The 112,609-nt window shown below is 63.3% G+C and carries 102 protein-coding genes, 4 tRNA genes and 1 pseudogene (1 of these 107 running past the window's edge); 58 read left to right on the forward strand and 49 right to left on the reverse strand.

Annotated elements, in window-relative coordinates:
* Window positions 1-559 carry the 5' portion of an outer membrane protein assembly factor BamD gene (locus THL1_RS04975; protein ID WP_069082227.1) on the reverse strand. It extends 461 nt beyond the left edge of the window, so 559 of the gene's 1,020 nt are visible here — the first part of the coding sequence; it begins with the start codon at window positions 557-559; the stop codon falls past the left edge of the window.
* A gap of 147 nt (window positions 560-706) precedes the next feature.
* Between THL1_RS04975 and rluD the strand changes: the two genes are divergently transcribed.
* Window positions 707-1,681, forward strand: a complete 975-nt coding sequence (gene rluD / locus THL1_RS04980) for a 23S rRNA pseudouridine(1911/1915/1917) synthase RluD (protein WP_083245824.1) — start codon at window positions 707-709, stop codon at window positions 1,679-1,681.
* Entirely contained in the window at window positions 1,678-2,403 is a 726-nt protein-coding gene (gene pgeF / locus THL1_RS04985) for a peptidoglycan editing factor PgeF (RefSeq protein WP_069082228.1), read from the forward strand. Before rluD ends, pgeF begins: the two co-directional genes overlap by 4 nt.
* 35 nt (window positions 2,404-2,438) lie before the next feature.
* Here the strand turns inward: pgeF and THL1_RS04990 are convergent, their stop codons facing one another.
* Window positions 2,439-3,443, reverse strand: coding sequence for an IS110 family transposase (locus THL1_RS04990; protein WP_237234771.1), 1,005 nt, complete (start codon window positions 3,441-3,443; stop codon window positions 2,439-2,441).
* Between the two features lie 479 nt (window positions 3,444-3,922).
* Between THL1_RS04990 and clpB the strand changes: the two genes are divergently transcribed.
* Complete coding sequence (gene clpB, locus THL1_RS04995; RefSeq protein WP_069082230.1) at window positions 3,923-6,487, forward strand: ATP-dependent chaperone ClpB; 2,565 nt, start codon at window positions 3,923-3,925, stop codon at window positions 6,485-6,487.
* A gap of 240 nt (window positions 6,488-6,727) precedes the next feature.
* On the opposite strand, the gene THL1_RS05000 is transcribed toward clpB, so the two are convergent.
* Window positions 6,728-7,069: a PilZ domain-containing protein gene (locus tag THL1_RS05000; RefSeq protein WP_069082231.1), complete on the reverse strand. Its 342-nt coding sequence runs from the start codon at window positions 7,067-7,069 to the stop codon at window positions 6,728-6,730.
* 20 nt (window positions 7,070-7,089) lie between these two features.
* Window positions 7,090-9,426: a DUF1631 domain-containing protein gene (locus THL1_RS05005; protein WP_069082232.1), complete on the reverse strand. Its 2,337-nt coding sequence runs from the start codon at window positions 9,424-9,426 to the stop codon at window positions 7,090-7,092.
* Between the two features lie 204 nt (window positions 9,427-9,630).
* Between THL1_RS05005 and THL1_RS05010 the strand changes: the two genes are divergently transcribed.
* The 3 genes from THL1_RS05010 (at window position 9,631) to THL1_RS05020 (ending at window position 9,878) form a co-directional block, all read left to right on the forward strand.
* Window positions 9,631-9,706: transfer RNA gene (locus tag THL1_RS05010), tRNA-Asn, on the forward strand.
* A 9-nt stretch (window positions 9,707-9,715) separates the two neighbouring features.
* A tRNA-Pro gene (locus tag THL1_RS05015) sits at window positions 9,716-9,792 on the forward strand.
* 10 nt (window positions 9,793-9,802) lie between these two features.
* Window positions 9,803-9,878, forward strand: a tRNA-Lys gene (locus THL1_RS05020).
* A 347-nt stretch (window positions 9,879-10,225) separates the two neighbouring features.
* Here the strand turns inward: THL1_RS05020 and THL1_RS05025 are convergent.
* From THL1_RS05025 to THL1_RS05035, 3 genes are all read right to left on the reverse strand, one after another.
* Entirely contained in the window at window positions 10,226-11,524 is a 1,299-nt protein-coding gene (locus THL1_RS05025; RefSeq protein WP_069082233.1) for an NAD(P)/FAD-dependent oxidoreductase, read from the reverse strand.
* 60 nt (window positions 11,525-11,584) lie between these two features.
* Complete coding sequence (locus THL1_RS05030; protein ID WP_069082234.1) at window positions 11,585-11,758, reverse strand: DUF3094 family protein; 174 nt, start codon at window positions 11,756-11,758, stop codon at window positions 11,585-11,587.
* An 84-nt stretch (window positions 11,759-11,842) separates the two neighbouring features.
* On the reverse strand, window positions 11,843-12,469 hold the full coding sequence (locus THL1_RS05035; RefSeq protein ID WP_069082235.1) for a DUF1780 domain-containing protein: 627 nt from the start codon (window positions 12,467-12,469) through the stop codon (window positions 11,843-11,845).
* Window positions 12,470-12,603: 134 nt separating this feature from the next.
* Between THL1_RS05035 and THL1_RS05040 the strand changes: the two genes are divergently transcribed.
* The 4 genes from THL1_RS05040 to THL1_RS05055 all read left to right on the forward strand — a co-directional run bounded on the left by THL1_RS05040 (window position 12,604) and on the right by THL1_RS05055 (window position 14,525).
* Complete coding sequence (locus tag THL1_RS05040) at window positions 12,604-13,026, forward strand: GNAT family N-acetyltransferase (RefSeq protein WP_069082236.1); 423 nt, start codon at window positions 12,604-12,606, stop codon at window positions 13,024-13,026.
* A 4-nt stretch (window positions 13,027-13,030) separates the two neighbouring features.
* Entirely contained in the window at window positions 13,031-13,498 is a 468-nt protein-coding gene (locus tag THL1_RS05045) for an FAD/FMN-containing dehydrogenase (protein WP_069082237.1), read from the forward strand.
* Window positions 13,495-14,184: an energy-coupling factor ABC transporter permease gene (locus tag THL1_RS05050; protein ID WP_069082238.1), complete on the forward strand. Its 690-nt coding sequence runs from the start codon at window positions 13,495-13,497 to the stop codon at window positions 14,182-14,184. Before THL1_RS05045 ends, THL1_RS05050 begins: the two co-directional genes overlap by 4 nt.
* Before the next feature lie 125 nt (window positions 14,185-14,309).
* On the forward strand, window positions 14,310-14,525 hold the full coding sequence (locus tag THL1_RS05055; RefSeq protein ID WP_069082239.1) for a hypothetical protein: 216 nt from the start codon (window positions 14,310-14,312) through the stop codon (window positions 14,523-14,525).
* Between the two features lie 9 nt (window positions 14,526-14,534).
* Here THL1_RS05055 and yacG read toward each other — a convergent pair whose 3' ends face one another.
* From yacG to pilB, 5 genes are read right to left on the reverse strand one after another with little or no spacing between them, the layout of a single operon-like run.
* Window positions 14,535-14,735 carry a DNA gyrase inhibitor YacG gene (gene yacG, locus THL1_RS05060; protein ID WP_069082240.1) on the reverse strand — a complete coding sequence of 67 codons (201 nt, stop codon included), beginning with the start codon at window positions 14,733-14,735 and terminating at the stop codon, window positions 14,535-14,537.
* On the reverse strand, window positions 14,732-15,343 hold the full coding sequence (gene coaE / locus THL1_RS05065) for a dephospho-CoA kinase (RefSeq protein ID WP_069082241.1): 612 nt from the start codon (window positions 15,341-15,343) through the stop codon (window positions 14,732-14,734). The genes yacG and coaE overlap by 4 nt, the downstream gene beginning before the upstream one ends.
* Window positions 15,340-16,212, reverse strand: coding sequence for a prepilin peptidase (locus THL1_RS05070; RefSeq protein ID WP_069082242.1), 873 nt, complete (start codon window positions 16,210-16,212; stop codon window positions 15,340-15,342). Before THL1_RS05070 ends, coaE begins: the two co-directional genes overlap by 4 nt.
* A 2-nt stretch (window positions 16,213-16,214) precedes the next feature.
* Window positions 16,215-17,432, reverse strand: a complete 1,218-nt coding sequence (locus tag THL1_RS05075; protein WP_069082243.1) for a type II secretion system F family protein — start codon at window positions 17,430-17,432, stop codon at window positions 16,215-16,217.
* 2 nt (window positions 17,433-17,434) lie between these two features.
* Window positions 17,435-19,141, reverse strand: a complete 1,707-nt coding sequence (gene pilB, locus THL1_RS05080) for a type IV-A pilus assembly ATPase PilB (protein WP_069082244.1) — start codon at window positions 19,139-19,141, stop codon at window positions 17,435-17,437.
* A 265-nt stretch (window positions 19,142-19,406) separates the two neighbouring features.
* Between pilB and THL1_RS05085 the strand changes: the two genes are divergently transcribed.
* The 3 genes from THL1_RS05085 (at window position 19,407) to THL1_RS05095 (ending at window position 21,644) form a co-directional block, all read left to right on the forward strand.
* Entirely contained in the window at window positions 19,407-19,814 is a 408-nt protein-coding gene (locus THL1_RS05085) for a pilin (RefSeq protein ID WP_069086413.1), read from the forward strand.
* Window positions 19,815-19,892: 78 nt separating this feature from the next.
* Window positions 19,893-21,515 carry a tetratricopeptide repeat protein gene (locus THL1_RS05090; protein WP_069082245.1) on the forward strand — a complete coding sequence of 541 codons (1,623 nt, stop codon included), beginning with the start codon at window positions 19,893-19,895 and terminating at the stop codon, window positions 21,513-21,515.
* 53 nt (window positions 21,516-21,568) lie between these two features.
* Window positions 21,569-21,644: transfer RNA gene (locus THL1_RS05095), tRNA-Thr, on the forward strand.
* A gap of 87 nt (window positions 21,645-21,731) precedes the next feature.
* Here THL1_RS05095 and THL1_RS05100 read toward each other — a convergent pair.
* Together THL1_RS05100 and nadC are read right to left on the reverse strand one after the other, a co-directional pair.
* The gene (locus tag THL1_RS05100) at window positions 21,732-21,959 is read right to left on the reverse strand and encodes a hypothetical protein (protein WP_069082246.1); all 228 of its coding nucleotides are present in this window, start codon (window positions 21,957-21,959) and stop codon (window positions 21,732-21,734) included.
* A 376-nt stretch (window positions 21,960-22,335) separates the two neighbouring features.
* On the reverse strand, window positions 22,336-23,184 hold the full coding sequence (gene nadC, locus THL1_RS05105) for a carboxylating nicotinate-nucleotide diphosphorylase (protein WP_069082247.1): 849 nt from the start codon (window positions 23,182-23,184) through the stop codon (window positions 22,336-22,338).
* Between the two features lie 313 nt (window positions 23,185-23,497).
* Here nadC and THL1_RS05110 point away from each other — a divergent pair, with 313 nt between their 5' ends.
* Window positions 23,498-25,780: a DUF1631 domain-containing protein gene (locus THL1_RS05110; protein WP_069082248.1), complete on the forward strand. Its 2,283-nt coding sequence runs from the start codon at window positions 23,498-23,500 to the stop codon at window positions 25,778-25,780.
* Between the two features lie 189 nt (window positions 25,781-25,969).
* Here THL1_RS05110 and THL1_RS05115 read toward each other — a convergent pair whose 3' ends face one another.
* Window positions 25,970-27,109 carry an IS481 family transposase gene (locus tag THL1_RS05115; RefSeq protein WP_069082226.1) on the reverse strand — a complete coding sequence of 380 codons (1,140 nt, stop codon included), beginning with the start codon at window positions 27,107-27,109 and terminating at the stop codon, window positions 25,970-25,972.
* 181 nt (window positions 27,110-27,290) lie between these two features.
* Here THL1_RS05115 and ampD point away from each other — a divergent pair, with 181 nt between their 5' ends.
* The 4 genes and pseudogenes from ampD to THL1_RS31255 all read left to right on the forward strand — a co-directional run bounded on the left by ampD (window position 27,291) and on the right by THL1_RS31255 (window position 30,967).
* Window positions 27,291-27,839, forward strand: a complete 549-nt coding sequence (ampD, locus tag THL1_RS05120; RefSeq protein ID WP_069082249.1) for a 1,6-anhydro-N-acetylmuramyl-L-alanine amidase AmpD — start codon at window positions 27,291-27,293, stop codon at window positions 27,837-27,839.
* 15 nt (window positions 27,840-27,854) lie between these two features.
* Window positions 27,855-28,691, forward strand: a complete 837-nt coding sequence (ampE, locus tag THL1_RS05125) for a regulatory signaling modulator protein AmpE (protein ID WP_069082250.1) — start codon at window positions 27,855-27,857, stop codon at window positions 28,689-28,691.
* Between the two features lie 1,070 nt (window positions 28,692-29,761).
* Window positions 29,762-30,112, forward strand: a pseudogene (locus THL1_RS31250) (HAMP domain-containing protein); the annotation flags it as partial.
* A gap of 150 nt (window positions 30,113-30,262) precedes the next feature.
* The gene (locus THL1_RS31255) at window positions 30,263-30,967 is read left to right on the forward strand and encodes a methyl-accepting chemotaxis protein (RefSeq protein WP_414703742.1); all 705 of its coding nucleotides are present in this window, start codon (window positions 30,263-30,265) and stop codon (window positions 30,965-30,967) included.
* A gap of 213 nt (window positions 30,968-31,180) precedes the next feature.
* On the opposite strand, the gene THL1_RS05135 is transcribed toward THL1_RS31255, so the two are convergent.
* The gene (locus THL1_RS05135; RefSeq protein WP_069086414.1) at window positions 31,181-31,963 is read right to left on the reverse strand and encodes a TatD family hydrolase; all 783 of its coding nucleotides are present in this window, start codon (window positions 31,961-31,963) and stop codon (window positions 31,181-31,183) included.
* Between the two features lie 228 nt (window positions 31,964-32,191).
* Here THL1_RS05135 and THL1_RS31095 point away from each other — a divergent pair, with 228 nt between their 5' ends.
* The 4 genes from THL1_RS31095 to THL1_RS05155 all read left to right on the forward strand — a co-directional run bounded on the left by THL1_RS31095 (window position 32,192) and on the right by THL1_RS05155 (window position 36,534).
* Complete coding sequence (locus tag THL1_RS31095) at window positions 32,192-34,195, forward strand: aminotransferase class I/II-fold pyridoxal phosphate-dependent enzyme (RefSeq protein WP_069082252.1); 2,004 nt, start codon at window positions 32,192-32,194, stop codon at window positions 34,193-34,195.
* A gap of 72 nt (window positions 34,196-34,267) precedes the next feature.
* On the forward strand, window positions 34,268-35,053 hold the full coding sequence (locus THL1_RS05145; protein ID WP_069082253.1) for a transporter substrate-binding domain-containing protein: 786 nt from the start codon (window positions 34,268-34,270) through the stop codon (window positions 35,051-35,053).
* A 61-nt stretch (window positions 35,054-35,114) separates the two neighbouring features.
* Window positions 35,115-35,825 (forward strand): ABC transporter permease, encoded by a 711-nt coding sequence (locus THL1_RS05150; RefSeq protein WP_069082254.1) that lies wholly within the window; start codon window positions 35,115-35,117, stop codon window positions 35,823-35,825.
* 13 nt (window positions 35,826-35,838) lie between these two features.
* Window positions 35,839-36,534 (forward strand): ABC transporter permease, encoded by a 696-nt coding sequence (locus THL1_RS05155; RefSeq protein ID WP_069082255.1) that lies wholly within the window; start codon window positions 35,839-35,841, stop codon window positions 36,532-36,534.
* Window positions 36,535-36,850: 316 nt separating this feature from the next.
* Here the strand turns inward: THL1_RS05155 and THL1_RS05160 are convergent, their stop codons facing one another.
* The gene (locus THL1_RS05160) at window positions 36,851-37,474 is read right to left on the reverse strand and encodes a TetR/AcrR family transcriptional regulator (RefSeq protein WP_069082256.1); all 624 of its coding nucleotides are present in this window, start codon (window positions 37,472-37,474) and stop codon (window positions 36,851-36,853) included.
* 18 nt (window positions 37,475-37,492) lie between these two features.
* The gene (locus THL1_RS05165; protein WP_069082257.1) at window positions 37,493-39,076 is read right to left on the reverse strand and encodes a peptide chain release factor 3; all 1,584 of its coding nucleotides are present in this window, start codon (window positions 39,074-39,076) and stop codon (window positions 37,493-37,495) included.
* 672 nt (window positions 39,077-39,748) lie between these two features.
* Here THL1_RS05165 and THL1_RS05170 point away from each other — a divergent pair.
* From THL1_RS05170 to THL1_RS05200, 7 genes are all read left to right on the forward strand, one after another.
* Window positions 39,749-40,912, forward strand: coding sequence for a type III PLP-dependent enzyme (locus tag THL1_RS05170; protein WP_069082258.1), 1,164 nt, complete (start codon window positions 39,749-39,751; stop codon window positions 40,910-40,912).
* A 158-nt stretch (window positions 40,913-41,070) separates the two neighbouring features.
* Window positions 41,071-42,159 carry an alpha-hydroxy acid oxidase gene (locus THL1_RS05175; protein WP_237234772.1) on the forward strand — a complete coding sequence of 363 codons (1,089 nt, stop codon included), beginning with the start codon at window positions 41,071-41,073 and terminating at the stop codon, window positions 42,157-42,159.
* A 328-nt stretch (window positions 42,160-42,487) separates the two neighbouring features.
* Window positions 42,488-44,743 carry a TonB-dependent receptor gene (locus THL1_RS05180; protein WP_069082259.1) on the forward strand — a complete coding sequence of 752 codons (2,256 nt, stop codon included), beginning with the start codon at window positions 42,488-42,490 and terminating at the stop codon, window positions 44,741-44,743.
* A 183-nt stretch (window positions 44,744-44,926) separates the two neighbouring features.
* Complete coding sequence (locus tag THL1_RS05185) at window positions 44,927-47,473, forward strand: PepSY domain-containing protein (protein ID WP_069082260.1); 2,547 nt, start codon at window positions 44,927-44,929, stop codon at window positions 47,471-47,473.
* Between the two features lie 352 nt (window positions 47,474-47,825).
* Window positions 47,826-48,572: a 5-oxoprolinase subunit PxpA gene (locus tag THL1_RS05190; protein WP_069082261.1), complete on the forward strand. Its 747-nt coding sequence runs from the start codon at window positions 47,826-47,828 to the stop codon at window positions 48,570-48,572.
* Window positions 48,569-49,246, forward strand: a complete 678-nt coding sequence (pxpB, locus tag THL1_RS05195; protein WP_069082262.1) for a 5-oxoprolinase subunit PxpB — start codon at window positions 48,569-48,571, stop codon at window positions 49,244-49,246. Before THL1_RS05190 ends, pxpB begins: the two co-directional genes overlap by 4 nt.
* Window positions 49,243-50,163, forward strand: a complete 921-nt coding sequence (locus THL1_RS05200) for a biotin-dependent carboxyltransferase family protein (RefSeq protein WP_145928261.1) — start codon at window positions 49,243-49,245, stop codon at window positions 50,161-50,163. Before pxpB ends, THL1_RS05200 begins: the two co-directional genes overlap by 4 nt.
* A 208-nt stretch (window positions 50,164-50,371) precedes the next feature.
* Here THL1_RS05200 and THL1_RS05205 read toward each other — a convergent pair whose 3' ends face one another.
* The 6 genes from THL1_RS05205 to THL1_RS05230 form a co-directional block, all read right to left on the reverse strand.
* Window positions 50,372-51,343 carry a peptide ABC transporter ATP-binding protein gene (locus THL1_RS05205; RefSeq protein ID WP_069082263.1) on the reverse strand — a complete coding sequence of 324 codons (972 nt, stop codon included), beginning with the start codon at window positions 51,341-51,343 and terminating at the stop codon, window positions 50,372-50,374.
* Window positions 51,340-52,314, reverse strand: coding sequence for an ABC transporter ATP-binding protein (locus tag THL1_RS05210; protein ID WP_069082264.1), 975 nt, complete (start codon window positions 52,312-52,314; stop codon window positions 51,340-51,342). The genes THL1_RS05205 and THL1_RS05210 overlap by 4 nt, the downstream gene beginning before the upstream one ends.
* A 117-nt stretch (window positions 52,315-52,431) precedes the next feature.
* Complete coding sequence (locus THL1_RS05215) at window positions 52,432-53,343, reverse strand: ABC transporter permease subunit (protein WP_069082265.1); 912 nt, start codon at window positions 53,341-53,343, stop codon at window positions 52,432-52,434.
* Between the two features lie 30 nt (window positions 53,344-53,373).
* Entirely contained in the window at window positions 53,374-54,384 is a 1,011-nt protein-coding gene (locus THL1_RS05220) for an ABC transporter permease subunit (protein WP_069082266.1), read from the reverse strand.
* A gap of 197 nt (window positions 54,385-54,581) precedes the next feature.
* Window positions 54,582-56,156, reverse strand: coding sequence for an ABC transporter substrate-binding protein (locus THL1_RS05225; RefSeq protein WP_414703743.1), 1,575 nt, complete (start codon window positions 56,154-56,156; stop codon window positions 54,582-54,584).
* Between the two features lie 291 nt (window positions 56,157-56,447).
* Window positions 56,448-57,011 (reverse strand): helix-turn-helix domain-containing protein, encoded by a 564-nt coding sequence (locus THL1_RS05230; protein WP_069082268.1) that lies wholly within the window; start codon window positions 57,009-57,011, stop codon window positions 56,448-56,450.
* A gap of 160 nt (window positions 57,012-57,171) precedes the next feature.
* Here THL1_RS05230 and THL1_RS05235 point away from each other — a divergent pair, with 160 nt between their 5' ends.
* The gene (locus tag THL1_RS05235; protein WP_069082269.1) at window positions 57,172-58,389 is read left to right on the forward strand and encodes a M24 family metallopeptidase; all 1,218 of its coding nucleotides are present in this window, start codon (window positions 57,172-57,174) and stop codon (window positions 58,387-58,389) included.
* 35 nt (window positions 58,390-58,424) lie between these two features.
* Here THL1_RS05235 and THL1_RS05240 read toward each other — a convergent pair whose 3' ends face one another.
* The 3 genes from THL1_RS05240 to THL1_RS05250 form a co-directional block, all read right to left on the reverse strand.
* Complete coding sequence (locus THL1_RS05240; RefSeq protein ID WP_069082270.1) at window positions 58,425-60,011, reverse strand: ABC transporter substrate-binding protein; 1,587 nt, start codon at window positions 60,009-60,011, stop codon at window positions 58,425-58,427.
* 54 nt (window positions 60,012-60,065) lie between these two features.
* Window positions 60,066-61,667 (reverse strand): ABC transporter substrate-binding protein, encoded by a 1,602-nt coding sequence (locus THL1_RS05245; protein ID WP_069082271.1) that lies wholly within the window; start codon window positions 61,665-61,667, stop codon window positions 60,066-60,068.
* A 211-nt stretch (window positions 61,668-61,878) separates the two neighbouring features.
* The gene (locus THL1_RS05250; protein WP_069082272.1) at window positions 61,879-62,595 is read right to left on the reverse strand and encodes an SIMPL domain-containing protein; all 717 of its coding nucleotides are present in this window, start codon (window positions 62,593-62,595) and stop codon (window positions 61,879-61,881) included.
* 352 nt (window positions 62,596-62,947) lie between these two features.
* Here THL1_RS05250 and THL1_RS05255 point away from each other — a divergent pair, with 352 nt between their 5' ends.
* The 3 genes from THL1_RS05255 (at window position 62,948) to THL1_RS05265 (ending at window position 65,859) form a co-directional block, all read left to right on the forward strand.
* Window positions 62,948-64,204, forward strand: coding sequence for an ATP-binding protein (locus THL1_RS05255; protein ID WP_069082273.1), 1,257 nt, complete (start codon window positions 62,948-62,950; stop codon window positions 64,202-64,204).
* 24 nt (window positions 64,205-64,228) lie between these two features.
* The gene (locus THL1_RS05260; protein ID WP_069082274.1) at window positions 64,229-64,789 is read left to right on the forward strand and encodes a response regulator transcription factor; all 561 of its coding nucleotides are present in this window, start codon (window positions 64,229-64,231) and stop codon (window positions 64,787-64,789) included.
* Between the two features lie 128 nt (window positions 64,790-64,917).
* On the forward strand, window positions 64,918-65,859 hold the full coding sequence (locus tag THL1_RS05265; protein ID WP_069082275.1) for an AEC family transporter: 942 nt from the start codon (window positions 64,918-64,920) through the stop codon (window positions 65,857-65,859).
* A gap of 97 nt (window positions 65,860-65,956) precedes the next feature.
* Here THL1_RS05265 and THL1_RS05270 read toward each other — a convergent pair whose 3' ends face one another.
* The 5 genes from THL1_RS05270 to gatC all read right to left on the reverse strand — a co-directional run bounded on the left by THL1_RS05270 (window position 65,957) and on the right by gatC (window position 70,096).
* Window positions 65,957-66,334: a carboxymuconolactone decarboxylase family protein gene (locus THL1_RS05270; RefSeq protein WP_069082276.1), complete on the reverse strand. Its 378-nt coding sequence runs from the start codon at window positions 66,332-66,334 to the stop codon at window positions 65,957-65,959.
* Window positions 66,335-66,347: 13 nt separating this feature from the next.
* Window positions 66,348-66,734: a septal ring lytic transglycosylase RlpA family protein gene (locus tag THL1_RS05275; RefSeq protein ID WP_069082277.1), complete on the reverse strand. Its 387-nt coding sequence runs from the start codon at window positions 66,732-66,734 to the stop codon at window positions 66,348-66,350.
* Window positions 66,735-66,885: 151 nt separating this feature from the next.
* Window positions 66,886-68,331, reverse strand: a complete 1,446-nt coding sequence (gene gatB, locus THL1_RS05280; RefSeq protein WP_069082278.1) for an Asp-tRNA(Asn)/Glu-tRNA(Gln) amidotransferase subunit GatB — start codon at window positions 68,329-68,331, stop codon at window positions 66,886-66,888.
* Window positions 68,332-68,342: 11 nt separating this feature from the next.
* On the reverse strand, window positions 68,343-69,794 hold the full coding sequence (gene gatA / locus THL1_RS05285; protein ID WP_069082279.1) for an Asp-tRNA(Asn)/Glu-tRNA(Gln) amidotransferase subunit GatA: 1,452 nt from the start codon (window positions 69,792-69,794) through the stop codon (window positions 68,343-68,345).
* Window positions 69,795-69,808: 14 nt separating this feature from the next.
* Window positions 69,809-70,096: an Asp-tRNA(Asn)/Glu-tRNA(Gln) amidotransferase subunit GatC gene (gene gatC, locus THL1_RS05290; protein ID WP_069082280.1), complete on the reverse strand. Its 288-nt coding sequence runs from the start codon at window positions 70,094-70,096 to the stop codon at window positions 69,809-69,811.
* 218 nt (window positions 70,097-70,314) lie between these two features.
* Between gatC and mreB the strand changes: the two genes are divergently transcribed.
* The 8 genes from mreB to tldD all read left to right on the forward strand — a co-directional run bounded on the left by mreB (window position 70,315) and on the right by tldD (window position 81,412).
* Complete coding sequence (gene mreB, locus THL1_RS05295; protein ID WP_069082281.1) at window positions 70,315-71,352, forward strand: rod shape-determining protein MreB; 1,038 nt, start codon at window positions 70,315-70,317, stop codon at window positions 71,350-71,352.
* 33 nt (window positions 71,353-71,385) lie between these two features.
* Window positions 71,386-72,450, forward strand: a complete 1,065-nt coding sequence (gene mreC, locus THL1_RS05300) for a rod shape-determining protein MreC (protein WP_083245826.1) — start codon at window positions 71,386-71,388, stop codon at window positions 72,448-72,450.
* Window positions 72,450-72,938, forward strand: a complete 489-nt coding sequence (gene mreD / locus THL1_RS05305) for a rod shape-determining protein MreD (protein ID WP_069082282.1) — start codon at window positions 72,450-72,452, stop codon at window positions 72,936-72,938. The genes mreC and mreD overlap by 1 nt, the downstream gene beginning before the upstream one ends.
* 51 nt (window positions 72,939-72,989) lie before the next feature.
* On the forward strand, window positions 72,990-73,580 hold the full coding sequence (locus THL1_RS05310; protein WP_069082283.1) for a Maf family protein: 591 nt from the start codon (window positions 72,990-72,992) through the stop codon (window positions 73,578-73,580).
* A gap of 9 nt (window positions 73,581-73,589) precedes the next feature.
* Window positions 73,590-75,047 carry a ribonuclease G gene (rng, locus tag THL1_RS05315; protein WP_069082284.1) on the forward strand — a complete coding sequence of 486 codons (1,458 nt, stop codon included), beginning with the start codon at window positions 73,590-73,592 and terminating at the stop codon, window positions 75,045-75,047.
* Window positions 75,048-75,084: 37 nt separating this feature from the next.
* Window positions 75,085-78,879, forward strand: coding sequence for a YhdP family protein (locus THL1_RS05320; RefSeq protein WP_069082285.1), 3,795 nt, complete (start codon window positions 75,085-75,087; stop codon window positions 78,877-78,879).
* Between the two features lie 239 nt (window positions 78,880-79,118).
* Window positions 79,119-79,973 carry a carbon-nitrogen hydrolase family protein gene (locus tag THL1_RS05325; RefSeq protein WP_069082286.1) on the forward strand — a complete coding sequence of 285 codons (855 nt, stop codon included), beginning with the start codon at window positions 79,119-79,121 and terminating at the stop codon, window positions 79,971-79,973.
* Window positions 79,970-81,412 (forward strand): metalloprotease TldD, encoded by a 1,443-nt coding sequence (gene tldD, locus THL1_RS05330; protein ID WP_069082287.1) that lies wholly within the window; start codon window positions 79,970-79,972, stop codon window positions 81,410-81,412. The genes THL1_RS05325 and tldD overlap by 4 nt, the downstream gene beginning before the upstream one ends.
* Window positions 81,413-81,431: 19 nt before the next feature.
* Here the strand turns inward: tldD and yjgA are convergent, their stop codons facing one another.
* The gene (gene yjgA / locus THL1_RS05335) at window positions 81,432-81,953 is read right to left on the reverse strand and encodes a ribosome biogenesis factor YjgA (RefSeq protein WP_069082288.1); all 522 of its coding nucleotides are present in this window, start codon (window positions 81,951-81,953) and stop codon (window positions 81,432-81,434) included.
* 144 nt (window positions 81,954-82,097) lie between these two features.
* On the opposite strand from yjgA, the gene pmbA reads away from it, so the two are divergent.
* Window positions 82,098-83,444 carry a metalloprotease PmbA gene (gene pmbA, locus THL1_RS05340; RefSeq protein WP_069082289.1) on the forward strand — a complete coding sequence of 449 codons (1,347 nt, stop codon included), beginning with the start codon at window positions 82,098-82,100 and terminating at the stop codon, window positions 83,442-83,444.
* Window positions 83,445-83,511: 67 nt separating this feature from the next.
* On the opposite strand, the gene THL1_RS05345 is transcribed toward pmbA, so the two are convergent.
* The 10 genes from THL1_RS05345 to THL1_RS05390 all read right to left on the reverse strand — a co-directional run bounded on the left by THL1_RS05345 (window position 83,512) and on the right by THL1_RS05390 (window position 90,513).
* Complete coding sequence (locus tag THL1_RS05345) at window positions 83,512-83,784, reverse strand: HPr family phosphocarrier protein (RefSeq protein ID WP_069082290.1); 273 nt, start codon at window positions 83,782-83,784, stop codon at window positions 83,512-83,514.
* Between the two features lie 16 nt (window positions 83,785-83,800).
* Window positions 83,801-84,658, reverse strand: coding sequence for an RNase adapter RapZ (rapZ, locus tag THL1_RS05350; protein ID WP_069082291.1), 858 nt, complete (start codon window positions 84,656-84,658; stop codon window positions 83,801-83,803).
* Between the two features lie 9 nt (window positions 84,659-84,667).
* On the reverse strand, window positions 84,668-85,132 hold the full coding sequence (gene ptsN / locus THL1_RS05355) for a PTS IIA-like nitrogen regulatory protein PtsN (protein WP_069082292.1): 465 nt from the start codon (window positions 85,130-85,132) through the stop codon (window positions 84,668-84,670).
* A gap of 16 nt (window positions 85,133-85,148) precedes the next feature.
* Window positions 85,149-85,457, reverse strand: a complete 309-nt coding sequence (hpf, locus tag THL1_RS05360; RefSeq protein WP_028628496.1) for a ribosome hibernation-promoting factor, HPF/YfiA family — start codon at window positions 85,455-85,457, stop codon at window positions 85,149-85,151.
* Between the two features lie 85 nt (window positions 85,458-85,542).
* The gene (locus tag THL1_RS05365; protein ID WP_069082293.1) at window positions 85,543-87,039 is read right to left on the reverse strand and encodes an RNA polymerase factor sigma-54; all 1,497 of its coding nucleotides are present in this window, start codon (window positions 87,037-87,039) and stop codon (window positions 85,543-85,545) included.
* A gap of 148 nt (window positions 87,040-87,187) precedes the next feature.
* On the reverse strand, window positions 87,188-87,913 hold the full coding sequence (lptB, locus tag THL1_RS05370) for an LPS export ABC transporter ATP-binding protein (RefSeq protein ID WP_069082294.1): 726 nt from the start codon (window positions 87,911-87,913) through the stop codon (window positions 87,188-87,190).
* Entirely contained in the window at window positions 87,913-88,449 is a 537-nt protein-coding gene (lptA, locus tag THL1_RS05375; protein ID WP_069082295.1) for a lipopolysaccharide transport periplasmic protein LptA, read from the reverse strand. The genes lptB and lptA overlap by 1 nt, the downstream gene beginning before the upstream one ends.
* A complete protein-coding gene (gene lptC / locus THL1_RS05380) occupies window positions 88,436-89,005 on the reverse strand; it encodes an LPS export ABC transporter periplasmic protein LptC (protein ID WP_069082296.1) in 570 nt (189 codons plus the stop codon). Before lptC ends, lptA begins: the two co-directional genes overlap by 14 nt.
* Before the next feature lie 9 nt (window positions 89,006-89,014).
* Window positions 89,015-89,539: a KdsC family phosphatase gene (locus tag THL1_RS05385; RefSeq protein ID WP_069082297.1), complete on the reverse strand. Its 525-nt coding sequence runs from the start codon at window positions 89,537-89,539 to the stop codon at window positions 89,015-89,017.
* Window positions 89,539-90,513 (reverse strand): KpsF/GutQ family sugar-phosphate isomerase, encoded by a 975-nt coding sequence (locus THL1_RS05390; RefSeq protein ID WP_069082298.1) that lies wholly within the window; start codon window positions 90,511-90,513, stop codon window positions 89,539-89,541. The genes THL1_RS05385 and THL1_RS05390 overlap by 1 nt, the downstream gene beginning before the upstream one ends.
* 231 nt (window positions 90,514-90,744) lie before the next feature.
* Here THL1_RS05390 and THL1_RS05395 point away from each other — a divergent pair, with 231 nt between their 5' ends.
* The 10 genes from THL1_RS05395 to hisC all read left to right on the forward strand — a co-directional run bounded on the left by THL1_RS05395 (window position 90,745) and on the right by hisC (window position 98,631).
* Window positions 90,745-91,554, forward strand: coding sequence for an ATP-binding cassette domain-containing protein (locus tag THL1_RS05395; RefSeq protein ID WP_069082299.1), 810 nt, complete (start codon window positions 90,745-90,747; stop codon window positions 91,552-91,554).
* Window positions 91,554-92,351 carry a lipid asymmetry maintenance ABC transporter permease subunit MlaE gene (gene mlaE, locus THL1_RS05400; RefSeq protein ID WP_069082300.1) on the forward strand — a complete coding sequence of 266 codons (798 nt, stop codon included), beginning with the start codon at window positions 91,554-91,556 and terminating at the stop codon, window positions 92,349-92,351. Before THL1_RS05395 ends, mlaE begins: the two co-directional genes overlap by 1 nt.
* A complete protein-coding gene (gene mlaD, locus THL1_RS05405) occupies window positions 92,351-92,818 on the forward strand; it encodes an outer membrane lipid asymmetry maintenance protein MlaD (protein WP_069082301.1) in 468 nt (155 codons plus the stop codon). The genes mlaE and mlaD overlap by 1 nt, the downstream gene beginning before the upstream one ends.
* 11 nt (window positions 92,819-92,829) lie before the next feature.
* On the forward strand, window positions 92,830-93,474 hold the full coding sequence (locus THL1_RS05410; protein WP_069082302.1) for an MlaC/ttg2D family ABC transporter substrate-binding protein: 645 nt from the start codon (window positions 92,830-92,832) through the stop codon (window positions 93,472-93,474).
* On the forward strand, window positions 93,471-93,779 hold the full coding sequence (locus THL1_RS05415) for an STAS domain-containing protein (protein ID WP_069082303.1): 309 nt from the start codon (window positions 93,471-93,473) through the stop codon (window positions 93,777-93,779). Before THL1_RS05410 ends, THL1_RS05415 begins: the two co-directional genes overlap by 4 nt.
* Window positions 93,780-93,888: 109 nt before the next feature.
* Entirely contained in the window at window positions 93,889-94,128 is a 240-nt protein-coding gene (locus tag THL1_RS05420) for a BolA family protein (RefSeq protein WP_016490974.1), read from the forward strand.
* A gap of 20 nt (window positions 94,129-94,148) precedes the next feature.
* Complete coding sequence (murA, locus tag THL1_RS05425; protein WP_069082304.1) at window positions 94,149-95,414, forward strand: UDP-N-acetylglucosamine 1-carboxyvinyltransferase; 1,266 nt, start codon at window positions 94,149-94,151, stop codon at window positions 95,412-95,414.
* Between the two features lie 90 nt (window positions 95,415-95,504).
* Window positions 95,505-96,140: an ATP phosphoribosyltransferase gene (gene hisG, locus THL1_RS05430; RefSeq protein ID WP_069082305.1), complete on the forward strand. Its 636-nt coding sequence runs from the start codon at window positions 95,505-95,507 to the stop codon at window positions 96,138-96,140.
* Between the two features lie 122 nt (window positions 96,141-96,262).
* The gene (gene hisD, locus THL1_RS05435; RefSeq protein WP_069082306.1) at window positions 96,263-97,576 is read left to right on the forward strand and encodes a histidinol dehydrogenase; all 1,314 of its coding nucleotides are present in this window, start codon (window positions 96,263-96,265) and stop codon (window positions 97,574-97,576) included.
* Between the two features lie 2 nt (window positions 97,577-97,578).
* Entirely contained in the window at window positions 97,579-98,631 is a 1,053-nt protein-coding gene (gene hisC / locus THL1_RS05440; protein WP_069082307.1) for a histidinol-phosphate transaminase, read from the forward strand.
* Between the two features lie 186 nt (window positions 98,632-98,817).
* On the opposite strand, the gene tnpC is transcribed toward hisC, so the two are convergent.
* From tnpC to algW, 5 genes are all read right to left on the reverse strand, one after another.
* Window positions 98,818-100,317 carry an IS66 family transposase gene (tnpC, locus tag THL1_RS05445; RefSeq protein ID WP_083245827.1) on the reverse strand — a complete coding sequence of 500 codons (1,500 nt, stop codon included), beginning with the start codon at window positions 100,315-100,317 and terminating at the stop codon, window positions 98,818-98,820.
* Window positions 100,318-100,336: 19 nt separating this feature from the next.
* Window positions 100,337-100,693 (reverse strand): IS66 family insertion sequence element accessory protein TnpB, encoded by a 357-nt coding sequence (tnpB, locus tag THL1_RS05450; protein WP_003449170.1) that lies wholly within the window; start codon window positions 100,691-100,693, stop codon window positions 100,337-100,339.
* Between the two features lie 78 nt (window positions 100,694-100,771).
* Window positions 100,772-101,431: a DUF4198 domain-containing protein gene (locus tag THL1_RS05455; protein WP_083245828.1), complete on the reverse strand. Its 660-nt coding sequence runs from the start codon at window positions 101,429-101,431 to the stop codon at window positions 100,772-100,774.
* An 11-nt stretch (window positions 101,432-101,442) separates the two neighbouring features.
* Complete coding sequence (locus tag THL1_RS05460) at window positions 101,443-103,494, reverse strand: TonB-dependent siderophore receptor (protein WP_069086419.1); 2,052 nt, start codon at window positions 103,492-103,494, stop codon at window positions 101,443-101,445.
* Window positions 103,495-103,658: 164 nt separating this feature from the next.
* Entirely contained in the window at window positions 103,659-104,810 is a 1,152-nt protein-coding gene (gene algW / locus THL1_RS05465) for a Do family serine endopeptidase AlgW (protein WP_069082308.1), read from the reverse strand.
* Window positions 104,811-104,922: 112 nt separating this feature from the next.
* Here algW and THL1_RS05470 point away from each other — a divergent pair, with 112 nt between their 5' ends.
* The 3 genes from THL1_RS05470 to cysN all read left to right on the forward strand — a co-directional run bounded on the left by THL1_RS05470 (window position 104,923) and on the right by cysN (window position 108,661).
* Complete coding sequence (locus THL1_RS05470) at window positions 104,923-105,681, forward strand: Nif3-like dinuclear metal center hexameric protein (protein ID WP_069082309.1); 759 nt, start codon at window positions 104,923-104,925, stop codon at window positions 105,679-105,681.
* A 148-nt stretch (window positions 105,682-105,829) separates the two neighbouring features.
* Window positions 105,830-106,747, forward strand: a complete 918-nt coding sequence (gene cysD, locus THL1_RS05475) for a sulfate adenylyltransferase subunit CysD (RefSeq protein WP_069082310.1) — start codon at window positions 105,830-105,832, stop codon at window positions 106,745-106,747.
* A gap of 12 nt (window positions 106,748-106,759) precedes the next feature.
* Window positions 106,760-108,661 (forward strand): sulfate adenylyltransferase subunit CysN, encoded by a 1,902-nt coding sequence (gene cysN / locus THL1_RS05480; protein WP_069082311.1) that lies wholly within the window; start codon window positions 106,760-106,762, stop codon window positions 108,659-108,661.
* A 90-nt stretch (window positions 108,662-108,751) separates the two neighbouring features.
* On the opposite strand, the gene THL1_RS05485 is transcribed toward cysN, so the two are convergent.
* Window positions 108,752-109,192, reverse strand: coding sequence for a YhcB family protein (locus tag THL1_RS05485; protein WP_069082312.1), 441 nt, complete (start codon window positions 109,190-109,192; stop codon window positions 108,752-108,754).
* 132 nt (window positions 109,193-109,324) lie between these two features.
* Between THL1_RS05485 and THL1_RS05490 the strand changes: the two genes are divergently transcribed.
* The 3 genes from THL1_RS05490 to zapE all read left to right on the forward strand — a co-directional run bounded on the left by THL1_RS05490 (window position 109,325) and on the right by zapE (window position 112,566).
* Window positions 109,325-109,948: an alpha/beta hydrolase gene (locus THL1_RS05490; RefSeq protein ID WP_069086420.1), complete on the forward strand. Its 624-nt coding sequence runs from the start codon at window positions 109,325-109,327 to the stop codon at window positions 109,946-109,948.
* Window positions 109,949-109,977: 29 nt separating this feature from the next.
* A complete protein-coding gene (locus THL1_RS05495) occupies window positions 109,978-111,327 on the forward strand; it encodes a tryptophan--tRNA ligase (protein ID WP_069082313.1) in 1,350 nt (449 codons plus the stop codon).
* A 144-nt stretch (window positions 111,328-111,471) separates the two neighbouring features.
* Window positions 111,472-112,566, forward strand: a complete 1,095-nt coding sequence (zapE, locus tag THL1_RS05500) for a cell division protein ZapE (protein ID WP_069082314.1) — start codon at window positions 111,472-111,474, stop codon at window positions 112,564-112,566.
* Window positions 112,567-112,609: the final 43 nt, after the last annotated feature.

The following is a 112,609-nucleotide window of genomic DNA, read 5'->3' on the forward strand; positions in this document are numbered from 1 at the left end:
GGGTCAGGTAGTAGTGGGCAGCGTGGATTTCGTAGGCGGCCAGCAGGTTGCGCAGGTAAATCATGCGCTGTTTGGCATCCGGGGCGTAGCGGCTGTTCGGGTAGCGGCTGGTGAGCTGGGCGAACTCGTTGTAGGAGTCACGGGCGGCACCCGGGTCACGCTTGGTCATGTCCAGCGGCAGGAAGCGCGCCAGCAGGCCACGGTCCTGTTCGAACGAAGCCAGGCCCTTCAGGTAGTAGGCGTAATCGACGTTCGGATGCTGCGGGTGCAGGCGGATGAAACGCTCTGCAGCGGACTTGGCGGCTTCGGGTTCTACGTTCTTGTAGTAGGCGTAGATCAGTTCCAGCTGGGCCTGCTCGGCGTAACGGCCGAAGGGATAGCGGGATTCCAGGGCCTTCAGCTTGGCAATGGCGGGGGTGTAGCTGCTGTTGTCCAGGTCGGCCTGGGCCTGCTGATACAGCTCGGCTTCGCTCAGGTTCTCGTCCACCACTTCTTTGTTGGAGGAACAGGCGGCGGTGAGGGCGAGAGTGGCGATCAGCAGCAGGTGTTTCACTTGCATGGCGGCTTGCGTCCCTGTGACGGCTGGCTGTCTTGGCTGGAGCCGTCCTGTTATGATGGGCGCCCCGGAAGCCCCGGGACAAAGACGCGGTATTTAACCACAAGCGCGTAGCTGAAACCAAAGGCTGCGCCCCCTCCGTTTTCGAGCATGTCTTCCATTATCAAGCAGGTCATCCAACTCAGCGCCGAAGTGCCGTCCGAACTGGGCGGGCAACGTCTTGACCAGGTCGCTGCGCAACTATTCTCCGAGCACTCCCGTTCCCGCCTCGCCGGCTGGATCAAGGACGGCCAACTCACCGTCGACGGCAGCGTGCTGCGTCCGCGCGACATCGTGTATGGCGGCGCACAGCTGCAGCTGAATGCCGAGCAGGAGTCTCAGGGCGAGTGGGTGGCCCAGGATATCGAGCTGGATATCGTCTATGAAGACGATCACCTGCTGGTGCTGAACAAACCGGCCGGCCTGGTGGTGCATCCGGCTGCCGGGCATGCCGACGGCACCCTGCTCAATGCCTTGCTGCACCACGTGCCGGGGCTGGCCAATGTGCCGCGCGCCGGCATCGTCCATCGTCTGGACAAGGACACCACCGGCCTGATGGTGGTGGCCAAGACGCTCGAGGCCCATACCAGCCTGGTGGCTCAATTGCAGGCGCGCAGCGTGAGCCGCATCTACGAGGCGGTCGTGGTCGGCGTGATCACCTCCGGTGGTAAGGTAGACGCCCCCATCGGCCGCCATGGCCAGCAGCGCCAGCGCATGGCCGTGGTTGCCGGCGGCAAGCCCGCGGTCAGCCACTACCGGGTTCTGGAACGCTTCCGCTCGCACACCCACACGCGGGTAAAGCTGGAGACCGGCCGTACCCACCAGATCCGCGTGCACATGGCTTATGTGAACTTTCCGCTGGTAGGCGATCCGGTCTACGGCGGGCGCTTCCGCATTCCGCCGGCGGCCAGCCCGACCCTGGTTCAGACGCTCAAGGAGTTCCCGCGCCAGGCGTTGCATGCGCGCTTCCTCGAACTGGACCATCCGGTGAGCGGCGAACGCATGAAGTGGGAATCCCCGCTGCCTGACGATTTCGTCTGGCTGCTGAGCCTGTTGCGCCAGGATCGCGAGTCCTTCGAGCAATGAGCGGCTGGCTGACGCCCGATTGGCCTGCCCCGGCGCGGGTGAAAACCTGCGTCACCACGCGAGCCGACGGATTCAGTCTGCCACCCTATGAAAGCTTGAATCTCGGCGACCATGTCGGGGATGACCCGCAGGCCGTCGAGCGCAATCGTGAACGCCTCATCGCCGCCCTGGGTTGCCGTCCCGCCTGGTTGAGCCAGGTACACGGCGTGCGGGTGGTCGAGGCCGAGCCCGGTCGAGTGGATGAGGCTGACGCCAGCTGGTCCGCCACGCCGGGAGTGGCCAGCGCGGTGCTCACCGCCGATTGCCTGCCGGCGCTGTTCTGTGATCGCGCTGGCACTCGCGTCGCTGCGGCCCATGCCGGCTGGCGCGGGCTGGCCAATGGCGTACTGGAAGCCACGCTGGAGGCGATGGCCCAGCCGCCCGAAGACGTTCTGGTCTGGTTGGGTCCGGCCATCGGCCCATCGGCCTTTGAAGTCGGGCCAGAAGTGCGTGAAGCGTTCGTTGCCCGCCATCCCGAGGCGGAGCAGGCCTTCAAGGCCAGCGCCAACGAAGGGAAGTTCATGGCCAATATCTATCAACTGGCGCGCATCCGACTGGCGGCTCGCGGTGTGCATGCCGTCCATGGCGGTGGCTTCTGCACCGTCAGCGATCCTCGCTTCTACTCCTATCGCCGCGCCTCGCGCACCGGTCGCTTTGCCAGCCTGATCTGGTTGGCCGACTGAGGCTCTTGCCTTCTCTGTAGATACCGTCTTGTTTTTTACTTCGCAATAGCCCGTTTGGGATCAAACGGCTTGCCTGATTTAAGTACGCCATAAGCGATGCATAGCAGCTTGCGCATGGCTGCGCAGACGATCTGTTTGCCGGCCTTACCGGCGCTGCGCATGCGCTCGGCCAGCGCGCGGATAGCTGGGTTGTAGGTCAGGGATACGACGGCTGGCAGATAGAGTCCTGCGCGCAACCTGGCAGAGCCCATCCGCGAGATACGAACATGGCCCTTGAGCGTGCCTGAGTCTTGCAACTTCGGGTTCAGTCCTGCAAAGGCGGTGACCGCTCGACTGTCCTCAAAGCGCTGGATATCGCCAAGCTCGGCCAGCAAGAGTCCCGCGGTTCGGTCTGCAATGCCATCGATGCTCTTGAGCAGGTTCCGCTGCCCCTTGAGATCATCGTTGTCGTCGAAGTGTTTTTCGATCGCCGCCAGCGTGTCCTGGATCTGTTGGCGGATGTGCTTGAGCATCGACTGAATCAATTCAATAGCTTTGTCATCATGCGTCACATCCAGGCGGTTTTGCTCCATCTGCTCCAGCTCCTGAAGATCTTTCAGGCGGTGCGTAAGTGCTCTGAGGCGGCGAATCTTCGGCTTTTCAGGCTCCCAGGCACGCAGCTTGTCCTGATGCCTGCGGCCGTACTCTGCAATCATCTTGGCATCGACCTTGTCGGTCTTCACGCGCTGCAACTGGCTACTGGCGTAACGCGCCGTCTGGCTAGGGTTTAGCACGCAGACCTTGTAACCCCGTTCGTACAGCCATTGGGCAAGGGCCTCGTGGTAAATACCTGTCGCTTCCATCACGACCCAGGCCTGCGGCTCTGCGTACTTACTCAACCACTGCTGCAAAACTTCGAAGCCGCCCTGGTCATTGCCCAGCTTGGCCTTGGTGCGGTACTTGCCGTTGGCTTGCAAGGTGGCGATATCGAATGTGTGCTTGGCAATATCAATGCCGATAACAACTCCCATCATGTCCTCCTGTGAAGGGCTGATCGTCACTGCATCCGTCCTACCTTGTTGATGCGAGCTCAAAGCTCTGGATACCGTTCGGACTTACTGGATGAGTGCGGAGGAGCGCAGCGCAATCTACGTTACAAGCTCGAGGCTTTAGGGTGGACACGGCTTGCGGTTCCTCCCCCGATGATCAGTCGGGGACTATCGCCTCTGAGGAGGCTCAAGTCGAGATACAAGGGTGGACCTCGCTTCATCGGTCCACCATTCGCGGCCTGGTTTGGCGTCGATGGTGGATAGAAAAGCGCTATCCACCCTTGGCTACTGGGCCCCTCGTCTGTGAGAGCGAATTCATTCGCGAATAAATTCACTCCTTCCGTCAGCCAGCCGGAATGCCTCATGACACCGATCAATCTCATAAAGGTTGAATCGCCCAGAATCGCCCCTATCTAAGCTTCATCCCGGCGGGCTTTTCGTGTCTGGCGCCACCATCGCGCCAGCCCGCTATCTGAAGGAAGGACGAACCTATGCGAATCGACCGTTTGACCAGCAAGCTGCAACTGGCATTGTCCGATGCCCAGTCCCTGGCGGTTGGCCACGACCACCCGGCCATTGAGCCTGTTCACCTGGTGCTGGCCCTGCTTGACCAGCAAGGCGGCTCCATCAAGCCCCTGTTGATGCAGGTGGGCTTCGACCTGGCAGCCCTGCGCCAGGGCATGACCCGTGAACTCGATCATCTGCCGAAGGTCCAGAATCCCACGGGCGACGTGAACCTGTCCCAGGACCTGGCGCGCCTGCTCAACCAGGCGGATCGCCTGTCCCAGCAGAAGGGCGACCAATTCATTTCCAGTGAGCTCGTTCTGCTCGCCGCGATGGATGAGAACACCCGGCTCGGCAAGCTCCTGCTTGGCCAGGGCGTGACCCGCAAGGCGCTGGAGAATGCCATCGCCAACCTGCGTGGCGGCCAGGCGGTGAATGATCCCAACGTCGAGGAGTCCCGCCAGGCGCTGGACAAGTTCACGGTCGACCTGACCAAGCGCGCCGAAGACGGCAAGCTGGACCCGGTGATCGGCCGCGACGATGAGATCCGCCGCACCATTCAGGTCCTGCAGCGGCGCACCAAGAACAACCCGGTGCTGATCGGCGAGCCCGGTGTCGGCAAGACCGCCATCGCTGAAGGCCTGGCCCAGCGCATCGTCAACGGCGAAGTGCCGGATGGCCTCAAGGACAAACGCCTGCTGTCCCTGGATATGGGGGCGCTGATCGCCGGCGCGAAGTTCCGCGGCGAGTTCGAAGAGCGCCTGAAGGGCGTGCTCAACGAGCTGTCCAAGCAGGAAGGGCGCGTCATCCTCTTCATTGACGAGCTGCACACCATGGTGGGTGCCGGCAAGGCCGAAGGTGTCATGGATGCCGGCAACATGCTCAAGCCGGCCCTGGCTCGCGGCGAGTTGCACTGCGTCGGCGCGACCACGCTGGATGAGTACCGCCAGTACATCGAGAAGGATGCCGCGCTGGAGCGCCGCTTCCAGAAGGTGCTGGTGGACGAGCCGAGCGAGGAAGACACCATCGCCATCCTGCGTGGCCTCAAGGAGCGTTATGAGGTGCACCATCAGGTGAGCATCACCGACGGTGCCATCATCGCGGCCGCCAAGCTGTCGCACCGCTACATCACCGACCGCCAGTTGCCGGACAAGGCCATCGACCTGATCGACGAAGCCGCCAGCCTTATCCGCATGGAAATCGACTCCAAGCCAGAGGCGCTGGATCGCCTGGATCGTCGCCTGATCCAGCTGAAGGTCGAGCGTGAGGCGCTGAAGAAGGAAGAGGACGAAGCGGCGAAGAAACGCCTGGCCAAGCTTGAGGAAGACATTCTGAAGCTCGAGCGCGAGTACGCCGACCTTGAAGAAATCTGGAAGTCCGAGAAGGCAGAAGTGCAAGGCTCGGCGCAGATCCAGCAGAAAATCGAGCAGGCTCGCCAGGATATGGACGCCGCACGTCGCAAGGGCGACCTGCAACGCATGGCAGAGCTGCAGTACGGCGTGATACCGGATCTGGAACGCAGCCTGCAGATGGTCGATCAGCACGGCAAGACCGAGAACCAGCTGCTGCGCAACAAGGTGACCGACGAAGAAATCGCCGAGGTCGTCTCCAAGTGGACCGGCATTCCGGTGACGAAAATGATGGAAGGCGAGCGCGAGAAGCTGCTGCATATGGAAGAGGGCTTGCACAAGCGGGTCATCGGCCAGCATGAAGCGGTGGTCGCCGTTGCCAACGCCGTGCGCCGGTCCCGCGCCGGCCTGGCCGACCCGAACCGGCCGAGCGGCTCCTTCCTCTTTCTCGGCCCCACTGGCGTGGGCAAGACCGAGCTGTGCAAGGCACTGGCCGAGTTCCTCTTCGATACCGAGGAGGCCCTGGTGCGCATCGACATGTCCGAGTTCATGGAAAAACACTCCGTGGCCCGCCTGATTGGTGCCCCGCCGGGCTACGTCGGTTACGAGGAGGGCGGCTACCTGACCGAAGCGGTGCGCCGCAAGCCTTACTCCGTCGTGCTGATGGACGAAGTGGAAAAGGCTCACCCGGACGTGTTCAACGTGCTGCTCCAGGTGTTGGAGGACGGCCGCCTGACTGACAGCCACGGCCGCACGGTGGACTTCCGCAACACGGTGGTGGTGATGACCTCCAACCTGGGCTCTGCGCAGATTCAGGAACTGGTGGGTGACCGCGAGGCGCAGCGTGCCGCAGTGATGGACGCAGTGAGTACGCATTTCCGCCCCGAGTTCATCAACCGGATCGACGAAGTGGTGGTGTTCGAGCCCCTGGGGCGCGACCAGATCGGTGGGATTGCCGAAATCCAGCTGCAACGCCTGCGCAAGCGCCTGGCCGAGCGCGAACTGAGCCTGGAACTGAGCCCGGAAGCGTTGGACAAGCTGATCGCCGTGGGTTACGACCCGGTCTATGGCGCACGTCCACTGAAGCGGGCGATCCAGCGCTGGATCGAAAACCCGCTGGCTCAGCAGATCCTCGCTGGCGAGTTCGCTCCCGGCGCGACGGTCAGCGCCAGGGTGCAAGGTGAGGACATCGTCTTCAACTGAGCGGTAACGCTGTTCACATAAGAAAAAACGCCGCTTGTCCTTCAGGAGGACGGCGGCGTTTTTGGTTTTGCATCATCAGAAAGTTGTTTATCCGAGGCATGCATCCCTCGTAGGCGCGAGCTCTGCTTGCGAACCCGCCTCCTTCGCGAGCAGAGCTCGCTCCTACAGGGCCTTCAGCTCGGTAGCCCGAAGGATGGACGGCATTACCGCGATGCGGGGCTTTTTCGTGCCGGTGGCAACTCAGGGCGCACGGATGAGCTCCAGCAGGGCCTCCAGGGCGGCTGCCTGATCCTCGGCCAGGTCGATGATATGAAAGCCTGCCCAGCAGTTACGCTGGTCTTCACCCGAGCGCGTCCACAGGCAGTCGGCTCCAAGGCGGATTTCCTCCAGTCCCTCGGCCCAAGTCAGGGGCACCAGCCGGCATTCCCAGACCGAATCGGCAGTGAGCGGCAGTTCGCTCAACACCATGAAACCATCCATCGACAGGTCGACGATACGGCCCAGGCGTTGCCCTGAATGCAGATCGAATACTTCCAGCTGGAGCTCTGTGGCATGGCGGCCGTGCTGGCGACGTTCTTCCATGTTCAACTCCTAGTGCGGGCTCAGGCGGTGCGGCCGGTAAAGCGCTGTAGCACCCGGTAGATCGCGCCGAGGGCGCGGTCGACCAGGGGCGTGCTGCGCTCCGGCGGGACCAGCCGAGCCAGTCCTTGCTCCATGTCCAGGGCCAGCTGGGTAATGGGCATGATCGCCACGCGCTGGCCGCTGTGGTCGACGAACATGTAGTTTCGGGTGGTCGGGCTGTACCAGGACAGTTTGAGGGTCCGCGTCTCCGGGCCGTCGACGAACTCGAACCAGGTGCCGAACTCCAGCCGCGCCAGTTCCTTGATCAACGCCAGGGCGCGAGGGGTAAGGCTGACCGGACGCCGGGCGTTGGCCAGTTCCGCATCTTCACCAAGCATTTCTCCCAGCTTGCTTTCGGGCAGAGGGCTGTCGATACGCGCGGCGACCTGGGGTTGCTGGGATTGAACGGCATGCTGGCAGGCCACGAGATCCTGGAGCAGGCGGCGTATGCCGTCTTCGTGGTAGCCACCCAGGAGCTCAAGGCCCTTGCGCAGGTCTTCGAGCAGGGGGATGCGCAGTTGCTGGAGGCGGGTGCGGCCTTCATCGTTCTGCGGGGTACCGCTCCAGGCAAGTTGCTCGGCCACTTCCACCGAACGCTGCCATTCATTGCTGCGGTCGCCGTGGCGGAGCAGCACGAAGACCAGTACGTCGGTCCAGGTGAGTTCCAGGAAGTGCTGGATGATGCCGGGCAGTTCGCGGCCCTCCAGTGCCCGGCTGATGACGTCCACGGCCTGTTGGCGTGCGCCCAGCAGTTTGTCGCGGCCCTTGGCCGCTTCCACGGCGCGTTGCTCGCGCAGTTCCACCTTGTGGCGCAGGGTGCCGGCGTACTCGTTGAACTCGTCCAGCAGACTGTCGAACAGCAGCAGGTCGCCGCTGAAGCCATGGACCACGCGTTCCACTACCCAGTGCATCTTGGCCAGCAGACCGCGTTCCTCCCCTTCGCCGGCATAAAGGACGCCGGCTTGGGCCATGCTGTTGAGCAAGCGGCGGGCGGGGTGGTGGTGCTGGGTGAAGAGTGCCTTGTCCTGCAGGGCGACTTTCAGATAAGGCGTGTGCAGGTGGGAAAGGGCGGTCTTGTAGATGTCCGCCAGGTTGTCGTCGTCGAGAATGAAGTCGAAGAGCATGCCCACCAGGTCGATCACGTCCGCTTCGTAATCGGACAGTTTCTGCTGGCCCGGCAGGCGGCTGTGGCTTTCCAGTTGTTGCTGCAGGTCGGCCTTCAGGCCATCGACGCGCTGCGGTTGGCGCAGCTTGCTGGCAAGGTCCTGGGCCGATTGCTGTTGCAGGCGGTTCAGGGCTTCCAGCAGCTCGGCGGCGCTGTAAGTACGGGTTGCGCCGCGCGGCGCGAAGCTGGAAATGCTGGGCGTACCACCAGGCAGCGGGGCGTCATTGTGATGCAGCCGGCGCTCGCCGAGCAGCGCGGCCAGGCCGCTGAACAGCTGGCCAGGATCTTGAGGCGGTGCGCCCGACAGGTCCAGGGGGCCACTGGCTGGGGGGCTGGTTGCGGGGCTGGCTGTGGCGCTGGTCGTGGGCTGCGCAGTCGGCGTGGCCGGTTGGCTCGGGGGCGCCTGTCCTGCGGTCGAGGATTGCGGGTGAGGCGCGCTGGTGGAGCGCTGAACGCTGTACTTGAGGTTAGGCAGCACGCCAGCCTGGACCAGCCGCTGATTGAGCGACTCGTAGACGCTGTCCAGCCCGAGCATCACGTGCTGGTCGAAGAGCATATAAAGGATGGTCTTGATCCGCAGCGGGAACGGACAGGGTTGCAGGGCCTCGCGGAAGGCCAGTGCCACCGCCTGCGGACCGAAAGGGTTGTCATCGTCCCCGAGCTTGCGTCCGCCATTGAGTACTGCCAGGCGCTGGTCGAGGGCAAACAGGGCTTGCGCGCAGCGTGCCTTGACCCGACTGACCATATTGGTGACCAGCAGGCTTTCCTCGTACTCCTCGTTCTCCATCAGTTGAAGGTGGTCAGCGTCCAGTTCACCGGCCTTGAGTTCGGGCTTCAGCTTGCCGCTGAGAAAGTCCTCGAAGTTCTTGGCGATGCGCTGGTGGTAGGCGCGTTCTACCTGGGGGCGCTGCTTGCGGATATCCCGCATGCTGTCGAAGAAGAGGGTCTGGACCTGATTGTTCTCGGCCTTCTCGGCGCACTCGAAGAGCGTGTCGTCGACCTGGCCGAACATACCGGTCAGATGTTCCGCCAGCCGGTTCATCACCAGCTTGCGGCAGCTTTGCACCAGTTCACCGAAGCGCGGTTGTATGCCGCGGCTGGCCAAGGTCGTCACGGGGCCGTGAGGGGGCGGGGGTCGATCCTGATTACTCATAACTGTCCTGTAGGGAGACAGGCCGCGACCACGACCTGCAACGATCTCGCCACGGCTCAGGTATAGCACTCGGCGGTTCTTCTGCAAATCATTGTCAGAATTCGTTTTTTGGGGGTTGACAGTCTGTTCTGGAACCGTAAAATGGCGCGCCTCTGAAGCGCTAAACCAAATCGGTGAGGCGAATAAGAGTTGGAAGATCGAAGTTCCGCGATAGCTCAGTCGGTAGAGCAAATGACTGTTAATCATTGGGTCCCTGGTTCGAGTCCAGGTCGCGGAGCCAACTTCCAGACGGGGTATAGCGCAGTCCGGTAGCGCGCCTGCTTTGGGAGCAGGATGTCGGGAGTTCGAATCTCTCTACCCCGACCACCTCACATTTGGGTCGTTAGCTCAGTCGGTAGAGCAGTTGGCTTTTAACCAATTGGTCGTAGGTTCGAATCCTACACGACCCACCATAAAAGACCTCGCACGAGGTCCGAAGAAGCGGTAAGGCGAAAGCCTTACCGCTTTTTTGTTTGTCCCGGTTTTCCGGAATCGCAACGGAGTGCGGCAAGAGATGGAAATCCGACATGCGGACTCCCGCCTCGCCAAGGGCTGCGCAGCAGCCCCGTAGGTTGGCGCAGAGCGAAGCGAAGCCCAACATGGCCATGTATCAACCCCTGCGCCGCGCGCACCAATGCCGCGGCGTGAGGGTCGCGGTGCGCGCAGCGCACCCTACGCGAGGGTTCCCTGCTCGGAGGCTTTGGCCCGCGCTGACCTCGATTGGTGGGCTGGAATTGCAACGGGATGCGCCTGGGGGCGGTCAGTGCAGCTTCAGGCGCGGGTCCGTGCTGCGCCCAATCCGGTCGCTGAGCATCAGCAGGAGGGTGCGGAAGCCGCCATACAGCGCCATCTGATGCATCCGGTAGAGCGAGATGTAGAACATCCGCGCCAGCCAGCCTTCCAGTTTGACGCTACCCATCAGGTTGCCCATGAGGTTGCCCACGGCGCTGAAGCTCGACAGCGAGATCAGTGAGCCGTAGTCCTTGTACTGGTAGTCCGGCAGTGGCTGGCCCTGCAGGCGCAGCTTGAATGACTTCACCAGCAGCGATGCCTGCTGGTGCGCGGCCTGGGCGCGCGGCGGCACGTTGCGTTCGCTGCCATCGCCCAGGGGGCAGGCTGCGCAGTCGCCGAAGGCGAAGATGTCGTCATCATGGGTGGTTTGCAGGGTTGGGCGTACCACCAGCTGATTGATACGGTTGCTTTCCAGGCCATCCAGGTTCTTGAGGAAGGCCGGCGCACGAATACCGGCGGCCCAGACCTTGAGGCTGGCGGGGATCGACTCACCTTGAGCGGTCAGCAGGCCGTCCGCGGTGACTTCCTTGACGGCCGCGCCGGTCATGACGGTGACGCCCAGCTTTTCCAGGGTGCTGTGCACCGGCGCGCTGATGCGCTCCGGCAGGGCGGGCAGCACGCGAGGGCCGGCCTCGATCAATGTGATGCGCATGTTTTCCGGCTGGATGCGGTCCAGCCCGTATGCTGCCAGTTCGTGGGCGGCGTGGTGCAGCTCGGCCGCCAGTTCGACGCCCGTGGCACCGGCGCCGACGATGGCAACGCTGATCTGCTCGCTCGCGTTCTGCTGGGCATGGGCGCGCAGGTAGTGGCTGAGCAGATTGCGGTGGAAGCGTTCGGCCTGCTCGCGGGTGTCGAGGAAAATGCAGTGCTGGGCCGCGCCTTCGGTGCCGAAGTCGTTGGTGGTGCTCCCGACCGCAATGACCAGGCTGTCATAGTCGAGCTCGCGGGCAGGCACCAGCTCGCGCCCGTCCTCGTCATGGGTGGCGGCCAGCTGGATGACCTTGCGCTTGCGGTCCAGTCCGCTCATGCGGCCGAGCTGGAACTCGAAATGGTTCCACTTGGCCTGGGCCACGTAGTTCAGCTCGTTCTCGGTGGAGTTCAGCGAGCCGGCAGCGACCTCGTGGAGCAGCGGTTTCCAGATATGGGTCAGGTTGGCATCGGCCAGCACAATCTTGGCCAGGCCTTTCTTGCCGAGGGTTCTACCCAGACGGGTAGCAAGCTCCAGGCCGCCGGCGCCGCCGCCGACGATCACGATGCGATGGGACATGGGAAGGTCTCACAAGGCTATAGGAATTCGTTGTCGCCGAGGGCGAGCGCAGGAGGCAGCTCATAGCACCAGTCGGCTCAGGAGGCGGCTCAGGATGCCCAGGGCGATGACGATGGCCAGTACGATCCACAGCAGGCGCCAGGGGCGGAACGGCTGGCGTTCCACCTGGTGCTGGGGCAGGTTCAGGTACTGGTCGACCTTTTGCTGGTCTTCGGGCGTCAGGCGGCTGGGCATGGGGGCCTCGACTCTGGAGTGGTTGGCATTCTAGCTGGCGAATTCGCTGGCGCTCAACGCGCAACGGGGATTTTTGCGCGCGGGCTACAGGCCGATGCCTACATCGAACAGGATGGTCCGGCCCAGGTTGTTGCGCAGGAAGTCCGGGGCGTCCCCATGGGCGAAGAGCACCCGGGCGAAATTGGGGCCGACCAGCGACAGTGAGCGCCAGCCCTGGCGCAGGTATTCGGTGGGGGGCGGAAAAGGGCTGTTGAAGTCCGGCGTGGCGCGCTTGAGATTGACGAAGGCCAGCAGGTCGAGAGTGCCCAGGTCGAGGCCGCGCTCTTCATAATTTCGCGCCTTCTTGCGCAGCGTCGGTCCCAGGCGGGCCTGGAGTTCGGCGGCGGGAATCCGTTTGGGGCGGTTCTCCCGGCGTACCAGTTGCGCAAGGGAGAAGGCGCTACGGCGACGCTCAAGCTCCGCGCGCCATTCCTCGTTCAGGCGGCGGCCCTCGTCCAGTACGAAGAACACTTCGAAGTTGGCTTCGCGGAACTGCACATCCGGTGGTTCCTGGCCGGTGCTGAAGTCCTTGAGGCGATAGGGCAGGTTGAGTGCCTGCAGGAGCCGCTGGCAAACCCAGCGTTCGCGTTCCCACCTGCGCGCATTCGACAGGAAGTCGTTGGCTTGCTCGGCCTGCCGCGTCAGCAGGCGCAGGTAGTCGGACTCGTTCATGTCCCGCAGCTTAGCGCTCCGGCGAGGGCTCTGGGTACCCCTGCGGTGCCAGCGAAGACGCCGTCGCGACAAATGCGCGCAGGTTGCCGGGCGTGGCTGCGGTGTAAACTTTCAGAACCTGCCTGGAGCACGCCATGCGCATCCGTCCGATTACCGTCGCCGATCACGCCGCCTTGCTCGACCTTTGGCGACGCACGCCCGGCATTCGCCTGCGGGCCGAAGATGAGCTGGAGCCGTTCTGTGCCTACCTGCAACGCAATCCCGATCTTTGCCTGTTGCTCGAAGACGACGCCGGGCACGTGGCCGGCAGCGTGTTGGTCGGGCATGACGGGCGTCGCGGTTACCTGCAGCACCTGGTGGTCGACCTGCCCTTCCGTGGTCGGGGCTGGGCGCGGGCGTTGCTGCAGGAGGCATTGAGGCGCCTGGCGCTGTTGGGTATCCGCAAGTCCCATGTATTCGTGCTGGAAGATGCGCCCGAGGCGCTGGCCTTCTGGCAGATGCAGCGGGGCTGGACGGTGCGTGAGGATATTCGGGTCTACTCGACCACTGGAGATTGAATCGATGCGGATCTGTCTTGGCTTGATGCTGAGCCTCGTGGTCACTTGCAGCCAGGCGCTGGAAGTGGGGGAGCGGCTAGCGCCCTGGACCTTGCTGGACCAATACGAGCAGCCCTACAGCCTGGACGATGGGCTGCAGTTACTCCTGGTGGCGCGCGACATGGACGGCGGCAAGCTGCTGAAGGCCGCGCTGGAGGGGCAGCCCAAGGGCTATCTGGACGTCCGCCACGCGGTGTTCGTGGCCGACATCAGCCGCATGCCGTCGCTGGTGTCCGCGCTCTTCGCCATTCCGGCCATGCGTGATTACAACTATCGCGTCCTGCTGGACCGCGAATCCCGCGTTGCCAGCCGTTATCCCGGAGGCGAGGCCCGCGTGCTCTGGCTCCGGCTCGATCGGGGCAAGCTCATTGAGCAAAAAGAGTTCACTGACGCCGCCGCGCTGCGTACGGCCCTGGAGTCGTTCACCCCGTGATTGCTGCCGAGTTGCTGTCCGCGGAAACCCTGGGCCTCGGCTGGGCGCTTTATCTGCCCGCGATTGCCTGGGCCCTGTGGCGTGCGCCCTGGGTCGAGCTGTTCAGCGACTCCCGTCGCCAGCACCTGCTGTTCGGCACGGTGCTGGTGCTGTTTCTGCTGTGGCTGATGCGACGCGACTTCGATTCCGGGGTGTCGTACCACTTCATCGGCATGACCGCCGTGACGCTGTTGCTGGACTGGCCCCTGGCAATATTGGGCGGCCTGGCGGCGCAGCTGGCCTTGCTGGCGCTGGGGAAGCAGGACTGGGCGGCCCTCGGCCTCAATGGTGCCCTGCTGGTGTTGCTACCGGTGCTGGTCACCGAGCTTTGTGCCAAGTGGGTGGAGCATTACCAGCCGCGTAACCTGTTCGTGTACATCTTCTGCTGCGGTTTCTTTCCTGCGGCGCTGGCCGCGCTGCTGTGCGTCCTCATCGGCTTGGGCGTGCTGTGGATGGATGGCGTCTTCCCCATGCCGCCCTGGCTGGAGGACTTCATCGGCTACCTCTGGTTGGTGATGTTCCCCGAAGCGTTCATCAACGGCACTGCCGTGACTGCGCTGGTGGTCTTCTGCCCGGACTGGCTGGAAACGTTCAACCGCACCCGTTACCTCCAGGCCCCCTGGAAAGACGACGACACGCCCCGCTGATAGCCGGAGATTCATCCGCGCTATCCCGTCTTCGCTTCTGACCTGGATCAATCATTCCGGGCGGAGTTTCGGCTTGAGTAGGGTGGATGGCGCTTTTTCATCCACCAGCATGAGGGACTGACAACATGGGCATTCACGATTGGGCAAGAACCGCCCTGGAGCAGAACCTTGACGAGGCGAAGCGGGGCGGAATAGGTGAAGAGCTGGCACTACGCGCCTTGCTAAGCGCAGTGGTAGAACGCAGCGCGGGGCTGCGCTCCGCGGATGACCTGGCTCAGGAGCTGCTCTTCCTCGCGGACAATCTTGATTCGGGGCGCGATTACAGCTTCATGCGCCCCTGAGCCGGTGGGTCAATGTTCGCGCGGCGGCAGGTCGCCCGAAAACAGCTCGTCTTCCAGGTTGTCGCCGGGGATCGCATGTTCCTCGGCAGCCCAGGCGCCCAGATCAATCAGCTTGCAGCGCTCGGAGCAGAAGGGGCGGGTGGGGCTTTGCGGGCCCCATTCCACCGGAGCGCCGCAGGTCGGGCACTCCACGGTGACGGGTTGGCTCATGGCTGGCCTCCTCGCAGGGTCAGATAGAAGTTGTGCAGGCGCTCCACCTCGGCGTGCAGCCAGCCCAGGTCGCGGTCGTTGAGCAGCACATCGTGGGCGTATTTCAGTCGCTCTTCCCGGCTGGCCTGTACCTTCAATATGGCTTGGACCTGCGCTTCGGGCACATTGTCGCGCTGCATGGTGCGCTGGACCTGCACCGTTTCCGGCGCATCGATCAGCAGCACGCGCTGGGTGAGACGATGCTGGCCGGATTCAATCAGCAAGGGCGACACCAGAATGGCGTAGGGGGATTCGGCCTTGGCCAGGTACTGGCTGATTTCCTGGCCGATCAACGGGTGCAGCAGGCCTTCCAGCCAGCGCCGCTCCTCGGGGTTCTCGAAGATGCGCTGGCGCAGGGCAGCTCGATCCAGCTGGCCATCGGCCTGGAGCACGCCGTCACCAAAGTGCTCAGCGATTTGTGCCAGCGCCGGGCGGCCGGGCTCGACCACCCAGCGGGCGGCGTGGTCGGCATCCACCAGGTGCACGCCAAGCTGGCTGAAATGCGCGGCAACGGCGCTCTTGCCGCTGCCGATACCGCCTGTAAGGCCAAGAATCCAGGGTTTGATCATTTGAAACCGGCGAACTGCAGATAGGTCGCCGTTATTTGATCACCCCAGAGCAGCGCAATCCAGCCGGCAATGGCCAGGTACGGACCGAAGGGTATGGGCGTGGCCGTGTCCTGGTTCCGCAGGCGCAGCATGATCACACCCAGAATGGCGCCCACCAGGGAGGACAGCAGAATGGTCAGCGGCAGCACCTGCCAGCCACCCCAGGCGCCCAGCATTGCCAGCAGCTTGAAGTCGCCGTGGCCCATGCCTTCCTTGCCCGTCACCAGCTTGAACAGCCAGTACACCGACCACAGGCTCAGGTAACCGGCCACCGCGCCCCACAGCGCATCCTCCAGGCCGGTGAACAGGCTCTGGCTGTTGAGGATCAGGCCCAACCACAGCAGCGGCAGTACCAGCACATCCGGCAGTAGTTGGTGATCGACGTCGATCATGCTCATCGCCAGCAGGCCCCAGGTCAGCACCAGGAAGGCGCCGGCCTGCCAGCCGAATCCGAAATGCCAGGCCACATAGGCCGACAGCGCGCCGCAGGCCAGCTCGACCAGCGGATAGCGCTTGCTGATGGGGGCCTTGCACGACGAACACTTGCCCCCCAGCGCCAGGTAACTCACCACCGGGATGTTCTCCCAGGCGCGAATCTCATGGCTGCAATGGGGGCAGCGGGAGTTCGGTAGCACCAGGTTGAACACCGGCCCCTTGGGCTCGGCCGGCAGGCTCAGGGCTTCGCGCGCCTGCTCCTGCCAGTCCAGCATCATCATCTTGGGCAGGCGGTGGATGACCACGTTGAGGAAGCTGCCGATCAGCAGTCCGAGCAACAGCGCGCAGAAAACAAAGGCCAGCGCATGGCTGGCCAGAAAGTCGATCAATTGCATGGTTAGACGACTGCGCCCAGTTGGAAAATGGGCAGGTACATGGCGATGATCAGCCCGCCGACCAGTACGCCGAGTACGGCCATAATCATGGGTTCCATAAGCGCGGTCAGGCCATCGACGGCGTTATCTACTTCCTGTTCATAGAAGCTGGCGACCTTGTCGAGCATATCGTCCAGCGCGCCGGACTCTTCGCCGATGGCAGTCATTTGTACGGCCATGGCCGGGAAGACGCCGGTGGTGCGCATGGAGAAGTTGAGCTGCATGCCGGTGGAGACATCAGATTTAACCTTTAGCACAGCGTTTTTGAAGACAACGTTGCCGCTGGCGCCAGCCACCGAGTCCAGGGCATCCACAAGTGGAACACCAGCGGCGAAGGTGGTAGCGAGTGTCCGGGCGAATCGGGCCACCGCCGACTTGTAAAGAATGTCGCCGACGATGGGCAGTTTGAGAACGGTGCGATCAACCCAGTCGCGGAACTTTTCAGACTTTCGATGAGTATGCTGGATTAGAAAACCAGCCGCAAAGAAGCCAAGTAAAACGATGAACCACCATTCTTGGAGTATCTCGGATATCCCGATGACCATCAGGGTAAAGGCCGGAAGCTCAGCACCGAAGTTCGCGAATACTGTTTTGAACTGCGGTACGACTTTGATCAGAAGAATTGCTGTCACGATGATCGCAACCACGACTACCGCAATTGGGTAGTTCATCGCCTTCTTGATCTTCGCCTTCAGGGCCTCGGTCTTTTCCTTATAGGTGGCAATCCGGTCAAGCAGCGTTTCCAGCGCACCTGCCTGTTCGCCTGAGTCCACTAGATTGCAATACAGTTCGTCGAAGTAATCCGGTTTCTTGCGCAGGGAGTTTGCCAGGCTATTGCCCGAGGAAACCTCCTGCTTGACTTCATTCACCAGCGTACGCATTGCCGGCTTCTCGAAACCTTCGCCAATAATGTCGAAGGACTGCATCAGCGGGACACCTGCCTTCATCATGGTTGCCAACTGACGGGTGAACAGTGCGATATCCATGGGCTTGATCTTCTTCCCTGTATTCAGCAGAGAAGCGGACTTCTTGCGCACCTTGGTCGGGTTGATACCTTGTTTGCGCAACTGCGCTTTCACAAGCGCCGGGTTCTGCCCTGTGAGTTCGCCCTTGACCTTTCCGCCTTTCTTGTCGGTGCCTTCCCAGGCGAAGGTACTGGTTTTAAGCGCTTTTTCCGCCATGGTTAATCCTTGGTCACGCGGTTGACTTCCTCAAGGCTGGTGATGCCATTCATGGCTTTCACCAGGCCGGAGGTTCGCAGGTCATTGAAGCCATCGCGGCGCGCCTGCTGGGCGATCTGGATGGAGTTGCCTTCTTCCATAATAAGCTGCTGCATGGCCGGCGTGATTTTAACCACTTCATAAATACCCACTCGGCCCTTGTAGCCCTGGTTGCAGTTTTCGCAGCCGACCGGCCCATAGAGCGTGAAGGTGCCGACCTTCGCTTCGGGGAAGCCTTCCTCGATCAGCGCTTCCCGTGGAATGTTCAGCTCCTTCTTGCAGTGCGCACACAATTTGCGTGCCAGGCGCTGGGCGATGATCAGGTTGACCGAGGTGGCAATGTTGAAGGCAGGCACACCCATATTGCGCATACGGGTAAGGGTTTCCGCTGCGCTGTTGGTGTGCAGGGTGGACAGCACCATATGGCCGGTTTGCGCGGCCTTGATGGCGATTTCGGCGGTTTCCAGGTCACGGATCTCGCCCACCATGATCACGTCCGGATCCTGGCGCAGGAAGGCGCGCAGGGCTTGGGCGAAGTCCAGGCCCTGCTTGGGGTTGACGTTGACCTGGTTGATGCCTTCCAGGTTGATCTCCACCGGGTCTTCGGCGGTGGAGATATTGATATCCACGGTATTGAGAATGTTGAGGCCGGTGTACAGAGAAACGGTTTTGCCCGAACCGGTAGGGCCGGTCACTAGGATCATGCCCTGGGGCTGCTTCAGGGCCACCATGTACAGGTCTTTCTGTTCCTCTTCATAGCCCAGGGCATCGATACCCATCTGCGCGCTGGTGGGGTCGAGAATCCGCATCACGATCTTCTCGCCCCAGAGCGTTGGCAGGGTGTTGACGCGGAAGTCGATGGACTTGACCTTGGATATCTTCATCTTGATCCGGCCGTCCTGGGGCTTGCGGCGCTCGGAAATGTCGAGAGCAGCCATCACCTTGAGGCGCGCAGCAATACGGCTGGCCAGTTGGATGGGCGGCTTGGCCACTTCATGCAGCATGCCATCGGTACGAAAGCGAACACGGTAGGAGCGCTCGTAGGGCTCGAAGTGCAGGTCTGAGGAACCGCCGCGAATGGCGTCCAGCAGCATCTTATTCACGAAACGCACCACCGGGGCGTCGTCGGCATCCACACCGCCGGGGCTGTCCTTCTTGTCGTCGTCGACAGCTTCAACGTCCACGCCATCCAGGTCGACGTCGCCCAGGTCTTCCATCCCGCTGTTGGCGCTGTCGAAGAACTTCTCGATGGCATCGCCGAGCTTGTCGTCCTCGACCAGAATGGCCTCGGTGTTCAGGCCGGTGCTGAACTGGATATCGGTAACGGCCTGGTGATTAGTCGGGTCGGATATGGCGACGAACAGCTTGTTGCCGCGCCGCCACAGGGGCAGGGCCCGGTGCTGGCGAATCAGCTTTTCGCTAACAAGCTCCTTAGGCTGGGAATCCCTGTCGATGCTGCTCAAGTCCAGGAAGGCGACACCGAATTGCTCCGCCGCCATTTCCGCGAGATCCCGACTCTTCAGCAGCTTGTTCTGCACCAGGTAGGTGATCAGCGGAATCTTGTTGCGCTGCGCCTGGGTATGGGCCTGGAGGGCGCTTCGCTCATCCAGCAAATTGGTCAGGACAAGCTGTTTGGCTAGGCCGGATAGCGTGGGGGCGGTCTCGTTCATGAGGGAGCATCAGTCTGCCAGTTGTGACACTGCCTTATAACGTAGTTGAACAGCAGCGCCAAATGCGGTCATGGAGGGTGACAAAAAATGGCAGTTAGTGGCTGGGATGGTGATCTCGGTACATTCCGCTGTGGGTTGGAAGGCAAGCGGTGCGCTCTGTTGATTCTGAGGAGGAGCGTGATTAGTCGCGTTATACAGAGTTTTTGGCATGGTCCGTGCATTTAAGTTTTCAGGCAACCGGCCTACCACATTCGAGGATGAATACATGAAAGCGCAAAAGGGTTTCACCCTGATTGAACTGATGATTGTCGTAGCGATTATTGGCATCCTTGCTGCCATTGCGCTTCCTGCTTACCAGCAGTACACCAAAAAAGCGAAGTTTTCTGAAGTAGTGCTGGCAACGGCGGCTGTGAAAACCGAGGTCGAGCTTTGCGCTCAGGATCAAAATGCTGTCGCGAACTGCATGGCTGGTAGTAACGGTGTATCTGCCAACCAAGGCGCATCCGGCTATATTACCTCTGTTAACACCGCTGCAAACGGTGTGATTACTGCGACTGCTGTCAGCACCGGTGGTCTCGGTGGTGAGACCTATATTCTTACTCCTACCCTGAGCAACGGCCGTGTTACTTGGGCAGTTACTGGTACTTGCGTGACTGCAAATATCTGCAAGTAACTAGATTTAGTGGCTCAGTCTATGAGTCTGAGGAGCAGTTCACGCTTTGCGTGAGCTGCTTTTTTTTGAGGGGGTGAAATGTCTAGTAAGGGGATTTGGTGGGCAGCATGCCTCTTCTGGGTGCTGGTCCTGTCGATACTGTCTTTTTCTTTTATTCATAATCCACTCGTTTTTGATGATGTTTATTTTTTTCTGAATGCCAAACCAGGTGTGCTGCTTCATGGTGGCTTGCTGCCAATTCCCAGGGATATGATTTATCTCAGCTTCACGTGGTGGGGGGATGGCCAGTTGGACATTCCGGTGATGCGCATTGTTAATCTGGGATTGCACCTGGGTGTGGTGTTATCGGTGTTTGCGTTGGTTCGTCAGTTGCTTGGTGATCTTGGCGTGGTTCAGTGCCGGAAAAAGCAGATGTGGGCGGCATTCGCATCGGCTTCGCTGTTTGCCGTCCATCCATTTTCGGCGCTTGCATATGGGTACCTTGTCCAGCGAACGATACTGTGTGCAACGCTTTTTTCCATTCTCAGTCTCCTGGCTTTTTGGCGAGGCCTGGCAGGGAATCGCTTTGAACTATGGGGCAGTGCAGCTTTCTTTGCGATGGCGGTGCTCTCCAAAGAGCATGCTGTAATGATTCCCGCACTGTCTTTTCTGATGCTTTGCTTGTATCTCAGAAGTGGCAAAGCACTCGGGGTTTCAAGTCGGCAGGTTTTTCTTGTGCTGGCGACGCAGGGTTTGATCTCCCTCTATGCCGTAGTTGTTGTGAGGCGGGTGCTTGGCGCGTCGATCGAGATAATGACTGATGAGGTTTTGGGGGGGGCGGATGTATTGCCTGAGTATCTATACCCGCTGAGTGTTCTGAATCAGACGTCGTTATTCTTCAAGTATGTTTTCTTGTGGCTGTTTCCGAATCCTCTATGGGTTTCAATGGATATGCGGGAGACATTTCCTCTCGTCTTTTCATCTTGGTCTCTGTGGGTGGGGGCATTTTTTTACTTATTCTATATTGCTGCTGGGATTTTCTTGCTGTGGCGCGGAGGTAAAGTCGGACTGGTTGGGTTTGCGATGCTGATGCCTGCGTTACTTTTCTTTACTGAGTTTTCCTCGGTTAGATTGCAGGAGACATTTGTCGTCTATAGAAGCTATCTGTGGTGCTCGTTCCTGTTTGTATTGGTAGGGATTTTTCTGAGTGGATTGAAAGCGCGATGGTTTGTCTTCGCTTTTTCATTGTCTTTTTTTGTTTTTTCCCTGCTCTCGTATGATCGTTTGTTTACCTTTTCAAATCCCTATTTTGTTTGGCGGGAAGCTGCTGATCTGTATGAGAGATCTCCTGTTGAGGGTGGAGAAATTAGATTTGGCGGGTATCGAATATATTATAATGTTGGCACGAGTCTCTATAGTCATGGTTTTTCTGTGTCGGCTCTCGATGGTTTTAATAAATCGATAGAGCTTATGCCGAATTATGGATATGCCTACAATAATCGTGGGGCTGCGTTGCTAAGTTTGAACGAGTTGAATGGTGCTCGTGCTGATTTTGAGATGGCCATCAGTCTTGTGCCCAAGAATTCAAATTCGTACATCGGCTTGGCGCAGGCGCTGCGGGGGCTGGGAGAAAACGCTGCGGCGGAAGATGTTCTAGGAAAGGGATGTCGTATGGGGTTGCAAAAAGTGTGCTCCAAGCAGGCGTTATCGTTGGCGCAGTGAGCTTTAAGGAGTTTTCTTTTGGATCCTATTTTGGTAAGTTTCTCGGCGCCGTTGCCGGTGTAGCTCAGTCGGTAGAGCAGCTCATTCGTAATGAGAAGGTCGGGGGTTCGATTCCTCTTACCGGCACCATGATCCAGACAAAAAGCCCCGCAGGTTCTGCGGGGCTTTTTGTTTTTCGTGGGGCTGCCGTGGCCTGGTGCCTCGGTCATGCACTTTTCAGTCTCGTCTCTGGAGGTTGTCGGCAACCTTGTACAGGTCCATTGCCAAGCATTCCATCAGTTCCGAGATGCTTTTGACGGCGTGGTGAAGGCCTTTCAGGTCTTTGTCGCTCAGGCCGTGGTCCAGGCCGTCGCACCCCAGCAGGTCGGCGATGGTGCTGAGGGCGTAGCCGGCTGTCAGGAGGCGGTCGCCCTGGAGATCGGCAATGCGGGCGAAGTTGTTCATAGCCCACCTCCGGCAGTTCTCTGGTCCAGGGCGAGGGTGGCTGCCGAGGTGCGTGCATTCCTTGCGGGTGTGCGGGTGTGCATGGTCAAAGCTCCTTTTGCTGGGGAGCTGCCACGAATCGTCGCCAAACGATTGGGGTGGCAGCTGTGCGCAGGTTGGCGAACCGGGGCAAAAGGAACCCGGCAGACCTTTCGGTCTCCCGCGCACAGCCGCCATGACACGATGCCGGCACGGTAAGTACCTGCAGTATGTGATGGGCATCTATGCGCCTTTTGCGAATCGGGTCGCCAAACCCGGTCCTGGAATTTGCCAGGACGGCCGCACCATAGCCTTGCCCGGGGCACATGGCAACGCCCGGGGCTCGGCGGGGCGGGTTTTAGAGGCTCAACCGCATCGACAGGTCGATGGCCTTGACGTCTTTGGTCAGGGTGCCGATGGAGATGTAGTCGACGCCGGTTTCGGCGATGGTGCGCAGGGTGGTATCAACGATGCCGCCGGAGGCTTCGAGCTTGGCGCGGCCGGCGGTGAGGCTGACGGCGGTGCGCATGTCGTCGAGGCTGAGTTCGTCGAGCATGATGATGTCGGCGCCGGCGGCAAGGGCTTGCTGGAGTTCGTCCAGGCTTTCCACTTCCACTTCCACCGGTTTGCCGGGGGCGATGCGGTGCGCGGCGTCGATGGCCTGGGCGATGCCGCCGGAGGCTGCGATGTGGTTTTCCTTGATGAGGAAGGCGTCGTACAGGCCGATGCGGTGGTTGTGACCGCCGCCGCAGGTGACGGCGTACTTCTGCGCCAGGCGCAGGCCGGGCAGGGTCTTGCGGGTGTCGAGCAGTTTTACCTGGGTGCCTTTTACCAAGTTGACATAGTGGCCGACGCGGGTGGCGACGCCAGACAGGCACTGGAGGAAGTTCAGGGCGCTGCGCTCGCCGCTCAGCAGTGCGCGGGCCGGGCCTTCGAGGTGGAAGAGGGCCTGGTTGGCCTCGGCGCGCTGGCCGTCCTGCACCTGCCATTGCACCGTCACGCGCGGGTCGAGCTGGCGGAATACTTCGTTCACCCAGGCGGTGCCGCTGATGATGGCCGCTTCGCGGGTGATGACAGTGGCGCGAGCCTGCCGCTCCTCGGGAATGAGCTGGGCGGTGATGTCGCCGCTGCCGATGTCTTCCTGGAGGGCGGTGCGTACGTTGGCCTCGATTTCAGCGGTGAGGTCAGCGAGGAGAAGGTTGGGCATGGTGGGCTCCGCAGGCAGGATAGCGGCGATTATAAAGGCTGCCGACGGCCGGCGGGGCAACCGCTCCACGCTTTCTGCTAGACAGTCATATGTGCGTCTGGCGTGCTGTGCACTTGTCGGTCGAGCCCCCTGCATCTGTGACTTGATTCATGTCTGTAGGAAATCTCCGCTTGGTTGTCACGGCATCATCCCTATAATGTCATCGGAAATTTCTATTTTTGACGCCAGATGCTTGACGTTATGGATAACTCCCCATGATCGATGTGCGGTCCGATGAGCCCTGTGGAAGGGCGCGGCCTGCGGGAGGCTTGTGATGCAGACCGACGCTAAGGTGGTGCCGCTGAACAAGGGGGCCACCCAGCAATCGCCAACCTCGCCGGTAGGAAGGCTGCCCGTGGCCTTGATCCAGGTGCGCGACAAAGTGGCCTTGCAGCTGAAGCAGACGCTTCAGGTGCTGTTCGACAATGCGGACGACACCCTCTTCGAGATGGCGGACCGCGCCACCAGCAATGCCGAGCAGAACGCGTTCTTCGAGGCGATGCGCGACCTGAGGCTCAAGCGCAAGAGCATCGAGCGTGCCTTCCTGCAGAAGGTCTTCGAGTCGTTCTCGTCGCTCAATCAGTACGAGATCGGCAAGGCGCCGCAACTGGACGCGGTGTCCTTCGACAGCCTGTCCCTGGTGCAGAACGACGAGCTCGAGGAAACCGTGGCGCTGGACGCCATGGTCGCCAAGGTGATGGCCCGCGACAGCGTCGCCCTGGGTCACCTCACCACCCGCTTCAACGCACTCGTCAGCAAAAAGGTCGACGACAGGACCAACCCCTTGGGGCCGCGCCTGCTGTGCGAGGCGTTCCTCGACGCCTGTCGCAGCCTTGGCGTGGAAATCAAGGTCAAGCTGATCATCCTCAAGTTGTTCGAGAAGTACGTCCTCACGGAATTGGATCAGTTCTACGCCGAGGCCAACCAGCTCCTGGTGACGGCCGGTGTGCTCCCGGATCTGCGCTCGGCGCCTGCGCGGCGTCAGCCGGAACGCGCCAGCCCCGCCGGGCGCTCTGCTGCCCAACCCGGCTCGCTGGCCAGTGGCGGCCAGGGCGAGGTCAGCGCAGAAGGGGTTCAGGAAGTCTTCGGCGTACTCCAGGAGCTGCTGTCCCAGGTGCGTGGCACCGGGTTGCCACGCCGCGAGCAGCCTGCCGATGCGGTTCCCGTCAGCAGCATCGACCTGATGCGCCTGCTGTCGCACCTGCAGCAGCACCTGCCGCAGCAGCACAACGATGACTACGACTTGCGCATGAGCCTCGAACAGCTGCTGAGCCACGCGAGTGCTCGCAGTGGCCGGGTGCGTGTGGTGGGGCAGGTGGATGATGACGTCATCAACCTGGTGTCCATGCTCTTCGAGTTCATCCTCGACGACCGCACCCTGCCGGACTCGCTCAAGGCTCTGATCGGCCGCATGCAGATTCCGATGCTCAAGGTCGCGCTGCTGGACAAGACCTTCTTCAGCCGTGGCAGCCACCCGGCGCGCCGCCTGCTCAACGAAATCGCCTCCGCCGCCCTGGGTTGGGTGGAGCAGGACGACGCCCAGCGCGACAGCCTTTACCACCGCATCGAGCAGGTGGTGCAGCGCTTGTTGAACGACTTCGTCGACGACCCGGCGATTTTCTCCGAGCTGCTGGCCGAATTCCTGGCCTACACCGGTGACGAGCGTCGTCGCAGCGAGCTGCTGGAACAGCGTACCCGCGATGCCGAGGAGGGCCGTGCCAAGGCCGAACTGGCTCGTCGGCGAGTGGAAGACGCGCTCAACCAGCGTCTGCTCGGCCGCACCCTGCCTGAAGTGGTGGTGCGCCTGTTGCAAGAAGCCTGGAGCAAGGTGTTGCTGCTGACGTGCCTCAAGCATGGCGTCGAATCGCCTGAATGGCAGTCCGCCCTGCAGACCATGGACGATCTGATCTGGAGCGTGGAGTCCCACGACGCGCCGGAAGCCCGTGCCCGCCTGCTGGAGTTGGTGCCGGGCTTGCTCAAGGCCCTGCGTGAAGGCCTGGCCAGTGCGGCGTTCGACCCGTTCTCCACCAGCGAATTCTTCAGCCGGCTGGAAGCCCTGCACGTCCAGACCTTCGAGCGCTTGCGCAAGCCGGAGCCGGTCGAGGTCGTGGTTGACGACAGTCTGGAGTTGCCGCCCCTGCTGCTCGATCTGCCGGATGAGGCGGAGCCGGAAGAGAACGCCATGCCGGCCATGGTGGCGGTGGTCGAAGAAATCGTCCTGGTCGCACCGGGAGAGCCTCAGGTCGCGGAGCCCGACGTCAGCCTGGCGGATGACGATGAAGCCCTTGGCTTTGTCGATAACCTGCGCGTTGGCAGTTGGGTCGAGTTCCAGGAAGACGAAGAGCACAAGCTGCGTTGCAAGCTGGCGGCGCTGATCAAGCCCACCGGCAAGTACATCTTCGTCAACCGCACCGGCATGAAGGTGCTGGAAAAATCGCGCATGGGCCTGGCGGTGGAATTCCGCCGCAAGGCGATCCGCCTGCTGGACGATGCCTTGCTGTTCGACCGCGCCCTGGAATCGGTGATCGGCAACCTGCGGCGGCTCAAGGGAGCTTGAGCCGGGCCTCTGCCTGTGGGAGCGAATTCATTCGCCAAGGGCTGCGCAGCAGTCCTGCAGGTTGGCGTAGAGCGACGGTAGGGTGCGCCATGCGCACCAACGCCTCCGTGCCAGGATTTCGGTGCGCGCAGTGTTCAGCCGGGATAGATGGGTAACGCTTGTCGGGAGACATGGGTAACGGGTTGATGATCATGTTTTGCCCGGTCTCAAGTCGACTTGGCGCAGGATCTTGTGGATGAACACCACATCGTAGACGCCATCGACGGCGGTGGGGCGGAGAGCGACGCGTTCCCCGTACAGCCCCCCGCCGACGAACAGGCTGCGTCCCTGGAAACTGACCTGGCCGACGCGGCCGACCTTGAGCACCCGGTCGCCCGGTTCGTAGTCCAGTTCAGGCAATTGCTCCGGGTAGCTGCGCCGGCTTGGCTGGTAGCGCGTGATCGGTGGCAGTTGGCCCAGCGCCTCATGCGGGCGGTCGTGGTTGTACTGCTCCCGCCAGTGCGCCATCGCCTGCTGGCAGTGCGCCAAGTCGCGAAACGAGCGCTGCAGTAACTCGCGCTTGAGTGTCTGGTGGAAGCGTTCCAGCTTGCCCTGGGTCTGCGGATGATGAGGGCGGCTGTGGCTGACCTCGATGCCGAGCCGCATCAGCCAGACCTCCAGGGCGGACAGGCCGCCCGCGATGTTCGAGCCCCAGGGCGGACCGTTGTCGGCGGTGATCCGGCGCGGTAGGCCATAGCGGCGAAAGACCTGGATCAGGTGCGGTCGAACCAGTTCGAGGCGCTCGCCCTCGCAGGCCTCCAGGCAGAGGGCAAAGCGTGAGTGATCATCCAACAGCGTCAACGGGTGGCAGCGCGACGAGCGGCCGTCGGCGAGCGGGAAGTGGCCCTTGAAGTCCATCTGCCAGAGCTCGTTCGGCTGGCAGTGCTCGAAGCGCTGCGTGGCCGGAGCTTCGGCCTCCTCGGCGTGGTAGCGCACCCGGCAACCATGGCGGCGGAGGATGGCGTCGAGGGTGCTGTGGTGGGGACGCTCGAACGCGGCCGGCAGCAGGCCGCGCAGCTTGCGGGCGCCCCAATACGGGAAACGGTGGTGCAACTGCACCACCGCCTGTTCCAAGTCCGGGTCGCTGCGCCCAGGGCTGTGCAACGGCCGGCGTGAGCGCTCCTGCAACCCCGCATCGCCGTGCTCGCGGTGGCGCTGTAACCATTTGTAGGCGGTTTTCGGGCTGATGCCGTAGCGCCGACACAGCTCCCGCACGTTGCTCTGCGGTTGTTCGGCCAACCGCACAAACTCGCGTCGAATCGACATGGTGGTGCACTCCTGCCACGGCATCGCTCGAACTCCAGAGTCGAAGGATTCCGTAAGCCTAAATGCGTTACCCATGTCTCCCGACACCCGTTACCTATGTCCCCCGGCTGAACACGCAGCGCACCCTACGGGGCTCTTACTTCCGCCGCCTCTCGCTAAAATGGCTTCACTGCGCCTAAAGTGGGCGGCAGACCAAGGAGCCGACATGCAGCTGGACCCCGCCTCCGGTTGGTGCGAGGGCATCAGCCGTTGCCCATCCCCCAATTTCAATGAGCGCCCGCAGGGCGAAGTCTCCCTGCTGGTGATCCATAACATCAGCCTGCCACCGGCCCAGTTCGGCACGGGAAAGGTGCAGGCGTTCTTCCAGAACCGTCTCGACCCGGCCGAGCACCCTTACTTCGAGGGCATTCGCGACCTCAAGGTGTCCGCCCATTTCCTGATCGAGCGCGACGGTGCCGTCACTCAGTTCGTCTCCTGCAACCAGCGCGCGTGGCACGCGGGCGTGTCGCTGTTCGAGGGGCGGGAGAATTGCAATGACTTCTCCCTGGGAATCGAGCTGGAAGGAACCGATGACCAGGCGTTCACGGAACCCCAGTATGCTGCGCTGATCGCATTGGTGGAGCAGTTGCGCATTGCCTACCCGGCCATCACGTTGGAGCGCATCTGTGGTCATAGCGACATCGCCCCGGGGCGCAAGACCGACCCGGGTCCAGCATTCGATTGGGCGCGCCTGCGGAACGCGCTCAGAACCTAGGAAGAGGAGGGAACCATGTATTTTCTGGTGTTGTTGATGGTGCTCTGGATCGAGAAGTTTTCGGCCTGGCGTCGGCATATCCAGCAGGATGGATTCTGGCTGCGCGAGCTGGCCAAGGCTGAAGCCAACCCGCGCCTGGCGGGGAGCCCATCGCTGATCCTGGCGTTGCTGGTGCTGTTGCCCCTGGCGGTACTGGCGCTGCTCCTGCTGGTGCTGGAGCCGGTGGCTTACGGCTGGTTGGCGCTGCCGGTGCATTTGCTGGTGATCATCTACAGCCTTGGCCGTGGCGATGTGCTGGCCGACCTCGGCCCATTCCGCGATGCCTGGCGACGTGGCGACACGCAAGGTGCCTACCATGTCGCCGAGCGCGACCTAGGCCTGGAGGCGGAGGAGGGCGCGGATCTCCTGAATCAGGTGCAGGGCTACCAGTTGTGGCAGGCGTATGAGGGCTTCTTTGCGGTGATTTTCTGGTACGCCCTGTTGGGCCCGGTGGCAGCCCTGGCGTATCGGCTGCTGGCCCTGGCTTCCGAGGGTGCTGGCACGCCGGCGCTGCGTGAGCGTGCGGGCATGATTCGCCATGCCTTCGACTGGCTACCGGTTCGGGTCCTCGCGGCCAGCTTCTCGCTGGTGGGCAACTTCGTCGGCGTCAGTCGCGTGCTGCTGCACGAGCTGCTGAACTGGGAAATACCGGCGCACCGCTATATCGAATTGGCCGGCCGCGCTGCCGCTGAACTGCCGGAGCCGGCCACTGGCGATGCCGGTGTGGCAACCCTGGACGCGCTCTGGCAGTTGCTGGTCCGCGCTGCGGTGCTCTGGTACGCCGGCTTCGCCGTCTGGACGCTGCTGTTCTGAAACCCGCTCCATCGCCCGCCCGGTGCAGCTGCCGGGCGGGTCCTGCCTTGCTTAACCTTTAGTTACAGAAACTCCTGCCGATATCGGGTACACAGATGAGCGCGCCAGAAAAGTCTGAATTTGCTCACAGAAGCATCTGACTGAGTAAGACGGCCGCCTTGCAGCGTCGGGATGCTGCAAGGCTTGGCGGGTCACCCGTCGCCCAGAGCGCGTCCATAACAATAAATGAGAACAGGAGACGTCTCGTGAAGACCCTGTTGTATCCTGCCATCGCCCTGATGAATCGGCTCAGCTTCGGCATGAAGTTCAGTCTGATCAGTGTTCTGTTCTTCCTGCCGATGTTGATCACCAACTTCTATCTGGTGCGCGACTCCTACCGACAATTCGTCAGCACGCGCGCGGAGCTGGAGAGCCTCGACCTCCTGGGCGCCAGCCTCACGGTGCGGCGCAACCTGGAAAGCCTCAACGATATGGTGCTGATCAACTCGATGATCGGCCAGTCGGGTCAGGCCGGTGATCTGGAGAAGCGCATCGCCAGTCTCGAGCAAGAGCTGCTGGCCACGCTCCAGGGCCTGGAGCCGGTCGTGTCCGAGCCCGGACAGGTGGAGTCCTTCAAGACCAAGCGCGACGAGCTGCTGACTGCCCTGCAGGCCGCCAAGGGCGAGACCTCGCTGCAGAGCAAGAGCGCGATGATCGAGAAACTGCTCGGTAACGCCCAGGTCTTCATCAAGTTCGTCGCTGGCCAGGCCGGCCTCAGCCAGGACGATCAGGCCGATGTCCGGCAGATCACCGAACTGGTCACCTCGGCCACGCCGCAGGTGACCATGGCTCTGGGCAAGGGGCGCGCCACCGGTGCCTACTCGCTGGGACAGGGTTTCCTCAACTCGGCCGCGAGCACCAAGCTGGACGACCTGCTGCTGGACCTGGACAAGCTCAATGCGGAATACGGCCTGAAGATCGCCGATGCCCTCGACGGCAGCCCACGCGCCCAGCAGGCGCTGGGTGGCCTGACCGCCGCCAGCCGCGACACTATCAAGCAGAGTGCCACGCTGTTCGAGGATCAGGTCATCATGGCCGACACCCTCACTACGCCCTGGCAACAGTTCTACGACCGGGTAAGCGCCTCGCTGGACAAGACCTATCAGCTCAACGACGGCTCCCTGGCCTTCCTCAAGGCCGAACTGGAAAGCCGCCTGGCCGGCAAGCGCGTGCAAACCGTGCTGTTGGTCGTGGCGCTGCTGGTCGTGTTCATCGCCATCGTCTACCTCTACAGCGGCTTCTACGTGTCGACCCGTACGACGCTGAAGAGCCTGGGCAAAGTGATGGATCAGGTCGCCGCAGGCGACATGACGGTGAACTTCCGCGCGGAAAGTCGCGACGAGCTGGGTGAGTTGGGCCAGGTGTTCAACGGCACCGTGGAGAAGATCCATGACCTGATCGAGCGGGTCGGCCACACCGTTGCAGAAGTGGAGCGCCAGGCCGGTCGCGTGGAGCAGGTATCCGGTGAGAGCAATCAGGCGGTCGCCGGGCAGCGCAGCCAGATCGAGCAAGTGGCCACGGCCATGAACCAGATGTCCGCGACTGCCCAGGAAGTGGCGCGCAGTGCCGCCGCCGCCGTGGACAGTGCGCAGAGTGTGAATCAGGAAACCGTCAGTGGCCGTGCGCTGGTGGAGTCGCAGTTGGGCAGCATCGAGCGCCTGGCCAGCGAGATCGACCAGTCGGTGACGGTGATCAATCAGCTGGCGGCTGACAGTGCATCCATCAGCCGCGTGCTGGAAGTGATCAAGGGCATTGCCGAGCAGACCAACCTGCTGGCGCTGAACGCCGCTATCGAAGCCGCCCGTGCCGGCGAGCAGGGCCGTGGCTTCGCCGTAGTGGCCGATGAGGTGCGTACGCTGGCCAAGCGCACTCAGCAGTCCACCGAAGAAATCGAGCAGATGATCGTCAAGCTGCAAGGCGGTGTCGGCGCGGCGGTGAAAGCGATGAACACCAGCCACCAGATGGCCGACGGCACGGTCGGCCAATCCGGCAAGGTGCAGGCCGCGCTGGAGAACATCCTGGGCGCGGTGGGCATGATCGTCGACCAGAACCAGCAGATTGCCGCCGCGGCGGAACAACAGACTGCGGTGGCACATGACATCGACCAGAACATTGTCGAGATCAACCATGCCGGCGAGCGCACCGCCGAAGGTGCGAGCCAGACCGAACGGGCCAGCCGGGAGCTGTCCGGCCAGGTGGCGCAGCTCAAACAGTTGATCGGCGCGTTCCGCGTCTGACGTCCGAAGGCGCCTGCGTAGCGTGGACATCGCTTTTCATGTCCACCAGGCGGGGCCCGGTTTGAGCGCCGATGGTGGATGGAAAAAGCGCCATCCACCCTAGAGCCGAGCCCAGTTTCGTAGCCCGGATGAAATCCGGGGAGAAGTTCAGCCACCGCTCCCGAATTTCATCCGGGCTACGATTTGCCAGTTCCTACAAAGCAATATTCGCCCCTATAAGTTCTTCCAGCCGAACACCTCGCAGGTATTGCGCGTGCTGGCCTCGGCCAGTGCCTCGGGGGTGACGCCGCGAATCTCCGCGAGGGCTGCGCAGATATCCGGGAGGAACTCCGGGCTGTTGCGCCCGTAAGGGTGCATGGCGGGCGCCATGTCCGGCGAGTCGGTTTCCAGCACGATGTCTTCCAGCGGCAACTGCGCCACGACCTTGCGCAGGCGGTTGGCCTGAGGCCAGGTGGGGGCGCCGCCGAGGCCGAGGCGAAAACCCAGCTTGCGGTATTCCTTCGCGTCTTCAACGCTGCCGGCAAAGGCGTGGACGATTCCCGCCCGCTTGAGGCGGAAGCGCTTCAGGGTGGCGATCACCACCGCATGGCTGCGCCGCACATGCAACAGCACCGGGAGTTCGAATTCCGCCGCCAGGGCCAGTTGCGCGTCGAACAGGTGCTGCTGCGCGTCGCGGTCCAGTTCGGGGAGGAAGTAGTCCAGGCCGATCTCGCCCACTGCACAGAGCTTGGGGTGCCCGGCGTGGCGTTCCAGCAGCTGGCGCAGCTCCGCCACGTGCTCATTGCGGTGTTGCGCCAGATAGACCGGATGCAAGCCAAAGGCGGTGCAGAAGTCCTCCTCGGCGTTGGCCAGGTCCCAGATCCGTTGCCAGTTCTCGCGAAAGACCCCCAGCAGCACCTGACGCCGTACGCCCAGGGCACGGCAGCGCGCCAGTACGGCGCTGCGGTCGGCGTCGAAGTCGGGGAAGTCGAGGTGGTTGTGGGTATCGATCAGCATGGCGCCAGCATATACCGGTCGCGCCGGTCCGGCATGCGCATCCTTGGGGAATTCGGGCGGTTTTTCCGAGTGCATCCGCTCTGCCTCGGGGCATTGCGCTGGGCTGTGAGAATCGGCTGAAAAAACGCTATTGAACACTCGTTCATGCTCGGCTATGTTTGGGCCCACTTGCCGGTTCGCCGATGCAGTGGCGTGACCCGGATTCCACCATTTCAATGGGGCTCGAACATGCGTTTTGCTTCGCTTGTGGAGAGGATGGCTGGGCCAGGCACAGCAGCCTGGGATATTCACTACGCGGCTATCGCCGCCCAACGTGCCGGCGAGGACGTGATCGTCCTCAGCATTGGCGATCCGGATTTCGCCACCCCCGAACCCATCACCAACGCCGCCATCGAAGCCCTGCAGGCCGGTGACACGCATTACTGTGACGTCGCCGGCCGTCCCGAGCTGCGCCAGGCCATTGCCGATCTGCACGGGCGACTGACCGGCCAGCCGGTGTCGGCGGACTGCGCCATCCTCGTCGCGGGCGCCCAGAATGGCCTCTATGCGGCGGCCATGTGCCTGCTGGAAGCGGGCGACGAAGTCATCGTCTTCGATCCGGTCTACGTGACCTACGAAGCCACCCTGAAAGCCACCGGCGCTACGCTGGTGCGCGTGCCCTGTCCGGCCGAGGGTGGCTTCCGGCCTGACCTCGCGGCCCTGCGCGGGGCCATCAGCGAACGTACCCGGGCCATCTTCTTCGCCAACCCGAACAACCCTACGGGCGTCGTGCTGACGGCCGAGGAGATGCAGGCCATCGCCGAACTGGCGCGGCAGCATGACCTGTGGGTGGTCGTGGACGAGGTCTACGAGAGCCTGGCTTTCGAACAGCCGCACCGCTACTTCGCCACGTTGCCGGGCATGCGCGAGCGCACGGTGAGCATCGGCAGCCTGTCCAAGTCCCACGCCATGACGGGCTGGCGCACAGGCTGGGTCATCGCCAGCCCCGAGTTGGTGGCCCATATCGAAAACCTTGCGCTGAACGTCCTCTACGGCTTGCCGGGATTCGTCCAGGAGGCGGCGTTGGCCGCAGTGCGCGCCTATGACTCGGTCACCCGCGAAATGCGCGCGGTATATCAGCGGCGCCGCGACCTGGTGGTCAACGCGCTGGAAGGCTGCGCCCTGCTCAAGGTGCTGAAGCCCGAGGCGGGGATGTTCGTCCTGCTGGACGTACGGGCCAGCGGCCTCAGCTCCCTGGATTTCGCCTGGCAACTGTTCCGCGAAACCGGCGTGTCGGTGCTCGATGCTGCCGCCTTCGGCCCCGCCGCTGAGGGGTTCGTACGCCTCTCCTACAGCCTGGGCGAAGAGCAGCTGGCTGAAGCCTGCGTGCGCATTCGTCGCTTCGCCGCCACCTTGAAACCGGTGTCGATCATCGAGGTGCGTTCGACAGTCGTGGTCGATTCCACGGCCTTGAAGGCGGAGCGGCCGAAGATGGTCGAGGTGGATTCCATCCACAAGCGTTTCGGCCAGTTCGAGGTGCTCAAGGGTGTTTCGCTGACCGCCGAGGAAGGCGGTGTGGTTTCCCTGATCGGCGCCAGTGGCTCTGGCAAGAGCACCCTGCTGCGTTGCATCAACATGCTGGAGATACCCAACCAGGGCACGGTCACGGTCGATGGCGAAAGCATTCGCCTCACCACCGACCGGATTGGCGAGCCGATGGTGGCTGACCAGAAGCAACTGACGCGAATCCGCTCGCGGCTCGGCATGGTGTTCCAGAGCTTCAACCTCTGGCCTCACCGCACCGTGCTGGAAAACCTGATCGAGGCGCCGATCCAGGTGCTGCGCGAAAGCCGTGCCGAGGCGGTCGAGCGGGCCGAGGCGCTGTTGGACCGGGTGGGGCTCGCGGCCAAACGCCACGAGTATCCGTCGTTCCTCTCGGGCGGCCAGCAACAGCGTGTGGCGATTGCCCGCGCCCTGGCAGTGGAGCCCAAGGTCATGCTGTTCGACGAGCCCACCTCGGCGCTTGACCCCGAACTGGTCGGTGAGGTGCTGCGGGTAATCCGGTCGCTGGCCGAGGAAGGCCGCACCATGATCCTGGTGACTCATGAAATGGCCTTCGCCCGCGACGTTTCCAGCCATGTCGCCTTCCTCCATCAGGGGCGAATCGAAGAAGAAGGGCCTCCCCAGGAGGTCTTCCTGCGGCCGCATAGCGAGCGCTGCCGGCAGTTCGTCACCGCTCACCAGAATCGATGACAGTGGCCGCCACTGGCGGCCGCCTCGATACGCTCGAATCACAACAAAACCAAGCAGGGCAAGGGGATCACGATGAAGAAATCTGGACTGGCAGGTTGGATGGCTGGCGCGGCAATGCTCGTCGCCGGGATTGCGGGCGCGCAGGCCGAGCCCATCCGGTTCGCGCTGGCGGCGGAACCCTATCCGCCCTTTTCGGTGAGGCACCCGGATGGCCAGTGGACCGGCTTCGAGCCGGACCTGATCCGCAAGCTGTGCGCCGACATGCAGGCTGAGTGCGTGATCGAAGAGGTGGCCTGGGACGGCATCATCCCCGCGCTGCTGGCGAAGAAGGTCGATGTGATCTTCAACTCCATGTCCATCACCGAGGAGCGCGAGAAGCAGATTGCCTTCAGTCGTCCGTACTACAACTCCCCGACCGTGATCGTCGCGCCGCAGGCCCTGGAGGTGAATGCGACGCCCGAATCCATGAAGGGCAAGGCGATTGGCGTGCAGATTTCCACCAACAACTCCAGCTACGTGAAGAAGTTCTACGAGGGTGTGGCCGACGTCCGCTACTACGACACCCAGGACTCGGTGAACGCCGACCTCACGGCCGGACGCATCGACCTGATGCTGGCAGACGGCCTGGGCGTGGCCGACTTCGTCAAATCCGCCGATGCCCACGCCGCCAGCCTAGTGGTGAAGGGCGAGGTGCCCCATGACGCGGTGCTCGGACGCGGCATGGGAGCCGGCGTGCGCAAGGAGGATCAGGCACTCAGGGCCCGTCTCGACGACGCCATCGGCAAGCTCCTGGCCAGCGAGGACTACAAGACCATCTCCGCCCGCTACTTCGACGTGAGCGTCGCGCCGAAAGAATGACCCGCGTGGCCGCCCCGGGCTACCGGGGCGGCCGGTTTCTGCTTCGCGTCGAGGTGTCTTGATGTCGTCTTACTTCGATCTGGTCGGCTTCGGCCCCCAGGGCTGGGGCTCAGCCCTGCTCAAGGGCTTGTGGGTCACCCTGGAAATCTCCGTTGGCGCCTTCCTGGTCGGGATTCTGATCGGGCTCTGTGTTGCCGTCGCCAAACTCAACGGCCCGCGTCCGCTGGCCAAGCTGATGCGCGGATACACGACCCTGTGCCGCGCCGTGCCCGAGCTGCTCCTGATCCTGCTGCTGTTCTACGCCGGTTCCATGGGGATCAACGAGGTGGTGAGCTGGCTGGGCTACGGCCAGGTCAAGCTCAACGGTACCCTGGTGGCCATCCTGGTGCTGGGACTGGTGCAGGGCGCCTATGCCTCGGAGATCTTCCGGGGGGCGATCCAGGCCATTCCCCATGGCCAGATCGAAGCCGCGCGCGCCTTCGGCATGAGCGGTTCGAGCCTGTTCCGCCGGGTGACGCTGCCGGCGATGGCGCCCAACGCCCTGGCGGGGATGGCCAACCTCTGGGTCAATCTGATCAAGGACAGTGCGCTGATCAGCGTAGTGGGAACCAGCGAGCTGCTGTTCACCGCCAAGCAGGCTGCGGGCTCCACGCGCCAGTACCTGGTGTTCTATCTCACCGCGGCGGCGTTCTACTACGTGCTGACGCTGCTTTCCAATCTGTTGTCCGGCTGGCTCGAGCGACGCTTCCGTCGCTGGATGCCCGCGGTGTGAGGAGGTGTTTCCGATGAACCTGAGCTGGATCGCCGACTACGCCCACCTGCTGCTCGACGGGCTGGGTACCACCTTGCTGCTCTTGCTGATCTCCGCCGTGCTGGGCTTCGTCCTGGCGCTGGGGGTGGCGCTGGCGCGAATGTCGCGCAACCCGCTGATCTCCAAGCTTGCGCTGGCCTACACCAGCGTGATTCGCGGTACGCCGCTGCTGGTGCAGATCTACATCTTCTACTACGGCGTGGGCAGCCTGTTCGCCCAGTTCCCGCTGATTCGCGGCAGCTTCCTCTGGCCCTACCTGCGTGATGGCTTCTGGTACATCGTGCTGGCGCTGGTGCTTTCGGTCGGCGCTTATGTGGGCGAGGTGATCCGCGGCGGCATGAAGTCGGTGCCGCGCGGTGAGCTGGAAGCCGCCGCGGCCTTCGGCATGCATCGTCGGCTGGTGCTGGTGCGGGTCTGGCTGCCTCGGGCGATCCGCCTGCTGCTGCCGACCCTGGCTGGGGAGATGGTGCTGTTGCTGAAGTCCACCGCGTTGGCCTCCACCGTGGCGGTGGTGGACCTCCTGGGTGCGGCCAACGTGGTGCGTGCCCAGACCTTCCAGATCTACCAGCCGTTGCTGCTGGTCGCGGGGATCTACATCTGCCTGACCTTCGTCATCGAGGCAGGGGCCGCGCGGGTGGAGCGGCGAAGCATGTTCCGCCGCGCTGCCTAGCCTGGGGCAGACCTTAGGTCTGCTTCGCGAATTCATTTGAACGTGGGAAACCACGTCCTGAGGACGTGGTCATGAGTCACCGGCTCTGCCTGTGACGATTCGAGTCAGCAAACCAGCAGGATGCTGCTGGCCCCGTAGGGTGCGCCGTGAGACAGACTCGGAGTCACCGCCATCGCCTCGGTGCGCATGGTGCACCCTACTGCTGGGTACTGTGGCGGAGATCAGCTGGGTGCTGCGTGTGAGGATGGCCCCCTTATAACGTGGTTCTTTACTCGCGATGGGCGGCGCAGCTGGCCCCTGGCGGTTCCGGCTGCCCTCAGGCGTAGGCGCCGTCGCGCAGGCTGGCGATCCAGCGTCGGCTGATTTCCAGTCCCTCACCGGCGCTGAAGTTGGCCGGGTTCAGGCACCACTCCAGCCACAGACCGTCCAGCAGTGCGGAGAGGCCGATGGCTGCCAGGCGTGGCTTGGCGATGGCGAAGCCTTCCTTGCGTGACAGGTCGGACAGCAGCACTTCCAGCATCCGCAGCGTGCGGCCGTAGGTGCGCTCGTGGGCCTCGTTCACCTGCGGCGAGTGGCGGATCAGGCTCCAGAACACTACCCAGGGGCTGAGCAGGTCCGGATCCAGGGTCACCGGGGAGAAGTAGTTGGTAAGAAAGGCTTCCAGGCGCGCTGCCGGGTCGTCACCGGCGGCGTTGACCCGGTCCTGCAGGACTTGGTTCACCTCGGTGGCGAGCGTCTCGTAGGCCTGCGCCACCAACGCGTCGATGCTGCCGAAATAGTGATTGATCAGGCCGACGGCAACGTTGGCTTCCTTGGCGATGCGGCGGACGGAAATCCCCGCGTGCCCCTCCGCGACGAGGCATTTCAGTGTGGCCCGGACGAGGTGCTCGCGGCGCTCATCGGGGTGGGTTCTGGGTTGTCGTTCGCGGGGGGTGTCCACAGCGTTTGTCCTGCCCGATCAGTGGTGCTCGCGGGTGGCGCGGAATTTCACGTCCGGCCAGCGCTCTTCCATCAGGTTGAGGTTCACGCGGGTCGGTGCCAGGTAGGTGAGGTGGCCGCCGCCGTCCACGGCAAGGTTCTCGAAGGCCTTGTCCTTGAACTCCTTGAGCTTCTTCTCGTCCTTGCACTCGATCCAGCGGGCCGACCAGACGTTGATGGCCTCGTAGGCGCACTCGACCTTGTATTCCTCCTTCAGACGGCTGGCGACCACATCGAACTGCAGCACGCCCACGGCGCCGAGGATGATGTCGTTGTTGCGCTCGGGGAAGAACACCTGGGTGGCGCCTTCTTCGGCCAGTTCCTGCAGGCCCTGGCGCAGCTGCTTGGACTTCAGCGGGTCCTTCAGGCGCACGCGGCGGAACAGTTCCGGGGCGAAGTGCGGGATGCCGGTGAAGCCCAGGGCTTCGCCTTCGGTGAAGGTGTCGCCGATCTGGATGGTGCCGTGGTTGTGCAGGCCGATGATGTCGCCGGCGAAGGCTTCTTCCAGCTGCTCACGCTCGGAGGAGAAGAAGGTCAGGGCGTCGGCGATCTTCACGTCCTTGCCCAGGCGCACGTGGCGCATCTTCATGCCTTTCTCGTACTTGCCCGAGCAGATGCGCATGAAGGCGATGCGGTCGCGGTGTTTCGGGTCCATGTTCGCCTGGATCTTGAACACGAAGCCGGAGAACTTCTCTTCGGTCGGTTCGACGCTGCGCTCGTGGGTGGCGCGCGACAGCGGCTTGGGCGCCCAGTCGACGATGCAGTCGAGCACCTGGTCGACACCGAAGTTGCCCAGCGCGGTACCGAAGAACACCGGGGTCATTTCGCCCTTGAGGAAGGCGTTCTTGTCGAAGTCGTGGCAGGCGCCCTGCACCAGTTCCAGCTCTTCGACGAAGTTGTCGTAGAGGTCGCCCAGGTGGGCGCGTGCTTCGTCGGAGTCGAGCTTGTCGATGACCTTGGTTTCGATGCGCTCGTGGCCGTGGCCTGGGATGTAGACGATGATCTTGTCTTGGGCCAGGTGGTAGACGCCCTTGAAGTCCTTGTAGCAGCCGATCGGCCAGGTGATGGGCGCGGCCTTGATCTTCAGCACCGCCTCGATTTCATCCAGCAACTCGATGGGGTCGCGGATGTCGCGGTCGAGTTTGTTGATGAAGCTGACGATGGGCGTGTCGCGCAGGCGGCAGACTTCCATCAGGGCGATAGTGCGCGGCTCTACGCCCTTACCGCCGTCGAGGACCATCAGCGCCGAGTCCACCGCGGTCAGGGTGCGGTAGGTGTCTTCGGAGAAGTCCTCGTGGCCGGGGGTGTCGAGCAGGTTGATCATGTGCTCGCGGTAGGGGAACTGCATCACCGAGGTGGTGATGGAAATGCCGCGCTGCTTTTCCATCTCCATCCAGTCGGAGGTGGCGTGACGGTCGGATTTACGCGACTTCACGGTACCGGCCACGGCGATGGCCTTGCCCATCAGCAGCAGCTTTTCGGTGATGGTGGTCTTACCGGCGTCGGGGTGGGAAATGATGGCGAAGGTGCGGCGTTTCGCGACTTCGGCGGCCTGGATGGTCATGGGTGCGTGCCTGGCTGGAAGTGTGACGGGCAGCGGACGGCCCGGAAAAGCGCGGGATTATAGCGGGAAATGGCTGGCCGATCAGCGCCGCCGGGCATGTTGGGCTTCGCAGGCTCAGCGCCAGCCTACGATGCATGGGCCACCCGGTGACCCACAGTCTGTAGGGTGCGCCGCGCGCACCAGCGGTATTTGGACCACGACTTTCCCTATGCGGGCGCTGAACCGGTGCGCGCGGCGCACCCTACGGTGGGGCGTGCCGCGATGTCATGCCGAGGTTCGAGCTGGACCTCTCGCTCCCTTCCCGATCCTTCCCGGTCATCACCCTGAAACCCGCATCTGTGCAGCATTTCATGACGTTTTGTTGAGGATTCGAAACAGTCAACATGGCATGCGACAAAGGGATGCGACAAAGCGGCAATTTTTGATTGATCTGTGGTTCCTGTGGTCCTAAAGTTCGCGCCCGAACGTCCATGCTGGCAACGATCCATCCGGCTCAAGTACTGACGACGAGAGGTTTGATGTCGGAAACGACTGAAGATCCTCGGCGACATGCCTTGGGAAGTAGGCGAACCAAAGTGGGGAAACTGATCAGACGTTCAGGCCCGTTGTCCAACGAAACACTGGGCCACCCCTAACTACTTTTGTTTGTTTTGCCATATGGAGTCCCCTCGCATGTCGATCAAGGTCGAAGACTATTTCTCGCCCGAAACTTTCCAGCGCATGAAGGCGTTCGCCGACAAGCAAGAAACCCCCTTCGTGGTGATCGACAAGCAGACCATCGCTGATTCCTACGACCAGCTGGTGAGCTGCTTCCCCTTCGCCAAGGTCTACTACGCGGTGAAGGCCAACCCGGCCACCGAGATCACCGAACTGCTGCGCGACAAGGGTTCCAACTTCGATATCGCCTCCATCTATGAGCTGGACAAGGTGATGAAGACCGGCGTTGGCCCGGAGCGCATCAGCTACGGCAACACCATCAAGAAAGCCCGCGACATCCGTTACTTCTATGAGAAGGGCGTGCGCCTGTTCGCCACCGACTCCGAAGCCGACCTGCGCAACATCGCCAAGGCCGCTCCGGGCGCCAAGGTCTATGTGCGCATCCTCACCGAAGGCTCCACCTCGGCCGACTGGCCGCTGTCGCGCAAGTTCGGCTGCAACCCGGACATGGCCCTGGACCTGCTGATCCTCGCCAAGCAACTGGGCCTGGTGCCTTACGGCGTGTCTTTCCACGTCGGTTCCCAGCAGCGCGACATCGACGTCTGGGACGCCGCTATTGCCAAGGTAAAGGTGATCTTCGAGCGCCTGAAGGAAGAAGACGGCATCACCCTGCAGATGATCAACATGGGTGGCGGCTTCCCGGCCAACTACATCCAGCGCACCAACAGCCTGGAAACCTACGCCGAGGAAATCATCCGCTTCCTCAAAGAGGATTTCGGCGACGAACTGCCGGAAATCATCCTGGAACCGGGCCGTTCCCTGATCGCCAACGCCGGCATCCTGGTCAGCGAAGTCGTGCTGGTGGCGCGCAAGTCCCGCACCGCTGTCGAGCGCTGGATCTACACCGACGTGGGCAAGTTCTCCGGTCTGATTGAAACCATGGACGAGGCCATCAAGTTCCCGATCTGGGTCGAGAAGAAGGGTGAGATGGAAGAAGTGGTGATCGCCGGCCCTACCTGCGACAGCGCCGACATCATGTACGAGAACTACAAGTACGGCCTGCCGCTGAACCTGGCCGCCGAAGATCGTCTCTACTGGCTGTCCACCGGCGCGTACACCACCAGCTACAGCGCGGTGGAATTCAACGGCTTCCCGCCGCTGAAGGCCTTCTACCTGTAAGCCTTCGAGTGCGTCATACAGGGCCCGCCTTCATGGCGGGCCTTGTCATGTGTGGGGGCGAGGTTTCTTGCGCGTGGCCAGGGCAGTAAGATGAGCGCCAATTACATTTGCAAACGATTATCGAATGGCCCCTTGCGGGCCTGAAGAGGCCTATCGTCGTGACTGCTCCCATTCCTGCCGAGATCGTCGCCGTTGCCGACTACGAAGCCTTTGCCCGTGAGCGTATGACGCCGCAGGCCTGGGCTTACTTGTCCGGGGGGGCGGCGGACGAGCAGACCCTGGCCGACAACCTAGCCGCCTTTCAGCGGACGCGCGTGCTCAATCGGGTGCTGGAAGGCCTCGACGGCGGCCATACGTGTTCGACGCTCTGCGGGCTCGACCTGGACTATCCCATTCTCCTGGCCCCCGTGGCTTTCCAGCAGCTGGCGCACCCGGAGGGCGAACTGGCCAGCGTGCTGGGCGCATCGGCCATGGGAGCACCCATGGTGGTCAGTACACAGGCCAGCATCAGCCTGGAAGCCATCGCCCAGGCCGCGCAGGCGCCGCTTTGGTTCCAGCTGTATATACAGCCGGACCGCGAGTTCACCCGCGAACTGGTCCGGCGCGCTGAAACGGCGGGCTACCGGGCGCTGGTAGTGACGGTGGATGCTCCGGTGAATGGCGTGCGCAATCGCGAGCAGCGTGCTGGCTTCGTCCTGCCCGAGGGTATCGAGGCGGTCAACCTGAGGGGCATGCGCAGCCTGCCGCCCAGCATTGCCCAGCCGGGCGCCAGCCCACTGTTTGGCAGTCCGTTGCTGGCCCATGCGCCAACCTGGAAGGAGCTGGAGTGGTTGCAGTCGCTGACCCGGCTGCCCGTGCTGGTCAAAGGCGTGATGAATCCGAAGGACGCGGAGCGGGCGGTGGCACAAGGCGTCGCCGGTATCGTTGTTTCCAATCACGGTGGCCGCACACTGGACGGCCTGCCGGCGACCCTCGATGTGCTGCCGTCCGTGGCGCACGCGGTTGCCGGTCGAGTGCCGGTGCTGCTGGATGGGGGCATCCGTCGTGGCACGGATGTGCTCAAGGCCCTCGCCTTGGGGGCCAGCGCAGTGATGGTCGGCCGGCCCTACGTTCAAGCCCTGGCCGTGGCAGGCGCTTCGGGCGTGGCTCATGTGCTGCACCTGCTGCGTACCGAGTTGGAAGTCGCCATGGCCCTGACCGGGTGCCGGAACCTGGAGGCTATCGATTCATCGTTGATCTGGCGCTAGACCATTCGGCGCTGTTCATCGCTCCGAGTAGGGCATTCGACCGTCCAGTACAACGGCAAGCGGGCCTCTTTGATCTGTGTCGAAATCGAAGTGTGACCGGCGAGTCGCAGTATTTCAGGGGGGCTGCGCATTTGGCTGGTTGGGTTGGCGATGTTCGTTGGCTAATATTTTTCGGACAGTTGGCTGAGTCTCGAAGATTTTTCACGAATTTAATGGCCATTAAAGTATCCACAGAAGTGTAAAGATAATGTAAAGGTCGTGTTTTAATCTTTACTGATAAACATTCGCAAATAGAATCGCGCCCCATCTTCACTGGTGAGTGATTCTTATGAGCAACAAGAACAACCTGCCGCAACGTGCCGTCCTGGCCACTGCCATTGGACTGGTCACGGCGTCGTCCGCCGGCTTGGCTCTGGCTGCTGAACAGGGCAAAGCCCTCGAACTCGGTACCGTCACTGTCGACGGCAAGACCGAGAAAACCTACAAGGTCGAGCAATCCTCCTCCGCGAAGTACACCGCGCCTCTGCTGGACACCCCGCAGACCATTACCGTGGTCCCCAAGGAAGTCATCCAGGAGCAACAGGCACTGAGCCTGCGCCAGGTGCTGTCCAACGTATCCGGTATCACCTTCAACGCCGGTGAAGGCGGCGGTGGTTCCGGCGACAGCATCAACATTCGCGGCTTCTCCGCGAACAACAACATCCAGATCGACGGCCTGCGTGACAGCGCGCAGACCAGCCGTACCGACACCTTCAACATCGAGCAGGTCGAGGTCATCAAGGGCCCGAACTCGGTGTTCGGTGGCGCCGGCACCACCGGCGGCAGCATCAACATCATCAGCAAGCAGCCCATGGACCGCGCCTTCACCCGCATCGGCGGCGGCCTCGGTACCGACAACTATCACCGCCTGACCCTGGACGCTAACCAGCCGCTGGACGGCGTGGGCAGCAACAGCGCGTTCCGCGTGAACCTGATGGCCCATGAGAACGACGTTCCCGGCCGTGACGAGATCGACCGCGAGCGTTGGGGCGTCGCGCCTTCCCTGCGCCTGGGCTTCAACGACACCACCCGTCTGACCCTGAGCGCTTTCCACCAGACCGACGACAACCTGCCCGACTACGGTGTACCGGCCCTGAACGGCAAGAAGCTCGCTGGCGTCAGCCGCGAGGATTACTTCGGCTGGAAGAACCTGGACAAGGAAGAGATCGAGCAGAACGCCTTCACGGCGAACCTCGAGCACGACTTCAACGAGAACCTGCGCCTGCAGAACCTGACCCGCTACAGCCGCATCGATCGCGATACCGTGGTGTCGGCCTCGCATGTCAACCTCGAGGGACGGCGTAATAGCGCGGGTGCACTGGTATCTCGCCTGCAGCCGGGCAGATACCTGCCGGCTGGCCCACAGGCTTATGGCCGTGACATCACCACCGAGATGTGGATCAACCAGACCAACCTGCGCGCCAGCTTCGACACCGCCGGGCTGGGGCATGAGTTGGTGACCGGCGCCGAGGTATCTCGTGAGGACTTCGATCTCAGGACCTACAACCACGGCCTGGGAACCGGTGCGGGCGCCTACCCGGCCAACGGCTTCGACCTCTACAACCCGCTGGGCTCCTGGAACGGACCGGTCAACAAAGCCACCACCGGCTTCACCGAGAACCAGTTGGACAATAAGGCGCTGTACGTCTTCGATACCATCGCCCTGAACGAGCAGTGGGACTTGAATCTGGGTCTGCGCTACGACTGGTTTGATGCCAAGAGCGATACCTATTCGGCGACCCATGTGAAGACCGGCGACTTTTCCTCCCGTGATGAGGAGCTGAGCAGCCGCGCTGGCCTGGTCTACAAGCCGGCGGAGAACGGGCGCATCTACCTGGCCTGGGGCACCTCCTTCAACCCGTCCGCCGAAGGCGTGGCCACCAATGGTGGCGGCCTGACCGCTGCCACCCAGAGCCTGGACCCGGAGAAGAACGAAACCTGGGAGCTGGGCACCAAGTGGGAGTTCCTGGACGGCAGCCTGATGCTGGATGGTGCACTTTTCCGTGTGGAGAAAACCGACGCCCGCGAGCAACTGGCCGACGGCAGCTACATCCTGGCCGGCGAGCAGCGCGTGCAGGGCGTCGAGCTGGGTGCCACCGGCAAGATCAGCGACCGCTGGAATGTTTACGCCAACTACACCTTCCTCGACAGCGAGACCACCAAGTCCGAGGTGGAGCCGGCGCGTGAAGGTCAGGCGCTGGGCAACACGCCGCCGCATTCCTTCAACCTGTGGACGACTTACGAGCTGCCGGAGGGATGGACCCTGGGCTATGGCGCGCGTTACATCAGCGAGCGTAATGTGACCTCGGCCAGCAACGCCAAACTGGACGCCTACTGGCTGCACAACGCGATGGTCGGCTACAAGGTCAGCGAGAACCTGGACCTGCAACTGAACGTCAACAACCTGTTCGACAAGGACTACGTCGAGCGCGTGCGCCAGACCATCGGGACAACCGCGGGCTCTGGAACCACCGTGGCCCGCTCCTCGGCCATCGAATACGGCGACGCCCGTTCAGCGATCCTCTCCGCTACCTACTCGTTCTGATGGACGAGCCGCGGGCCCTGCCGGGCGCAGGGCCCGCGCTGCTGTAAATAAAAGGTAAAACATTCGTTTCCTGATTTAATGCATCCCGTTCTCAAATAAAATCGCCCCCCGGTCAGGCATGGGGCCTGCCGCGAACAAGCGATTTGACGCACCGCCAGGTGCGTATCCGAGGGATATCACGTGTTGAAGAAGACCCTGTTCCAGCTGCACTGGCTGTTCGGTATCAGTGCCGGGCTGGTTCTGGCCCTCATGGGCATCACCGGGGCCGCCTACAGTTTCCAGGAGGAAATCCTCCGCCTGCTCAATCCTGAAACCCTGACGGTCGAGGTGCGCGACAGCGGGGTTCTGCCGCCGGCCGAGTTGGTGAGCAAGATCGAGGCAGCTGAAGGCAAGAAGGTCTCCGGCCTCTGGATAGAGACCCACAGCGACCACGCCGCCCGTGTCTTCTTCACGCCACCGCCGGGCGAGCGTCGTGGTCCCATGCGTTACTTCGACCCCTACACCGGCGAACTCCTGGGCCAACCGGCGGGCCAGCAGTTCTTCGGCCTGATGCTGCAGTTGCACCGCTTCCTCGCCATGGGCGAGTTCGGCAAGCAGATCACCGCCGCTTGTACCCTGATCCTGATCTTCTTCTGCCTGTCCGGTCTTTACATGCGCTGGCCGCGCAAGGCGACCAGCTGGCGTGCCTGGCTGACCCTCGACTGGTCGCGCAAGGGCCGCAGCTTCAATTGGGACCTGCACGCCGTGGCGGGTACCTGGTGCCTGGTGTTCTACCTCCTGGCTGCGCTGACCGGCCTGTTCTGGTCCTATGAGTGGTACCGAGACGGCCTGAACCGGCTGCTTTCCGATGCGCCGGCCGGCCAACAGGGCAAGCCCGGCGAGCGCCGTGGCCGTCCCGGCGCGGAGCCGCCGTCCGGCCCGCCGCTGGTGGTGGACTACGACGCCGTGTGGAACAGCATCCGCGAAACTGCCGGCCCGACCCTGAGCGCCTACAACCTGCGCCTGCCACTGGTGGGTGGCAAGCCAGCGCAGGTGTTCTACCTGCTGGAGGATGCCGACCATCCCCGCGCCCTGAACCAGATCGTCCTGGACCCGGCCAGCGGCAAGGTGACGCGCAGCGACCGTTACACCGACAAGAGCTTCAAGGCCCAGCTGCTCACCAGCATCTACGCGTTGCACGTGGGCGAGTACTTCGGCCTGCCGGGCCGCATCCTGGTGATGCTCGCAAGCCTGAGCATGCCGCTGTTCTTCGTCACCGGTTGGCTGCTCTATCTCGATCGCCGTCGCAAGAAGCGTGCGATCAAGGCGGCCCGTGACGGCCTGTCCGAACACGGTGGCAAGGATTCCTGGCTGATCGGCTTCGCCAGCCAGAGCGGCCTGGCCGAACAACTGGCCTGGCAGAGCGCCGGCCAGCTCCAGGCTGCCGGCCTGCCCGTGCGCGTCGAGCCCCTGGCGGCGCTGGATAGCGGCACCCTGGCAGAGGCGCGCAATGCGCTCTTCGTGGTCAGCACCTTTGGAGACGGCGAAGCACCGGACAACGCCCGTGGTTTCGAGCGCAAGGTGCTTGGCCAGGCGTCGCAACTCGCCGGGCTGCGCTTTGCCGTGCTGGCCCTGGGTGATCGCCAGTACGAACAGTTCTGTGGCTTCGGCCGGCGTTTGCAGGCCTGGCTCAAAGGGCAGGGCGCCAGCCAGCTGTTCGCCCCGGTCGAAGTGGACAATGGTGACAGCGGCGCCCTGCAACAGTGGCAGCAGCAGCTGGCCCAGGTTTCCGGCAGCGCCGCGCTAACGCCCTGGAGCGGTCCTGCCTTCGAAACCTGGACCCTGGACAGTCGCGAACACCTCAATCCGGGCAGCCAGGGTGAATCCACCTGGATGCTGCGTCTGCGTGCTCCGGCGAGTAGCCAGGTGGACTGGCAGGCCGGCGACCTGGTGGAAATCCTTCCGCGCCAGGCTGAACCCCGTATCCAGGCCTGGCTCGACCAGCACCATCTGGACGGCGACGCCCAAGTGGAGCTGGACGGTCAGCGCCAGTCGCTGCGCCAGGCCCTGGCCGGGCGCCTGCTGCCGAACTCCTTCGAGCACCTCGTTGGCCTGCATCCGCAAGCGTTGGTGCAGGCGCTGATCGGCCTCTCCGTGCGCCAGTACTCCATTGCCTCGCTGGCCAGCGACGGCGCGCTGGAGCTGATCGTGCGTCAGGAGCAGCATGCCGACGGCAGCCTGGGCATCGCCTCCGGCTGGCTGACCCACTACCTGCCCGAGGGCGCCGCCGTGCCGTTGCGCCTGCGTCGTAACAGCCGCTTCCACCTGGTCGATGAAGACGGTCCGCTGATCTTCATCGGCAACGGCACCGGGCTCGCCGGCTTGCGCAGCCTGCTCAAGGCCGCCATCGCTGAGGGCCGCAACCGCAACTGGCTGTTGTTCGGCGAGCGCAACCAGGCCCACGACTTCTACTGCCGCGAAGAGCTGCAGGGCTGGCTGGCCAAGGGTGAGCTGCAACGCCTGGACCTCGCTTTCTCCCGCGACCAGGCCGAGAAAGTCTACGTGCAGGACCGCCTGCGCGAAGCCGCCGACGAACTGCGTACGTGGTTGGATGACGGCGCGGTGATCTACGTCTGCGGCAGCTTGCAGGGCATGGCCGAAGGCGTCGATCAGGCCCTTCGCGACATCCTTGGCGCTGATGCGCTGCAGCAACTGGGTGATGAAGGTCGCTACCGCCGCGATGTCTACTGATTGGACGGGGTGACGACGTCACCGAGTGATCCTCTTGCGTTTCTCCCCTCTCCCGGCGGGAGAGGGGTTCGCTCAAGGGCAGACCTTCGGCCTGCTTGGCGAATGAATTCGCCCCTACAAGGAGCGCCACGGTCCGAGATTGGCACGGACGGCCCCCTCTCCCTTCAGGGAGAGGGTTGGGGAGAGGGTGCTGTGCATCGCGAACGAATTCGCCCCTACAAGGAGCGCCATGGCCCGAGACCGGCACGGACTGCCCCCTCTCCCTTCAGGGAGAGGGTTGGGGAGAGGGTGCTTTGCATCGCGAATGAATTCGCTCCTACAAGGCTGCCGGCTTTTAGCCATAATCCGCTACATGAACAGACGAATCCTGCTGAACTGCGACATGGGTGAAAGCTTCGGCGCCTGGCGGATGGGCGACGACGAGCACGCCATGCCGCTGGTGGACCAAGCGAATCTCGCCTGCGGCTTCCACGCCGCCGACCCCCTGACCATGCAGCGCACCGTCGAGCTGGCGCTGCGTCACGGTGTGCGCATCGGCGCCCATCCGGCTTATCCGGATCTCGCCGGGTTCGGCCGGCGCCACATGGCCTGCTCGCCGGAAGAGGTCCGAGCCCAGGTGCTCTACCAGATCGGCGCCCTGGAGGCCTTCTGCCGTGCGGTCGGCACCCAGGTGGCCTATGTGAAGCCCCATGGCGCCCTGTACAACGACCTGGTGCGGGATGACGCACTGCTGGCCGCCGTACTTGATGCCTGCGCCAGCTATCGCAAGGGCCTGCCGCTGATGGTCCTGGCCCTGGCCGATAACAGCCGCGAGTTGCAACTGGCAGACGCCGCCGACGTGCCGTTGATGTTCGAGGCCTTCGCCGACCGTGCCTATCTCTCCGACGGTCAACTGACACCCCGGCGCATGGCCGGGGCCGTGCACCATGACCCGGAGCGTATCCTCGACCAGGCCCTGGCCATCGCTGCCGGCGAACCCTTCCCGGATATCGATGGCAAGTCGCTGCGGCTTACCGCTGACAGTCTCTGCGTGCATGGCGACAACCCTGAATCCCTGGCGGTATTGCGCCGTCTGCGAGGCAAGCTGGACGCCCTATGATCCGCCTCGAGCCCGCGGGCGCCGAAGCCTTGCTGCTGGTGCTGGCCGACGAACCGGACGCCCTGCTGCCGCAGCGCATCGCCACGCTGGCCGAGACGCTGCGTCAGCAGGCGGGTGACCTGCTTCTGGACCTGGTGCCTGGCTGGACCACCCTGCTGCTGCACTTCGACCTGACCCGCACCGACCACCAGGCCCTGGCCCAGCTCATCGAGCCGTTGCTTGAAGCCTGGCTGGTGGCGCCTGCCGCGACCGACGCTGGCCGGCTGCATGAAATCCCCATCTGGTACTGCGGCGAGGACCTGGCCTGGGTGGCCGAGTCCTGCAGCCTGTCCGTGGGCGAGCTGGTGGATATCCACAGCAGCGCCGAATACCGGGTCGGTGCCATCGGCTTCTCGCCGGGTTTCGCCTATCTCGGTGGTCTCGATTCGCGTCTGTCCCTGCCGCGTCGCAGCAGTCCGCGCCTGCGTGTACCGGCCGGGAGCCTGGCCATCGCCGAACGGCAGACGGCTATTTATCCACAGGCATCGCCTGGCGGCTGGCACTTGCTGGGTCGCTGTCCCTGGCGGCTGTTCGACGCCCGCCGCGAGCCGCCATGCCCGCTGGCCCTGGGTGATCGGGTGCGTTTCTTCGGGATCGACGAAGCTCGCTACCGCGCCGAAGGAGGTGAGGCATGAGTGCCCTGAGGGTGATCAAGCCCGGCCCCCTGAGCGTGCTGCAGGACACCGGCCGCCACGGCTGGCAGCATCTGGGGATATCCCCAGCGGGCCCCATGGACCCGCTGGCGGCGGCCTGGGCCAATCGGCTGCTGGGCAATCCACGACGTTGTGCGGTGCTGGAAATTGCCTTGGGCGGCGTAGAGCTGGAGGCAGAGGACGCGCTCTGGGTGGCCGTGACCGGCGCCGACATGCCGTTGAATGTCGATGGCGAACCACGCCTTGGCGGGTCACGTTTCCGCCTGGAGGCCGGGCAGCGCTTGCAGATCGGTTACGCCCGCAGTGGCCAGCGCGCCTACCTGGCACTGGTGGACGGCATCCGCGCCGAACCGGTGCTGGGCAGTGTCGCCTGCCAGCTGCGCGAAGGCCTGGGCGGGTTGGACGGGGAGGGCGCCCGGTTGGCAGAGGGTGATCTGCTGTTGGGCGGGAGCGCCGAGTTCCCTCGCGGCGCCAGCGTGCCCTGGCCGTGGCAGCCGGATTACAAGGCGGCACAGGTCTTGCGGGTGATCATCGGCGGCGATGCCGCCAGCTTCGACGCGGAACAGGCCCGGGCCTTCTTCGAGGGTGGTTGGCTGCTCAGCCCGCATTCCGATCGCATGGGCGCCCGCTTGCAGGGCGAGCCGCTGGTCGCGCCGCAACGGCAGTGGTCCCAAGGCGTGGTCAGCGGCGCCATCCAGGTGCCGCCGGATGGCCAGCCGATCATCCTGATGGCCGACCGCCAGACCATGGGCGGCTATCCCATTCTCGGCTGGGTCCATGCCCTTGACCTGGGGCGGCTGGCGCAATGCCCGGCCAACCAGGTGCTGCGCTTCACCGTGATGAGCCTGGACGATTCCCAGGACGAGCTGCGGGAGTTCTATCGCTTCTTCGGGCGGTAGGGGATGTCGTTCCTTTCGGTAAAGGCTTCAACGGCAGATGTGGACCACGCTTCATCGGTCCACCATTCGTGACCTGGCTTGGCGTCGATGGTGGATGGAAAAGCGCCATCCACCCTACATGGCTGTGGGAGATTCCATGTCAATCAGCCATGTATCGGCCCCGCACGTTGGGCTTCGCGGAGCTCAGCCACAACCTACCAGAGCCGCATCAGCCGTTGATGCTCTCCACGTTGTGGCAGGCCACCTGGCGGGCGTCGAGCAGGCGCAGTTGCGGTTCTTCCACCTTGCAGCGCTCGGTGGCGTAGGGGCAGCGCTTGTGGAAGGCGCAGCCAGGTGGCGGGTCGAGCGGGTTGGGCAGTTCGCCGGCGATCTTGATCTTCGGCTTGCTCGGGTCCGGATGAATGGCCGGCGTGGCCGAGAGCAGGGCGCGGGTATACGGATGCAGCGGACGCTCGTAGATCAGCTCGCTGGGGCCCATCTCCACCGGGCGGCCGAGGTACATCACCAGCACGTCGTTGGCGACGTGGCGTACCACCGCGAGGTTGTGGGAAATGAACACGTAGCCGGTGTTGTAGCGTTCCTGCAGGTCCATGAAGAGGTTGAGCACCTGGGCCTGGATGGACACGTCCAGCGCCGAGGTAGGCTCGTCCGCCACCAGTACCTTGGGGGTGAGCATCATGGCGCGGGCCAGTGCGATGCGCTGGCGCTGGCCGCCGGAGAACATGTGCGGGTAGCGCTGGAAGTGCTCGGGGCGCAGGCCCACCTGCATCATCATCGCCTGCACCTGTTCGCGACGCTCGGCGCGGGACAGACCGGTGTTGATCACCAGCGGTTCGGCCAACTGGTCACCCACCTTCTGCCGCGGATTGAGCGAGGCATAGGGGTTCTGGAAGACCATCTGCACGTCGCGGCGCAGCTGCTTGCGTTCGTCCTTGCTGGCGCCCGCCACTTCGCGGCCGGCGATCTGCAGCGAGCCGGAGGAGGGTTCCTCGATCAGGGTCAGCGCGCGTGCCAGGGTGGACTTGCCGCAGCCGGATTCGCCGACCACGGCCAGGGTCTTGCCGGCCTCCAGCTCGAAGGACACGCCGTTCAGGGCGCGCACCAGGGCGTTGGGCTTGAACAGGCCACGGGACACTTCGTAGTAGCGGTGCAGGTCTCGGGCGGTCAGTACGGCACTCATCGCGCCACCTCGATCAGGTTAAGGGGGTAGAAGCAGCGCACGGCGCCATGGGCGTGGGTGTCCAGCGTCGGCCGCTGGGCCACGCAGTTGGCCTGGCCATAGGGGCAGCGCGGCGACAGCAGGCAGCCGTGGGGCCGGTCGTAGCGGCCGGGGACGATGCCGGGTAGCGTGGACAGGCGGTGGGCGCCGAGGCTGTGCTCGGGAATCGCCTTGAGCAGGGCTTCGGTATAGGGATGGGTCGGCGCATCGAACAGGCGCGGCACTTCGCCGATCTCCACGGCTTGGCCGGCGTACATTACGCAGACGCGGTCGGCGGTTTCGGCGACCACGGCCAGGTCATGGGTGATCAGCACCAGGGCCATGTCCTGATCGCGCTGCAGGTCCAGCAGCAGGTCCATGATCTGTGCCTGGATGGTCACGTCCAGCGCAGTGGTGGGTTCGTCGGCGATCAGCAGCTTCGGCTCGGCAGCAATGGCCATGGCGATGGCCACGCGCTGGCTCATGCCGCCGGAGAGCTGATGCGGATAGGCGTCGAGCCGGCTGGCAGCGCCGGGGATTTCCACCCGTTCCAGCAGTTGCAGGGCGCGTTGGCGGGCGGCCTTGCCCTTCAGGCCCATGTGCTGGTGCAGCACTTCCTCGATCTGGAAGCCCACGGTGTAACTGGGGTTGAGGGCGGTCATCGGATCCTGGAAGACCATCGCCAGGTCCTTGCCCACGATGTGCCGGCGTTGCTTGCCCTTGAGCGTGAGCATGTCGTGGCCGTCGAAGCGCAGGCTGTCGGCGCTGATGCGGCCGGGGGCGTCGATCAGGCCCATCAGGGCCATCATGGTCACCGACTTGCCGGAGCCGGATTCGCCGACGATGGCCAGCACTTCGCCCTTGTTCACCGATAGGTCGAGGCCGTCCACCACCGGGACGGCATTGGCGTCGCCGAAGCGCACGCTGAGGTTTCTGATTTCAAGGAGGCTCATGCGTGTTGCTCCAGCCCGTGGTGCGCGCAGCGCACCCTACAAAGGTCGGCTGTAGGGTGCGCCGTGCGCACCGGACCGATGATGTGCTTGGATAGGGAGTCGTTCATGGCGGGCTCCTCAGACTGCATTCTTGAGTTTCGGGTCCAGCGCATCGCGCAGGCCGTCGCCCATCAGGTTGATCGCCAGCACGCTGAGCAGGATGGTCAGGCCGGGCAGCGAGACCACCCACCAGGCGCGTTCGATGTAGTCGCGCGCGGAGGCCAGCATGGTGCCCCACTCGGGAGTGGGCGGCTGCACGCCAAGGCCGAGGAAGCCCAGGGCGGCAGCATCGAGGATGGCCGAGGAGAAGCTCAGGGTGGCCTGGACAATCAGCGGCGCCATGCAGTTGGGCAGCACGGTGACGAACATCAGGCGCAGCAGGCCGGCGCCAGCCAGGCGCGAGGCGGTGACGTAGTCGCGGTTCAGCTCGCCCATGACCGAGGCGCGGGTCAGGCGCACGTAGGACGGCAGGGACACCACGGCGATGGCGATCACGGTGTTGATCAGGCCTGGGCCGAGGATGGCGACGATGGCCACCGCCAGCAGCAGCGAGGGCAGGGCCAGCATGATGTCCATCACGCGCATGATCGACGGGCCCAGCAGGCGCGGGAAGAAACCCGCCACCAGGCCGAGGAGGATGCCGGGGATCAGCGACATCACCACCGAAGACAGGCCGATCAGCAGGGACAGGCGGGCGCCATGGATCAGGCGCGAGAGCACATCGCGGCCGAGTTCGTCGGTGCCGAGCAGGAACTGCGCCTGGCCGCCCTCCAGCCAGACCGGCGGGGTCAGCAGGAAGTCGCGGAACTGCTCGCTCGGGTCATGGGGGGCGACCCACGGGGCGAACAGTGCGCAGAAGACGATCAGGACCATGAAAGCGAGGCCGCCGACAGCGCCCTTGTTGTGGGCAAAGGCCTTCCAGAACTCCTTCAGTGGTGAAGGGTAGAGGATGCTCGGGTCAGTGGCCGGGAGGTTGGTAACCATATTCATTCATCTCTCCAGAGAACCTGTCCAGGGCCATTAACGCTGATGGCGGATGCGTGGATTGACCAGGCCGTAGAGGATGTCCACGACGAAGTTCACCAGGATCACCAGGCAGGCGATCAGCAGGATGCCGTTCTGTACCACCGGGTAGTCACGGGCGCCGATGGCTTCGATCAGCCACTTGCCGATGCCCGGCCAGGAGAAGATGGTTTCGGTCAGCACGGCGCCCGCGAGCAGGGTGCCCACTTGCAGGCCGAACACGGTGAGCACCGGGATCAGCGCGTTGCGCAGGCCGTGGACGAAGACCACGCGGGCCGGCGACAGGCCCTTGGCGCGGGCGGTACGCACGTAGTCTTCGCGCAGCACTTCGAGCATGGCCGAGCGGGTCATGCGGGCGATCACCGCCAGCGGGATGGTGCCCAGCACGATGGCCGGCAAGATCAGGTGGCGCAAGGCATCGACGAAGGCGCCTTCCTCTTCGCTGAGCAGGGTGTCGATGAGCATGAAGCCGGTCTTCGGTTCGATGTCATAGAGCAGGTCGATCCGCCCGGACACCGGCGTCCAGCCGAGGCCCACGGAGAAGAACATGATCAGCAGCAGGCCCCACCAGAAGATCGGCATGGAGTAGCCCGCCAGGGAGATGCCCATCACCCCGTGGTCGAACAGGGAGCCTCGCTTGAGGGCGGCGATCACGCCCGCCAGCACGCCCAGGGTGCCGGCGAAGATCAGCGCGGCGATGGCCAACTCCAGGGTGGCAGGGAACAGGGTGAGGAATTCGTGCCAGACGCCTTCGCGGGTTCGCAGCGATTCGCCCAGGTCGCCCTGTGCCAGCTTGCCGATGTAGTCCAGGTACTGTTCCGGCAACGGTTTGTTGAGACCGAGGCGTTCCATGGCCTGGGCGTGCATTTCCGGGTCGACCCGGCGTTCACCCATCATCACTTCCACTGGGTCACCGGGAATCAGGCGGATCAGGGCGAAGGTGAGCAGGGTGACGCCGAAGAAGGTGGGGATCAGAAGCCCCAGTCGGCGTGCGATGAAACTCAGCATTTGGGCGAATCACTCCTCATCTTTTGTTTTGCCGGTCAGCGCACTGACCGTTCCCAGCAGTTTAGGCTGCGTGGGTAAAGGCGCCGGCCCGAGGGGGCCGGTTGCCTTGCGTTTTTTGTGGCAGGTGAGATTGGCCTCGTCCGATCTAAGTGTCGGATTGAGGATGCGAAGAAGGCCGGTTGCCCGGCCTTGCTCACTCAGCGCCCGTTGGAGACGCCGTAGAAGCTGTTACGTCCGAAGGGGCTGATCAGGAAGTCCTTCACGCTGGCACGCATCGGCTGGTAGACGGTGGAGTGGGCGATCGGGGTGATCGGCACCTGCTGCTGCAGGACGTGCTGGGCCTGCTTGTACAGCTCGGTGCGTTTCTCGACGTCGCTGGTGGCCTTGGCAGCCTTCACCAGTTTGTCGTAGCCGGCGTCGCACCATTTGGAGAAGTTGTTGCCATCCACCGAATCGCAGCCGTAGAGCGTGCCCAGCCAGTTGTCCGGGTCACCGTTGTCGCCGGTCCAGCCGATCAGCATGGCGTCGTGCTCGCCGGCATGGGCGCGCTTGATGTACTCGCCCCATTCGTAGCTGACGATGCGCGCCTTGATGCCGACTTTGGCCCAGTCGGCTTGGAGCATTTCGGCCATCAGCTTGGCGTTGGGGTTGTACGGACGCTGCACCGGCATGGCCCAGAGGGTGATCTCGGTGCCTTCCTTCACGCCGGCGGCCTTGAGCAGTTCCCGGGCCTTTTCCGGGTTGAAGTCGCGGTCCTTGATGGTTTCGTCGTAGGACCACTGGGTCGGCGGCATGCCGTTGACGGCGAGCTGGCCGGCGCCCTGGTAGACGGCGTCGATGATGGCCTGCTTGTTCACCGCCATATCCAGCGCCTGGCGCACTTCGAGCTTGTCGAAGGGGGTACGGGTGACGTTGTAGGCGATGTAGCCGAGGTTGAAGCCCGGCTCGCTCGGCACCTGCAGGTTCGGGTCCTTCTTCAGGGCCTCGATGTCGGCCGGGCGCGGGTTGAGGGTGACCTGGCATTCGCCGGCCTTGAGCTTCTGGGTGCGGACCGAGGCGTCGGTGTTGATGGCGAAGATCAGGTTGTCGATCTTCACGTCCTCGGGCTTCCAGTAGTCCTTGTTGCCGGTGAAGCGGATCTGCGCGTCCTTCTGGTAGCGCTTGAGCATGAAGGGGCCGGTGCCGATGGGCTTCTGGTTGATGTCGGCGGCCTTGCCGGCCTTCAGCAACTGATCGGCGTACTCGGCGGACTGGACCGCAGCGAAGTTCATCGCCAGGTTCTGGATGAACGCGGCATCCACCTCGTTCAGGGTGAAGGCCACGGTCATGTCGTCGACCTTCTCCACCTTGGCGATGTTCTTGTCCAGGCCCATGTCGGTGAAGTAGGGGAACTCGGTCGGGTAGGCCTTACGGAACGGGTGGTTCTTGTCCAGCATGCGCTGGAAGGTGAAGACCACGTCGTCGGCGTTGAACTCGCGGGTCGGCTTGAAGTAGTCGGTGGTGTGGAACTTCACGCCCGGGCGCAGTTGGAACACGTAGCGCTTGCCGTCTTCGCTGATGTCCCAACTGCTGGCCAGGGTCGGTTCGACCTGGGTGCTGCCGCGCTGGAACTGGGCGAGGCGGTTGAAGAGGGTTTCCGAGGCCGCGTCGAAGTCGGTGCCGGTGGTGTATTGGCCCGGATCGAAGCCGGCGGGGCTACCTTCGGAGCAGAAAACCAGGTTGCTGGCGGCGAGGGTGAAGCCGGAGCCGAGGAGCAGGCCGGCGGCGATCATGGTCTTGAGCTTGGTTTTCTGACGCATGCGAACCTCGTTGTTGTTGTTCTGAGGGCGGCGTATCAGGTGGTCGAAGCCTATGGTGTCCGTTGCACCTGAGCCTGCGGCTTCGTGGGCCGCAGGCTGCCCGTCATTCGCGAGCCGGGAGCCGGATGCTGACAGTCCCGGGCGGGCGATGGCGGCGGAGGGAAAAGGGATGCTTGCACCTGCGCCGGCCGAGGCCGAACTTAAGTGATGCTGAAATTAAGGTCAACTTAAATTCAGTGGTGCTTACATTCGGGAACCGACGAGTCAGGGCGTGGGGTGATCGTCGAACAGGCCCATGGTGGTGACGGTCAGGACCTCGGCCGTCTCAACGCCGGCGTTGGCGAGAAAGTGCGGCTTGGCGGCGTCGAAATGCACCGAATCCCCTGGGCCCAGCGGGTAGTTGCGGCCTTCGATGGTGTAGACGATCTGCCCGGACAGCACGTAGGCGAACTCGGCGCCCTCGTGGGAGATGAGTTCGGATTGGTAACCCACCGGCATGCTCATCTTCACCGCGTTGATCAGGTTGCCGGGGAAGTTGCTGGACAGGCGTTCGTAGGCCAGTGGCTGGCCGCCGATGGTGTAGCGCACGCGTTCGCCCTGGTGGGAGTCGGGCTGGTGCTGGGCGGGCTGGTCGAACAGGCTATTGAGCGGAATCCCCAGGGATTTGGCGATGTTCGCCAGGGATGAGATGGACACGCCAGTGAGGTTGCGCTCCGCCTGGGAGAGGAAACTGGCTGTGAGACCCGATTCGGCGGCGACCTGGTTCAGGGTCTTGTTGGCGGCACGGCGGTAGCGGCGCAAGCGTTCGCCGATCTGTTCTACGGTCATTGGCGTGGCTCTTGTTCTGAAGGGCGCCAGTATAACGGGCGGCGCATTGTAGAAAAGGCTTGTCGCCTTATTGAAATTAAGTGGGACTGAAAAATTGCGTTGACGGCTATTTAAGTGGAGCTTAAATTCGGTGCACTGCAACAGGACTCGGGAGAGCAAGATGACAGTGGGTGTGGGTGGCAAGACTCCGGAGCAGGCGCTGGCCGGCCTGGCGAACATGACCGCGGGCGCGGACCCCATCGGCCTGGCCGAATACCAGGCGCGCATTGCCAAGGCCCAGGGCCTGATGCGTGAGCAGGGTCTCGCGGCCCTCTACCTGAACGCCGGCAGCAATCTGCGCTACTTCACCGGGGTGAAATGGAGTCCGAGCGAGCGCATGGTGGGTGCCGTGCTGCCCGCTCACGGCCCGCTGGCTTATATCGCCCCCGCATTCGAGGAAGGCACTATCTGCGATTTCCGTGAGGTGGACGGGGTTATCCACAGCTGGCAGGAGCACGAGAGCCCCTATCGCCTGTTGCTGGAGATGCTGGCCGGCATGGGCATCGTCGCTGACGCCAGGGTGGGCCTGTGCCCGTCCCTGGCCTTCTTCATGTACGACGGTATCCGCCAACTGGGTTCGGGCTTCGACTTCGTCGATGCCGCTTGCGTGATCAACCCGTGCCGCTTCCACAAGTCCGCCACAGAGCTGGCGCTGATGCAGCGTGCCAAGGACATGACCCTGGAGGTGCACAAGGCCGCCGCGAGCATCCTGCGCGAAGGTATCAGCACCACCGAGGTTGCCGAGTTCATCCACCAGGCGCACCGCAAGGTGGGCGCGCCGGGATCGACTTTCTGCATCGTGCTGTTCGGCGAGGCCAGCGCCTTCCCCCACGGCGTGAAGCACGCGCAGGTGTTGAAGGATGGCGACATGGTGCTGATCGACACCGGCTGCCAGCTCCATGGCTACCAGTCGGACATCACCCGCAGCTATGTGTTCGGCACCCCGAGCGACCGTCAGCGCGCCCTGTGGAATACCGAGAAAGCCGCCCAGCAGGCCGCCTTCGATGCCGCGCGCCTGGGCGAGCCCTGCCAGGTGGTTGATGCCGCTGCCCGCCGCAGCCTGGAAGCCGCCGGCCTCGGCACGGATTACCAGTTGCCCGGCTTGCCTCACCGCACCGGTCACGGCATCGGCATGGATATCCATGAAGGCCCCTACCTGGTGCGCGGTGACGAGACGCCGCTGGCCGAGGGCATGTGCTTCTCCAACGAGCCGATGATCTGCGTGCCAGGGGAGTTCGGTATTCGTCTGGAGGACCACTTCTACATGACCGCCTCCGGGCCGCGCTGGTTTACCCAGCCGAGCCATTCCATCGACGACCCGTTCGGGTTGGAGGCTTGAGGCCTGCTTGGCGAATGAATTAGCCCCTTCAGATCCTACGGAACGACCTTCACCCGTGCGTAATTGTTCGAGCCCATCGGGTTCAACCGGAACCCTTCCACGCCCTTGCGCACGGCGGCGAACTGCTTGGGATGCGCGAGGGGAATCCAGGGAGCCTGCTCGTGGAAGATCGCCAGTGCCTGGCGATAGAGCTCGGCACGGCGGGCCGGTTCGGTCACGGCGCGGGCTTCGCGGATCAGCTCATCGAACGCCTGATTGCACCAGCCGGCCTGGTTCTCGCCTGATTTAGCCGCCGCGCAGGACAGGTTGGGGGTAAGGAAGTTGTCCGGGTCGCCGTTGTCGCCGGCCCAGCCCATGAACACCAGGTCATGTTCTCCGTTCTTGGCGCGCTTGATCAGCTCGCCCCATTCATAGACGCGAATCTCCGCCTTGATGCCAATGGCGGCCAGGTCGGCCTGGAGCATCTGCGCGCCGATGCCCGGGTTGGGATTGGTCGGGCCGCCGCCGGGGCGGGTCCAGATGGTCAGCTTGAAGCCATCCTTGTGCCCGGCTTCGGCCATTAACTGGCGCGCCTTCTCAGGGTCGTGGGGCCATGGGTCGAGCTTGTCGTTGAAGCCCAGCAGCGTCGCGGGGTAGGGCACCACGGCACGGCTGGCATTGCCTTCGCCAAACTGCGCACGCAGATAGGCACGGGTGTCGAAGGCGAGGTTGATGGCCTGGCGCACGCGCACGTCATCCAGTGGCGGATGGCGGGTGTTGATGCCGACATAGGCAACCAGCAGGGAGTCCAGCTCCAGAATCTGCAAGGCCGGGTCCTGGCGCAGGCTGGCGATATCGGTAGGGCGCGGATAGACCGCGATCTGGCAGTCACCGGCCTTGAGCTGTTGCACGCGCACGTTCGGGTCGGGGGTGATGGCGAACAGCAACTTGTCCACAGCCGGTTTGCCTGCCCAGTAATCCGGGTTGGCGCGGAAGCGCACCTGTGCGTCCTTGCGATAGCGCTCGAACACGAAGGGGCCGGTGCCGATCGGCCTGCGGTTGAGCTGCTCCGGCGTGCCGGCCTTGAGCAACTGATTGGCATATTCCGCCGAGTAGATCGAGGTGAAGCCCATGGCCAGGTCGGCCAGGAAGGGCGCTTCGGGGTGTTTCAGGGTAAAGCGCACGCGGTGGTCATCCTGCTTCTCGATGCGATCGATCAGCTGAGCGAAAGCCATGGACTCGGCATAGGGAAAACCGCGCGGGGAGAGCTTGTGCCAGGGGTGGCTGGCGTCTAGTTGGCGCTGGAAGCTCCAGAGCACGTCGTCGGCGTTGAATTCGCGTGTCGGCTTGAAGTCGTCGGTGGCGTGGAACTTCACGCCCTTGCGCAACTGGAACTCGTAGACCAGCCCGTCGGGGCTGATGGTCCAGCGCTCTGCGAGGCCTGGTTGCAGTCGCGTGCTGCCAGGGGCGAAACGTACCAGGCGGTCGAAGACGGTTTCGGCCGAAGCATCGGCCGTGGTGGCGGCGGTGTACTGGACGATATCGAAGCCCTCGGGACTGGCTTCGGTGCAGACCACCAGGGACTGGCCGGCGGCGGCACAGAGGGGAAGGCAGAGGGCGAGGGACGACAGGGTTCGACGCATCGGGCTTCCTTGAAGGTGTAAAGAAAACGGGGCCCGAAGGCCCCGTTTGCCGGCTTATTTGCCGACGCTCACGCCATAGAAGGAGTTGAGCGCGAACGGGCTGATCAGGAAGTCCTGCACGTTCTTGCGCATCGGCTGGTAGACGGTGGAATGCGCGATCGGGGTGATCGGCACGTTGTCCTTGAGGATGTGCTGGGCCTGTTTGTACATCTCGGTACGCTTGGCCTGGTCCGGGGTGGCCTTGGCCTGCTTGATCAGCTTGTCGTAGCTGGCATCGCACCACTTGGAGAAGTTGTTGCCTTCCACGGCGTCGCAGCCGTAGAGGGTGCCCAGCCAGTTGTCCGGATCGCCGTTGTCGCCGCTCCAGCCGATCAGCATGGCGTCATGCTCGCCGGCCTTGGAGCGCTTGATGTACTCGCCCCACTCGTAGGTGACGATTTTGGCCTTGATGCCAACCTTGGCCCAGTCGTTCTGCAGCATTTCGGCCATCAGTTTGGCGTTGGGGTTGTAGGGACGCTGTACCGGCATGGCCCAGAGGGTGATCTCGGTGCCTTCGGCAACGCCGGCGGCTTTCAGCAGTTCCTTGGCCTTTTCCGGGTTGTAGCCGGCGTCCTTGATGGTTTCGTCGTAGGACCACTGGGTCGGCGGCATGCCGTTCACGGCCAGTTGGCCCGCGCCCTGGTAGACGGCGTCGATGATGGCTTTCTTGTTCACCGCCATGTCCAGCGCCTGGCGTACTTCAAGCTTGTCGAACGGTTTGTGGGTGACGTTGTAGGCGATGTAACCGAGGTTGAAGCCCGGCTGCGAGGGCATGTTCAGGTTGCTGTCTTTCTTCAGCGCGTCGAGGTCGGCAGGACGCGGGAAGAGGGTGACCTGGCATTCACCGGCCTTGAGTTTCTGCATGCGTACGGAGGCGTCGGTGTTGATGGCGAAGATCAGGTTGTCGATCTTCACCTCTTCGGGCTTCCAGTAGTCCTTGTTGCCGGCGAAGCGGATCTGCGCGTCTTTCTGGTAGCGCTTGAACACGAACGGGCCGGTGCCGATGGGCTTCTGGTTGATGTCGGCGGCCTTGCCGGCCTTCAGCAACTGGTCGGCGTATTCGGCGGACTGGATGGAGGCGAAGCTCATCGCCAGATTCTGGATGAAGGCCGCATCCACGCCATTGAGGGTGAACTTGACGGTGTTGCCGTCGACCTTCTCCACCTTGGCGATGTTGGCGTCCATGCCCATGTCGGTGAAGTAGGGGAATTCGGTGGGGTACGCCTTGCGGAACGGGTGGTCCTTGTCGAGCATGCGCTGGAAGGTGAAGAGCACGTCGTCGGCGTTGAACTCGCGCGTCGGCTTGAAGTAGTCGGTGGTGTGGAACTTCACGCCCTTGCGCAGGTGGAAGGTGTAGGTCAGGCCATCGGGGGAAACGTCCCACTTCTCGGCCAGGCCCGGAATCACCGCAGTGCCGCCGCGCTCGAACTGGGTCAGGCGGTTGAAGACGGTTTCGGCGGCGGCGTCGAAGTCGGTGCCGGTGGTGTACTGGCCCGGATCGAAGCCGGCGGGACTGCCTTCGGAGCAGAACACCAGGTTGCTTGCAGCGCTGGCGAAGGGAGCGCTGGCGATCAGCCCAGCGGCGACAAGTGCCTGGATGACGGCATTTTTACGCATGTTGACCTCATGTTTATTCTGTTTGTCATTTTGAGGGGCCCTTTGTGGGGGCCTTGCGAGAAGCTATGCAGGGCATATGCCCGACGCAATAGCTGGACCGGAAAGAGTGTAGTCGGCGGAAAAAAGCTGTAAGCGCTTGTCGCAATTCTGCAAATGCAAGCCGCGGGAGGAAGGGGGCGCCGCTTCGAAAGCAGCGGCGCCCGATGCCGGATCAGGGCATCTGCACTTCGATGGTGCCGTCGGCGCTGACGCTGACGCGGCTGGTACCGGCTTCGATCTCGGGCACGGCGGCCGCATCGGCGTAACCTTTGGCGGCCATGGCGCGCATCATGATCGGCTGTGGCGGCTGGAAGCCGGCGCTGTTCAGGTTCAGGTTGACCAGCTTGTAACCCTTGCCGCCGAGGGCGTCGGTGGCCAGTTGGGCGCGGGCCTTGAAGGCATCCACGGCCTGCTTGATCAGGTCGTCTTCATGGGTCTTGCGGGTCTTCTCGGCAATGCTGAAGTTCATTCCCGCCATTTTCAGCTGACCCAGCAGGTCGGCGCTGAGCTGGGACAGGGTGGCGAAGTCGGCGCTTTCCAGGCGTAGCTCGGCGCGCTCGCGCCAGGCGGTGATCTTCTGGCCCTTCTCGTCATACACCGGGTAGCTGTTGCGGCTGCCCAGGCTGACGGTCACGCCCTTGGTGTTGCGGGCCTTGGCCACGGCAGCGTTGAGGGTGCGAGTGATTTCGTCGGCGAGCTTCGCCGGGTCGGCATTCTGCGACTCGCTGTAGAGCGTGACGTACATCAGGTCGTGGGCCACTTCCTGGCTGACTTCGGCACGCACCGCCACCTGGTTGTAGCGGGCATCGTCGGCGGCCTGGGCCGAGAGGCTGCCAAGGCTGGCGGCACAGAGGGCGAGGGCGGCGGCGAGACGGGTGAACGTGGGCATGACGACTCCTTGTGGGACAGGTTGGCGCGCGGGTTGCGCGGTGATTCTCCGTAGTGGACGAGGGTACCCGGCCATTCGGGTTAACAGCGCTGCAAATTGACCAGAAATCGGTACGGATGTTCCATGTAATGCTGGCTTTCTGATGACGTTGTAGGGGCGAATTCATTCGCCAAGCAGACCACAGGTCTGCCCTGCGAGGCCGAAGAGGGGCGACTGCGCCGCCCTTGGCGAATGAATTCTCCCCCACAGTAGTGCCATGCCTGCCGCGAGCACCGATCACTGCGGCGAGTTGCCGCACAGAGGCGGGCCGGGGTACGCCTTGGTTATACTCCGGCGATTCCAGGGAGTACCCATGCTCGAACCCGTCCAGCTACTGTCTGCCAGCCGCCAGAACCTGCTGCGGTTGACCTTGATCCGCATCCTCGTCCTGGCCGCTCAGGCCGGCTCGGTCGGCCTCGCCTACAAGGCCCAGTTACTGGAGTTGCCCTGGCTGGCTCTGAGCCTGACCCTCGGCGTCTCGCTGGTGCTCTGTGTCGGTACGGCGCTGCGCCTGCGTGGGCCCTGGCCGGTGACCGAGCTGGAGTATTCGGTCCAGCTGGGGTTCGACCTGGTTATCCACAGCGTGCTGCTGTACTTCTCCGGGGGCTCCACCAACCCCTTTGTCTCTTATTACCTGGTACCGCTGACCATTGCCGCGGCGACCTTGCCCTGGCTTTACACCATTACCCTGGCGGGTCTGGCGCTGGCGGCGTACACCCTGCTGCTGGTGTTGTTCCATCCGCTGGAAATGCCCACGGGCCAGCGCGAATCGCTGCTGATCTACGGCATGTGGTTGAGCTTCGCCCTGGCGGCGGCGCTGATTACCTTCTTCGTCGCGCGCATGGCCGAGGAGCTGCGTCGTCAGGACCAGTTGCAGGCGGTACGTCGCGAGGAAGGCATGCGCGACCAGCAACTGCTGGCCGTGGCGACCCAGGCCGCCGGTGCCGCCCATGAGCTGGGCACGCCGCTGGCGACCATGAGCGTGCTGCTCAAGGAATTGCGGCAGGAGTACGGTGACAAGCCGGCGCTGCAGGATGATCTGGCCCTACTGCAGCAGCAGGTGATGCTCTGCAAGGACACCTTGCAGCACCTGGTGCGCGCCGCCGAGGCGGATCGTCGCCAGGCCGTGGTGGAGCAGTCGCTGACGGAGTGGCTGGAGGTCGCCCTCAATCGCTGGCACCTGATGCGTCCCGAGGCCACCTACCGTTACCAGTGCCTGGGCCTTGGCGTGGCGCCCCGGCTGAAGCCGCCGGCGGATCTGACCCAGGCGCTGCTGAACCTGCTGAACAACGCGGCCGACGCCTGCCCGGAGAAGCTCGACATCCAAGTCAACTGGGACCACCAGTGGGTCGTCCTGAGCATTCGCGACCACGGCGCAGGCGTGCCCCTGGCCATTGCCGAACAACTGGGCCGGCCCTTCTTCACCACCAAGGGCAAGGGGTTCGGCCTTGGCCTGTTCCTGAGCCAGGCCAGCGTTACCCGTGCCGGCGGTACGGTTAAACTCTATAACCACGAAGAAGGCGGCACCCTGACCGAGCTGCGCCTGCCGCGCGCCTATGGCGTCGCCTGAATGCCTTGACGACGAGGATACGAGATGACTGACGAACCCCTGATCGAAGGCGAAGAACAGCCCCATCTGCTGCTGGTGGATGACGATGCCACCTTTACCCGTGTCATGGCGCGAGCCATGGCGCGCCGCGGTCTGCGGGTGTCGGTCGCCGGCTCCGCGGAAGAAGGCCTGCTGCTGGCCAAGGACGACTTGCCGGATTACGCCGTACTGGACCTGAAGATGGATGGCGATTCCGGCCTGGTGCTGCTGCCCAAGCTGCTGGAACTGGACGCGGAAATGCGCGTGGTGATCCTCACCGGTTATTCGAGCATCGCCACGGCGGTAGAGGCCATCAAGCGCGGCGCCACCAATTACCTGTGCAAACCGGCCGACGCCGACGACGTGCTGACGGCGCTGCTGTCCGAGCATGCCGACTTGGACAGCCTGGTGCCGGAAAACCCCATGTCGGTGGACCGCCTGCAGTGGGAGCACATCCAGCGCGTGCTGGCCGAGCATGAAGGCAATATCTCCGCCACCGCCCGCGCCTTGGGCATGCACCGCCGGACCTTGCAGCGCAAGTTGCAGAAGCGGCCGGTAAGGCGCTGACTCTATTGTGGGAGCGAATTCGTTCACGATTGGTTGGCCCGGTTTTGCGAATGAATTCGCTCCCACAGTTTCTGCGCCGTAGTTGGTATCCTTAGCCACCTAACTATTCCCGCTGCCAAGGTTCACCCATGCTCGCCGTCATCCAGCAGACCCTCAGCATCACCGCTCCGGTGTTCTCCATGCTGTTCCTGGGCGTGGGCCTCAAGCGCCTCGGCTGGATCGACGCGGCCTTCATCAACACCGCTTCATCACTGGTGTTCAAGGGCACCATGCCGACCCTGCTGTTCCTCGGGATCGTCCAGACGGACCTGCGCACGGCGCTGCAACCCGCCTTGATCGGCTACTTCGTCGCGGCGACGCTCGTGTGTTTCCTGATCGGCTGGGGCTGGGCCATCCTGCGTTGTCCGGCGGAGGATCGCGGTATCTATACCCAGGGGGCGTTCCGCGGTAACAACGGCATCGTCGGCCTGGCCCTGGCCACCAGCATGTATGGCGACTACGGCCTGTCGGTGGGCAGTATCCTCGGTGCGGTGGTGATCCTCAGCTACAACACCTTGTCGTCCGTCGTCCTGGCGATCTACAGCCCGGATGCCAAGAGCGATCCGCTGAGCCTGGCCAGGAGCATCATCAGCAACCCGCTGATCCTTGGCGTGCTGGCCGCGGTTCCCGTGGCGTACTGGCAACTGCCCCTGCCGAAATGGTTGCTCACCTCGGGCGAGTATTTCGCACAGATGACCTTGCCCCTGGCGCTGATCTGCATTGGCGGCACCCTGTCGCTGGCGTCCTTGCGCTCCAGCGGCAAGATCGCCATCAGTGCCAGCCTGATGAAGATGGTCTGGCTGCCGATACTGGCGACCCTGGGGGCCTGGCTATGCGGGTTCCGCGATGCCGACCTGGCGATCCTCTTCCTCTACTTCGCGAGCCCCACCGCCGCCGCCAGTTTCGTGATGGCCCGCGCGGTGAATGGCAACCACGAACTGGCGGCGTCGATCATCGTGATGACCACCCTGGCCGCGGTGGTGACCACCAACATCGGCTTGTTCCTGTTGCAGTGGGCGGGCTGGATCTGAGTGGGTCCCGGCTGTCCTGGGTAGGGTGCGCTGTGCGCACCGCAATCGCCGCGGCAGAGGCCGTGGTGCGCGCAGCGCACCCTACGCATGAGAGGAATCAGGCCTTCTGGTAGTCGTCGATGACTTCCTGGGCGGCGCGAAAGGCGTCGATGGCGGCGGGAACACCGGCGTAGACGGCGCAATGCAGCAGGGCTTCGCGGATTTCTTCCACTGTGCAACCGTTGTTCAGTGCACCCCGTACGTGGCCTTTCAACTCTTGAGGGCATTTCAGTGCGGTAAGGGCGGCGAGGGTGATCAGGCTGCGGGTCTTGCGCGGCAATCCCTCGCGGTTCCATACGCCGCCCCAGGCATGCTCATTGACGAAGTCCTGCAGCGGTTGGGTGAACTCGGTGGCATTGTCCAAGGCGCGGTCGACGAAGGCATCTCCCATGACCTCGCGGCGTACCTGCACGCCGGACTTTCGTTCTTCATTCATTGCGATTCTCCAGTCAGTCGAGGGATTCCACTCGCACCGGCGCCACGCCGGCGCGCAGCATGCCCAGGCGCTCGGCGGCTTCACGCGAGAGGTCGACAATGCGGCCACGGACATGCGGGCCTCGATCGTTGATGCGCACCACCACCGAGCGGTGGTTGTTCAGGTTGGTCACCTTCACCCGGGTGCCGAACGGCAAGGTGCGGTGGGCGGCGGTCAGGGCGTGCTGGTCGAAGCGTTCGCCGCTGGCGGTGCGCTTGCCGTGGTGCCTGGCGCCGTAATAGGACGCCTTGCCTTCCGCGCGATAGTCGCCCGAGGGCGTCTCGCGCTCGCGCTCGAGCGGGGAATAGGAGCAGCCGACCAGCAGGCTGGTGAGGGCGAGGAGGTAAAGCAGGCGCTGCATGGTGAACGCTCCAATCGAACTTCGGGGGCGGTCGTTTGTAGGGGGGATCGCGCTCTATCGATCCACCATCGAAGATGGGTGACCCACGATGGTGGATGTGAAAAGCGACATCCACCCTACCTATCAGCCGTCCCGGGGACGTTTGTCAGGTTCAGCTTTCGAGCTTCTTCTTGAGCAAATCGTTCACCTGGCCGGGGTTGGCCTTGCCTTTCGACGCCTTCATCGCCTGACCGACGAAGAAGCCGAACATCTTCGCGCGCTTGGCTTCGTCGCTGGCACGGTACTGTTCGACCTGCGCGGCGTTGGCCGCCAGCACTTCGTCGAGCATGGCGTCGATGGCGCCGGTGTCGGTGACCTGCTTGAGGCCCTTCTTCTCGATGATCTCGTCGGCGGAACCTTCGCCGGCAGCCATCGCTTCGAAGACCATCTTGGCGATCTTGCCGGAGATGGTGTTGTCCTTGATGCGCAAGATCATGCCGCCCAGTTGCTCGGCCGACACCGGGGACTGTTCGATCTCCAGGCCGTCCTTGTTGAGCAGGCTGGAGAGCTCGACCATTACCCAGTTGGCGGCCAGCTTGGCGTCGCCACAAACCCTGTTCACGGCTTCGAAGTAGTCGGCCATCTCGCGGCTGGCAGAGAGCACGCTGGCGTCGTAGGTGGACAGGCCAAACTCGCTCTGGAAGCGCTCGCGTTTCTGTGTCGGGAGTTCCGGCAGGCCGGCGCGTACCTTGTCGAGGAAGCTGCGCTCGATGACCACCGGCAACAGGTCGGGGCAGGGGAAGTAACGGTAGTCGTTGGCTTCTTCCTTGCTCCGCATGGAGCGCGTCTCGTCCTTGTTCGGGTCGTACAGGCGGGTTTCCTGTACCACTTTGCCACCGTCTTCGATCAGCTCGATCTGCCGCTGCACTTCGTGGTTGATCGCCTTTTCGATGAAGCGGAAGGAGTTGACGTTCTTGATCTCGGCGCGGGTGCCGAACTCGGCCTGGCCTTTTGGACGGACCGAGACGTTGCAGTCGCAGCGCAGCGAGCCTTCAGCCATGTTGCCGTCGCAAATGCCGAGGTAGCGAACCAGCGCGTGGATGGCCTTGACGTAGGCCACCGCTTCCTTGGCGCTGCGGATGTCCGGCTCGGAAACGATCTCCAGCAGCGGGGTACCGGCACGGTTCAGGTCGATGCCGGTCATGCCATGGAAGTCTTCGTGCAGGCTCTTGCCGGCGTCTTCTTCCAGGTGCGCGCGGGTAATGCCGATGCGCTTGACGGTGCCGTCTTCCAGGGTGATGTCGAGGAAGCCCTTGCCGACGATCGGCAGGTCCATCTGGCTGGTCTGGTAGCCCTTGGGCAGGTCCGGGTAGAAGTAGTTCTTGCGGGCGAAGACGTTCTTCTCGGCGATTTCGGCATCGATGGCCAGGCCGAATTTGACGGCCATGTGCACGGCTTCCTCGTTCAGCACCGGCAGGGTGCCGGGCATGCCGAGGTCAACCAGGCTGGCCTGAGTATTGGGCTCGGCACCAAAGGTGGTGGCGCTGCCGGAGAAAATCTTCGATTGGGTGCTGAGCTGGGCGTGGATTTCCAGCCCGATCACGGTTTCCCATTGCATGTTCGTGTTCCTCAGAATCCGGCCGGGGCACGCGTGTGCCAGTCGGTCGCCTGCTGGTACTGGTGGGCGACGTTGAGCAGGCGGCTTTCCTGGAAGTAGGGCGCCAGCAGTTGCACGCCGACCGGCAGACCATCGACGAAGCCGGCAGGCATGGAAAGGCCCGGCAGGCCCGCCAGGTTGGCGGTGATGGTGTAGATGTCTTCCAGGTACTGGGCGACTGGGTCGTTGTTCTTCTCGCCGAGTTTCCAGGCCGGGTTGGGCGTGGTCGGGCCGAGGATCACATCGACCTCATTAAAGGCGCTGATGAAGTCGTTCTTGATCAGGCGGCGGATCTTCTGTGCCTTCAGGTAGTAGGCGTCGTAGTAGCCGGCGGACAGGGCGTAGGTGCCGACCATGATGCGGCGCTTCACCTCGGCACCGAAGCCTTCTGCGCGGGAGCGCTTGTAGAGGTCTTCCAGGTTCTGCGGGTTTTCGCAGCGATAGCCGAAGCGCACGCCGTCGAAACGCGACAGGTTGGAGGAGGCCTCCGCCGGGGCGATCACGTAGTAGGCCGGGATGGCGTGCTGCATGTTCGGCAGGCTGACGTCCTTGACGGTGGCACCGAGCTTTTTCAGCTCCTCGACCACGGCCAGTACCGCGTCGGCGATGCGGCGGTCGAGGCCGGCGCCGAAGTATTCCCTGGGCAGGCCGATGCGCAGACCGGCCAGCGGCTGGTTCAGGCTGGCGAGGTAGTCATCCACCGGCTGGTCGACGCTGGTGGAGTCCTTCGGGTCGAAACCGGCGATGGCGCCCAGCATCAGCGCGCAGTCCTCGGCGGTACGGGCCAGAGGGCCGCCCTGATCGAGGCTGGAGGCGTAGGCGATCATGCCCCAGCGGGAAACCCGGCCGTAGGTGGGCTTGATGCCGGTGAGGTTGGTGAAGGCGGCCGGCTGGCGGATCGAGCCGCCGGTATCGGTGCCGGTGGCGGCGGGCACCAGGCGCGCGGCGACCGCCGCAGCGGAGCCGCCCGAGGAGCCGCCGGGCACGCGGTCCAGCGCCCAGGGGTTCTTCACTGCGCCGTAGTGGCTGGACTCGTTGGATGAGCCCATGGCGAACTCGTCCATGTTCAGTTTGCCGAGGCTGACCGCGCCGGCGGCCTTGAGGCGGGCGACGACGGTGGCGTCGTAGGGCGCCTTGAAGCCGCTGAGGATCTTCGAGGCGCAGCTGGTCAGCACGCCTTCGGTGCAGAACAGGTCCTTGTGGGCGATGGGGGCGCCGAGCAGGGCGCCTTGCTCACCGGAGGCACGCCGTGCGTCGGCTGCCCTGGCCTGTTCGATGGCCGGTTCGTCGGTGATGCTGATAAAGCTGTTCAATTGCGGATCGAGCTGGTGAATGCGTGCCAGCAGGCCGCGGGTCAGCTCTTCGGCGGAGAATTCCTTGGCGGCGAGGCCGCGGGCGATCTCGGCGAGGGTCAGTTGATGCATGGGGAACCCTTTCCTTATTCGATGACTTTAGGCACGAGGTACAGGCCGTTTTCGACGGCCGGCGCGATGGCCTGGTAGGCGTCGCGGCGATTTTCCTCGGTGACGCTGTCGGCACGCAGGCGCTGGGTGGCATCCAGCGGGTGAGCCATGGGCTCGACGCCGTCGGTGTCCACGGCTTGCATGGCGTCGATCAGGCCGAGGATGTTATTGAGGGTCTCGGTGGTACGCGGGATATCGGCCTCGTTCAGGCCCAGTCGGGCGAGATGGGCGATTTTTTCCACGTCGGAGCGTTCAAGCGCCATCGGGGGTCTCCAACTAGAAGCGGCCTGCGTGGGCAGCCAACCGTGCGGGAACCCGGCTGGGAACGGTGCTGCGAACGGGCGGTCAAAGGCCGCGATGATGGGCCTTGGTGGCCCGGAAAAACAGGCAATTTAACATATCGGCGCCTTGCCCAAAATCCCCGTCGTTGTTAGAGTTTGCCGCACTTTTTTACCCACGCGTTGCCTAGGGTCCCTCTCCCATGTTCAAGAAACTGCGTGGCATGTTTTCCAGCGATCTGTCGATCGACCTGGGCACTGCCAATACCCTTATTTACGTGCGCGAGCGCGGTATCGTCCTCAACGAGCCCTCCGTGGTCGCCATCCGTAACCACGGCAACCAGAAGAGCGTGGTAGCCGTAGGTACCGACGCCAAGCGCATGCTGGGCCGTACTCCAGGCAACATTTCCGCCATCCGCCCGATGAAGGACGGCGTGATCGCCGACTTCAGCGTCTGCGAGAAGATGCTGCAGTACTTCATCAACAAGGTTCACGAAAACAGCTTCCTGCAGCCGAGCCCGCGCGTCCTGATCTGCGTGCCCTGCAAGTCCACCCAGGTGGAACGCCGCGCCATCCGTGAATCCGCCCTGGGCGCCGGCGCCCGTGAAGTATTCCTGATCGAAGAGCCCATGGCTGCCGCCATCGGCGCCGGCCTGCCGGTGGAAGAGGCTCGCGGCTCGATGGTCGTGGACATCGGCGGCGGCACCACTGAAATCGCCCTGATCTCCCTGAACGGCGTGGTCTACGCGGAATCCGTTCGCGTCGGCGGCGACCGTTTCGACGAATCCATCGTCACCTACGTACGCCGCAACTACGGCAGCCTGATCGGCGAATCCACCGCCGAGCGCATCAAGCAGGAAATCGGCACCGCCTTCCCGGGTGGTGAAACCCGCGAGATCGACGTTCGCGGCCGCAACCTGGCCGAAGGCGTACCGCGCAGCTTCACCCTGAACTCCAACGAAGTGCTGGAAGCCCTGCAGGAGTCCCTGGCGACCATCGTCCAGGCCGTGAAGAGCGCCCTGGAACAATCCCCACCGGAGCTGGCCTCCGACATCGCCGAGCGTGGCCTGGTACTGACCGGCGGTGGTGCACTGCTGCGCGACCTGGACAAACTGCTCGCCCAGGAAACCGGCCTGCCGGTGATCGTCGCCGAAGACCCGCTGACCTGTGTCGCTCGCGGTGGCGGCCGTGCCCTGGAGATGATGGACCGTCACGCGATGGATCTGCTCTCCACCGAGTAAGGTTGGAGAGCGTCGCTGCCATAGGAGCGGGCCATCAAACCGCTATTTACCAAGGGACCTTCGCTCGGCGTACGCCTGTTGGTGTTCGCCGTGCTCTCGGCTGCGCTGATGGTGGTCGACGCCCGGTTCGACACCCTCAAGCCGATGCGCAGCCAGTTGGGCCTTGTGCTCACGCCTTTCTATTGGCTGGCGGACTTGCCGGTGCGCGTCTGGGACGGTGTCAGTGACCAGTTCACCAGCCGCAGCACCCTGATCGCCGAGAACGAGAAGCTCAAGGCCGAAGGGTTGTTGATGCAGCGTCGCCTGCAGAAACTGGCAACCCTCACCGAGCAGAACGTACGCCTGCGCGAGTTACTCAACTCGTCCGCCCTGGTGGATGAGAAGGTGCTGGTAGGTGAGCTGATCGGCGTCGATCCCAACCCCTTCACCCACCGCATCCTGATCGACAAGGGCGAGAAGGATGGTGTGTTCCTCGGTCAGCCGGTGCTCGACGCCCGTGGCCTGATGGGGCAGGTGGTGGAGGTGATGCCCTATACCGCCCGCGTCCTGCTGCTGACCGACACCACCCACAGCATCCCGGTCCAGGTGAACCGCAATGGCCTGCGCGCTATCGCCAGCGGTACGGGTAATCCCGAACGCCTTGAGCTGCGCCACGTTGCCGATACCGCCGACATCAAGGAAGGCGACCTGCTGGTCAGCTCTGGCCTTGGCCAGCGTTTCCCCGCCGGCTACCCGGTGGCCACGGTCAAGGAAGTCATCCACGACTCCGGCCAGCCTTTCGCCATCGTGCGTGCGATTCCCACCGCCGCGTTGAACCGCAGCCGCTACATGCTGCTGGTGTTCACGGATACCCGCAGCCCCGAAGAGCGCGCCACCGCCGCGGCCAAGGCCCAGGAAGCGGCCGACCGCGAAGCTGCGGCACAGCCTGCGTCAGGGGACGCGCCCGCTCCGGCCGGCCAGGCAGCGCCCGCAGCTCCAGGCGTCCCGGCGGCTCCCGATGCTGCAGCCCCGGCTTCGGTGCCTGCAGCACCTGCCGCGCCTGTCCAGGCCGCGCCCAGCAAACCGCCCGCGGCGCAGAATACCCAGGAGAGTCACTGATGGTTGGCCAGCGCTCCAACAATGGCTGGGTCATCTGGTTCAGCCTGATCCTGGCCCTGATCCTCAGTGTCGGGCCGGTACCCAGTTTCATGGAGATCGGCAGGCCGCTCTGGCTGGCGCTGTTCCTCACCTACTGGACCCTCGCCCTGCCGCATCGGGTGGGCATGACCACTGCGTGGGTGCTGGGCCTGGCGGAGGACGTGCTCTATGGCACCCTGCTCGGGCAGAACGCCCTGATCCTCGCCCTGATCACCTTCCTGGTGCTGACCCTGCACCAGCGCTTGCGGATGTTCCCCATGTGGCAGCAGTGCCTCGTGCTGCTCGTGGTATTCGGTCTGGCCCAGTTGGTGCAGCTGTGGCTCAATGCCCTCACCGGTAATCGTCCCCCGACCCTGGTCTTCCTGCTGCCAGCGCTGGTCAGCGCGCTGCTCTGGCCCTGGGTATACGCCGCCCTTCGCGGCACGAGTCGCCGCCTCAACGTCAACTGATCGGCTTGCGGCCATGTCGCAAGCCTCTGTCTTCGACAGGGAGAAGTCCGCATGGCCACGCTGTACCTGGCTTCGGGGTCGCCGCGCCGGCGCGAATTGCTGGCGCAGATCGGCGTCCCCCATATCACCCTGAGTGCCTCCATCGACGAAACGGCATTGCCTGACGAGGCCGCGTACGCCTACGTCGAACGACTTGCCCGCGAGAAAGCCTTGGCCGGGCTGTCCACCCTTGCCGAGCCCGGCGATGCCTGTGTCCTGGGCGCCGATACGGCGGTGGTGCTGGATGGCCGTATCCTCGGCAAGCCGGACGGCCGCGATGACGCGCTGGCTACCCTGGCGCTGCTCTCCGACCGTGAACATGACGTGCTTACCGCCATTGCCCTGGCCGATGTGTCACGCTGCGAGGTGCGAGTGGTCGCCAGTCGCGTGCGTTTCCGCCCGATCTCCCGCGCCGAGCTGGAAGCCTACTGGGCCAGCGGCGAGCCCGCCGACAAGGCTGGGAGCTACGCTATCCAGGGGTTGGGCGCGGTATTCGTCAGTCGTGTAGAAGGCAGTTATTCAGCGGTAGTGGGATTGCCGCTGCTGGAAACGGCGGAAGTGCTCGCCGGGTTCGGCATTCCTTGTTGGCAGCACCTGGGATAGGTCAACGGCATGAGCGAAGAGATTCTGATCAATATCACGCCGATGGAATCGCGCGTGGCGGTGGTGGAGAACGGTGTGCTGCAGGAGGTGCATGTCGAGCGCACCCTGCGTCGCGGCATCGTCGGCAACATCTACAAGGGTAAGGTCGTGCGGGTGCTTCCGGGGATGCAGGCGGCGTTCGTCGACATCGGCCTTGACCGTGCAGCATTCATTCATGCCTCGGAGATCAGCACCCGCGAAGGCAGTGCGGTGGAGAGCATCAGCGCCCTGGTGCATGAAGGCCAGAGCCTGGTGGTGCAGGTCACCAAGGACCCCATCGGAAGCAAGGGCGCGCGCCTGACCACCCAGTTGTCGATTCCCTCGCGTTATCTGGTGTACATGCCGCGCACCAGCCATGTGGGCATTTCCCTGAAGATCGAGGACGAGGCCGAGCGCGAGCGCCTCAAGCAGGTGGTCGCCGACTGCATTGCCGCCGAGGGCATCGAGGAAGCCGGCGGTTTCATCCTGCGTACGGCCGCCGACGGCGCCCGCACCGATGAAATCCTGGCCGACATCCGCTACCTGCGCCGCCTCTGGGAGCAGATTTCCGCGCAGATGCAGACCGCTCCTGCGCCCTCGGTGATTTACGAGGACCTCAGCCTGGCACTGCGCACGCTGCGCGACCTGGTCAACCCGCGTATCGAGAAGATCCGCATCGATTCCCGCGAAACCTTCCAGAAGGTTACCCAGTTCGTCGACGAACTGATGCCTGAAGTTGCCGATCGCCTGGAGCACTACCCCGGCGAGCGGCCGATCTTCGACCTGTATGGCGTCGAAGACGAGATCCAGAAGGCCCTGGAGCGCAAGGTGCTGCTGAAGTCCGGCGGCTACCTGATCATCGACCCCACCGAGGCGATGACCACCATCGATGTGAACACCGGCGCCTTCGTCGGCCATCGAACCCTTGAAGAAACCATCTTCAAGACCAACCTCGAAGCCGCCACCGCCATCGCCCGCCAGCTGCGCCTGCGCAACCTGGGGGGGATCATCATCATCGACTTCATCGACATGGAAGATGAAGAGCACCAGCGGCAGGTGCTGCGGACCCTGGAGAAGCAGCTGGAGCGCGACCACGCCAAGACCAACATCATCGGCATCACCGAGCTCGGTCTGGTGCAGATGACCCGCAAGCGGACCCGTGAAAGCCTGATCCAGGTGCTCTGCGAACCCTGCGTCAGTTGCCAGGGACGTGGCCTGCTGAAGACTGCAGAAACCATCTGCTACGAAATCTTCCGGGAGATCCTGCGCGAGGCCCGCGCCTATCAGGCGGAAGGCTACCTGGTGCTTGCCAACCAGAAAGTCGTGGACCGCCTGCTGGACGAAGAGTCGGGGAACGTCGCTGATCTGGAAGCCTTCATCGGGCGTCCGATCAAGTTCCAGGTGGAAACCATGTACTCCCAGGAACAGTACGATGTGGTCCTGCTCTGAGGCGCTGAGCTGAGTGGAAGCCTTCGTCCGTGGGGTGATGCGTTTCCTGCGCGGGTTGCTGGGCCTCTGTGCCCTGTTCCTGGTGCTGGCCGCACTCTACGTCAGCCTGGGTCGCGAGCTGGTGCCCCTGGTGGCGGAATACCGCGCCGAAGTCGAAGCCAAAGCGTCCGGCGCACTGGGCCGACCGCTGAAGATTGGCAGCCTGGAAGGCCGCTGGCGGGGCTTCGAGCCGCTGCTGATCGCCCATGACGTGCTTGTGGGCGAGGGTGAAAGCGCCCTGCGCCTGGATCAGATCCGCCTGGTGCCTGATGTCCTCGGCAGCCTGCTGGAGCGACAACCGCGCATCGCACGGCTGGAGCTGGATGGCCTGCAGCTTGGCTTGAGCCAGGACGAGGCGGGTAAATGGCAGCTGGAAGGCTTCGCGTCCAATGGCGAGAAGCCGTTGCCCGGTCCCCGCCAGGTGCGCGACCTGTTGCTGCGCATCGGCCATGTGTCGGTACTGAACAGCCAGCTCACCCTTGAGCCCCAAGGGCAGGCGCCCACCAGTCTCACCTACGTCAGCCTCAGTCTGCGGGCCAGCGGTAGCCGCCAGCGTCTCGACGGCCGCCTGACCCTGCCCGATGGGCAACCGATGGCGTTGCGCGTGCGTACCCGCCTGAATGCCGATGCCTGGCTGCAGAGCGACGCCGAACTGTACCTCAGCCTGCCGCAGACCGACTGGGCGCGCTGGTTGCCCGCCAGCCTGACGCGTGACTGGCACATCCAGCGCCTACAGGCCGGCGGCGAAGCCTGGGGCGATTGGGAGAAGGGTGGGCTGCAGCGTGTCGTGGTCAGGATGCATGTACCCGAGGCACGTGGCGCGTATGCCGAGCGCAAGCCGGTGACCCTGAGCAACCTCGGGCTGAATGCCTACTTCACACGCAACGAGCAGGGTTTTCAGGTTCTTGTGGATTCCCTGGCCGCGAACATCGGCAAGGAACGTTGGGGGGAAGCCCATATTCGGCTCGACCACCAATCCGGCGAGCAGCCTGAGTGGCAGTTGAGTGCCGACCGCCTGGACGTGGCGCCCTTGCTGCCAGTGGTAGACGCGCTCGTGCCGTTGCCCGAGCAGGTTGCCGCGGCCGTGTCCGGCCTCAAACCGCGTGGCGCCCTGCGCAACCTGAGCCTGCATTACCGGCCTCAGCAGGAAGGCTCCGCCCGCCTGGCATTCAGCAGCAACCTGGACGGTGTCGGCTTCAGCGCCTATCACGGGGCTCCCGCCGTAGAGAACGTCAGCGGCAGCCTGGCAGGCGACCTGGGCCAGGGTGAGTTGCGCCTGGATTCGAATGACTTCGCCCTGCACCTCGATCATCTCTTTCCCAAGCCTTGGCATTACCGCAAAGCAGGTGCCCGGCTGACCTGGAGCCTCGACGAAACCGCCTTTACCCTGGCCAGCCCCTACATGCGTCTGGAGGGCGAGGAAGGCAGCATCGCGGGCGACATGTTGATCCGCCTGATGCGCGACCCCAAGGCTGAGGATTACATGGATCTGCGCGTCGGTCTGTGGAGCGGCGATGCTCGCTACACCGAGAAATACCTGCCCACCCTGTCGCCGGGGCTCAGCCCCGCCCTGGCCAAGTGGCTGAAGGAAGCCATCAAGGGTGGAGCGGTGGATGAGGGCTTCTTCCAGTACCAGGGCTCCCTGGCCCAAGGTGCCGACCCGGCGGCGCGCTCCCTCAGCCTGTTCTTCAAGGTGCGTGACGCCGAGCTTGCCTTCCAGCCGGGCTGGCCGGAGCTGCGTGAGGCTCGTGGCAATGTGTTCATCGAAGACACCGGCGTAAGAGTCAATGTGCCGGCCGGGCGCATCCTCGACACGCGCGTGAGCGACGCTGAAGCAGAAGTGCCGCATGTGCAGCCGGGCGAGGTTCCGCGCCTGCAGCTGGACGCCAGGCTGGACAGCAGTTTTACCGACGGCCTGAAGGTCCTCCAGGAAGCGCCGATGGGCACTGCGCAGATCTTTGCCGGCTGGCAGGGGCAGGGTCCCCTGGACGGCAGCCTGAAGTTGGATATTCCGCTGGAGAAAGGCCATGCGCCCCACGTAGTGGTGGACCTCGCCACCACTGGCGCGCAGCTGAAGATTGCGCGTCCGGAGCTGGCTTTCACCCAGCTCAAGGGGGCCTTCCGCTATGACACCGCCAAGGGTCTGAGTGCCCAGGACATCCGTGGCCAGGCCTTTGGTCGTGAGGTGCGGGCCAAGGCCCAGGCAGAGGGCAGTGACGGCAAGGCCCGGTCGCGCATTCTTGCCAGCGGTAGCATCGCCCTGAAGGACCTCGCCGGCTGGCTTGGCGTCACCCAGCCGCTGCCGGCCTCCGGGCTGCTGCCTTACAACCTGAACTTGAGTCTGGATGGCAAAGACAGCCAATTGCGAGTCGATTCGAACCTCAAGGGCCTTGCGATCGATCTGCCGGCGCCATTCGGCAAGGCGGCCGACGAGACCCGCGACGCCCGCTGGCGCATGACCCTGGAAGGCGACGAGCGGCGGTACTGGCTGGACTACGGCGGCGTCGCCAGCCTGGCCCTGGCCGCGCCCGTGGGCAAGCTGGACCAGGCCCGTGGCGACCTGGTGCTCGGCGGCGGCGCGGCGGCCTTGCCGGGGAACCAGGGGCTGCGCATTCGCGGACGCCTCGAAGAACTGGAAACCGCCCAGTGGATGGCCCTGGCCAAGCAGTACGTGCCCAAGGAAGGCGCCGAAAAGGCCCGCATGTTGCGCAGCGCCAATCTGGAGATCGGCCGGTTCAAAGGCTTTGGCATGACCCTGGAGAGCCTCAAGGCCAACCTGGAGCGCTCCGCCAGCGGCTGGAGTCTCGGTCTGGACAGCTCCGTGATGCAGGGGACCGTCGTGGTGGCGGACGCCAAGGACGTTCCCATCTCCATTCACATGAAAGAGATTCGCCTACCCAAGCCGCCCGAGAATGAGGCCGAGGCTGACGCCAAGCCGGACCCGCTGGCCGGTGTCGACCCGCGCCAGGTGCCGGCGCTGGACGTGCGCATCGACCAGGTGGTGTTGGGCGACTCTCCGCTGGGCGGCTGGTCCTTCAAGGCCCGTCCCAACGCCAAGGGGCTGGGCTTCAACGAGCTGGATCTGGACCTTCGGGGTTTGAAGGTCAGCGGCTCGGCGGGATGGGAAGGCACGGCCGAGAGCAGTGCCTCCTGGTACAAGGGACGTCTGGAGGGCAGGAACCTCGCGGATGTGCTCAAGGCGTGGAACTTTGCACCCTCGGCCACCAGCGAACGCTTCCGACTGGAGGCCGACGGGCGATGGCCGGGCTCGCCTGCCTGGGTCAGCCTGAAACGTTACTCCGGCTCGCTGGACGCTAGCCTGCGCAATGGCCAGTTCGTCGAGGTGGAGGGCGGGGCCCAGGCGCTGCGGGTCTTCGGACTGCTCAACTTCAACTCCATTGGCCGCCGGCTGCGACTGGACTTTTCCGACTTGCTCGGCAAGGGGCTGGCCTATGACCGGGTCAAGGGGCTGCTGGTAGGCAGCGAGGGGCGTTTCGTCACCCGCGAGCCCATCACCCTGGAAGGGCCGTCGAGTGGAGTGGAACTGGATGGGACGCTAGACCTGGCGGCCGACCGGATCGATGCCAAGCTGCTGGTGACCCTGCCCGTCACCAATAACCTGCCGCTGGCGGCGTTGATCGTCGGGGCACCCGCCATCGGCGGCGCACTGTTCGTGGTGGACAAGCTGCTGGGCGACAAGGTGGCGCGCTTTGCCAGTGTGCAGTACAGGGTTGAGGGTTCGTGGAAGAACCCCAAGATCACGTTCGACAAGCCTTTTGAAAAGCCTCATTGAAGCGTAATCAAAAGGTGATTGTCCGAGGCATCTCTCTGTCGTAGGAGCGAGCTCTGCTCGCGAACCCGCCTCCTTCGCGAGCAGAGCTCGCTCCTACAGGCTCTTCAGCGACTCCGAAGGCCGGTCACGCCTCTCCTCATATGCGTTACCGCCACCACCTGAATGAACAGCATTACTCATTGAAGCGGGCTTTCGCAGCTTGGGTTAGCATGCCTTTCATGCTTTGAGCGGAGATCCCGATGTCCCTTGCCGTGATTCAGATGGTCAGCCAGGACGATGTCCTGGCCAACCTTGCCAGTGCCCGACGCCTGCTGGAACGGGCGGCCGAAGGTGGTGCCCGCCTGGCGGTTCTGCCGGAGAACTTCGCCGCCATCGGTCGACGCGACCTGGCGGACCTGGGCCGTGCCGAAGCGCAAGGGCAGGGTCCGATCCTGCCGTGGCTGAGCCAGGCGGCGCGAGACCTCAAGCTGTGGATCGTCGCCGGCACCTTGCCGCTGCCGCCTGACGGCCGACCGGGCGACAAGCCCAACGCCTGCTCCCTGCTGATCGACGAGCAGGGCGAGCGCGTCGCACGCTACGACAAGATTCACCTGTTCGATGTGGACGTCACCGACAACCGCGGCCGTTACCGCGAGTCGGACGATTACGCCCATGGTGCCCAGGTGGTGGTTGCTGACACGCCGGTGGGGCGCATTGGCCTGACGGTCTGTTACGACCTGCGTTTCCCCGAGTTGTATGGCGCCCTGCGAGAAGCCGGCGCCGACCTGATCAGCGCCCCCTCGGCTTTCACCGCCGTGACTGGGGCCGCCCACTGGCAGGTGCTGGTACGCGCCCGTGCCATCGAAACCCAGTGCTACCTGCTGGCGGCGGGGCAGGGGGGCATGCACCCTGGGCAGCGCGAGACCTTTGGCCATTCGACCATCGTCGACCCCTGGGGGCGTGTACTGGCAGAGCAGGCACAGGGCGAAGCCGTGCTGCTGGCCCACCGTGATGCCGAAGAGCAGTTGGCCATTCGTCAGCGCATGCCTGTTAGTACCCACAAAAGATTCATGACGCCGGCCACTCCCGGGCCGGCGCGTACGGAGAAGTTATGAGCGACCTCTTGTTATCCGTCAGCGAGCATCTGCTGGCGCCCGGCGACCTCAGCATCGAGCAACTGCCGGAAATCCTCGGCGAGCTGGCGGGCCCCGGTATCGATGCCGCGGATCTCTATTTCCAGGGGCAGATCTCCGAGTCCTGGGTCCTCGAAGATGGCATCGTCAAGGAAGGCAGCTTCCACCTCGACCAGGGCGTGGGCGTGCGCGCCCAGTCCGGCGAGAAGACCGGCTTCGCGTACAGCAACGCCATCACCGCAGATGCCCTGCGCCAGGCGGCACGGGCGGCGCGCTCCATTTCCCGGGCCGGGCAGGAAGGCCGAGTTCAGGCCTTTGCCAGCCCGCACATCACTCGCCTGTATGACTCCAGCAGCCCGCTGGATGTCATCAGCCGCGCCGAGAAGGTCGAGCTGCTGAAGAAGGTGGATGCCGCGACCCGCGCCCTGGACCCGCGCATCCAGCAAGTCACCGTGAGCATGGCCGGGGTCTGGGAGCGCATCCTGATCGCCGCCAGCGACGGTAGCCTGGGCGCCGACGTACGTCCGCTCGTACGTTTCAATGTCAGCGTGATCGTCGAGCAGAATGGCCGCCGCGAGCGCGGAGGCCATGGCGGCGGTGGACGGACCGATTACCGCTACTTCCTGCAGGAAGACCGCGCTATGGGCTACGCCCGCGAGGCGCTGCGCCAGGCCCTGGTAAACCTGGAAGCGGTACCCGCGCCTGCGGGAACCTTGCCTGTGGTCATGGGCGCAGGCTGGTCCGGCGTGCTGCTGCACGAAGCCGTGGGCCACGGCCTTGAAGGCGACTTCAACCGCAAGGGCAGTTCGGCCTACAGCGGTCGCATTGGCGAGAGGGTCGCGTCCAGCCTCTGCACCATCGTCGACGACGGCACCCTGGCCTATCGCCGTGGCTCCCTCAGCGTCGATGACGAAGGTACGCCGACGCAGTGCACCACACTGATCGAGAACGGCGTGCTCAAGGGCTACATGCAGGACAAGCTCAATGCCCGGCTGATGAAAGTGGCGCGTACCGGCAACGGCCGTCGCGAGTCGTATGCGCACCTGCCGATGCCGCGCATGACCAACACCTACATGCTGGCGGGCCAGAGTGACCCGCAGGAGATCATCGCGTCGGTGGAGCGCGGCATCTATTGCGCCAACCTCGGCGGCGGCCAGGTGGACATCACCAGCGGCAAGTTCGTGTTCTCCACCAGCGAGGCCTACCTGATCGAGAACGGCAGGATCACCACGCCGGTGAAGGGCGCCACCCTCATCGGCAACGGCCCCGAGGCCATGAGCCGGGTGTCCATGGTGGGCAATGACCTGGCGCTGGACAGTGGCGTGGGAACCTGCGGCAAGGACGGTCAGTCGGTGCCGGTGGGCGTTGGGCAGCCGACCCTGAAAATCGATGCGATTACGGTAGGCGGGACGGGGGCCTGATGGCGGCCCCCCGGAAGGATCAACGCAAGCCGCGCTTGGCTTCGTCCAGGTCGCGGATGTATTTGAACACCTTGCGCGCGGCGGCCGGCGGTTTGTTGTGGGCTGCTTCGTGCTGGGCATGACGGATCAGGCCGCGCAGGTGCTGGCGGTCGGTATCCGGGTAGTCGGCGACAAAGCTTTCCAGGGCGGCATCGCCGCCCTCGATCAGGCGGTCGCGCCAACGCTCCAGGGCGTGGAAGCGCTCGTTGTACTCGCGGGTGGAGCTGTCGAGCTGGTCGATCAGGCCGACGATGGCCTCGATGTCCTGTTCGCGCATGAGCTTGCCGATGTACTGGATATGCCGTTTGCGGGCAACGTGAGCCTTGTGCTTCGGCGCTTCCGCCAGAGCCTTTTGCAGTGCGTCGGTCAGCGGCAGCTTGGCCAGCACGTCGGCCTTGAAGGTGGTCAGGCGCTCACCGAGCTCCTGCAGGGCATGCAGCTCGCGCTTGACCTGGGTTTTGCTCTTCTCTCCGGAGAAGTCATCGTCGAGGAATTCAGACATGGGGGTGGTCCAGTTGGAAACGCCGCCATGATAACCAGTCGGGGCCGCCTTGTCCGTCCCGGCTGGCGCCGCCGGAGCGCGGTACGTGTGGCGAGGCGCCCCATTGCGCCCGCTGCGTCCAAGATTTTTTGAACTGGAGTGGCTATGAGTGAAGTAGAAGTGGTCGGCCCGGAAGCATTGCCGGAACTGCAGGCGCGGGTCGAGCGCATCCTCGCCGAGGCCCGGCGCCAGGGCGCCAGCGGCTGCGAGGTGGCTGTTTCAGTAGAGCAGGGACTGTCCACCACGGTTCGCCACGGCGAAGTGGAGACTGTCGAGTTCAACCGTGACCAGGGTTTCGGCATCACGCTGTATGTCGGACAGCGCAAGGGCTCGGCCAGTACCTCGGCGAGCGGTGAAGACGCGATCCGCGAGACCGTGGCCGCGGCCCTGGCCATCGCCAAGCATGCGTCCGAAGACGAATGTGCCGGTCTGGCCGATGCGGCACTGATGGCCCGTGACCTGCCCGAACTCGATCTCTTCCATCCCTGGTCCATCACGCCGGAACAGGCGGTGGAGCAGGCGCTTATCTGCGAGACGGCCGCGTTCGAGACCGACAAGCGCGTCAGCAAGGCGGACGGCACGACCCTCAACACCCATCAGGGTTGCCGGGTCTATGGCAACAGCCATGGTTTCGTCGGTGGCTACGCCAGCACCCGGCACAGCCTGAGTTGCGTGATGATCGCCGAGGCCCAGGGGCAAATGCAGCGCGACTACTGGTACGACGTCAGTCGTATCGGCAGCCAGCTGGCTGATCCCGCCAGCATCGGCCGGCGCGCGGCCGAGCGCACCGCTGCCCGACTGGGCGCCCGTCCGGTGCCGACGTGTGAGGTACCAGTGTTGTTCGCCGCTGAACTGGCCACCGGCCTGTTCGGCAGCTTCCTCGGCGCGATTTCCGGCGGCAACCTGTACCGCAAGTCTTCCTTCCTCGAAGGCGCCCTCGGCGAGCGGCTGTTCCCCGAGTGGCTGTCCATCGACGAGCGCCCGCACATCCCCCGTGCGATGGCCAGTGCCACCTTCGACAACGATGGCCTGGCCACCTATGCCAAGCCCTTCGTGGAGAAGGGTGAACTGGTGTCCTATGTCCTTGGCACTTACTCCGGCCGCAAGCTGGGCCTACCCAGCACGGCCAACGCGGGGGGGGTGCACAACCTCTTCGTCAGCCATGGCCAGGAAGACCTGACGGCGCTGCTGCGCCGTATGGGACGAGGCCTGCTGGTCACTGAACTGATGGGGCACGGGCTGAATATGGTCACCGGTGATTATTCCCGTGGTGCCGCCGGCTATTGGGTGGAAAACGGCGAAATCCAGTTCCCCGTGCAGGAGGTCACCATTGCCGGGAACATGAAGGACATGTTCCGCCAGATCGTGGCAGTTGGCGGCGATCTGGAGCTGCGCGGAAACATCCGTACCGGCTCGGTACTGATCGAGCGGATGACGGTCGCGGGAAGCTGAAGGCTGCCTGGCCCCGAAATGAAAAACGCGCCCGATTGGGCGCGTTTTCACTGGGGCACGGCGGAGGTCATTCGCCTTCGTCGAATTTGTTGTTGATCAGCTCGATCAGGGCGTTGAGAGCATCATCGTCCTGTTCGCCTTCGGTGTGCAGGTGGATCGGAGTGCCTTTGCCGGCGGCGAGCATCATCACGGCCATGATGCTCTTGCCATCCACAAGACTCTGCAGGTTGCGGCCCACGCGGATCTGGCAGGGGTAGCGACCGGCCACACCGACGAACTTCGCCGCAGCACGGGCATGCAGGCCGAGCTTGTTGATGATGGTGATCTCGCAGGCTGGCATCGCGTTTTCAATCCTTCTAACTGAGGTCGCGGTGGCGAACCTGGACATTCTTCAAACTGGGTTTCAGGGTCGAGCCGAGACGTTCGGCGATGTACACCGAGCGGTGGTGCCCACCGGTACAGCCGATGGCGATGGTGACATAGGCGCGGTTGCTGGCGGCGAAGCGCGGTAGCCATTTGCTCAGGTAGCCGAGGATATCCTGATACATCTCCTCGACATCCGGCTGGGCGGCGAGGTACTCGGCGACGGCCGGTTCCAGCCCTGAGTGTTCGCGCAGCTCAGGTTTCCAGTAAGGGTTGGGCAGGCAGCGCACGTCGAATACCAGGTCGGCATCCACAGGCATACCGCGCTTGAAGCCGAACGACTCTATCAGGAACGCCGTACCGGGCTCTGGCTGGTTCAGCAGGCGCAACTTGATGCTGTCGCGCAGTTGATAGAGGTTGAGATGCGTCGTGTCGATCTTCAGGTCGGCGAGATCGGCGATAGGGGCCAGCAGGACCTCTTCGTCGCGAATGGCCTCGGCGAGGGAGCGATTGTCATTGGTCAGCGGGTGGCGCCGACGCGTTTCGGAGAATCGCTTGAGCAGGGTGTCGTGCTCGGCATCGAGGTACAGCACATCGCACTTGATATGGCGATTGCGCGCTTCCACGAGGAGTTCGGGAAAGCGCTGTAGCTGGCTGGGCAGGTTGCGCGCGTCGATGGAGACGGCAACCTTGGGCTCTATCAGTTCGGTGTGCAGCAAGGCCTTCTCGGCCAGCTCGGGAAGCAGGCCGGCCGGCAGGTTGTCGATGCAGTAGAAACCGTGGTCCTCGAGTACGTCGAGGGCGGTGCTCTTGCCCGACCCGGAGCGGCCGCTGACGATGATCAGGCGCATGCAGGAGCCCTAGCGTCCGCTCTGCACGTCCACGACCACCTGGTAGAGGCTGGTGCTGTCGGGAGCCTGGCGCAGTCGCTCGCGCACATCGCTGCGGTCGAGCATGCTGGCGATCTGGCGGAGCAGTTCAAGGTGCTCATCGGTGGCGGCTTCCGGGACCAGGAGGACGAACAGGAGGTCAACCGGGGCGCCGTCGATGGCGTCGAAATCGACGGGGGCGTCGAGCCGGAGCACTGCGCTGATGGGCGAAGTGCAGCCGGTGAGGCGACAGTGGGGGATGGCGATGCCATTGCCGAAGCCGGTAGAGCCGAGCTTCTCCCGCGATACCAGGCTTTCGAAGATGTCCTGGTTGTCGAGGTCGGGAAGGTCACGGGCGACCAGCTTGGCGATCTGTTCCAGAACGCGTTTCTTGCTGCCTCCCGGCACGTTCACCAGGGAACGGCCGGGGGTCAGGATTTGCTCGAGTCGAATCATAGGGAGGGGAAGAGTGTCAGCGGGCCGTGGCGCCCTGCTGGCGATTCAACTGCTTTTCCTTGTGTTTGATCAGTTGGCGGTCGAGTTTGTCAGTGAGCAGGTCGATGGCGGCGTACATGTCTTCATGTTCCGCATTGGCCACGACCTCCCCGCCGGCGATGTGCAAGGTGGCTTCGATTTTCTGCTTCAGCTTCTCGACCTCCATGATGACTTGCACATTGGTGATCTTGTCGAAGTGGCGCTCCAGTCGGCCAAGTTTCTCGCCGACATAATCGCGCAGGGCGTCGGTCACATCCAGTTGATGTCCACTGATGTTGACTTGCATACCGCTTTCTCCTTATTGCCCGTGTATATAGAGACAGGCTAACGGGCCTGCCACCGGAACACTTTGGCGTGGGTCAATTTCCGCGTCACATCAGTCGCTTTCGTTCGCTGGAAGGGGCTATCCCCAGGGACTCGCGATACTTGGCTACTGTACGACGGGCCACTTGAATGCCCTGTGCTTCCAGTAAACCAGCGATCTTGCTGTCGCTCAACGGCTTTTTCGGATTTTCCGCTGCGACCAGTTTCTTGAGGATGGCGCGGATCGCGGTAGACGAGCATTCGCCGCCTTCCGAGGTACTGACGTGGCTGGAGAAGAAGTACTTCAGCTCGTAGATTCCACGGGGCGTGTGCATGTATTTCTGCGTGGTCACGCGCGAGATGGTGGACTCGTGCATGCCAACGGCTTCGGCGATGTCGTGCAACACCAGGGGCTTCATCGCCTCTTCGCCGTATTCCAGGAAGCCGCGCTGGTGCTCGACGATCTGGGTGGCGACTTTCATCAGCGTTTCGTTGCGGCTTTGCAGGCTCTTGATGAACCAGCGCGCTTCCTGCAACTGATTGCGCATGAAGGTGTTGTCGGCGCTGGAGTCTGCGCGACGGACGAAGCCGGCATAGTGCGGGTTGACCCGCAGGCGCGGCACCGCTTCCTGGTTCAGTTCGACGAGCCAGCGTTCGTTGTGCTTGCGGACGATGACGTCCGGAACCACGTACTCGGGCTCACTGGCTTCGATCTGCGATCCGGGGCGCGGGTTGAGGGCCTGGATCAGTTCGATGATCTGACGCAGTTCGTCTTCCTTGACCTTCATGCGCCGCATCAGTTGGCTGTAATCGCGGCTGCCGAGCAGGTCCAGGTAGTCGCCGGCCAGGCGCAGGGCTTCGCTCAACCAGGGCGTACTCGGGGGCAATTGGCGCAGCTGCAGGATTAGGCATTCGCGCAGGTCGCGGGCTCCGATGCCGGCGGGCTCGAACTGCTGGATGCGGTGCAGCACGACTTCGATTTCATCCAGCTCGATGCCAAGTTCCGGATCGAAGGCGTCGGCGACTTCGGTCAGGGACTCTTCGAGGTAGCCGTCGTTGTTGATGCAGTCGATGAGGGTGACCGCGATCAGGCGGTCGGTATCGGACATGGGTGCCAGGTTGAGCTGCCAGAGCAGGTGGCTCTGCAGGCTCTCGCCGACCGAAGTGCGCGAGGTGAAGTCCCACTCGTCATCGTCGTTGCTCGGCAGACTGCTGGCGCTGGTCTGGTAGACGTCTTCCCAGGCGGTATCGACAGGGAGCTCGCTGGGGATGCGTTCGTGCCATTCGCCATCTTCCATGGCCTCGGCATTGGACTCGACGCTGGACTCCTGGAAGCTCACTTCCTGGCTGCCGGGGTTGGGCAGTTGGTCGCCTTCGGCCATCGGGTCGGAGGTGTCGAAGTCGTCGCCATCCTCCTGCCGCTCCAGCATAGGGTTCGACTCCAGCGCTTCCTGGATTTCCTGCTGGAGGTCCAGGGTGGAGAGTTGGAGTAGGCGGATGGCCTGTTGCAGCTGCGGGGTCATCGTCAGCTGCTGGCCCATCTTGAGGACTAGCGATGGTTTCATGGCAGAGGGCTTAGCACCTTATTCGCCGGCGCTCACGCGCCATCCACTACAGGGCGCCGGAAGCGCCACCAGGAAGCAAATTATATGCCTGACCTTGAAGGATTTTCCTAGGTCCCGCAACCCGTCTCGTAGGCGAAAGCGCGGGTGACTACAGGCGGAACTCGTGGCCCAGGTAGACTTCCTTCACCAATTGGTTGGCCAGGATGGCTTCGGCATCGCCTTCGGCGATCAGTTGTCCGTCACTGACAATGTAGGCGGTTTCGCAGATGTCGAGGGTCTCGCGGACGTTGTGGTCGGTGATGAGCACACCGATTCCCTTGGCCTTGAGGTGGTGGATGATCTGTTTGATGTCGCCGACGGAAATCGGGTCCACACCCGCGAAGGGTTCGTCCAGCAGGATGAATTTGGGCGCGGTGGCCAGGGCGCGGGCAATCTCCACGCGGCGGCGTTCACCGCCCGAGAGGCTCATGCCGAGGCTGTCGCGAATGTGGCTGATGTGGAACTCCTGCAGCAGGCTTTCCAGCTCCTTGCGGCGTTCGGCCCGGTCGAGGTCCTTGCGGGTCTCGAGGATGGCCATGATGTTGTCCGCCACGCTGAGCTTGCGGAAGATCGAAGCTTCCTGCGGCAAGTAGCCGATGCCGGCGCGGGCACGGCCGTGCATGGGCTGGTGGGTGACATCCTGCTGGTCGATCAGGACGCGGCCCTGGTCGGCCTTGACCAGGCCGACGATCATGTAGAAGCAGGTGGTCTTGCCCGCGCCGTTGGGGCCGAGAAGGCCGACGATCTGACCGCTGTCGATCGACAGGCTGACGTCGCGTACCACCTGGCGGCTCTTGTAGCTCTTGGCCAGGTGCTGGGCTTTGAGAGTCGCCATTACTGTGCTTTCTGCTCTTTCTTCTTCGGCTGGATGACCATGTCGATCCGCGGACGCGGAGTGCTGACATTGGCGCCGGTGGCGCGGCCTGCATTAACGATCTGGCGCTGGGTGTCGTAGACGATCTTCTCGCCTTCGAAGGTATTGCCTTCCTGGATCACCTTGGCTTGGTCGAGCAGGATGATGCGCTCGTTGGCGGCGAAGTACTGGATGGTCAGGCCATAGGCCTTGACGATTTCCTTGTCTTCCGCGGGCTTCTGCTCGTAGTACGCAGGCTTGCCGACCGAGGTGAAGACCTCGACATCGCCGTTTGCATCCTGGGTGATGGTGACGGTGTCGCCAGTGATTTTCAGGGTGCCCTGGGTGATCACCACGCTGCCGCGATAGACCGCGACGCCCTGTTTGTCATCGAGCTCGGCGCTGTCGGCCTGGACGCGGATCGGTTGCTCGCGGTCCGTGGGCAGCGCCCAGGCGGCAGCACTTCCGAGTGCGGTGCCCAGGCTGAGCAACAGGGGGAGGGTATTAACGAACCTCATGCTGGCCTCTTACGTTGGACAGCAGGAGCATCCTGCCGTCATTCAAGTACGCTTTCATTCCTTGTGCCGTGGTCACCCCATTGGCCGCGTCGATTCTAACGGCTTGCTGAGTCTGCGCATATTCCTCATCGGGAAACACGGTCAGGCGGCTGGTAGTCAGGATAGTCGGACGGCCCTTGGCATCAGTGCGGGCAACCTTGACCTTATCGATCAATTCGACCTGCTTGCCTTCGGGGCCGACTTCGCCACGCTCGCTCTGCACGTGCCACGGGTAAGCCGTGCCGCGGTGCAGCAGCAGATCAGGGCTGGTCAGCAATGTGACATCGGTGGCCTTGATGTGTTCGAGGCGCTTGGCGGTCATTTCGTAATGGAGCTTGCCGTCGGGCTGGAACTGGGTGCTCTTGCCATTTTCCACGTAGAAGTCGATGGCATTGTCATTGCCCAGGGCAGGCGTCCGGTCCATGAAACTTTCCGGGCGGATATTCCAGTAGCCAAGGGCGATCAGCAGCGCCGCGATGGGTGTCAGGATCAGTGCCAGGCGAAGATACTTGGGCATGTTCTGACCTCAGAGATAAGTGGCTTGCGCCGCTTCCAGGCAGCCCTGGGCACGCAGGATGAACTCGCAGAACTCGCGCGCCGCCCCCTCGCCGCCGCGGGCCTGGGTGACGCCATGGGCATGCTGGCGGACGAAAGCATCGGCATTGGCCACGGCCATGCCGAGGCCGACGCGACGGATCACCGGCAGGTCGGGCAGGTCGTCGCCGAGATAGGCCACCTGGTCATGGGTCAGGCCAAGCTCGGAGAGCAGGCCATCGAGCACGACCAGTTTGTCTTCGCGGCCCTGGAACAGGTGCTGGATGCCCAGGTTCTGCGCGCGGCGCTCGACCACTTCGGATTGGCGGCCGCTGATAATGGCGGTACGTACGCCGGCGTTCATCAGCATCTTGATGCCCTGGCCGTCGAGGGTGTTGAAGGTCTTGAATTCACCGCCGCCAGGCAGGAAATAGAGGCGGCCGTCGGTCAGCACGCCGTCGACGTCGAACACGGCCAGGCGAACGGCCTTGGCGCGGGCAAGGAGTTCGTTACTCATCAGATCACTCCGGCGCGGGTCATGTCGTGGATGTGCAGGGCGCCGATGGGGCGGTCGTCTTCGTCGACCACCACCAGCACGTTGATCTTGTGGTCGTCCATGATCTTCAGGGCTTCAGCGGCGAGCATGTCCGGGCGCACGGTCTTGCCGTGGACGGTCATGACGTCGTCGATGCTGGCCAGGCGGAAATCGACAGCCTTGTCCAGGGTGCGGCGCAGATCGCCGTCGGTGAAGATGCCAGCGAGGCGGCCATCGCTCTCGATTACAGCGGTCATGCCGAGGCCCTTGCGGGTCATTTCCAGCAACGCTTCGCGCAGGGGGGTACCACGGGTGACGCTGGGCAGGCTGTTGCCGCCATGCATGATGTTCTCGACCTTGAGCAGCAGGCGTCGACCCAGCGCGCCGCCCGGATGGGAGAAGGCGAAGTCTTCAGCGGTGAAACCGCGGGCCTCCAGCAGGGCAATGGCCAGGGCGTCGCCCAGTACCAGGGCGGCGGTGGTGGACGAGGTGGGGGCGAGGTTGAGGGGGCAGGCTTCCTGGGCCACGCGGGCGTCCAGATTGGCGGCTGCGGCCTTGGCCAGGGGCGAGTCCGGGTTGCCGGTGAGGCTGACCAGGGTGATCCCGAGGCGCTTGATCAAGGGCAGCAGGGTGACGATCTCGGCGGTCGAGCCGGAGTTGGACAGTGCCAGCACCACGTCTTCGCGAGTGATCATGCCCATGTCGCCATGACTGGCTTCGGCCGGATGGACGAAGAAGGACGGGGTGCCGGTGCTGGCCAGGGTCGCGGCAATCTTCTTGCCGACGTGGCCTGATTTGCCCATTCCCACCACGACAACGCGCCCCTTGCAGGCCAGGATGAGCTCGCAGGCGCGGACGAAATCGGCGTCGATACGCAGCAGAAGGTCGTCGATCGCCTCGCGTTCGAGCTGGATAGTGCGTTGTGCGGACTTGATCAGATCGCTGGATTGGCTCATGGAGGGCGTGCAGTTGCCGAAGGAAAAGGTCGGGATTATAGCGATAAAGGCGATTTAGCTCACGCGTCATTGCCGTGGAAGCTGTCGCAAAGCTGAACAACCGCTGGCGCGGCCTTGGGGGGCGCCACTGCGCGGTGATATAGTTCGCGCCCTGTTCGGCCCGTCCTGGGCGGGGTGTCCTTGAATCGGGGCGCGACGTCTTTCAGGGAGGCTGTATCGCAAGGAGTCTAGATGAGCGCCGAAAACGCCTATGCCGTCGAATTGAAGAGCGTCACCTTCAAGCGCGGTACGCGAAGCATTTTCCAGGATGTCGATATCCGTATTCCGCGCGGCAAGGTCACTGGCATCATGGGGCCTTCCGGCTGCGGCAAGACTACATTGCTGCGCCTGATCGCCGCCCAGCTCAAGCCTTCGAGTGGCGAAGTCTGGGTCAACGGTCAGAACCTGCCGAAGCTGTCCAGGGCCGACCTGTTCGACATGCGCAAGCAGTTCGGCGTGTTGTTCCAGAGCGGCGCCCTGTTCACTGACCTCGATGTCTTCGAGAACGTCGCCTTTCCACTGCGGGTTCATACCCAGTTGCCCGAGGAGATGATCCGGGACATCGTCCTGATGAAGCTCCAGGCCGTCGGCCTGCGTGGCGCCATCGACCTGATGCCTGACGAGCTCTCCGGCGGCATGAAGCGCCGTGTGGCCTTGGCCCGGGCCATCGCCCTCGATCCGCAGATTCTGATGTATGACGAACCGTTCGTCGGCCAGGACCCCATCGCCATGGGTGTGCTGGTGCGCCTGATCCGCCTGCTCAACGATGCGCTGGGCATCACCAGCATCGTGGTCTCTCACGACCTGGCGGAAACCGCGAGCATTGCCGACTACATCTATGTAGTGGGTGATGCCCAGATACTGGGGCAGGGGACCCCGGACGAGCTGATGAATTCCGATAACCCGCGTATCCGCCAGTTCATGAAAGGCATCCCGGACGGTCCGGTGCCCTTCCATTTCCCGGCGCCGGATTACCGCCAAGACCTGCTGGGGGAGCGCTGATGCGCAAGAAGTCTTTGCTCGAGCGCATCCGCCTGCTCGGGCGTTCCGGTCTGGACGTGCTGGAGGCGCTGGGGCGCTCCACCCTGTTCCTGGGGCATGCGCTGTTCGGCCGTACTGGCGTGGGCAATGGTTTCCAATTGCTGCTCAAGCAGCTTTATGCCGTTGGTGTGTTGTCGCTGGCGATCATCGTGGTTTCCGGCGTTTTCATCGGCATGGTGCTGGCGCTGCAGGGCTATAACATCCTGGTCGACTATGGATCCGAGCAGGCGGTGGGCCAAATGGTCGCCCTGACCTTGTTGCGCGAACTCGGCCCCGTGGTGACCGGCCTGCTTTTCGCTGGTCGTGCGGGCTCCGCGCTGACAGCCGAGATCGGCAATATGAAGTCCACCGAGCAACTCTCCAGCCTGGAGATGATCGGGGTTGATCCGCTCAAATACATCATCGCGCCGCGTCTTTGGGCGGGCTTCATCTCGATGCCGCTGTTGGCGATGATCTTCAGCGTGGTAGGCATCTGGGGCGGCGCCATGGTGGCCGTGGATTGGCTGGGAGTCTATGAGGGCTCCTTCTGGTCCAACATGCAGAACAGTGTTGAATTCACCGAGGATGTGCTCAACGGCGTGATCAAAAGCGTCGTATTCGCCTTCGTGGTGACCTGGATCGCCGTGTTCCAGGGCTATGACTGCGAGCCGACCTCAGAGGGGATCAGCCGCGCAACGACTAAAACCGTGGTCTACGCCTCGCTGGCCGTGCTGGGGCTGGACTTCATCCTGACCGCCTTGATGTTTGGAGATTTCTGATGCAAATCCGCACCTTGGAAATTGGTGTCGGCCTGTTCCTCCTGGCCGGTCTGTTGGCCTTGCTGCTTCTGGCACTGCGGGTCAGCGGCCTGTCCTATGGCGTCAGTGACGATACCTACAAGCTTTACGCGCATTTCGACAATATTGCCGGTTTGACTGTCAGAGCAAAGGTGACTATGGCCGGCGTCACCATTGGCAAGGTCACGGCTATCGACCTGGATCGCGACAGCTATACGGGCCGCGTCACGATGGAAGTCGAGAAGCGCGTGGACAACCTGCCTACGGACTCCACGGCTTCCATCCTCACGGCTGGTCTGCTGGGCGAGAAGTACGTCGGCATCAGCGTTGGTGGCGACGAGGATTTGCTCAAGGATGGCGGCACCATCCGTGACACACAGTCGGCCCTGGTGCTGGAAGACCTGATCGGCAAGTTCCTGCTGAATACGGTCAACAAAGAGACGAAATGAGGATTAGAAGCATGATCAAAGCCCTGCGAAACGGCCTGCTGGTGTTGCTGGCGGCCCTGCCCCTGCTGGCCACGGCCGCGCCGAGCGCGCGCGATGTGGTGCAGCAAACCACTGACCAGCTGCTGGCCGATCTCAAGGCCAACAAGCAGCAATATCGTAGCGACCCGAATGCTTTTTATGACGCCCTGAACGGCATTCTCGGTCCGGTCGTGGATACCGACGGGATTTCCCGCAGCATCATGACCGTGAAGTATTCGCGTAACGCCACTCCCGAGCAGATGGTCCGCTTCCAGGAGAACTTCAAGCGCAGCCTGATCCAGTTCTACGGCAACGCCCTGCTGGAGTACGACAACCAGAACATCCGCGTGTTGAACGCCAAGGAAGGTGACGATGGGCGAGCCAGCGTCAACATGGAACTCACTGGGCGCAGTGGCTCCATCTACCCGGTGTCTTACACCATGGTGAACATCAATGGGCAATGGATGCTGCGCAATGTGATCATCAACGGCATCAACATCGGCAAGCTGTTCCGCGACCAGTTCGCCGACACCATGCAGCGCAATGGCAATGACCTCGACAAGACCATCAACGGTTGGGCCGAAGTGGTCGCCAAGGCCAAGCTGTCCGACGAAGCCAAGCAGGCGGGCGGCCAATGAGTGATGCTCGTATCGAACAGGCCGCTCCGGGCGAGCTGCGCCTGGTCGGCGTGCTCGACTACAGCACCGGGCCGCAGTTGCGTGAGGTCGGCAGGCAGTTGATCCGCGCGAGCAATGGTGCGGGTCTGGTACTGGATTGCTCCGCCGTTGGGAAAACCAGCAGCGTTGGCCTGGCCTTGCTGCTGGCGTTCATGCGCGATGCTCAGGCTGCGGGCAAGGTGGTCAAGGTGCGTGGGCTGACCACAGACATGCGACAGATCGCCGATGTATCCGGATTGACCGAGCTACTGCCCCTGGAGGCCTGAGCCGGTCCAGCGGCCCTCCGTCAGGCCCCGCACAAGCGGGGTTCGCAGGCGGAGGGCTTTTTTGTATCATGGCCGACCCGCGCGCGTTGGGCGCCGATTGAGGTTGAGCATGCAGGCCGTAGAAGTGAAAAGCCTCCTGGAGGCGAAACTGCCAGGTACCCAGGTGGAAGTTGAAGGGGAAGGCTGCAACTTCCAGTTGAACCTGATCAGCGACGAGCTGGCCGGCCTCAGTCCGGTGAAGCGTCAGCAGCAGGTATACGCCCACCTGAATGCCTGGATCGCTGATGGCAGCATCCACGCCGTCACCATGAAATTCTTCAGCCAGGCCGCCTGGGCCGAGCGTTCCTGAGCCCCGCTTCCGAGAGAGCTATGGACAAACTGATTATTACCGGCGGTCAACGCCTCGATGGCGAAATCCGCATTTCCGGCGCCAAGAACTCTGCGCTGCCGATCCTGGCTGCGACCTTGCTCGCCGACACTCCGGTCACAGTGGCCAACCTGCCGCACCTGCACGACATCACCACCATGATCGAACTCTTCGGTCGCATGGGCGTGCAGCCGGTGATCGACGAGAAGCTGGCCGTAGAAGTGGACGCCAGCAGCATCAAGACCCTGGTGGCCCCCTACGAGTTGGTCAAGACCATGCGTGCCTCCATCCTGGTGCTTGGCCCGATGGTGGCGCGCTTCGGTGAAGCCGAAGTGGCCCTGCCTGGCGGTTGCGCCATTGGTTCGCGCCCGGTCGACCTGCACATCCGTGGCCTCGAGGCCATGGGTGCGAAGATCGATGTAGAGGGTGGTTACATCAAGGCCAAGGCTCCGGCCGGCGGCCTGCGCGGTGCCCATTTCTTCTTCGATACCGTCAGCGTGACCGGCACTGAAAACATCATGATGGCTGCTGCGCTGGCCAACGGTCGTAGCGTGCTGCAGAACGCTGCACGTGAGCCGGAAGTGGTCGATCTGGCCAACTGCCTGATCGCCATGGGCGCGCAGATCCAGGGTGCCGGCACCGACACCATCACCATCGATGGCGTGAAGCGTCTCGGTGGCGCCCGCTACAACGTGATGCCCGACCGTATCGAAACCGGTACCTACCTGGTGGCTGCTGCCGCCACTGGTGGCCGCGTCAAGCTCAAGGACACTGATCCGACCATCCTCGAAGCCGTGCTGCAGAAGCTGGAAGAGGCAGGTGCCCACATCAATACCGGTAACAACTGGATCGAGCTGGACATGAAGGGCAATCGCCCGAAAGCGGTCAACTTGCGCACCGCGCCGTACCCGGCATTCCCCACCGATATGCAGGCCCAGTTCATCTCCATGAACGCCGTGGCCGAAGGCACTGGTGCGGTGATCGAGACCGTGTTCGAAAACCGTTTCATGCACGTCTACGAAATGAACCGCATGGGCGCTCAGATCCTGGTGGAAGGCAACACGGCCATCGTCACCGGCGTACCGAAGCTCAAGGGCGCGCCAGTCATGGCGACCGACCTGCGGGCCTCTGCGAGCCTGGTGATCGCTGGCCTGGTGGCCGAAGGCGACACCCTGATCGACCGCATCTACCACATCGACCGTGGTTACGAGTGCATCGAAGAAAAACTGCAGTTACTCGGCGCCAAGATCCGTCGCGTGCCGGGCTAGGTCGCCTTACCGGCCGGCCCGCCCCCGGGCCGGCATGGATCGACCGTGCAACAGGCCCTGAAGGGGCCGTAGCCAAGGAATAACAGTTTCATGCTCACCATCGCGCTGTCCAAGGGCCGAATTCTTGATGACACCCTGCCGTTGCTCGCTGAAGCCGGTATCGTGCCTACCGAGAATCCGGACAAGAGCCGCAAGCTGATCATCCCCACCACCCAGGAGGATGTGCGTCTTCTCATCGTGCGTGCTACCGACGTGCCGACTTATGTCGAGCATGGCGCGGCCGACCTCGGCGTTGCCGGCAAGGACGTGCTGATGGAGTACGGTGGCCAGGGCCTGTATGAGCCTCTGGACCTGAGAATTGCCTGCTGCAAGCTGATGACCGCCGGGGCGATTGGCGTGCCGGAGCCCAAGGGGCGCCTGCGTGTGGCGACCAAATTCGTCAACGTCGCCAAGCGCTACTACGCCGAGCAGGGTCGCCAGGTCGACGTGATCAAGCTCTACGGTTCCATGGAGCTCGCGCCGCTGGTTGGCCTGGCCGACAAGATCATCGACGTCGTCGACACGGGCAATACTCTGCGTGCCAATGGCCTGGAACCCCAGGAACTGATCGCGACCATCAGCTCGCGTCTGATCGTCAACAAGGCATCGATGAAAATGCAGCACGCGCGCATCCAGGCGCTGATCGAAGTGCTGCGCAACGCCGTCGAGTCTCGACACCCAAGCTGACACCTGAGCGCGACCCCGTGTCGCGCACGCCTATCCGTGTCATAGCCAATATTCTCGGGTGCCCGCACGGTGGGCTTGCTACTCTAGCGGCGCCCGAGCATTTGCCATTCATGAGGCCCGCTATGACTGCTCCTATCGCTATCCGCCGACTCAACGCTGCTGATCCGGATTTTGCGCGACACCTGGATCATCTGCTGAGCTGGGAAAGCGTGTCCGACGAAGCGGTCAACCAGCGAGTCCTCGACATCATCAAGGCCGTGCGCGAGCGCGGTGATGCCGCCGTGGTCGAATTCACCCAGCGATTCGACGGTGTACAGGCCACTGCCATGGCTGACCTGATCCTGCCGCGCGAGCGCCTGGAGTTGGCCCTGACGCGTATCACCGCCGAGCAGCGCAAGGCCCTGGAAACCGCCGCCGAGCGGGTGCGCAGCTACCACGAAAAGCAGAAGCAGGATTCCTGGACCTACACCGAGGCCGACGGCACCGTATTGGGCCAGCAGGTCACCCCACTGGATCGCGCCGGCCTCTACGTGCCGGGCGGCAAGGCGTCCTACCCGTCGTCCGTGCTGATGAACGCGATTCCCGCCAAGGTCGCCGGAGTCACCGAAGTGGTGATGGTAGTGCCGACGCCCCGTGGCGAGATCAACGAAATCGTCCTCGCCGCCGCTTGCGTGGCCGGGGTGGATCGCGTCTTCACCATCGGTGGCGCCCAGGCCGTGGCTGCGCTGGCCTATGGCACCGAGAGCGTGCCCCAGGTGGACAAGATCGTCGGCCCGGGCAACATCTACGTTGCCACCGCCAAGCGTCACGTCTTTGGCCAGGTGGGCATCGACATGATCGCCGGCCCGTCCGAGATCCTTGTGGTCTGCGATGGCGCTACCGATCCGGACTGGATCGCCATGGACCTGTTCTCCCAGGCCGAGCACGACGAGGATGCCCAGTCCATTCTGGTCAGCCCTGACGCCGATTTCCTCGACAAGGTGGCCGCCAGTATCGACAAGCTGCTGCCGACCATGGAGCGCGCCGAGATCATCCGCACCTCGCTGCAGAATCGTGGCGCGCTGATCCTGGTGGCCGACCAGGCCCAGGCTTGCCAGGTGGCCAACCGCATCGCTCCCGAGCACCTGGAGCTGTCTGTGGCCGATCCGCAGGCCTGGCTGCCGCAGATCCGCCACGCCGGCGCCATCTTCATGGGCCGCTATACCGCCGAGGCCCTGGGCGACTACTGCGCCGGCCCGAACCACGTGCTGCCGACTTCCGGCACCGCGCGCTTCTCGTCGCCGCTTGGCGTGTACGACTTCCAGAAGCGCTCTTCAATCATCTTCTGTTCGGCCGATGGCGCGTCCGAGTTGGGCAGGACGGCATCCGTACTGGCGCGTGGCGAGTCCCTGACCGCCCACGCACGCAGCGCCGAATTCCGGATCAAGGGAGAGTGAGCATGAGCAAGTTCTGGAGTCCCTTCGTCAAGGATCTGGTGCCCTACGTACCAGGCGAGCAGCCCAAGCTGGCCAAACTGGTCAAGCTGAACACCAATGAGAACCCCTATGGTCCGTCACCGAAGGCGATTGCGGCCATGCAGGCGGAGGTGGGTGAGAACCTGCGCCTCTACCCGGACCCGAACAGTGACCGTCTGAAGCACGCGGTCGCCGACTACTACGGCGTGCAGCCAAACCAGGTCTTTGTCGGCAACGGCTCGGACGAGGTGCTGGCCCACGCGTTCCATGGTTTGTTCCAGCACGGCGAACCGCTGCTGTTCCCGGACGTGACCTACAGCTTCTATCCGGTCTACTGCGGCCTTTACGGCATTCCCTTCGAGGCATTGCCGCTGGATGAGCAGTTCCAGATCCGCGTCGAGGACTACGCACGTCCCAACAGCGGCATCATCTTCCCCAACCCCAACGCACCCACCGGGTGCCTGCTGGCGCTGGAAGCCATCGAGCGTCTGCTCCAGGCCAACACCGATTCCGTGGTGGTGGTGGATGAGGCCTACATCGACTTCGGTGGGCAGACCGCGATCAGTCTGGTGGACCGTTACCCGAACCTGCTGGTGACCCAGACCCTGTCCAAGTCTCGCTCGTTGGCGGGCTTGCGGGTGGGCCTGGCTGTAGGCCATCCGGACCTGATCGAAGCGCTGGAGCGGATCAAGAACAGCTTCAACTCCTACCCGTTGGACCGCATGGCCATTGTCGGTGCGGCGGTTGCCTTCGAAGACAGAGCCTATTTTGACGAGACCTGCCGCAAGGTGATCGACAGCCGCGAGAGGCTGGTGGCTGAACTGGGCAAGCTGGGCTTCGAGGTACTGCCCTCGGCGGCCAACTTCGTCTTCGCCCGCCATCCGCAGAAGGATGCCGCTGGCATTGCCGCTGGCCTGCGTGAACAAGGCGTGATCGTGCGCCACTTCAAGCAGGAGCGCATTGCCCAGTTCCTGCGTATCACCATCGGCACGCCGGAGCAGAACCAGGCGCTGCTGGATGCGCTGAACAAGCTCTGAGCGTTCCTCGTTTGAGAAAAGCCGAGCGCGGGTCACCGCCTCGGCTTTTTTGTTGGGTGCCTATTCGTGGTGTGGGGTTCCGAGGAAGGTCAGCGAGCTGAACAGCCCCTGTTGCTTCACGTCGGGATCGTTCGGTCTATCGTAACCGCTCCATAAACCCCGTCTTCCTTTGACGGGGTATCGCGATCAGGATGTGCTAGTCGGCGGGCAGTTCCACGGCAGCAGGGCTTCGTAGTCTTCGACACTGTTGGCCGTTGGCAGGCGCTCCAGGACGTGGCGCAGCCAGGCATAGGGTTCTTGCCCGTTGGCTTTGGCCGTTTCGATCAGGCTGTAGAGCTGCGCGCTGGCCGTGGCGCCCTTGGGCGTGTCGCTGAACAGCCAGTTCTTGCGGCCGATCACGAAAGGACGGATGGCGTTCTCGGCACGGTTGTTGTCGATGGGCAGATGCCCGCCTTCGACATAGCGCACGAGCCGGCTCCAGTTGCTGGCCAGGTAGTTCACCGCCTTGCCCAGGGCATTCTGCGCGGCGACCTGTGGCTGGGTCTTGTCCAGCCAGGCCTTGAGCTGTTCCAGGAGGGGCCGGCTGCGCTGCTGTCGTGCGGCGTGACGTTCCAGGTTGCCGCTGTCCTTGTGATCGCGCTCGATGCCGTACAGCTGGTTGATCAGGTTCAAGGCCATGTCGGCGCGCCCGATCTTGCCCTTGGGCTGCACCGTCTGTGCCTCGATGAATTTGCGTCGAGCGTGAGCCCAGCAGGCCAGGCGCTCGATGCCGTCTTGCGCGGCCACGGCGTTGTAGCCGGCATAGTCGTCGGTCATCAGGTAGCCGCGATAGCCGGCGAGCAGGCGCAACGGCACCTCCTGCGCGCGGCTGGTGCTGTAGTCGAAGAGGACGACGGGTTTCTCCGGCGGGCCGCCGCTCTGTACCCACATCCAGGACTGCGCGGTGGGATCGCGCCCGGGTTCGTGCAGTACCTGCAGCCGGGTTTCGTCGCAGTGCAACACCGGGTAGCCCAGCAACTGGTCGCGCATGAGGTTGAGCAGGGGCTGCAACTGCTCGCCAGACTGGATCACCCAGCGCGCCAGGGTCTGGCGGGGGATGTCGAGGCCGTGGCGGCTGAGCATCCTCTCGAAGCGATACAGCGGGATGCCATCGGCGTACTTGGTGGTCAGCAGCATGGCCAGCACGCTAGGGCTGGCCACACTTTTCTCGATCAGTTGGGCCGGCTTGTCGGCCGTGACCGGAGCGCTTTCGCAGGCTTTGCAGGCGTAGGTTTTGCGGATATGGCGGATCACCCGTACCTGCATCGGGATGATCTCCAATTGCTCGCTGGTCTCCTCGCCGATCACCTGCTTGCAGGCGCCGCAGGCACAGGTCAACTCGTGCTCGGGCAGTTCATGGATGATTTCAACGCGCGGCAAGTCAGCCGGGAGGGGCTTGCGCTTGCCACGTCGTTTCACTGGGGCGACGACTTCTTCGGCTTCACCCGATCCGCCAGCAGGTTCTTCGAGCAACTCCTCAGCCTCGTTGAACATGGCCAACTGAGGGGAGTCGGCATCCTCGGGGCTACGCTCGGACTTTGGCGAGAACAGTTTGTGGCGCAGCAGAGCAACCTGTTCCTGCAATTGCAGAACCAAGGCCTTGAGCAGGACGGGATCGTCGGGAAGGGAGTCTGCGCCAGATTTCATGGCGCCGGATTATACCGACTCAGCTCACAAAACGCGGGGTCAGCACCTTGTGTGGCTGGTTCCCCCAGAGGTCGAATCCTGCCAGCAACTGATTCAGTTCCCGCACCGTCAACACGATGGGCTCTTCAGCATCAGGCTTGGTCTTGAAACGCTCGGCCTGCAGGCGCTTGAGCCACAGGCAAAAGCCATTGCGTTCCCAATAGAGGATCTTCACCCGGTTGCGTGTTTTGTTGAGGAAGACGAACAACACCGGGTCGAACACGGCCACCTTGATATCCAGCTCCACCAAGGCCGCCAGACCATCAATGGACTTCCGGAAGTCGACGGGTTTCGGATAGAGGTAGACGGCTTTGACCTTGGCGTCCGGACGCATCATGACGGGGCTCCACTGGGAAAACGGGAGCCCAGCATCCGCAAGCGGATCGTTCAGTTGAAGGTGGGGTTCATGGAGCGCTTACGGTCTATCCAGGGTGACCTGCGCGGCGATGATGTTCAGCCCGGCATTACGCACCATCACCTTGGCGCGGCCTTCGGCATCGGTCGTGGCGCTCACGGCATCAGGCTCTCCCCGGTAGTCACCGATCAGTTCGACGCCCGCCGCCGGCTTGCCATCCAGCAGGACCCTGACCGGCAGCGGCTTACCCGGTCCGATTTCCAGCGGGTCGGCTTCCGGCACTATTGCCAGGCGAATTCGCTTGAGTTCGGGCAGATGTGCGCCGGGTTGGTAGATGGCCAGGCTGTATTTCCAGGTGTGGATGGAGGCGATGGCCGCAGGTACTTGCTGCAGCCCCTGATTGATCCACTGCTTGTCGGCGGTCTGTGACCAGGGGCCGTTGTCCAGGGCGACCGCCAGGGTCGCCGGCGTTTTCAGTGGCTTGAGCCGGGCATGGTCGACGAGGCGTTCGACGGTCACCGGAATCATCCGGCCCAGGCCGTCGTAAGCCCAGGCGCCGCTGACCTTTTCGGCCCTGAAGGCGTCGTCCTCGGCGCCGTGGCCATAGATCACTTCGACGTTGCCGCGCCGTTGTTCGGTCCACAGACCGTGGGCCTGGACGTTGCTGGTGACGAGGGCGATGAGCAGGGGGGTGGCGAGCAAGCGCTTATTCAGTCGCATGAAGATTCCTTTCAGAGGTCGAGGGTGAGGTTGAGGCTGAGGTTGCGTGGCTCGCCCGGCATGACCCAGACGCTGTTGTAGGAGCGGTCGTAGTACTTGCGGTCGAAGAGGTTGTTCAGGTTCAAGCCGAGGGTGACGTGTTCGCTGGCTTTGTAGTGCGCGAGGAGGTCGAGGGTCGCGTAGCCGGGCAGCTCGAACTCGGTGCCCGCCTGGCCTGAGCGATCACCGACATGGTTGAGGGCCGCCCCAGCGTCCGAGCCGCGCAACCGTCCGTTCTGGAGTTCGTACACGGCCATCAGGCTTGCGCTATGTTCGGGTACGCCCAGCAGGCGACTGCCTTCGGGAAGCACGTTGTCCCGGGTGACCTCGGCGTTGATGTAGGCATAGGCGCCGATGACGCGTACGGCATCGCTCAGTTGGCCGCTGACTTGCAGGTCCAGGCCCTGGCTGCGGGCTTGTCCGGCGGCAATGTTCTGTCCGGGATTGTTCGGGTCGGCCGTGAGCACGTTTTCCTTGTCGATGTGGAAAACGGCGACGGTGGCACCCAGGCGGCCGTCCAGCAGGTCCAGTTTGACGCCCGCTTCCTTGCCCAGACCCTTCTCCGGTTCGAAGACCGTACCCTGGCTGCTGATGGTGTTGGGTTTGACCGAGCTGGCCGCGTTGGCGAAGAGCCCGACTTCCGGCGTCAGCTGATACAGCACGCCACTGCGCAGGGTCAGGTTGTCCTTGTCCTGGCGATTGTTCGCGTTGGTGGTACGGTTCAGCGCGATCTGTTCGAAATGCTCGAAGCGGGCTCCGATCACGCCTTTCCAGCCGCCCCCGAAATCGACCTGGTCCTGGAGGTTGAATGCGCGGCTTTCCACTTGCTCGAAGAAATCATTTGGGTTGACCAGGGCCGGCTTGGGCTTGCCGTACACCGGCTTGTAGATGCCCTGCCCGTAGGCCAGCGACGCGAGGCTCTGCGGGTAGCTCTGGCTATTGCGGTAGTTCTCGTATTCCAGCCCGATGAGCGGCTGATGCAGCCAGTTTCCCGTCTCGAAGAACCCGTGCAGTTCCAGTTGGGTGATGCTGTCATTCCATTCGAAGTCGCGCTGGCGATAAAAGCGACTGACCTGCGTGCCGATCAACCGTGAGCTCTCCGACGCGTCGCCGTGCAGGTGGCCCTGGGCATAGTGGTTGGCCAGGCGCAGCTTCCAGTTGTCATCGAGCTTATGCTCCAGGCTGGCCTGAAGCATCTGGTTGCGGTTGCGGATATCGCCGTCATTGGGCTCGCCGAGGAAGGTGGAGCGTTTGACCGAGCCCATCTCGCCGTTCACCGCCGGGATACCGCGATCGAACACCGAGTCGTGTTGGACGAATTCGGCCTCCAGCAGCAGGCGGGTATCGGGGTTCAGTTGCCAACTCAGCGAAGGGCTGACAAGCAGGCGCTGGTTGTCGACATGGTCACGGAAGCTGCCGTTGTCTTCTGTGGCCAGGTTGATGCGAGATAGCAGTTTGTCTTCGTCGTCGAGGGGAGCATTGACGTCCAGGCTGGCGCGATAGCGGTCCCAGCTTCCTGCGCTGGCCTTGAACTGGGAGAAGGTTTCGGTTTGCGGTTTCTTGGTCACGATGTTCACCGTGCCACCCGGATCGCCGCGACCATAGAGGCTGGCGGCGGGGCCCTTGAGTACTTCGATGCGCTCGATACCGGAGGCATCGGGCGAACTGTAGCTGCCGCGGTTGATGGCGAAGCCGTTCTTGTACAGCTCACCGGTGGTGAAGCCGCGAATGCTGTAGGAGAGGAAGGTCAGGCCACCAAAGTTGTTCTGCCGCGATACGCCACCGGCGAAGTCCAGGGCGCGATCGAGGCGAGTGATTTCCAGATCCTCCAGGGCCTGCGCCGGGACGACGCTGATGGCCTGGGGAATGTCGCGGATATCGGTATCGGTGCGAGTGGCGCTGGCCGAACGGGTAGCGCGATAACCCTGCACTGGGCCGTCGGCGATTTCCTGGCGGCGGCTGTCGATCTGGATGTCATCGAGCAACAAGGGGAGAGCGGTTTCGGCGGCTGCGGCTTCACCCATGAGGCTCAGCAGGCGCAAGATGACGGGAGGGCATCGGATGGTCTCGCTGCTTATGTAATAACATAGCATTTTGCGAGGTGAGAATTGTTCCTGTCCAGTATCGGAATCTGCTTGGACTCGATTGTGGAAAAGAAAACGGCGCCCGAAGGCGCCGTCATCGTCGATCAGCTACCGCCGTTGCTACTGGGCGGCGGGCGAACGCCGACCTCGGCGGTCAGTGCCAGCTCCTGGCCGTTGCGCATCACCTGGATGCTGACCTTTTCGCCTGGGCGGGCGCGGGCGACCTGGTTCATCGAGCGACGGCCATCGCCGGCCGGTTCTCCGTCGATGCTGAGAATGATGTCACCGGGCTGCAATGCGGCGCGCTGGGCCGGGCTGTCGCGATAGATGCCGGCGACCACGATGCCGGGGCGACCTACCAGGCCGAAGGATTCGGCCAACTCTGGCGTCAGCGGTTGTACTTCGATACCGAGCCAGCCACGAATGACCTGGCCGTGCTCGATGATCGCCTTCATCACTTCCAGCGCGAGCTTGACCGGGATCGCGAAGCCGATGCCCTGGGAGCCACCTGACTTGGAGAAGATCGCGGTGTTGATGCCGATTAGATTGCCGCTGGCATCCACCAGGGCACCACCAGAGTTGCCGGGGTTGATCGCGGCGTCGGTCTGGATGAAGTCTTCGTAAGTGTTCAGGCCCAACTGGTTGCGGCCGGTGGCACTGATGATGCCCATGGTCACGGTCTGGCCGACGCCGAACGGGTTGCCGATGGCGAGGGCGACGTCGCCGATGCGGATGTTGTCCGAGCGGCCGAGCGTGATCGGGGGCAGGTCCTTGAGGTCGATCTTCAGCACGGCCAGGTCGGTTTCCGGATCACTACCGACGAGGCGCGCCAAGGTCTCGCGGCCGTCCTTGAGGGCGACCACGATCTGGTCGGCACCGGCGGTCACGTGGTTGTTGGTCAGCAGATAGCCTTCGGGGCTCATGATCACCGCCGAGCCAAGGCTGGACTCCATGCGTCGCTGGCGCGGCAGGTTGTCTCCGAAGAAGCGGCGGAATTGCGGGTCTTCGAACAACGGATGAGCCGGCTTGCTCACCATCTTGGTCGTATAGAGGTTGGCCACCGCAGGCGATGCGCTGGTGACCGCGTCGGCGTAGGAGTCTGGGCCTTGGCGGGTGAAGTTGAACTTGGGCGCTTCCTGCAGGTGCACCTCCTGGCCGGGCAGGCCGACCCATTCAGGGTATTGCTGGATAATCAGCAGTGCCACGAGCACGCCGACAATCAGGGGCCAGCCGATAAATCGCAGGGCCTTGAGCATCGAGGGGGGAATCCTGAGGGTTGCGAGGGGCAGGGGTGCCCCTTAAGGTGGCGCCATTATACGAGGGCGCCCGTTAAAAACGAGTCGTCCGCAACAGCTTGTGAGGAACGCCATGGCCATTGCCCTGAACACTCTGGTGGACGAAGCCGACCGCTATCTGAATGCTGCGCGCATCCAGGATTACTGCCCCAATGGCCTGCAGGTCGAAGGGCGTCCCCAGGTCAGCCGGATCGTCACCGGCGTCACCGCCAGCCAGGCGCTCCTGGACGCTGCGATCGAGGTCGAGGCGGACGTGGTGCTGGTGCATCATGGTTACTTCTGGAAGGGCGAGAACCCCTGCGTCGTGGGCATGAAGCAAAAACGCCTGAAAACCTTGCTGGCCAACGACGTCAGCCTGCTGGCCTACCACTTGCCGCTGGACGTCCATCCTGACGTGGGCAACAACGTGCAGCTGGCGCGTCAGCTGGATATCATCGTCGAAGGCCCACTGGAGCCGGACAATCCGCGTACCGTGGGCCTGATCGGCGCGCTGGCCGAGCCCATGAGCGCCACCGATTTCGCTCGCCGCGTGCGTGAGGTCCTGGGGCGCGAGCCGCTGCTCGTCGAGGGCGACCGGATGATTAGCCGGATCGGCTGGTGTACCGGTGGTGGTCAGGGCTACATCGACACGGCCATCGCGGCGGGCGTCGACCTCTATCTGACGGGGGAGGCCTCGGAGCAGACCTTCCACAGTGCGAGGGAGAATGGCATCAGCTTCATCGCTGCCGGCCACCACGCGACAGAGCGCTATGGGGTGCAGGCACTGGGTGACTACCTGGCCCGCCGATTCGCGCTGGAGCACCTCTTCATCGACTGCCCGAACCCCGTGTGAGACGGGGCCGGGCGCATCTATCCGGTCGGCATATCGCTAGATTGTTTCGTTCTAAACAGGTCCCTCAATAGAATGAGGGGCTGTGTTAGAGTGCCGGCTCGTCCACGGCCCGCCGGCCGTCGTATCAGAAAGACCTTCGTGAGTAGCCATGCTCGATAAACTGACGCACCTGAAACAGCTGGAGGCGGAGAGCATCCACATCATTCGTGAAGTGGCCGCCGAATTCGACAACCCGGTGATGCTCTACTCCATCGGTAAAGACTCTGCCGTCATGCTGCATCTGGCGCGCAAGGCGTTCTTCCCCGGCAAGCTGCCGTTTCCGGTCATGCACGTCGACACTCGCTGGAAGTTCCAGGAGATGTACAGCTTCCGCGACAAGATGGTCGCCGAGATGGGCCTGGACCTGATCACCCACGTCAACCCGGAAGGCGTCGCCCAGGGCATCAACCCCTTCACCCATGGCAGTGCCAAGCACACTGACGTGATGAAGACCGAGGGCCTCAAGCAGGCGCTCGACAAGTACGGTTTCGATGCGGCCTTCGGCGGTGCTCGTCGTGACGAGGAGAAGTCCCGCGCCAAGGAGCGCGTCTACTCCTTCCGCGACAGCAAACACCGCTGGGACCCGAAGAACCAGCGTCCCGAGCTTTGGAACGTCTACAACGGCAAGGTGAAGAAGGGCGAGTCGATCCGTGTCTTCCCGCTGTCCAACTGGACCGAACTGGACATCTGGCAGTACATCTATCTGGAACAGATCCCGATCGTCCCGCTGTACTTCGCCGCCGAGCGCGAAGTCATCGAGAAGAACGGCACGCTGATCATGATCGACGACGAACGCATCCTTGAGCATCTCTCCGACGAAGAGAAAGCACGTATCGAGAAGCGCATGGTGCGTTTCCGCACCCTGGGCTGCTACCCGCTCACCGGTGCGGTGGAATCCACTGCCACGACGCTGCCGGAAATCATCCAGGAAATGCTCCTGACCCGCACTTCCGAACGCCAGGGGCGGGTCATCGACCACGATGCCGCCGGCTCGATGGAAGAGAAGAAACGTCAGGGCTATTTCTAAGGATTCCGTACCATGAGCCACCAATCCGATCTGATCAGCGAGGACATCCTCGCCTACCTGGCCCAGCACGAACGCAAGGAACTGCTGCGCTTCCTCACGTGCGGCAACGTCGACGACGGCAAGAGCACCCTGATCGGGCGCCTGCTGCACGACTCCAAGATGATCTATGAAGATCACCTGGAAGCCATTACCCGCGACTCCAAGAAAGTCGGCACCACCGGCGATGACGTCGATCTGGCGCTGCTGGTGGACGGCCTGCAGGCCGAGCGCGAGCAAGGCATCACCATCGACGTGGCGTACCGCTACTTCAGCACCGCCAAGCGCAAATTCATCATCGCCGACACCCCCGGCCATGAGCAGTACACCCGCAACATGGCCACCGGCGCGTCCACCTGCGACCTGGCCATCATCCTGGTCGACGCTCGTTACGGTGTTCAGACCCAGACCCGCCGGCACAGTTACATCGCCTCCTTGCTGGGTATCAAACACATCGTCGTCGCCATCAACAAGATGGACCTGAAAGACTTCGACCAAGGCGTGTTCGAGAGCATCAAGGCCGACTACCTGCAGTTTGCCGAACGCATCAAGCTCAACCCCACCTCGATCCACTTCGTGCCGATGTCGGCCCTGAAGGGCGACAACGTGGTGAACAAGAGCGAGCGCTCGCCCTGGTACACCGGTCAGTCGCTCATGGAAATCCTTGAAACCGTGGAAATCGCCGGCGACCGCAATGTCTCCGATATGCGCTTCCCGGTGCAGTACGTGAACCGTCCTAACCTGAACTTCCGCGGCTTCGCCGGCACCCTTGCCAGCGGCATCGTGCGCAAGGGTGACGATGTGGTGGCCCTGCCGTCCGGCAAGGGCAGTCGGGTCAAGTCCATCGTCACCTACGAAGGCGAACTGGAGCAGGCCGGTCCCGGTCAGGCCATTACCCTGACCCTGGAAGACGAGATCGACGTGTCTCGCGGCGACATGCTGGTGCATGCCGACAACCGTCCCGTTGTGACCGACAGCTTCGACGCCATGCTGGTGTGGATGGCCGAGGAACCCATGCTTCCGGGCAAGAAGTACGACATCAAGCGCGCGACCAGCTATGTGCCGGGCTCCATCCCGAGCATTGCGCACAAGGTGGACGTGAACACTCTTGAGGAGACTGCGGCCAGCAGCCTGCAGCTGAACGAGATTGCCAAGGTCAAGATCAGCCTGGATGCGCCCGTTGCCCTCGACGGCTACGAGCAGAACCGCACCACCGGTGCCTTCATCGTCATCGACCGTTTGACCAATGGCACCGTTGGTGCCGGCATGATCATCGCCGACCCGCAAGCCGGCCGAAACGTCGATGGCCATCATGGCAAGCAGGCTCACGTATCCCGCGAGGAGCGTTCCGCGCGCTTCGGCCAGCAGCCGGCGACCGTGCTGTTCAGCGGCCTTTCCGGCGCCGGCAAGAGCACCCTGGCCTATGCCGTGGAGCGCAAGCTGTTCGACATGGGGCGTGCCGTCTATGTGCTGGATGGCCAGAACCTGCGTCACGACCTGAACAAGGGGCTGCCGCAGGATCGTGTCGGGCGCACCGAGAACTGGCGCCGCGCGGCTCACGTCGCGCGTCAGTTCAACGAAGCCGGCCTGCTGACCCTGGCCGCGTTCGTGGCTCCAGATGCCGAAGGTCGCGAGCAGGCCAGGGCGCTGATCGGTGCCGACCGCCTGATCACCGTCTACGTTCAGGCATCACCCCAGGCATGCCGCGAGCGTGACCCGCAGGGCCTGTACGCTGCCGGTCAGGACAACATCCCCGGTGAGTCCTTCCCGTATGACATCCCGCTGGATGCGGACCTGGTGATCGATACCCAGTCCATCGATGTGGAAGAGGGTGTGAAGCGGGTGCTGGAGCTGCTGCGTTCTCGCGGCGCGATCTAAGCAACTGCCCAAACAAAGAGCCCCGCATTCGCGGGGCTTTTTGTTGGTTTCCAGCAAGGCCGGCAGCTTGCCCGGCCAGCCATGGTGGTTTCAGTATTTGCCTTTCAGGCCAAAGGTTTCGTCCAGGGTACCCGGAGCATCCGGAGACTTGGGCGCGTAATCCTTGGGTGCTTCGTTGCTCTTCGGCGGGGTCAGGCGCTCGCGCGGGCTGGCGGCTTCGTCAGCGTGCAGGGCAGCCAGCAGGCGCTGGCGGGTCAGTTCGTCCAGGGCCAGGCGATTGGCACCTTCAGAGAGGTGCTCCTGCACTTCCTGGTAGCTCTGGGTGAGCTTCTTCACCAGGCTGGCGGTAGTGTTGAAGTGGGTGACCACCTCGCTCTGGTAGGTATCGAATCGTTCCTGCAGATCATCCAGCTGACGCTGCGTCCGGTTCGGGGCCGCGTTGGGCACGATCCGGGCGATCAGGAAACCGATACCGATACCGGCGAGCAGGGCGAAGGCTGGTAACAACCAGACGGTGAGCGACTGTTCCACGAGTCCTTCCTCTATAAGCGGCTTTGCTTTACGTTAACGGCTCGAATCCGCGCTGTATACCGCGACGCAAGCCCTGTTGTGCTAATCCAAGACGAGTCGACCCGGCATGGGGTCACGGAGTTTCCCTAGTTGATCCGCGAAAACCCTCTTCTGCTCGACGGTCCCTGCGGCCAGCTCGAGGCGCTGCACCTTGATCTGCCTGAGGCCAGGGGCCTGGCGCTGATCTGCCATCCCAATCCGGTGCAAGGCGGCACCATGCTCAACAAAGTGGTTTCCACCCTGCAACGTACGGCCCGAGACGCGGGTTACAGCACGCTGCGCTTCAATTACCGGGGCGTCGGCGCCAGTGCCGGCAGCCATGACATGGGCACTGGCGAAGTGGATGACGCCGAAGCCGCGGCCCGCTGGTTCTGCGCTCAACACCCGGAGCTGCCGCTGACCCTGCTCGGTTTTTCCTTTGGCGGCTTCGTAGCTGCCAGCCTGGCTGGCCGACTGGAGCGCGAGGGCGTCGACGTGCCTCGCCTGTTCATGGTGGCGCCGGCAGTGATGCGCATGACTGCCGACAACCCGCTGCCCGAGGGCGGTGAGCTGACCGTGATCCAGCCCGACACCGATGAAGTCGTGCCGCCCCAGGCGGTGTATGACTGGTCCGCGGGCCTCGCACGCCCCCATGAGCTGCTGAAAGTGGCAGAATGCGGGCACTTCTTCCACGGCAAGCTGACCGATCTCAAGGACCTGGTCCTGCCGCGTCTCTGATTCCGAACGAACTCTGACAAGCGAACACCATGAGCACTCGTATCCTTACCGGCATTACCACCACCGGCACGCCGCACCTTGGCAACTACGCAGGCGCCATTCGCCCGGCCATCGTTGCCAGCCGCGCCAGCGACGTCGACTCTTTCTACTTCCTGGCCGACTACCACGCGCTGATCAAGTGCGACGACCCGGTTCGCATCCAGCGTTCGCGCCTGGAGATTGCCGCCACCTGGCTGGCCTGCGGTCTGGATGCCGACAAGGCGACCTTCTACCGCCAGTCCGACATTCCCGAAATTCCCGAGCTGACCTGGCTGCTGACCTGTGTCAGTGCCAAGGGGCTGCTGAACCGCGCCCACGCCTACAAGGCCTCGGTGGACAAGAACCTGGAAAATGGTGAAGACCCGGACGCCGGCGTCACCATGGGCCTGTACAGCTACCCCGTGCTGATGGCTGCAGACATCCTGATGTTCAACGCCCACAAGGTGCCGGTAGGGCGCGACCAGATCCAGCATGTGGAGATGGCGCGCGATATTGGCCAGCGTTTCAACCACCTGTTCGGCGCCGGTCGCGAGTATTTCACCCTGCCTGAAGCGGTGATCGAGGAAGAAGTGGCGACCCTGCCCGGCCTCGATGGCCGCAAGATGTCCAAGAGCTACGACAACACCATTCCTCTGTTCGGCAGTGCCAGGCAACTGAAGGACGCGATCGCACGCATCGTCACCGATTCGCGTGCGCCCGGTGAGCCGAAGGACCCGGACAACTCCCACCTCTTCACGCTTTATCAGGCCTTCGCGACTCCGGCGCAGCTCGCCGAGTTCCGTGCCGAGCTGCTGGCCGGCCTGGCCTGGGGGGAGGCCAAGCAGCGTCTGTTCCAGTTGCTCGACAACGAGCTGGGCGAGGCCCGCGAGCGTTATCACGCCCTGATCGAGCGTCCGTCCGACCTGGAAGACATTCTCCTTGCTGGCGCCGCCAAGGCCCGCAAGATCGCGACCCCCTTCCTCAATGAGTTGCGTGAGGCGGTGGGCCTGCGTTCCTTCCGCGCGGCCGCGCAGACGGGTGGCGAGGCCAAGGCGAAGAAGGCAGCCAAGAGCGCTCGTTTCGTCAGCTTCCGTGACGAAGACGGCAGCTTCCGCTTCCGCCTGCTGGATGCCGAGGGCGAGCAATTGCTGCTGTCCCGCTCCTTTGCTGACGGCAAGTCTGCGGGCCAGGTCAGCAAGCGCCTGCAGTCCGGGGATGAGCTGGATCTGCGTGTCGAAGGTGAAGCCTTTGGCCTCTGGCTCGACGACGAACAGGTGGCGACCAGCCCGGCCTTTGCCGATGATGCTTCCCGCGACGCGGCCATCCAGCGCCTTTACACAGCCCTCGCACCCCAGGAATAACGTTCATTCCAGCGACCGGCATTGCTGGCTGATTGCCAATCCACGGGGCAGGTCATAGGGTCAGTTGCCGTTTCGCGCGCTTGCGTCGGAACGGCAACTGACCCTAAAGTACCCGCCCCGTTTTTCGTTGCCTTGCTACCGATCATGACTCCCCTCGAGCGCTACCAGGCCGATCTCAAGCGGCCGGATTTTTTCCACGATGCCGCGCAGGAAACTGCTGTTCGCCACTTGCAGCGACTGTATGACGACCTGATCGCCGACGACCGCAGCAAACCCGGTTTGCTGGGCAGCCTGTTTGGCAAGAAGCGTCAGGGTCCGGTGAAGGGCCTTTACTTCTGGGGTGGCGTAGGTCGCGGCAAGACCTACCTGGTGGATACCTTCTACGACGCACTGCCGTTCAAGCAGAAGATGCGTACCCACTTCCACCGCTTCATGAAGCGCGTCCATGAGGAGATGAAGACCCTCAAGGGCGAGAAGAACCCGTTGACCATCATCGGCAAGCGTTTCGCCGACGAGGCGCGGGTGATCTGCTTCGACGAATTCTTCGTCTCCGACATCACTGACGCCATGATCCTGGCCACGCTGCTGGAAGAGCTGTTCAAGAACGGCGTGAGCCTTGTGGCGACCTCCAACATCGTTCCGGATGGCCTCTACAAGGACGGTCTGCAACGTGCCCGCTTCCTGCCGGCCATCGCGCTGCTCAAGGAGCACACGGACATCGTCAACGTCGACAGCGGCGTGGATTACCGCCTGCGTGCACTTGAGCAGGCCGAGCTGTTCCACTTCCCGCTGGACGCCGAGGCCGAGGCCAGCCTGAGCCGCAGCTTCAAGAGCTTGCTGCCGGACTGCACCATGGCGCAGGAAAATGAAGCGCTGATGATCGAAAACCGCGAGATCCGCGCGGTGCGTGTCTGCGAAGACGTTGCCTGGTTCGAGTTCCGCGAACTCTGCGACGGCCCGCGTAGCCAGAATGATTACATCGAACTGGGCAAGATCTTCCACGCAGTGATCCTCGCCAATGTCGAGCAGATGGGCGTGGCCAAGGACGACATGGCGCGGCGCTTCATCAACCTGGTGGATGAGTTCTACGACCGCAACGTGAAGCTGATCATTTCCGCCGAGGTGGAGTTGAAGGATCTGTACTCCGGTGGCCGCCTGAACTTCGAGTTCCAGCGCACGCTGAGCCGTCTGTTGGAGATGCAGTCCCACGAGTTCCTCTCGCGGCCGCACAAGCCCTGAGTTTTGCACGACAAAAAAGGCTGCCCGAGGGCAGCCTTTTTCG

The organism is Pseudomonas sp. TCU-HL1 (assembly GCF_001708505.1).
Lineage (GTDB): Bacteria > Pseudomonadota > Gammaproteobacteria > Pseudomonadales > Pseudomonadaceae > Metapseudomonas.

Coding starts and splice junctions, on each gene's coding strand:
- rluD (WP_083245824.1), top strand. CDS start 707: ATGTCTTCCATTATCAAGCAGGTCATCCAACTCAGCGCCGAAGTGCCG.
- pgeF (WP_069082228.1), top strand. CDS start 1,678: ATGAGCGGCTGGCTGACGCCCGATTGGCCTGCCCCGGCGCGGGTGAAA.
- clpB (WP_069082230.1), top strand. CDS start 3,923: ATGCGAATCGACCGTTTGACCAGCAAGCTGCAACTGGCATTGTCCGAT.
- THL1_RS05000 (WP_069082231.1), bottom strand. CDS start 7,069: ATGGAAGAACGTCGCCAGCACGGCCGCCATGCCACAGAGCTCCAGCTG.
- THL1_RS05005 (WP_069082232.1), bottom strand. CDS start 9,426: ATGAGTAATCAGGATCGACCCCCGCCCCCTCACGGCCCCGTGACGACC.
- THL1_RS05025 (WP_069082233.1), bottom strand. CDS start 11,524: ATGTCCCATCGCATCGTGATCGTCGGCGGCGGCGCCGGCGGCCTGGAG.
- THL1_RS05030 (WP_069082234.1), bottom strand. CDS start 11,758: ATGCCCAGCCGCCTGACGCCCGAAGACCAGCAAAAGGTCGACCAGTAC.
- THL1_RS05035 (WP_069082235.1), bottom strand. CDS start 12,469: ATGAACGAGTCCGACTACCTGCGCCTGCTGACGCGGCAGGCCGAGCAA.
- THL1_RS05040 (WP_069082236.1), top strand. CDS start 12,604: ATGCGCATCCGTCCGATTACCGTCGCCGATCACGCCGCCTTGCTCGAC.
- THL1_RS05045 (WP_069082237.1), top strand. CDS start 13,031: ATGCGGATCTGTCTTGGCTTGATGCTGAGCCTCGTGGTCACTTGCAGC.
- THL1_RS05055 (WP_069082239.1), top strand. CDS start 14,310: ATGGGCATTCACGATTGGGCAAGAACCGCCCTGGAGCAGAACCTTGAC.
- yacG (WP_069082240.1), bottom strand. CDS start 14,735: ATGAGCCAACCCGTCACCGTGGAGTGCCCGACCTGCGGCGCTCCGGTG.
- coaE (WP_069082241.1), bottom strand. CDS start 15,343: ATGATCAAACCCTGGATTCTTGGCCTTACAGGCGGTATCGGCAGCGGC.
- THL1_RS05070 (WP_069082242.1), bottom strand. CDS start 16,212: ATGCAATTGATCGACTTTCTGGCCAGCCATGCGCTGGCCTTTGTTTTC.
- THL1_RS05075 (WP_069082243.1), bottom strand. CDS start 17,432: ATGGCGGAAAAAGCGCTTAAAACCAGTACCTTCGCCTGGGAAGGCACC.
- pilB (WP_069082244.1), bottom strand. CDS start 19,141: ATGAACGAGACCGCCCCCACGCTATCCGGCCTAGCCAAACAGCTTGTC.
- THL1_RS05085 (WP_069086413.1), top strand. CDS start 19,407: ATGAAAGCGCAAAAGGGTTTCACCCTGATTGAACTGATGATTGTCGTA.
- THL1_RS05090 (WP_069082245.1), top strand. CDS start 19,893: ATGTCTAGTAAGGGGATTTGGTGGGCAGCATGCCTCTTCTGGGTGCTG.
- THL1_RS05100 (WP_069082246.1), bottom strand. CDS start 21,959: ATGAACAACTTCGCCCGCATTGCCGATCTCCAGGGCGACCGCCTCCTG.
- nadC (WP_069082247.1), bottom strand. CDS start 23,184: ATGCCCAACCTTCTCCTCGCTGACCTCACCGCTGAAATCGAGGCCAAC.
- THL1_RS05110 (WP_069082248.1), top strand. CDS start 23,498: ATGCAGACCGACGCTAAGGTGGTGCCGCTGAACAAGGGGGCCACCCAG.
- THL1_RS05115 (WP_069082226.1), bottom strand. CDS start 27,109: ATGCCGTGGCAGGAGTGCACCACCATGTCGATTCGACGCGAGTTTGTG.
- ampD (WP_069082249.1), top strand. CDS start 27,291: ATGCAGCTGGACCCCGCCTCCGGTTGGTGCGAGGGCATCAGCCGTTGC.
- ampE (WP_069082250.1), top strand. CDS start 27,855: ATGTATTTTCTGGTGTTGTTGATGGTGCTCTGGATCGAGAAGTTTTCG.
- THL1_RS31255 (WP_414703742.1), top strand. CDS start 30,263: ATGTCCGCGACTGCCCAGGAAGTGGCGCGCAGTGCCGCCGCCGCCGTG.
- THL1_RS05135 (WP_069086414.1), bottom strand. CDS start 31,963: ATGCTGATCGATACCCACAACCACCTCGACTTCCCCGACTTCGACGCC.
- THL1_RS31095 (WP_069082252.1), top strand. CDS start 32,192: ATGCGTTTTGCTTCGCTTGTGGAGAGGATGGCTGGGCCAGGCACAGCA.
- THL1_RS05145 (WP_069082253.1), top strand. CDS start 34,268: ATGAAGAAATCTGGACTGGCAGGTTGGATGGCTGGCGCGGCAATGCTC.
- THL1_RS05150 (WP_069082254.1), top strand. CDS start 35,115: ATGTCGTCTTACTTCGATCTGGTCGGCTTCGGCCCCCAGGGCTGGGGC.
- THL1_RS05155 (WP_069082255.1), top strand. CDS start 35,839: ATGAACCTGAGCTGGATCGCCGACTACGCCCACCTGCTGCTCGACGGG.
- THL1_RS05165 (WP_069082257.1), bottom strand. CDS start 39,076: ATGACCATCCAGGCCGCCGAAGTCGCGAAACGCCGCACCTTCGCCATC.
- THL1_RS05170 (WP_069082258.1), top strand. CDS start 39,749: ATGTCGATCAAGGTCGAAGACTATTTCTCGCCCGAAACTTTCCAGCGC.
- THL1_RS05180 (WP_069082259.1), top strand. CDS start 42,488: ATGAGCAACAAGAACAACCTGCCGCAACGTGCCGTCCTGGCCACTGCC.
- THL1_RS05190 (WP_069082261.1), top strand. CDS start 47,826: ATGAACAGACGAATCCTGCTGAACTGCGACATGGGTGAAAGCTTCGGC.
- pxpB (WP_069082262.1), top strand. CDS start 48,569: ATGATCCGCCTCGAGCCCGCGGGCGCCGAAGCCTTGCTGCTGGTGCTG.
- THL1_RS05200 (WP_145928261.1), top strand. CDS start 49,243: ATGAGTGCCCTGAGGGTGATCAAGCCCGGCCCCCTGAGCGTGCTGCAG.
- THL1_RS05205 (WP_069082263.1), bottom strand. CDS start 51,343: ATGAGTGCCGTACTGACCGCCCGAGACCTGCACCGCTACTACGAAGTG.
- THL1_RS05210 (WP_069082264.1), bottom strand. CDS start 52,314: ATGAGCCTCCTTGAAATCAGAAACCTCAGCGTGCGCTTCGGCGACGCC.
- THL1_RS05215 (WP_069082265.1), bottom strand. CDS start 53,343: ATGAATATGGTTACCAACCTCCCGGCCACTGACCCGAGCATCCTCTAC.
- THL1_RS05220 (WP_069082266.1), bottom strand. CDS start 54,384: ATGCTGAGTTTCATCGCACGCCGACTGGGGCTTCTGATCCCCACCTTC.
- THL1_RS05225 (WP_414703743.1), bottom strand. CDS start 56,156: ATGATCGCCGCCGGCCTGCTCCTCGGCTCCGGCTTCACCCTCGCCGCC.
- THL1_RS05230 (WP_069082268.1), bottom strand. CDS start 57,011: ATGACCGTAGAACAGATCGGCGAACGCTTGCGCCGCTACCGCCGTGCC.
- THL1_RS05235 (WP_069082269.1), top strand. CDS start 57,172: ATGACAGTGGGTGTGGGTGGCAAGACTCCGGAGCAGGCGCTGGCCGGC.
- THL1_RS05240 (WP_069082270.1), bottom strand. CDS start 60,011: ATGCGTCGAACCCTGTCGTCCCTCGCCCTCTGCCTTCCCCTCTGTGCC.
- THL1_RS05245 (WP_069082271.1), bottom strand. CDS start 61,667: ATGCGTAAAAATGCCGTCATCCAGGCACTTGTCGCCGCTGGGCTGATC.
- THL1_RS05250 (WP_069082272.1), bottom strand. CDS start 62,595: ATGCCCACGTTCACCCGTCTCGCCGCCGCCCTCGCCCTCTGTGCCGCC.
- THL1_RS05255 (WP_069082273.1), top strand. CDS start 62,948: ATGCTCGAACCCGTCCAGCTACTGTCTGCCAGCCGCCAGAACCTGCTG.
- THL1_RS05260 (WP_069082274.1), top strand. CDS start 64,229: ATGACTGACGAACCCCTGATCGAAGGCGAAGAACAGCCCCATCTGCTG.
- THL1_RS05265 (WP_069082275.1), top strand. CDS start 64,918: ATGCTCGCCGTCATCCAGCAGACCCTCAGCATCACCGCTCCGGTGTTC.
- THL1_RS05270 (WP_069082276.1), bottom strand. CDS start 66,334: ATGAATGAAGAACGAAAGTCCGGCGTGCAGGTACGCCGCGAGGTCATG.
- THL1_RS05275 (WP_069082277.1), bottom strand. CDS start 66,734: ATGCAGCGCCTGCTTTACCTCCTCGCCCTCACCAGCCTGCTGGTCGGC.
- gatB (WP_069082278.1), bottom strand. CDS start 68,331: ATGCAATGGGAAACCGTGATCGGGCTGGAAATCCACGCCCAGCTCAGC.
- gatA (WP_069082279.1), bottom strand. CDS start 69,794: ATGCATCAACTGACCCTCGCCGAGATCGCCCGCGGCCTCGCCGCCAAG.
- gatC (WP_069082280.1), bottom strand. CDS start 70,096: ATGGCGCTTGAACGCTCCGACGTGGAAAAAATCGCCCATCTCGCCCGA.
- mreB (WP_069082281.1), top strand. CDS start 70,315: ATGTTCAAGAAACTGCGTGGCATGTTTTCCAGCGATCTGTCGATCGAC.
- mreD (WP_069082282.1), top strand. CDS start 72,450: ATGGTTGGCCAGCGCTCCAACAATGGCTGGGTCATCTGGTTCAGCCTG.
- THL1_RS05310 (WP_069082283.1), top strand. CDS start 72,990: ATGGCCACGCTGTACCTGGCTTCGGGGTCGCCGCGCCGGCGCGAATTG.
- rng (WP_069082284.1), top strand. CDS start 73,590: ATGAGCGAAGAGATTCTGATCAATATCACGCCGATGGAATCGCGCGTG.
- THL1_RS05320 (WP_069082285.1), top strand. CDS start 75,085: ATGCGTTTCCTGCGCGGGTTGCTGGGCCTCTGTGCCCTGTTCCTGGTG.
- THL1_RS05325 (WP_069082286.1), top strand. CDS start 79,119: ATGTCCCTTGCCGTGATTCAGATGGTCAGCCAGGACGATGTCCTGGCC.
- tldD (WP_069082287.1), top strand. CDS start 79,970: ATGAGCGACCTCTTGTTATCCGTCAGCGAGCATCTGCTGGCGCCCGGC.
- yjgA (WP_069082288.1), bottom strand. CDS start 81,953: ATGTCTGAATTCCTCGACGATGACTTCTCCGGAGAGAAGAGCAAAACC.
- pmbA (WP_069082289.1), top strand. CDS start 82,098: ATGAGTGAAGTAGAAGTGGTCGGCCCGGAAGCATTGCCGGAACTGCAG.
- THL1_RS05345 (WP_069082290.1), bottom strand. CDS start 83,784: ATGCCAGCCTGCGAGATCACCATCATCAACAAGCTCGGCCTGCATGCC.
- rapZ (WP_069082291.1), bottom strand. CDS start 84,658: ATGCGCCTGATCATCGTCAGCGGCCGCTCCGGGTCGGGCAAGAGCACC.
- ptsN (WP_069082292.1), bottom strand. CDS start 85,132: ATGATTCGACTCGAGCAAATCCTGACCCCCGGCCGTTCCCTGGTGAAC.
- hpf (WP_028628496.1), bottom strand. CDS start 85,457: ATGCAAGTCAACATCAGTGGACATCAACTGGATGTGACCGACGCCCTG.
- THL1_RS05365 (WP_069082293.1), bottom strand. CDS start 87,039: ATGAAACCATCGCTAGTCCTCAAGATGGGCCAGCAGCTGACGATGACC.
- lptB (WP_069082294.1), bottom strand. CDS start 87,913: ATGGCGACTCTCAAAGCCCAGCACCTGGCCAAGAGCTACAAGAGCCGC.
- lptA (WP_069082295.1), bottom strand. CDS start 88,449: ATGAGGTTCGTTAATACCCTCCCCCTGTTGCTCAGCCTGGGCACCGCA.
- lptC (WP_069082296.1), bottom strand. CDS start 89,005: ATGCCCAAGTATCTTCGCCTGGCACTGATCCTGACACCCATCGCGGCG.
- THL1_RS05385 (WP_069082297.1), bottom strand. CDS start 89,539: ATGAGTAACGAACTCCTTGCCCGCGCCAAGGCCGTTCGCCTGGCCGTG.
- THL1_RS05390 (WP_069082298.1), bottom strand. CDS start 90,513: ATGAGCCAATCCAGCGATCTGATCAAGTCCGCACAACGCACTATCCAG.
- THL1_RS05395 (WP_069082299.1), top strand. CDS start 90,745: ATGAGCGCCGAAAACGCCTATGCCGTCGAATTGAAGAGCGTCACCTTC.
- mlaE (WP_069082300.1), top strand. CDS start 91,554: ATGCGCAAGAAGTCTTTGCTCGAGCGCATCCGCCTGCTCGGGCGTTCC.
- mlaD (WP_069082301.1), top strand. CDS start 92,351: ATGCAAATCCGCACCTTGGAAATTGGTGTCGGCCTGTTCCTCCTGGCC.
- THL1_RS05410 (WP_069082302.1), top strand. CDS start 92,830: ATGATCAAAGCCCTGCGAAACGGCCTGCTGGTGTTGCTGGCGGCCCTG.
- THL1_RS05415 (WP_069082303.1), top strand. CDS start 93,471: ATGAGTGATGCTCGTATCGAACAGGCCGCTCCGGGCGAGCTGCGCCTG.
- THL1_RS05420 (WP_016490974.1), top strand. CDS start 93,889: ATGCAGGCCGTAGAAGTGAAAAGCCTCCTGGAGGCGAAACTGCCAGGT.
- murA (WP_069082304.1), top strand. CDS start 94,149: ATGGACAAACTGATTATTACCGGCGGTCAACGCCTCGATGGCGAAATC.
- hisG (WP_069082305.1), top strand. CDS start 95,505: ATGCTCACCATCGCGCTGTCCAAGGGCCGAATTCTTGATGACACCCTG.
- hisD (WP_069082306.1), top strand. CDS start 96,263: ATGACTGCTCCTATCGCTATCCGCCGACTCAACGCTGCTGATCCGGAT.
- hisC (WP_069082307.1), top strand. CDS start 97,579: ATGAGCAAGTTCTGGAGTCCCTTCGTCAAGGATCTGGTGCCCTACGTA.
- tnpC (WP_083245827.1), bottom strand. CDS start 100,317: ATGAAATCTGGCGCAGACTCCCTTCCCGACGATCCCGTCCTGCTCAAG.
- tnpB (WP_003449170.1), bottom strand. CDS start 100,693: ATGATGCGTCCGGACGCCAAGGTCAAAGCCGTCTACCTCTATCCGAAA.
- THL1_RS05455 (WP_083245828.1), bottom strand. CDS start 101,431: ATGCGACTGAATAAGCGCTTGCTCGCCACCCCCCTGCTCATCGCCCTC.
- THL1_RS05460 (WP_069086419.1), bottom strand. CDS start 103,494: ATGGGTGAAGCCGCAGCCGCCGAAACCGCTCTCCCCTTGTTGCTCGAT.
- algW (WP_069082308.1), bottom strand. CDS start 104,810: ATGCTCAAGGCCCTGCGATTTATCGGCTGGCCCCTGATTGTCGGCGTG.
- THL1_RS05470 (WP_069082309.1), top strand. CDS start 104,923: ATGGCCATTGCCCTGAACACTCTGGTGGACGAAGCCGACCGCTATCTG.
- cysD (WP_069082310.1), top strand. CDS start 105,830: ATGCTCGATAAACTGACGCACCTGAAACAGCTGGAGGCGGAGAGCATC.
- cysN (WP_069082311.1), top strand. CDS start 106,760: ATGAGCCACCAATCCGATCTGATCAGCGAGGACATCCTCGCCTACCTG.
- THL1_RS05495 (WP_069082313.1), top strand. CDS start 109,978: ATGAGCACTCGTATCCTTACCGGCATTACCACCACCGGCACGCCGCAC.
- zapE (WP_069082314.1), top strand. CDS start 111,472: ATGACTCCCCTCGAGCGCTACCAGGCCGATCTCAAGCGGCCGGATTTT.